This window comes from Bacillus sp. FSL M7-1345 (assembly GCF_038006985.1).
Lineage (GTDB): Bacteria > Bacillota > Bacilli > Bacillales > Bacillaceae_G > Bacillus_A > Bacillus_A cereus_U.
In genome coordinates, this window is sequence record NZ_JBBOWG010000001.1 from 4,053,817 (window position 1) to 4,169,159 (window position 115,343).

Below are 115,343 nucleotides of genomic sequence, written 5' to 3' on the forward strand. Positions count from 1 at the left end.
AAAGCAGTATGTGCATCAAGCTCACGATGCATATTTTCCTGCATAAATGTTAATTCAAATACTTCTTTTAATTTGCGAACAGGAATGATCTCAATTCCCTTTATTGTATACAAAAATGGTTGCATGTTTTCAGCCGGAATGATGACTTTCTTAGCTCCCGCTTTTTTCGCAGCTTTTATTTTTGCGTACACACCACCAATAGGCTTCACTTCTCCGTGGATACTTATCTCACCTGTCATCGCTACTTCATTATTCACATACGTACGATGCACTGCTGAATAGACACCTGTTGCCATAGCAATACCTGCTGAAGGACCATCAATCGGGATACCACCAGGAAAATTAATATGTATATCATACCCTTCTGGCAACACATCTAGAGAACGAAGGACTGTTAACACATTATCAACAGAACCTTTCGCCATACTTTTACGGCGGATTGATTTCGTTTGGCTACCAATACTTTCCTCTTCTACAATTCCAGTGACATTTACTGACCCTTTATCTTTCGCAGGAATAGCTGTTACCTCAATTTCTAATAACATACCTGTATTCGGCCCATATACAGCAAGCCCGTTCACAAGACCGATTCTCGGAATTGGATAAATACGTTTTTCGTACTTTGGTGTAAGCTGACTAGAATGAACAACCCACTCAATATCTTCATCTTTAATGAAAGGTCGTTCTTCATTTATCGCCATACCAGCAGAAATTTGCACGAGATTAATTGCTTCTCGTCCATTTCTTGCATACATTCCAATCATTTCGATACCGTTCTCACCTACTTGCATCTCCACTTTGTCAGCTGCATTTTTCGCTACTTTTTGAATTTCTTCTGTATCTAACTCACGGAAGAACACTTCTAAACAACGCGACCTAATTGCAGGAGGAATTTCCTCTGGTGAACGCGTCGTTGCACCAACTAAGCGAAAATCTGCAGGTAAACCTTTTTGAAAAATATCATGTATATACGTTGGAATCATCGAATTTTCTTCACTATAGTACGCACTTTCCAAAAATACTTTCCGATCTTCTAACACCTTTAGCATTTTATTCATTTGAATTGGATGTAATTCACCAATCTCATCAATGAACAAAATACCACCATGCGCATCTGTTACAGCCCCTTTTTTCGGTTGCGGAATACCCGCTTGCCCCATTGCACCTGCTCCTTGATAAATCGGGTCATGCACTGAACCAATTAATGGATCCGCAATACCACGCTCATCAAACCTAGCTGTCGTTGCATCAAGTTCGATAAATGTTGCATTTGTACGAAATGGAGATTTTGGATTTCGTTTCGCTTCTTCTAATACAAGGCGTGCTGCCGCTGTCTTTCCGACACCTGGCGGACCGTATATGATCACATGTTGCGGATTAGGACCACAAAGAGCCGCTTTTAACGACTTAATCCCGTCTTCTTGCCCCACAATATCTATAAAGGATGTAGGACGTACCTTTTCCGCAAGTGGCTCTGTTAAAGAAACCTCACGCATTTTACGAAGCTGCTCTAATTCTTTTTTCGATTCTCGATCAATTGAAACTTTTTGTGTTCGCTGATTTCGAAGTAAGTGCCAAAAATACAATCCGACAATTACGCCAAAAACAAGTTGAACAAGTAAAAATATATTTGTCCAGCTCATAATTCATTTCCTCCCGCTATGTTTTACCTTTTAGTATTTCCTGGGAGGAATAGTGCTAAACATAAAGAAAAACAGCAATTATAAAAATTGCTGTTTCTTCTTCGCATTATGCAGATGTTTTTGTATCAAGTACAGTGCCGTCTTGTAACACCAATTTCGGCGGTTCATTATCAGCTACTGTTTCTTTCGTAAGAATACACTTCTCGATATCTTTGCGAGATGGCAGTTCGAACATTACATCAAGCATCAAGCCTTCAATAATAGAACGAAGTCCACGAGCACCTGTTTTACGTTCAATTGCTTTTTTCGCAATCTCAACTAGTGCACCTTCTTCAAACTCTAACTCAACATCGTCAAGCTCCAATAGTTTTTGGAATTGCTTAACAAGTGCATTTTTCGGTTTAGTTAAAATATCTACAAGAGCATCTTCATCAAGCGGCTCTAGGTTCGCAATAACTGGAAGACGACCGATAAACTCCGGAATTAAACCGAATCTTAAAAGATCCTCTGGTAAAACGTGAGATAAAACATGCTTCTCATTTACATCAGCATTTTTCTTCTCAGCACCAAATCCAATTACTTTCTCACCAAGGCGACGTTTAATAATAGGCTCGATGCCATCAAACGCTCCACCACAAATGAATAGGATGTTCGTTGTATCAATTTGAATAAACTCTTGATGCGGGTGCTTACGACCACCTTGAGGTGGAACGCTTGCTACAGTACCTTCTAAAATTTTCAGAAGTGCCTGCTGTACGCCTTCACCAGATACATCACGTGTAATTGATGGATTTTCGGACTTACGTGCCACTTTATCAATCTCATCAATATAAATGATTCCTTTTTCCGCTTTCTCTACATCATAATCAGCTGCTTGGATTAATTTTAGTAAGATGTTTTCTACATCTTCCCCTACATATCCAGCTTCCGTTAAAGATGTTGCGTCCGCGATCGCAAATGGAACATTTAAAATACGCGCTAATGTTTGTGCCAATAATGTTTTACCACTACCAGTTGGCCCAATAAGTGAAATATTACTCTTCGCCAATTCTACATCATCAATTTTGCTGTTAGAATTAATGCGTTTGTAATGGTTATATACCGCTACCGCTAGTGCTTTTTTCGCGTTATCTTGTCCGATGACATACTCATCTAAGATTTCACGAATTTCTACCGGTTTCGGTACATCTTTGAATTCTACTTCTTCGTCCTTCGCAAGCTCCTCTTGTACAATTTCAGTACAAAGCTCGATACACTCGTCACAAATGTAAACACCTGGACCTGCAACTAGCTTTCGAACTTGCGTTTGTGTTTTACCACAGAAAGAACATTTTAATTGACCTTTTTCATCATTAAATTTAAACATATTTTCACACCCCTTACAAAGTGCTAACCTCTTGCCTTCGTATGTACACGATAAATGTATCGTATGTAAATACATATTATGTCACTACGTGGCGAGAAATACAAATAATATGACTAGTTATGTACAAACAAAAAAATTTTAAAACTTTTGAAATATGTATATTCGACTTACAAAGGAACTTTTCCTTCTTCATCGAAAAGTTTTATAAATATATTTCTATATTTATAAAACAAGGCACGATTAAAATCGCGCCTTGTTATTTTATTATGCAGCGTTGTCTACTAAGAAGTCTACAGCTTTACGCACTTTAAGATCTTCAGATAAAGCGTCTACGCTTCCAAGAGCTTGCTTGATAGCGTCTACTGGCATACCGTACATTTCAGCCATTTTTTCAACTTCTGCAGTTACTTCTTCTTCAGTAACTTCGATGTTTTCAGCTTCAATGATAGCTTCAAGAACAAGATTGATTCTTACACGTTTTTGTGCATCCTCTTTCATTTGCTCTTTTAATTTGTCAGCGTCAGTACCTGTGAATTGGTAGTAAAGCTCAAGGTTCATACCTTGTTGGCTTAAACGTTGCTCGAATTCACGAACCATACGATCTAACTCAGTGTCGATCATAGCTTCTGGAATGTCGATTTCAGCGTTAGCAGCAGCTAATTCTACTACTTCGTCACGTACTTTGTGCTCAGCTTCGTGCTTTTTGCCTTCTTCTAAGTTTGTACGAAGTTTTGTTTTTAATTCATCAAGAGTTGCAACTTCTTCGTCAGCATCTTTAGCGAACTCGTCGTTTAACTCAGGAAGTTCTTTTGTTTTGATTTCGTGAATTGTTACTTTGAATGTTGCTGGTTTACCAGCTAATTCAGCAGCATGGTACTCTTCTGGGAATGATACTTCAACTTCTTTAGAATCACCAGATTTAAGACCAATTACTTGCTCTTCGAAACCTGGGATGAAAGTACCAGAACCGATTGCAAGAGAATAGTTTTCGCCTTTTCCGCCTTCAAATGCTTCGCCATCAACGAAACCTTCGAAGTCGATTACAGCTGTATCACCATCTGCAACAGTTCCTTCTTCTTTAACAACTAGTTCAGCTTGACGCTCTTGTAAAGCTTTTACTTCGTTCTCTACATCCTCGTCAGTTACAGTTGTTTCAACTTTTTCTACTGCTAAACCTTTGTAATCACCTAATTTAACTTCAGGTTTTACAGTAACTTTTGCAGTGAAAATTAAGTTTTGGCCTTTTTCGAATTTCTCGATGTCAATCTCAGGATGAGCAACTGGGAAGATACCAGCTTCATCGATTGCTTCACCGTATGCTTTTGGTAAGATGATATCTAAAGCATCTTGGTATAAAGATTCAATACCAAAGCGTTGTTCGAATAATGGACGAGGCATTTTCCCTTTACGGAAACCTGGTACATTAATTGTTTTTACTACTTTTTTGAATGCAGCGTCGATAGAGTTATTTACTTCTTTAGCATCAACTTCGATTGTTAAAACGCCAACGTTACCTTCTAATTTTTCCCATTTTGTAGACATTTATTCTTTCCCTCCAACTATAATAATGTATGCACATACCTCTATAGATTAAGATTTTTATTATCTCTTTTTTGAAATAACAAATGTACAAATAACCCTCTAGCAAAAAGCTTTCAGATACAATGTTCCAATCTACTAATTGTCTAAAAGACAACTACGGTATATTTTGTTCGAGACTAATATGAAACATATTAAGTAAGAGAATTATACTCCTCTTCTCTTACAAACAGGCAGATTTCTGCCTTTTGCAACCCTTACATTATAACATAGAATGTGCTCGTTTCAATAACTGAACGATTCTTTTTCATAATTATACGGGCAAATACCCTTCTCTTTCAATGCGCAGTAACCATTGATAGGCAATATGGAATTCCTCAAACTCAATATTGTATGCTGTCATAAGTTCTTCTTCATCAATAGCCAATCCGAAACGCTTTCTTCCAATTCTCTCTAAGACGGCAGCCCAAATTTCTACTTTATCCATTAGTAGAGGGAATGGGAAAATGCTAATTTGTAATTCTCTCCAGTATGTAACCATCGCATCAAATATATCCGGATAATTTTGCTCTAATCGGTTTGAGAATTTATGTATAATTTTATCGGATTGCTCCTCATTATGACCCGTAAATGCTGGAATCACCTTTATCGTATTCCCAAACTTCTCTACTTCTATCTCTTCTTCTATTTGATTTTCTACCATTTTATACAAAATAGAAGTTTTTAAATAAGGGTGCTGATCTTCGTCTATTAAAAATTTCTTTAAAGTAGGAAGTGCGAGATCCAGGTCTTTTAACGAAAGTTTCTGGATCACTCTTAGCTTTTGACCAAAGTTTTCTCCAAAAAGCCCCTTGGTAAATTCTTCTAATTCAAAATTCGAATCCACTAGCGGTATATCTTCTTCATTCAGCATCCCTTGCGCAAACAAAGCAAGCTGCGCCAATTTTTCCTTTTGCTCAGGAATTATATCTTTCGTTTGCAAAACTTCCTCAACAGTTTCGATGACACCTTCATAATCATTTGTTTGAACTAAAATAGTTACATACGTTTCAAGAATATCACCAAATAATACAGCTCCTGTTTCAAGCAACTGCTCACATTTTTCTTTCGCTTCTTCCATACGTTTTAATTCTAGCAAACAAATAACTGAAGCTAATTCTGTTTGTTCCGTTTCTGCATTATACTGACGTAATATTTCAAAGCAGCGCAATGCATCTTCGAATTCCCGCTCTTTCAACGCTAAAAAACCTTTATCAATATAGCGTTCTGATAGTTGCGGAAACAATACGACCGTATTTTCTTTTTTATCCATACGTCCGCCTCTTTTTCTAGATTTTAATGATCTTCAAAGTAAATATATCAAATGCGTAATGAGAACACAACATTCCAAAATTATTTATTTGAAATATAGGAATATTCTATTTTCGTAACAAAAAAGCAACAAACTTTTAAATGAAATTCATTTTTCACAAACAAAAACCCTCAGCAACAGAAGCAGAGGATTCATCATTAATGGAAAGCTTTTATAATTGTGGGGTATATAACAAGGGTAATAATTTGGAGAAAAATAATTGCCATAACAATCATGCTAAAATAGAAGATCGGTTTACTTCGCTTCATTAAAAACATAATAATAAGCATCGTACAAGCAAACAAACTTAAAAAGAACAAACTTGTTGTCGAACTAAGTATACCACTCGGGACAAAGAACAATAAAACTACACTACAAGTACCTATAATTCCAAATAACCATTCCATTCATTCACTCATTCCCTTTCCCTCTCATGGCAGTTTTTTCTACGCTACTAAATGTTTTACAACATCAATTACATATGTTAACTTTTCATACGCCACAAACCCAAAAGCTACTGTTAAACCCGTTACGATTAATCCCTTCATCATCTCTTCCTCCTCATGTATCGTTGTTATCTTCATTATATAGGATTAGTAATTTGTTACCATCGAACTTCCTTACACTTACCTTACAGAATTGTAAGATTTCAAAACAAATAAAAAAACACCTCATGTAACTAGAAGCGAATTCACGGAATTTCTCTATAATCATTTGCAAAATTAACTTTTTTCTCTTGCTGATTTTTCGGAGAATCCACTCTTAAACTAATGGATTTATTAAATAATTTAGGATCGAAATAATAACATAAATCAGTTTGAGGACAATATATGCAATACACATCTATTTCTTCTTTATTCACTTCTTTTGTGGCGACTCCATTTGCCGTAGAATAACTAGAGCGAAATCTTACTTCAATTATCCCCCATGGATTCAATTCTCTATATTTAACTTGCACCCTCTTAAACAATCCATCTTTGTGCACTACAAGATCAAATGGAGAATGTTCTGTTTGTGGTGTTAAAATCATATATCCTTTTTCATACAAGTCAACTTGAGCCTTTAAAACCGCTAAATCTCCTTTTGTTTTTGTATGATGGTGCACTTTTACTCAACACCTTTTTACATATTTTCAAAATAATATTCGTTACTTTTTTTAACTTACCTTCAAATATTTTCGGATTACAAGAAAACAATTTATTAAAATCATGATATTATATTTTTGTACAATTAAGAATTTAATTTATAAGGGGGATTATATATGTTCAAAAAAATGGCTGCTGATGTTTTAGGATTAAGCGATGTAGGTTCTGTCATTACACCAAAAGATTATGATAAGGTCGATGCAGATGATTACGTAATGCATGAAGATGGGGAGAAAATTTACTTTCTTATTAAATCAAAATCGGATGAATATTGCTTTACAAACAAAGGATTAATTCATCTAGATGGTACAAGCGCGACAAGCAAAAAGCGTACACTACGCCGATATAGCTATAGTAAATATCAAATTAAAAACGTAGCACTTGAAACTGCAGGCACAATTGATTTAGATGTAGAAATTAAATTTCAAATGGGAGATGAGCATTACTCAATTGATGTTCATAAAAAACATATTGAAGAATTAAAAGATTTATATAAGGCTCTTCTTAAAATCGAAGAAATTTCATACGACAACGACATTACATTGCAGTATGCACATAAAAGTTTAGATATGGCATCTAACGCTTTCAGCCGTATTTCAAATGCACAAGTAAATTTAGCAGAACAGTTTAAAGAAATGAACGATATCGCCTTTAACTGGCTTGTTGATACGAAGAAACAATATAACGTGAAAGATTATGGTTTTGTCTTTGAGAAGTTTATTAATAACTAATTTAAAACAAACAAAAAACCTTGTTATCAAAAGATAACAAGGTTTTGTTAGCGTCCCAGGAGAGATTCGAACTCCCGACCCGTCAATTACCTACGATATATAAACGATTCTTTCATCGTTTGCTGAACGTTCATTTGGGCGGTCAACTGACCGTTTTTGTTAATTAATATTATACGCTATATAGTAGTTCTACGTCAATGTTGAATGCCTTTTTGTTCTATCGATTCCCTATCGAAAATTCTGACGCATTTAGATGAATCCTTATCCACGGAATAAAAAATAATCGTCTTAAAATGCGAATCTCGGCGTACCTTTCCGCACTATTTTATATATTTTGATTGCAGTCTTAATATATCTTCCTCTTCGCGAATGCCTGCCGATCCCTTTCTCACATTTTTTACGACAGTCCAATTCGAATTAGTTTCATCGCCGATGTTCTGTATTGTAAAGTTGCCGTCACCATATTTTCGGTGACCTTCTGCCAATTTCTCCGTTATATCATTCTCGTTTGCTCTCGCCATCTTTGCGCCATCTCCCTTTTTATACAACCTTCTTAAACTGTCCAACTAATCACACGTCCAGTCAATTGGAGATCCTCGCTTTCCGCTTCGTTTAATTGTAGCACACTGTCGGGGATAAGTTCCGATAACGGCTGCCCAATCGCACTAGAAACGTTATTTTCTTTGAATGTGAATGGGCCGACGCCAGTTGTGCGTGCCTTTACGTTACAGGTTTTACAGCGTGTCTGTAGCCCGTCGGGTGATTTCGTCTTTTTGTGGAAACCGTCCGCAGTTGATTTCATCTTTCTACAGTATGAGCATTGCTTCATTTTTACGTTCGTTCTTTCCTTCGGCATTTTAGTCCTCCCTCTCTCTTCATAAATAAATGAGTAAAAAAGCGAAGCTATTACGCTCCGCCAAAAAGTACGCTATCTTCTTCGTAGCCGTTTCGAGCTTCATAAGCAGTCATACCGCCGTCACCTCTCACAACCTTTTTATGCGACTTCCATTCTTGCGCATTGTGGTCATACGTGATTAAATACCCGTTCTCCCCGAACTCTTCACGAGCCTTTGCAATAATCTCGGGTAATTGTTTATGTACATTTGGCGCTTTAGTTTTAGTAGTTGTCTTCGTTGTTGTCGTTGTCATTCTCCTTCGTCCTCTCTCCGCTTATGTTTATGAATATATGAAAATGGCGGGCAAAGTCCGCTAAGACCTCGCCCAGTTATCTAGCCTTTTCTTCCTGTTCCTTGCGTCGCGATAAATATGTCACATAAGTCGTCATGTGTTTTCTGATCTTTTTTCATATTCGCTTGCCCCCTATCGCTCGAATTGTACAGCCTGCGCTACTTCTTCGATGCGCTTCGTATGTACTTGCTCGTATCTCTCGATATCATTCGCATACTCTAGCGTATCTTTTGAGATTTCCATTAGCGCATTTCCTAGCACGCCAGTACGAACGAACTCATGCTGTAATCTTTGTTCCGCCGATTCTAGTAACTCGCGAACTTCGTGCATATCTTCGCCCACTTCGGAACGTTTGGTAAGATCGGCGTGAATGCTTCCTAATGTGTGGCGAACTTTTTTCGATGCTTCTGCGCTTCCTGCGACTTGACTTAATACACCTTGCGATAGCTGCATAACCATTTCATTAATTTGTCGAGCTAGTGCAGGCTCGTCCGCTAGTGATACTAATTCGTTTAGATGTTTTAGAGCCGCGTCGGGATTAGTTGCGAATGCAATCTTTCCGCGTAACAAATCTAATCTAGAATCGAATAGTTTCTGTTTTAATGCGTCCACTTTTTCGGGTTCTCGCGTTAATTCAAGATGTGCCATGCTTCGCACCTCTTCGAGTAACTTCGTAAATTCACGCTTTTGCCCCGATACATGATTAAGAAATAGTACTTCTTGCTTTCTTCCTAACTTGTCACGCTCGCCTTCTTTACCGATTTTAGTTAGATTAAGATTGCGCACAATCTTCGCTCGGTCTTCACGTACCTTAGGTAAGTATTCTTTAGCGAGATAGCTAGTTAATCCATTTTGGATATCTACGGCTTTCATAATTTTTTCTTTCATAGTAGTTGTTTTAGTATTTGTCATTTTACATTTCCCCTTTGAGTTAGTTTAGTGGTTTATATAAACGGCAACGCCGTCGATAACTTGCTTTATTATTTGACTGATAAGCCCAGTCGGCGTATAAATTCCGCCATCTTATCGCGCATTGTTTTAAAGAATTGCTTTAACTTTCCTCGCGCTGATCTTTCTTTCTTATCTCGTTCCTTCGCGTCTTTTACCTCTTTCAGATATTCCTTAATATAGATATCGTCGAGGGTTTCGATTACCACTGGATTTTCCATAATACGGTGACACTCACTACACTCTAATTTTGCTTTCATTTGAGTTAGCACATACGGGCTGGAAAGCGTCTCTTTATAAATAGTGTCGCTGCACGTATATAAATCGAATGCGAGCGGGTGCTGATTTTTACAGCTAACTTCGGCAATCTCGATTAGCTTTTCTGCGATAGTCATGCCGCTTTTAACTATGTCATATAGCGGTGCAATAACTTCACCCACGGTCACGCCCTTGTCATATACGAACGCCACTAAAAACGAGTAACCGCGATACACTACGATGTCGGCAACGCATAATGGGCGCTTAACTTCCTTCTTCTGCACTTGCATCATTTCCCTAATTCCCCTTTCTTCGCTTCGGCTCTCTTTCGTATTTTTTCCGACGCTTCCAATAACGGTAAATCATATAGTAACTTCGACTGAATTACGCGAAGGTTATCTTTCCCTACTAATCTTTCTAGTTTCTTTATGTTCTCTTTCTTCGGCTGTACATGCCCTTTTTCCCACTTATTTACAGTGAGAAGTGAAACGTCTAGTAGCCTACCGAACTGAGTTTGGCTAAGTCCCGTTAGTTGTCTAACTGCTTTAATATCTTGTGGACGCATTTGTATCATCCTTTCTTAGTTGTTTATAGCTTTCATATTGAAAATATGAATTGTTCATACTCTAAAGGTAAATAAAAGATTGTTAGTTTCTTATACGAAGATGTGGCACAAGTAAGGACATTGCAATGCTATTAAATAACGTTACATATACACCTGCGCCACGAATGAAAGAAAAAACTGCCCTTGTTAGTAATACTCCGTTGACGGCTTGGAGAAACCGCTAGCTATCTGATACCTCCCGCTGACAAAGCTGCGCCCGTATCTTCGCGCATAACTTGCTATGACGACGTTCTGACAGTAGGCAATTAATCTCTTCTATGTCCTCCTCTGTAAGGTTAAGCTGTGACTGAATACGCTTTTGCTTACTTTTAGGTGGTTCATTTATTCCAGACTCCCAACGGTAAACTGTAACCATGGAAACACCTACTAGTTGTGCGAATTCTTTCATTGTGTAACCTATAGTCTTTCTGATATAGCGCAGAGTGTCACTGGTCATTTAGTTACTCCTTTTTCTTTCGTGCCGAATTTATTTAAGTACATCTGACGGTACAATACATATACGTTCGCATCGCTCGTCGTTTTGGTCTTTTGTGCTTTATCGTAGAAATCGTATAGATTGACACCAGCAGGCATCGATTCTGTACCGATACATGTGCCTTTAATGGTTGCACGTTGCATAACATTTTCATCGCCTTCGATAATTGCATAATTTTCATGTCTGATACGCATATTTTTCATCTCCTTTCGTTTTTATTTCGTATAGTTTTATACATCGCTAGTTAAAAGAGAGAACTAGGCGCCATGTGAATAGCGCCCACTCTAATGCGATTGGATAGAATGTAGTAGCGGCTTAATAAATACGAGCAGCTTCCGTAATACCTAAATCGAAGCGTATACGAATTTACGTACTTACCTAACTAGATTGAGAACAGGTGCGTACCCTATTCCCTCTACCTATATGTATTTCTGACTAGGTAAAACGTGTATAGTCCGATGAATAAATTTATTCATTTTTACGCAGATTTTTCGCTATTATGCTTCGTGTATAGGTCTGCGATGAAACTTGCCCCCTCACGAGTTGCCTTTAACGTTTTGCATAATCTATCGTTCTTAACTGTCGTAGATAGTTTGAAGTATTTAGCGTATTTTACGTTTGCCGTGTAGTGTCCGTCTGCTTTCACGTTGCCTAATACGCCGTTACACTGTAAAAACTTGCGGATTCTAGCCGATGAAATGCCGCCTAAATATTCTAGTCCTACGTTTTTAAGAGAAATGAGATCTGTGCCGTTAATTACATCTAATTCCGCTTTATATTCGTCTCTTTCTCCCTCTATCTCCGTAATAAGGCGGTTTTTATATTCGCTTAATCTCGCCGTAGCTTGTGCTAGTGCTGTAATATCTCCACTCATAAACGCTTTACCTAGTTCGGCTTGTAATCCTAATTCTTTGTTTACTTCGATTACCTTCGTAGGTACTTCGGTTTTCTCTTCGATATTGAGTAATTGAGTTCGCACTTCTTTAGCTACATCACTATCACGTAAAAGCATGCCGATTCTTAAAATCGAACGACGTGGGAAAAGGTATGTTCCTCGATAAGAGACACCCGATTCTAGTAAAGTAGAATAATCCTTGTTTACTTCGTCTTTGATTTCACCGTACTTTGCTAGGTACATTCCATCTTGTTTTAATTCATCGCCATGAACCTTAATAACATCACGAATTACATGATGCTCAACGTTATAAAACGTCGCTACTTGCTTTGTAGTCGCCATTTCCATACCTTCTAGCAGTAATAGACCGCCGACTTTGCTTAATACTTCGATTCTTTCAACGTACTTATCACGCTGCGCCACGTTTGACGGGTCTGTTAATAATTCCGTCTCGTGTTTTGCTACTGTTACCGCTGGTTTTACCTCTTTTTTTGGTGTTAACGCTCCGAAATTTTCCTCGATTTTGATATCTTTTGCTTTAATTCTCATTTTCATTTCCTCCGATTAGTTAGTTTTATAGTTAATTTTTATAGATATTGGCTTCGTAGTCCCAGTTCCCTAAATCTGCGCCGCCATTGAATGATATTTCTATAGGATCTTTTTTATTTTTCTCCGCCTGACTATGCAAGTTTTGGCGATTTGGCGTTTTATTTTCCGCCTCTTCTTCGTCTTCACTATCTGCCTTTTTACGCCGTCGTCTGCGCCTTTTCTTGCGCATTAACTCCTGCTTTCTCTCTTCTGGCATGTCTAGGTATCGCGTTTCATGTTTCGGAATGGTTATATATCCGAAAAAATCCATTGCCATCACTCCCAGTCGGCTGCTTTATCCTGCTTTCTCTTTTCGTCACGTCTTCTTATATTGCTTACTGCCTTTTCGTGTTTGACGTACCTTTCTAACGCCTTCGGGTATCGCTCGAATAGTTCCCGAGGTGCTAGTGGCAATAACGGTCGATATTCGTTATTAGCTCCGATGCCTGTGCGCCTTACTTGAAGCAATCCGACACTTCGCAGCACTTGTAAATTGTGATTGATAGTGCGGACGCTCTTACCCGTCTCCATTGCTAAGCGATATTGTGAAGGGTATGCCTTCTTTTCCTCCACGTTGAAAAAGTCGATAATGAGCTGATACAGCATCATTGCGCTTTCTGTTATGCCATAATCGGACATATACGAGTAGTAACGCAGATTTGTCGGCATCTTGATAAAATCTAGCGTTCTATCACCTTCCTCGGGCTTCACTGACTTATCGAATACTGGTTGCGCCCCGTGAATCCCGTTTCTTTCCTTCGTGATTGCTTTGGCTGGCTTCTCATAGTCCGCCCGTCCCTTTACCGTACTTATGTAATCATCATAAGCCGTTTCGTGTAGCGGCTCTCCGTTTAGTAGTTTTTCGATTAATTTCTTGCTCATCCTAACCTCTCCTTTGGTGTAATTATTTGTAAGGCAATAGACTGCGTATGGCTTGGCAATAGCCTTCGTATGGTTTGGCAATAGCCTTCATGTCTAAATAGACAGCCTATTTCATGGTAACTAGATTTATTAACTAGATTTATAAACTAGATTTATATAACGATAGTTATATATCTGTCTTACTTCGTAAGAGCGTACTAACGTAACGCATTAATAGATAGCGTAATAACTTATAAAAGAACTACGCAGTAATAGAAAGTAACAAAGAGCGAAGGTCTTAAAGGTAATTCCGCCGCTGATCTTTCTTGCTGCGTCGTGTTTTGCTTCACAAAGAGATAGGTGCGGCTACTTACGATAACTGGTATACTTCGGTGATATTTCTTTAAATTAATTTTTAACGCCTTCGTATGTATAGGTGCGTTAACCGTTGAAGAAAGGGCGATTCTATTAAAATTACTTTTCTCCCTCATTGCCCGCTCGTTTTTATAGGCGCTAGCACTCGGAAATATTGGCGTACATTTAAGAAATTAATTCGTCACTAGCGTGAAGGACTTCGTAACGCCTCTACAAAATAATAAGGGCGCTTCCCTATTCGATTAGGTTGCTTTATGCCCTTACACCCTGATAGGCGCACTAGACGGCTTTTATTGGTACGATATTTAAAGCATTTCTAAAAACATAGGCTCACGGCGTCTCATATTCGGGCAAACTACTGCGCTAACTAATGCGGTATATAATAGAAGGAACTAGCGAAGCCTTCTGCATCCTGTACGCCCTCCTACGTATGTATAGACGCATAAGGCACTATAAAACGGCTAGAATCGCTGTATGAGCCTGCTAAGGGCGTTAGAATGTACACTAGATCTGCGTTATGCGTCAGATTCGAACAGGTAGACCTCCGTACATACATTTTAAGATGTCTAACACTTCGAATATGGCGCTTTAATATACTTCTAGTACATCCGCATCAGAAGGCACTTAGAGACACTGTTCAAGGCTGTCAGACGCCCCGTTTTTAAAAATTCACATATAAATTTTTCTAGACGTGAAGGTTTCGAGAAATAGGCGGGGTTGGGTCGATTGGCTTCGTAATAACGTGACATGGTGTCCCGTTTATAATGCGCAGGGGTTTCGATAAGGGTTGCGGAAAGTGCGGGCGACTGTTACGCCCCGAGTTGAAAATTTGTGTATATAATTTGTCGGGGGTTGATGTATGGCTTGTCGGGGGGTGGCTTGGAGGGTCGGGCGAATTTCGATTGGGCGGTGTAGCTCTTGTGCCTTCGTTGCGTTTTAACTTCGCAGATTCGCAGCAAGAGACGCTTTAAAACGAACGTTTCTTTTCTTCCTTCGCTTTTCTTCGCAGAAACAAAACGAATAACAATTCAATTCGATTCACTTAACGAACTCAATGCGATTCAATCGAATAAACTCAATTCACTTCACTTCGAATCCTTTACGAACTCAATCGCAACAACAAACAAGGAAGAAAGACAATGAACAACTTCATAAACTTCTCGCTAATCTTTTAAGACAACAAATAAAAAGATCATAAAAAGAAAAGGACAACAACAACTAATCGAATACACTCATGCAGATACTTACCATGATATGTTATGCATTGGCTGCGCCTGCTGTGGTGTTAGCCTGCTGGCTTATAGCTGCGTACAATGGCAGGCTGTGACATGCCTAGCACTTTGGCTGTGTGATGTTAATAGATTAGTAATACTAATAAGTATATAGCGGCTGTATGTGGCTGTGTGGTATGGCGTGGTATGTGTGTCTAGGTAGTGCCGTATGGTCAAAGTGCATATGCCCTATTGATAGCAGGTAATGGCGTCGGGTATATCGGTGTGAGAATGCGGGAACATATGCCGCCCCATTCATAATATTATGTGACGCTGGGTATTAGTCTAAAAAGGTACACCTTTATGTACATCGTGAAATACGTCCTATATCAGTCTATTAATTAACGCACATCAACCTTTATGTACGTCCTAAAAAGAATTGACCTTTATAGACGAACGGTATATATTTAGGTTAACGATAAAAGGAAACGGGGTTTTCATTATGGCAATCAGCTTCGGTTACATTCGTGTATCAAGTAAGGAGCAGAACTTAGACAGACAATACAAGGCGCTAGAATCTCATGTAACGGATACAAAATACATATACAGCGATAAGGCTAGCGGTAAGGACTTCGAACGTGAGGGCTTTCAGAATATGCTTAAAGCAATGCGTGAAGGTGATACACTCTATATTAAATCTATCGACCGACTAGGGCGTAATAAGGCGCAGATAAAAGAATATCTCGAATACTTCAAGAAAGAAAAGATTCGTGTTAAAATTATCGACCTTCCTACGACTATGGCAGACATACCAGCGGGTCAAGACTGGGTTATTGATATGATTAATAATATTATTATCGAGGTTTATACATCTATCGCAGAACAAGAAAGAAGAACGATAAAAGAGCGTCAACGTGAAGGTATCGACGCAGCAGCAGCGAAGGGGAAACACCTCGGGCGTCCTGTTATGGCACTTCCCGAAAACTGGGATAACTTATACTGCGATTGGAAAGGCGGAAAGATAAAAGCAGTCGAGTTTATGGCGGCTGTTAATATGAAGAAGGCAACGTTCTATAAGAAGGTAAAAGAATACGAGGCGGCGCAGTAATTGGCGGTGTCTTTTTGTATTGAATACGTGACCCCCCGAGATTTCAAGACCCCTCCCCAGCAGAACGAGCAGCAGGTGTATAGCCGCCAATCTGACGATTCCCCCCCCCGTGATACCGCTTATTTTGTAAATAGTTGTAACTATTAAAGTTACACGTAAATCATCGTAAACACTACAATCGCAAGGGATTCGCCGTTTCATCGTTAAAATTACACGAGTTTACATTGAGGTTAGCGCCAACAAAATGCCGACGCTACCTCGTTAAGTACATTTATCTTATATCGCATGTAACAAGCAGTTTTTAGTTTCCAGATCTATTTTTCTTCAATGTAATAATCGTATAAATTCCGCCTACAATCGTCACTACGTGTTCTGTCATTTCTAAAACATCTTTCACAAGGTCTACCAAATAGCTACACTCTCCTTTCACACATCACGTTGCATGCGTGATTTAATAATTCAAGCGTAGCATAAAAATAAACACTTGGTGCCGCCCAAAACAACAGTAATATATATAAGTTTTTTTAAGAAAATCCTTATATATCAAGGGTTTTAGCATTTTTCTATTTTTACCAATTATTCCACGTGAAACAAGAAAGTTCGACAAAAGAGTTTGACGATACACCTCTTCAACCTGCAATTTACCTATAATTTATCCAACAGAAATTTCATCGCCCAATCCCGCTAACGCCTCACCAACGGGGTTATCTACTATTTCGTATACTAAATGAAGAAACCTTACTTATCTTTCTTCATTTCGCCAATCCTCCTAATGCCTCTTTATGTACCGACCTATACCGCCCTCTTTCGCCTAACAAGCGAACGCACCGCAGTCATGGCACCGTCATATCAACGTTTATACATAGTTAGTAAACGTCGATTCTATGCGGTTTATACATCGTTTGCATAATAAGATAATGTATACGATATATAGTAATTTAGGGGATAGTTTCGGAGGGTGGACGTGCGTCGGGATCGGTTGGCTGGCGATATGTGACGTGGTGTATAACGGTGAGAGTACACTTATTTGTTCAGTTCTGCTAACTATTCGAATGAGGCATGGAAAATCGATAAGTAAGTGTAGCCTAGGAACAAGGAGAGACGAAAGGTATATCGAGTGTTTATGAGAGTGCAGGCGATTAAAGTATACTCTATTAACACATGATGGAAAAACTCTCTTTTTGATTTACTGTATAGGTGGTAAGATTGGAATATATTATGAAAATTTTATTAATTATAGAGTGAGGTCGATAAAATGAGTTTTAAAGCAGATGTATTACGTGTATTAATTGCTTCACCATCAGATGTAGAACAAGAGCGCAATGAAATTGAAACCGCTATCTTTAAATGGAATATTCAATATGCTGAACAAATGAATGTCGTTCTTCTACCCAGTCGTTGGGAGGAAGATGTTGTACCTACCTACCGTGGTCATGATCCGCAGCAAATCATAAATGAACAAATGGTGAATAAATGCGATATCCTTATGGGAGTTTTCTGGACAAAACTGGGAACTCCTACTTTTAACCACTCATCTGGTACGCTTGAAGAAATTAATATTTTTATCGAGCAGGGAAAAGAAGTTATGGTTTACTTTGTTGAAAAAGATATTCCAAGAACTACTAATTTAGTAGAAGTTGGAAGAGTGGATGAATATAAGCGAGAATATGGACAAAAAGGGATTTACTCTCCTTATGATATAGACAGAATAAAGGATCACTTGTACAGAAAAGTAGTAGAATATAAAAAAATTGGTAATGAGGTAAAGGCTGGAACCGTAATTGAAACGGCAATACAACCATCACTAGAACCTCAAGTAACAAATCCCGTTTCTTTAGAAGAGATAATAACATCAAACGAATTGACTACAAGAGAAATACTAATGTTAGGATTTATGCTTGATACTGAAACTAGGAAACTCGGATGCCGATGGATGGAAACAGAGACTATAGAGCGTATAAAAAGGTGGGAAGAATCTAAATCCCTGACATGTAATTTATGGGAAGACTATAACTTGGTTATTGATGACTTTTGTGACCGAGGACTTATTGAAGCAAAGGAGTATACTAGTGAAGGTAATGTAAGATTGTATGCTATGCCTATAGCTTTATATAATCAACTACGTCAGTTAACTAGTGAAAGAAAAAAACAAATACAAAGAGTAGTGAACTCTTATGTTTTTGAACTTCCTTTTTAAAATGAACATGCAGTTCGCTCATTAAGCATTACATATACTCGTATGAGTCAATTAATTAAGGACGGGAAAATTAAAGAAATAGACAGTTATTATAATGAGTTTGAAGCTTACCTTAAAAATTCGAGAATTACAAAACACGATAAAATGCTTTAATGTAGTTGAACCAGATTAATAATTATCGAAAAAGGTTGTGGGAATTTGGGAAAACGTAGTAACAAACTTAAAGATTATGTCACTGAAAAAAGAAACTTAAACTTTGAATTCTATCTTAACACTTTTACAAAAGATCAATACATGCGGATTTATGACGGATTGAGAGACACACATGACCAGACATTTAAAGCAGTATATGAACGATTAAAGACTCGTACAGATGAAGTAGAAGCTGAATTGGTGAAAGAAGCTGAAAATGTACTAATCGATTTTAATAACATTGACCCAGATTACTTTGATTACGGTGATTATGCAGACTCAATTTGTGAATATGTATATGAACGGCTCGATGAACAATTTCTAATGCATTATCAATTCGAATTAATGTCTCTAAGCAATCTATATCAAGTTTTCGAACAACAACTAAGGAAATGGTTGTATGAAGCAATGACTCATCATTTTAATGAATATATTAATCAAGTTAAATTTACCCATGTTGACAATAAAAATAAGAATGCATATGATAACTTTTTCAATAATTTCGGTAAATTAACTGACTTATTCACCGCATTAAAATTAACATTTACTAATCCTTTTGGCGATGAAGAGCTTATAGTAGAAACTGACATTTGGAAAACGATTCGAGAATGTAATCTACTCTCCAATACTTATAAGCATGGAAGTGGTCACTCCGCTACCAACCTATATGAGGCATATCCTCAATACTTTAAAAAAGTAAATAGCACTCGTTTAATAGATTTATATCGCACAACAAATTTGGAACGAGTGTTAGATGTTGATAAAATATCTTTTGAAAAATACAGTAATGCCATGAAAGAATTTTGGGGGAACATGAAAGAATATCAAAACGGTACGCTTCTTATGAATGTACGTACCTCATCATAAATAGAACCAAATTAATCTGTAAAGAGGGAAAGCGATAAAATCACTAAACCTCTTTACTGTTTATCCCCTAATTTTATTTCCTTTTTTTCGTATAAAATCTTCATGCATCCCCCGCTATGTACTCCCTTTCAAAAATAAACGTATTTCTTTGTCTCACTTATCGTGTATTCTTTCTGCGTTTCCTACGACGTTCTGTTACAATCGCTGCACCTATCGCAGTAGATATCACCTATTATTATCGTTATACTCTCTTACCTTATCTCTACAGCGCAACGCCATTTCCGTAAGCTGTGCGGCTATGGCAGATAAAGCGAATAGTGCCGAAAATAATTGTACATAAAAGTTATCCGATACATTCAGCAGCCACAATGCGAATAAAGCTAGCGTAAGCAATATAATAGACGGTTTCCGCCCTTTCTTAATCTTAATTCGAAGCATGATAGCCCTCCTAATAAAGTGAAAAGCGCTAGGATGGTTAATCCGCAGCGCCTTCTTGTATAACGGCTAATGCCGTCCTGTGGTGATATGTATTATCGGCATGACTATTTGCCAGTGGTGTGCCGCATTAACTTACTACAAGTATATATACCTATAATTTATCGCACAACACGAATAAACGTTCTAAATAATACGTGCGTACTACTAATTACACCGTCTTTGTTTCGTTTCTATCCTTACCGCCATTTCAAACAACTCTCTCGCCTGATCTTCGGAAATGTTACGACTTAATAAGCGTAATAATCCGCTAAACTCTGCAAAAGTCATTGCATAATATTTCGTGTCCTTTTTAACCTTGCCCATAGCGAGACTTACACCACTCTCGTCTATATTAAGCGCCATTACAATACGTTGCTGCGTTGTTTCCTTCGCTACACGGAAAGACCTGTCGCCGTATACGTGTGTTTCTACTAGACTACGTGAGATATCCGCATCAAATCCTGTAATTTCCGCTAGTTTATCAAATATATGAGTACCTAGTAGTAGCGCATTTGATTCGCTGTGTTCGTTTGTAACTTCGTTTTTAAACTCGTCAGTATATGTATTCATTATGCTTTCCGCCTCCTGTGCTATATATACGCCGTGTTAATTATAGTGCGGCGGCGCTCATGTCTTCGCTGGTGTTCTTATAGTTGATTTCTATGTAGCTCTCTAGCCGTAATCTCCCTTATTTCTTTTTACTTGCCGATTTTCCACCCGAACCCGTAACAGGATGCGTTACCTCATCGGTTTCTCTCCACCCCCTCCAAACTCTATCGTTATATCTTTTTACCCTTTTTTGTCTCCATTTCTCATTCTCTGTACTCATTCCAACTTGTGGAGTTGCTTTACTTTCTTTCTCTTTCTTCTTATTCAACTTCTTTACGTTCTGTTTATTTATCTTCTGAACCATTTTCTCTCTTTTAGTTAACCCTTCTCTTTTCTCTTCCGTTAATTTCCTTTTTACTTTCTCCTCCTTCATTTCACGTATTTTTCTCCTCTTCTCCATTGCTTTGCTACCTTTTTCTAACCTCTTCTGTATTTTCTTTTCATCTTCTTTTGGGGTCTCTTTCCAAGTAATCTCATTTAACATACTGTTAATTCCTCCTATATTTAGCGTAAAGTCAATTGTTTTCATCTTTCATCGTTAGTGGTAGATATTTTCTTTTAATCTCTTAAAAGGTCTTGCCCTTTAGGGTTTTTGGTTTTTATCATGCCGAAGCGAAGTTAGGAAAATGGCTGGCTGGCAGATTTATCCCCTAGATTTCAAAGTTAAAAATAACTAAGAAAGCTAGAGAGATAAGCGTCTTATTTCGGTTAATGCCATGCCTTGCTTCGTCAGTATTCCGTATGTATAGACCCTATTCACTCAATGACTTTCATCATACACACCCTTTAACAATGGCTTGTCCCTTGTATATCGTCCCACAATGACAAACTGAATGTATTCCCTGTAGCCGCAACTACAACGATAACCACCCGAACCTTTCAGAGAATCGTCCCTAGGCAAGTTCTCGCCTTCCTCCACTGAATGAATAGGAACCCAGTGAAGGTTGCGTGTCTTGTAAAAGCATACTATGTACTTTCCGCACGACCACACGCCAGCCACACCGCAACAAGTTCCCACATTGTAAAGTAGTAGCACATAATTACGGCTTATCAGTTTTTTACGTGGTTTCAGGCACAATTCCGATTTTAAGGATTCCACGTTCGGAAATCCTGTAACTCAGCAGCTAAAAATGGCAGCACTTAAGAAGCCTTGCATTCCTCGAATTTTTTCGATAAAATGAAGGTACTGAATAGACAAGATTGTCCGTTATTTAATTGTTGTTGAATGCACGGATTGTCCGTTATTTAGTGTTTGATTTTAACTTTGAATTTTTTGGGTCACAGACTGCGCCAACAGTCTACCCTACGAGGAGCATCCGCCAAGATGCTCTTTTTTATTTACAAGAAATTTCGCAGGCTTTCCGCTACTTCGTTCTTATCTAAATGTAGATAACGTGTTGTAACGGATATATCGCTATGCCCTAGCGCTTTAGATATCAACGCAACGTTTGCACCTTTCTTTAAGAGATTCTTTGCAAACCCTCTACGTATTGCGTGCGGATTAATATTTTTAAGTCCGTATTCTTTCGCATGTTTAGTCATTCGTTTTGTTATGATGTTATTCGTCGGACTAGTTACTACACTTCCACCACTCTTCGTAATAAAGAGATAATCATTTTTTACTTTATACTCTCTGCGAATGATTTCGTTTTGTTTCATAAGAACGTCTAGCAATCGTGCGAGAGCGTCGTCAAACGGTAAATATATGGATTCATGATTCTTAATAATACCGCCGTCAATACTTAATACTTTCGCTTCTAAATCGACATGCTTATGTTCTAATTGCGCCAATGTGCCGACACGTATTCCCGTTTGATACATAAGTAAGATAGCGGTAGCGTCTCGTAAATCTAAGAATCGTGTTAAATCGAGTACCGATAACAAGATATTAATTTCTCTATCCGTCGCACCTTCTTTAACAGGCGTATCTACCTTTATCTTCACATTGCGCCAAAAGTTAATATCAATCCACCCGTTATCGTGACAGCGCCCTAGAAACGCCTTTAGACACTTCAAGCGAGTTAATTTCGTTTGATTACTAACGTTCATAGACGATAACCACTCGTAAATATGATTAACGTTTAATTCTTCTAAGTATTGCGTATCTGTTATCTTCGTAAAGTGATTAACATGTAAATAGTAGTCATTTATCGTACGCTCACGTAAGCCAGTCGCCTTCATTTGACGCACAACTATTTCGAGCGCTTTGTCGATTGTTAAATTAAACGTATAACGACCCTCTGCGGTCTCTTTCTTCCGTGGATCACTTTTCAATCTATCGTTAAAAATATTCGATAAGTCTTCGCCAATCGTTAACGAATCACGTTTTTTTGACATAAAAAAATAAGCCCCCTAACTCGTTAGCGACCGCACATTGTACGATTCAACTTACGAATTAGAAAGCTTATATATTGCGGACTTTGACGTCACCGCAAAAGGTTTTTTTAGCGTCCCAGGAGAGATTCGAACTCCCGACCGTACGCTTAGAAGGCGTATGCTCTATCCTGCTGAGCTACTGGGACATGGAGCGGGTGAAGAGAATCGAACTCTCGACCAGAGCTTGGAAGGCTCTTGTTTTACCACTAAACTACACCCGCATATGTTATTTTATTTTTCTTCGTTAGCGCCGTTGCCCTATCGACAATACTTATTATATTCATAACCACTTATAAAGTCAACACTTTTTTAAAAGAGGATAATTTTTCTTATCCTCTTTTAAAAATTGCTTGTTCCACCAGCTGTCCGTCTAATGTTTCAAAACGAACTTTTATATGATTTTCATCCATTTCTAATAAAGCGAAAGTTTTTTCCACACGAGAGCGTGGGAGCAAAATACTTCCTGGATTAATAAATAAAATCCCATCAATTAATTCTGCCCCTAATACATGAGAATGTCCAAAGCATGCTACTTGCGCTTCTACTTCTTCTGCATGATACGCTAACGTTTGTAACGTCATTTTCACATTATGACGATGACCGTGTACAACTAAGAAACGAATTCCATCTACATCAGTTACAATTTCATCTTGAAAGTTAGCATAATCACAATTCCCTTTTACAACATGGAAACCTTGCAGCTCTTCGTGAGCAGGCGTTAGCTCTGAATCACCGCAATGAATCATGACATCTACTTTCCCTTCGTAATTCTCTTTTAACTGCTGTAATTCCTTCACAGAGCTATGACTATCGCTTACGATTAAAGCTTTCATCAATCTCTCTCCCTTATTCTTCTAAAAACCATTCTGGGATTTTTTCTTCTAATTTACGAAGAGCACGCCCGCGGTGACTAATCGCATTTTTCTCATCTGAACTTAGCTCCGCCATCGCTTTTTTATATCCTTCTACATAAAAAATCGGATCGTACCCAAAACCATTTTCCCCGCGGCGCTGTTCTAAGATTTTCCCTTCGCATGTTCCGTTTACAATAACCGGCTCTTTATCAGCTTCAGGGAAAGCAACTGCTAGCGCACAGTAAAAACGAGCTGTACGTTTTTCTAAATCGACGTCAGTTAACCCTTGTAACACCTTATCTATATTCGCCTGATCATCTTTCGGCTCTCCAGCAAAACGAGCTGAATATACACCTGGCTTCCCGTTTAAGGCATCTACAATAAGACCAGAGTCATCCGCAATTACGATGGAATTCAACTGTCTACTAAGACTGTCCGCTTTTAAAATTGCGTTTTCTTCAAATGTTTCACCAGTTTCTTCGACTTCTTCAATATGAGGAAAATCGTGTAAAGATTTCACTTCTAAGTCAAATCTCTCAAATAACTCGGCAAACTCACGTACTTTCCCAAGATTTTTCGTCGCTACAACAACTTGCTTCATATTTTCCACCTCTACTCTATATGAGATACGATGTCACCTAATGCTTCTTTTTGCTTTTCAACAAGTTGGAAAATCCCTTGTTCAGCAGCATCAAGTAATTCATTTAATTCGGCTCTGCTAAACGTCGCTTCTTCTCCAGTTCCTTGTACTTCAACAAACTGACCTTTTCCAGTCATAATAACGTTCATATCAACGTCTGCTTTAGAATCTTCAGCATAATTTAAATCTAAAACGACACCTTGTTCTTCAACAATACCTACTGACGTTGCCGCTAAATAATCTTTCACCGGAATTTTAGATACTTTGTCTGCTTGCAATAATTTTTCAAAAGCTAATACCATTGCTACATAAGCACCTGTAATAGAAGCTGTTCTCGTTCCACCATCCGCTTGAATTACATCACAGTCAATCCAAACCGTTCTTTCGCCAAGCGCTTCTAAATCAACAACCGCACGCAATGCTCGTCCAATTAAACGCTGGATCTCCATTGTGCGCCCTGTTACTTTCCCTTTACTTGACTCCCTGATTGTACGTTGCTCTGTCGCACGTGGAATCATTGAGTACTCTGCTGTTACCCAGCCTTTTCCTTCTCCGCGCATAAACGGCGGTACACGCTCTTCAATTGTCGCTGAACAAATTACCTTTGTATCCCCAACTTCAATTAGTACTGATCCCTCTGGATGTTTTAAATAATTTGTATGAATATGTATATGGCGTAGCTCTGCTTTTCCTCTACCATCTACTCGCATAAAAATAACCCCCTCATAAATACTCTCATTAGTATAGCCAAATTTAAATGTACGATATGTATAACAATAAAAGAAGGGGAACTCAAAAAGCAATTCCCCTTTCTTACATAAGTATATCAAATTATTCACGATTAAAAACTACCTGTATTTACGTTTTGTGGACGATCGACAGGTTTTATTAACTTTTCACCTTTCTCATCCGTAAGGTTCGCTTTACCATTTACTTCAATAGAAACATTTTTCACACCTTGTTTTTCCGTTAAAGATAAGACCAACGACTTCAATACGTAATTTGAAATCATGCTTTTGTCTGGGTTCACAAATATATTTTCATTAAAGTTTAATGTAATATTTCCGTTCTCCACTTTCGGATTCGTAATAAGCTTAACTCCCGGATTAAAATCATTTAGTAACGAACCGTGAATCGGACCTTTTACAAGCTCATTCACAATTGCCGAGTAATCATTTTCTTTTCCTTCTGCAACGCGTCTTGTTACCGGTACGTAATATTGCTGCTTATTATTATTTTGCGCCATAAAGTAAAGTGTAACCGGTTTTGTATTCGTTACATCTGCTACTTGTTCATCATCAAAGTTAATTCCATTCGCACGACTTACACCTTCACCAAGCGGTGTACCCGCAACAGGCATCTTCGCTAACTTTTCACCATTTATTTGGAACTGCACTTGTTTTATTTCTGTAAATTGAGTCAAAGTCCACGCTACTGATTCAATAATTTGACGCTCTTCTTCTTTTGAATAATTTTTCATTTCTTTAGAGAAATCAATTACTGCTGTCCCGCCCTTTTTCAAATTTAAGGTCATCGTCGTATTCGCTGGAAGGACTGCTCGAAATCCATTCGGCAATAAATTTGTGACTGGTCCATCTTTCACAAGATACTCTAACGTTTGCTGTACAACTTCATTCGCTTTCGGAGTAGGCATTGCAATAGTTTGCGGTACGACATATCCATTTTTATCAACGAGGTATAACTCTCTATTTACTGTTTGCCCTTGTTTATCTTTTTTAGCTGTTTCTTTCTTTTCACCTTCTGTATACGTAACTTTTTTTGGCGGATCAATTTGTTCTGTCGCTTTCTCTTGATTTAACAAGCCACACCCTGATAATAAAATCGCACTCACAGTAGCACCAACAACCCATTTAAAAGTGGATTTAGGCATGCCATTCCCCCCTAAAATCTAAGTTTGTACTATTATGTATACGAGCTGTTTCATATTTTAGAACAAGCTATAGCCACTTACACAGAAAAAACCCCTGATTTCTCAGGAGTTCTCTTATATGAGTCTACTATTATTCTGTTTCTAAATTAATATGCTTCACATTTTCAATCGGCTGACCGAACCACTTTGATGCAATTTCTTTGAACAGGCCTATTTTACCAGTCGTTAAGAAGAGATGATCACTTTGTTCTTCTCCCTCATTTAACATCTTACTATGGTATAAAATCGTGCTTACCTCACGCGCTGTTTCATCACCCGAACTAATTAATTGTACTTGATCCCCCATTACCTTTTTAATAACAGGACCTAGAATCGGATAATGTGTACACCCTAAAATAAGTGTATCAATGTCAGTACTTTTCAACGGTTGCAACGTTTCTCTTACAACTTCATACGCCATTTCACTTTCGAAATTCCCGCTCTCTACAAGCTCAACGAAAGGTGGACACGCTAAACTTTCTACCATAACACGGTTATTAATAGACTTTAGCGCCTCTTCATATGCACCACTTTTTACTGTTCCAATCGTTCCAATAATCCCTACATGATACGTATTTGTCACTTTTAAAGCTGTACGTGACCCTGGATGAATAACTCCAACTACTGGAATTGATAATTGTTTCTGCATTTCTTCTAATACAACCGCCGTTGCTGTATTACACGCAATAACTAACATTTTGATATTTAAATCTAATAAATGCTCCGTCATTTCCCACGTAAATTGACGCACTTCTTCACGAGAACGCGGACCATAAGGGCAACGTGCTGTATCTCCTAAATATATAATACGCTCTTTCGGCAACTGACGAATTAATTCCTTCGCTACTGTTAAACCGCCCACTCCTGAATCAATAACACCGATCGCTCTATTCAACTTAATCACCCGTTTTCTCATTCGTCATCTTATTTTATCCCGCGTTAACGGGCAGTAAAACTCCCACCTCAAAATTCGGCTGCAGCAAAGAAGTTCGGCGGGAGATCCACTGCCCGTAAACGCCCGATTGGTGAAGGCTAATAATCAGCGGGGAATGAACAAAACCCCCACTGATTAAAGTTTCACTTTATGTTTATCAGTATATTTTACACACTTTAAGTTCGCTAACTTAAAATGCCCCTGTATAAAATTTTTCATTTGTACCTGTATAGATCAGGACCTTTTTTATTTTGCTCCTTTTTTTCATAATTTGCAAGACAGAAAAACAACCGACCTTCTATATGAAAGTCGGTTTCTTCTATATAAAATGCTCATTCAAAATAAAACTCCCGCTACCTTTATTAATAGCGGGAGTTTTATTTCTATAATTTATTCATAGCTCTTTTTATAGCCTTACCTATTTCCGCACTAGACTGCGGATTCTGTCCTGTAATCAAACGTCCATCTACAATTTCCCCAGCTTAAAATCACTTAGTAATTAACGCTTTCAATTCTTCAGGTGTTAAAAAGGAACCATTCATGCTTTTTCTATGGAGCATCGCATGGCAATTAGGACAAACTGGAATCAAATCATTCACATAATCCACCTCATACTCATTTCCTATTTCACTAAGTGGTATTTTATGATGAACATGAATGAACCCTTTCCCTAAAGCACCATATTGCTTTTCAAAATCCATATTACAAACATGACAATAACAACCATGGTGTTCAATACATTTCCTTCTTGCTACAGCACTACGTTCGTACTGATTAACGATTACTGTTTTTCGATGTCCTTCCACAATAGATAATTGTTCTGGCACTTCATCCGGATAAACTGATTTTGAACAATCTTCATTAAAGCACTGTTCAATATAGCTTAGTAAATCAACTTTTGACTCTAATTTCATTGGACCTTGAATATTACCTAACAATCCGTTTTCCCTTAACTTTTCAAAAGCTAAATCATCAGACTCAATCTGTTGCTGTAAACACAAGCGCATAAATCTTTTTGTTTTTGCCTTTTGATAATCTTCTTTATCCACCCAAAATCCATCATCATCGTTAACGTTTTCCCATGATATATTTACATCTTCCACAATACATTTAAACTTTATTTTCCCTATAAATGCCGAACAATAAATGTAAATAACATCCCCGATTTCGTGATTTGCACTTTGGCTCCAATCAATATAATCATATTGATTAAAAGCACTTACTACATCATATTTTTTCGGGTTTGCTGAAATTATCCACTTCATATCCTTGACCTCTTTTTATATTAACTATAACAAATAATAGTCAAGTTTGACTGATTTTTGATATAAACCACATCAAGACATTCAACCATCACTTCGGTTCTTCGAATATGTATGTTATATCAATCGTTCCTTTTATATATGAGACATTATTATCATTTATATAGAGCGTGAAACAAACAGAAAAACAGCCGACCTTTTGTATAAAAGTCGGCTGCTTTCTTATAGTTCGAGCTCTCCCATGCGAAGAAGCTCAACAACTGCTTGTGAACGTCCTTTAACCCCTAGCTTTTGCATTGCGTTTGAGATGTGGTTGCGTACTGTTTTTTCACTTATAAAAAGTTCACCTGCAATTTCCTTCGTCGTTTTATCTTGAACGAGTAATTCAAATACTTCTCTTTCTCTCTTTGTGAGTAACGGTTTAGATTGATACGCTTTTTCCTTCAACTGGTATAACCCTCCTTGCTTAAGCCAGAGCTGTATATGTGTAAGTTGGGTGTTTATTTAGTCAAGATATTGTATGAACGAAATGTGCAGGTGGTGAATGAAAATGGGCTTTATTTCTTATGTTATTTTAGACTTTTATACAGTGCGCACACTCTTTTTATCCACTTATTTTCCAGTACGCCATATTTGTTCCAGCAATATACTTACAACAGTACCTACAAACAAACCATTACCAAATATATATTGCATAACAGAAGGCAATGATTGAAGTGCTCCAGACGGTAAAAACATAATGCCGCAGCCAAACAATACCGCAACTCCTAAGATCGTTACATTCCGTTCGCTAAGTGGCACTTGTTTTATATTATGAAATCCAATCCCAATAAGCTGCACGAACGAGGCCATTAATACCGCAGATGCGACCGCGGATGGCAGAGAGGCTAAGTAGCGGATAATACTTGGAAATAGCGACATAATGACTAATAGTACACATGCAAATAAGAATGAACGCATGTACTTTTGATTTGTTAAACGTATGAAACCTGCCGTTGCTGGTAATGGAACGACACCTACAGTTGAAAATACGGAGGAAATTATATGCGAAATCCCTCCGATCCACATACCATCCTTCAACTGTTTTTGTTCAATAGCCGCTTTATGAATGGTAGCTTGATTAATCGCTATAATAGCTGCCACTGTATTTGAAACTAAAATACATACCATAACGAAACTTGATACAGCCATACCTGTATTCCATTTTGGAAGTCCCCAAGCAAATATATGTGGAAGTTGCACAAAATGAGTTACTTGAGATGGAATCGTCACTTTTCCTGCAATCAAAAAAATAATCCATCCACTAATTAGTCCTATTAAAACCGCATAACTTTTAACAAAACCTTTTCCAAAATTGGAGAGTATGACCACGAACAAAAAGATGCCAAAAGCGATCAACGCTGTAAATCCATCGATTTGAGAAACAGTAGCTGTAATTCCTAACATCCCTTTTAAAAACACACCACTTAATTGCAAACATAATAGAAGCAAGAAAGTCCCTGTAACGAGCGGCGTAAATAAAAATAAAATACGTTCTATAAAACCAGTTAGCCCTAATCCTATTAAAATAACTCCGGCAACCATCATCCCTAATTCTAAAATTTGCAACGTACTATGTAATTGATCTTGCCCTACAGTTGCATAAGCTAGTACGGTAAATACACCAACCCAAGATCCAGCTGGTCCATCAGCAATCGGAAGTTTATGTCCAATCCATCCTTGTAAAAAAGAAGATATACCAACTACGAAAAACGTACGCTGCATTAAATAAAATACTTCTTCCGTCGTAAGATGAAATAATCCACCAACGACAATTGGTAGCGCGATTGAATTTGCTAATAAAAAAATAAACCATTGCAAAGTTCCCATAATATGATTTTGATTATGTTGATTGTCCAAATTTTTCATCCCTTCTAGCTTTCCTATAAGGAAGTATAGCGTTATCCTGTTTCTACTGAATACAAAAGAAGAGTTCTATTTTCACAATTAGAACCCTTCTAAAAACATCTAAACGATTCCTCTATACAAGATTATCAGATTTCACTTGATCTAAATCCCCTATAACAACATTCCCTTTATACATAACTACACTCTTCTCTGTTTGACGAGCCACTGCTTCCGCGGCGCATGTTGCATTCGTCAAGACAAAACTTGCCTCATCCCCTACATTCGGCCATACTCGTTTCCCTTCATTATTTAACGTTTCTTTCCCTCCAGTAATAAAACGAAGAGCTTTCCCTAAAGACCTTTCATCACTCCAACCAAATCGTTCTGCCAATCGATTTTCCTTTTGAAGCATATCACCTGTGCCGAACGGAGACCAATGATCTGTAATACTATCATTTCCTAATGAAACTTTAACACCTTTTTTATCTAGTAACGGAATTGGGATTACTTGTTTACCGATTGGAACGGTTGAAGTGATATCAATCTTTAATGCTGCTAGTCTTTCTGCCACTTCTTCAGCTTCTTTATCAGTAACACCACCAAGTCCAAGCGCATGACTAATTGTTACACGACCTTGCCATCCTGCTTCTTCCGTTAGGCTTGCCAATCTCTTCATTGTAAACGTTCCAAGATTATTCGCATCGTGCAAATGAATATCAACATCCGCATTAAACTCTACCGCAATGTCCATAATCGTATGTAATGATTTTTCAATATCATTATCTACTGTAGCTGGGTCCACTCCGCCAACTAATTGTGCGCCCATACGCATCGCATCCTTCACAAGTTGCATAGAATTACTGCGCAATAATCCATGTTGCGGAAAAGCAACTATTCTACCAGACAACCGATCTTTATATGTTTCTAAAGCCGCTAACGTCGCCTCTAAATTACGAAGTCCAATAACCGGATCCACATTACAATGCGTTCTAATATTTGTTGCGCCATTTCGAAGCAATAACTCTAGCATATTTTCCGCCCTGTCTTGAGCAGTTGCTAATTGCTTTGGTAAAATCGTTTTTTCTTCGTTAAAACGTGTAAAAATATTTTCTGCTGGCATACAAGCTTTCCAAGGCCCACTATAATATGTTTTATCAATATGAATATGCATCTCTTCAAAAGCTGGTAAAACTAATAAACGATTAGCATCAAAAGTTAACGTTCCTTCCTCTTGGGCGATTCCCGATATAATTCTTTTAATTCTTCCATCTTCAATAAGAAGACTGCATATCTCAGTTTCCGTTTGTGAAATTTTCGCTTCTTCATATGTATAACCTGTTTCAAGCTTTACATTAGTCAACCAATACAATGTCATTACTATTTCCCCACCTTATAATAGAAAATACGTCACACCCTCATTTTCATTTTAATACCGACTGAAAATTAAGACAATTAATACGCTATATTGTCCCTTCACAAAAAAATGTAATATAACCTAATGGTCTTCTCATAAATTTCCATATAGAATAAAAGTACACTGTATCACTCATACATAACAGCGGTGATATGAAAAGGAGAGGATCATAATATGTCGAAGAGGTTATATAAATCCGAAACTGACAAAATGTTATTTGGTATATGCGGTGGTTTAGGAGAATATTTTGATATTAGTTCTACTCTCATTCGTATTATTTGGGTCATTGCTATTTTATGTTTTGGAACGGGTTTTTTAGTTTATCTCATTTGTTTATTACTCATGCCACGTTCTTACTAATATTATCCTGATTAGCAATACTCCTTTCACTATACTTAAGCAGAACATACAAATTGAAAAAACGCCTATAGAATCTTTTTCTATAGGCGTTTTTTCATGAAGAATATTTCATCGTTAAATGTAATACCGCCACTTCATCCTCTTCATTTTTATAACTATGTTTCTTATTCGCTTCAAATTGAATGGAATCAAACTCATCTAGCACGTACACATCGTTCTCCACTTGAATAGAAACTTTCCCTTTCATTACTGTTACAAGCTCAATTGCTCCTTCATGATGAGCTTCAGGTTCATATATACTATTCGCTCTTAAACAAGCTCGGTGCATTTCCATCCCCGTTTCTTTCGTATACCGGAACATTGTTTCTAAGTGCCACGCTTGTCCTACATCTACTGCAAAGCCTTCTCCGCAGCGCGCAACAGCTACAGGCTCTCCAACAACCATCAATCTCGATAAAGGGATTGATAACCCTTTCGTAATTTTCCAAATGACAGCTAATGTTGGATTCGTTTCACCTCTTTCGATCTTTCCTAGCGTTAATTTACTAACACCTGTCTTTTGGGCTAAATCTTCTAAACTTAATTTTTGTTCATTTCGAATTTGTCTTAATAACTGACCTACTTGCTGAATTACTTCTTTTGTTTGCATATCTTCATTTTCTTTCATATATAAAAACCACCTTAAAATATAAAATAGTTTACTTTTATTCTCTTTAAGTATATTATACTATACATAAATACTCAATCCCGAAAGGAGTGCCATACTTCATGCGCGCAATATTACTAGGTCTTTTATCATCGGCCTTTTTTTCTGCAACCTTTATTATTAACAGAGCAATGAATGTATCTGGAACAAGCTGGGCTTGGACTGCTTCCTTCCGTTTTCTATTTGCTCTCCCTATTTTATTCCTTATCGTTTTATTTCGCAAAAACTTAGGAGTTTTATGGGAAGAATTAAAAAAACATCCATTTGTATGGATCGGGTGGGGCTCGGTCGCTGGCATCGGCTTCTATTCTTTATTAAGTTTCGCAGCTGTTTTTTCTCCAGCTTGGCTCGTTGCTGGAACTTGGCAAGTTACGATATTAGCAGGTTTACTACTATCACCATTATTTTTCGTTAAAATAGAAACGAAATCAGGTACAAAACTTGTACGTGGAAAAATTCCACTTCGCAGTTTATATGTAGCATTATTTATTTTACTTGGTGTAATTTGTATGCAAGCGACTGCAGCAGGTCATATTACAATGACTCAGTTCATCTCGGGATTTTTACCTGTCGTATTAGCAGCTTTCTTATATCCGTTCGGTAACCGAAAAATGATGGAACTTGTTGGCGGGCGTCTTGATACATTCCAACGTGTATTAGGAATGGCAATCGGAAGTCTCCCTATTACAATTCTACTTGCTATATATGGATTTTCCGCTACTGGTATTCCATCTTCAAGTCAAATGCTTCAAGGGTTTTTGTTAGCATTATGTTCCGGAGTTATTGCGACGATGACATTTTTCTTTGCTACTGACTTAGCAAAAGACAATCTCGCTTTACTTGGGGCTGTTGAAGCAACACAAGCTGGAACGATGGTCTTTACTGTACTTGGTGAGATTATTTTCTTAAATGGTTCATTCCCTAGTGGTCTGTCACTGATTGGGATGATGATTATAATGTTAGGAATGATCGTAAATAGTGTTTTAAACCGCTCTGTTCCAGTCATTAAACAAAAAAAATCAGCATAAAAATAGATATGGTTCTTCTTCATAGAACCATATCTATTTTTATTGTCTCCCTATTTCGCCTTATCAGAATAGTATTTCATTGGCTGTTTATACTAAAACCTATGTTATAATACGTTTCATGTGCATTATTAGGAGGTAAATTATGTTAAAAAAAGCAATTGCTGAATTTATTGGTACATTTGTACTTGTATTATTCGGAACTGGAGTAGCTGTCATTGGTGGCGGAATTGAAGGAATTGGAACATTAGGTATCGCTATGGCTTTCGGATTATCTATCGTGGCTATGGCATATAGCATTGGAACAATTTCTGGATGTCATATTAACCCAGCGGTATCAATCGCTATGTTCATTAACAAAAGAATGAACGCTATGGAACTTAGCTATTATTTATTAGCTCAAATTTTAGGTGGTTTATTAGGAACTGCAACGTTAGTAACAATTTTACGATCTGCTAAATTACCTTTAGATAATTTAGGACAAAATAGTTTTGGAACTCTTGGTTTATCTGGAGCATTTTTAGTTGAATTCATTTTAACTTTCGTATTTGTTTTAGTTATCGTTGCTGTAACAGGTAAAAAGGGAAGTTCTTCTTTAGCTGGATTAGTAATTGGTTTCACATTAGTATTAATTCACTTATTAGGTATTCCGTTAACTGGAACATCTGTTAACCCAGCTCGTAGTATCGCACCAGCTCTATTCGCTGGCGGAGAAGCAATTTCTCAACTATGGGTGTTCATCGTTGCCCCAATTCTTGGTGGTATCGTAGCAGCTGTTGTAGGAAAGTGTATTTTAAATACTGAAAAATAGAATTTTCAATATTTCCGAATAAAAAAAGGCGAGCCCTCATCATGAGGAAGCTCGCTTTTTTATTCTTTAATTTTCGACTTTAAATTTGTAACTAACTGCTGAACCGTTACATTTGCAAGTACGTTTTCCATCGCTTCTTGCGATTGTATTAAAACAATCTCTAATACCGATTGAATATTAGCTCCTACTGGACATTCAATGTTGGGATTTTCATGGAAAGAAAATAGATGTCCTTCTTCTACAACTTCCACAGCTTTATATACATCAAGTAATGTAATTTCATCTAAATCACGAGCAAGTGTCGTACCACCTTTACCAGCTTGTACATCAACAAGTCCTGCTCTCTTCAACATTCCTGTAATGCGACGAATCACAACTGGATTTGTATTCACACTACCAGCAATCCATTCAGAGGTACAGCGAGAGTTTCGATCTATTGCAAGTAACGTTAACATATGAACACCTACTGTAAAACGACTACTAATTCCCATCTGCACACCCTCCTTTTTATTCATTCTATTAAAAGACGACTCTTGTTATTATATACTATTTTTAATTTATACATAAAGAAAAAGCATGATTCCATTAGAAAATCATGCTTTTCTCCTATTAGTGACGCTTTATAAATTTCGCTAAATCTTTAAATTTCACTTTGTCGGAGTAATTCATTACACCGTTTACGTAAATGCGGCTTGTAACAGCACTTAATATACCGATTGTCGCTAAAAGACCCGCCAATGTTATCGTAATTTCTAACATACCAGCTTCACCAGCTACAAAGCGTGAGAATGTAACCATCGGGGTGAAGAACGGAACATAAGAGCTTATAACAACAATAGTACTATTTGGGTCACCTAACGATTTAAGACTTATAAAGAATGCTGCAATTATTAAAATTGACACCGGTAGCATTACACCTTGCAAATCCTCAGTCTTAGAAACAACCGCACCAGCAGCTGCATACATCATCGCATACAGGAAATACCCTGTAACAAAATAAATTAGGAACATACCGATAACTTTTGCATCTAACTTTGTAACATCAATTACGCCAAATAATGAACCATTTTCTAAATCTACCCACCCTAGTAAATAAGGAACTAAATAACCACATGCCAATATGACAAGTTGTAATAACGCCGTTGAAACAACCGCTAAAATTTTTGCATACATCATCGTAAGAGGTTTTACTTTCGGAATCATAACTTCCATAACGCGAGAAGCTTTTTCAGAAGCAATATTCATCGCAATTGTGCTTCCGAACGCAACAATAAACATATATAAAGCGAATATAAAGAAATATGCAACTCCGGCAGAGGCAGAACGATCTTTTATTGCTTCTTGTTTCACAGAAATTTCCGTTTGTAATTGTTGTGCAATTTCCGGTGAAACATTATGTTTAGCAACCGTTACCGCCATATATTGTCCCTTTAAATAACTAGCTATAATAGTAGAAGTTGTTTCACTGGCGAACCCATTAAACATATACGTGACTTCTGGAACTCCATTCTTTTCAGTTACACGAAACAAACCGTCTAACTCGCCTTCTTCTACTTGTTTATGTAGTTTATTAAAATCTTCTTTTGAACCAATTGTTAGTTTAGCTGATGGTAATAATTTATTTAACTCTTCTTTTTGTATTTTATATGTGGAACTCTCTGTCACAACTGCAATTTTATCTTTATCCTTATTTTTATCATTACTTGAAGTGAAATGATTAAATGCAAAAATACCAAACACAATTAAAAATAAAATCGCACTCGTAATTAATGATTTTTTAGATAAAAACGCTTCCCTAAAATAAAATGAAAATACATGATAAAATTTACGCATCTTTATTTCGCCCTCTCTACAAAGATTTCGTTCAACGTTGGCTCTAGCATTTTAAATTGTCGTAAGCTAATACCTTGTTCTTGCAATTGTTGCAAAATCTTTAGAGCTTCTGCATCGTCTTGTACTTTTACATAAAGAAGGCCTTGTTGTTTTTCATACGGGACATGTATAGCTTCTAATCCCTTTTCATTCTCTGCTATATCTTCAATCGTTAAATTACGAAAACCGTATTCTTTCTTAATATCACTTAACTGTCCTTCTACAACTGCTTCACCCTTTTTCAAAATACATACATGTTGGCAAAAAGCCTCTACTTGCTCCATACGGTGACTTGATAAAATAATTGTCTTTCCGCTCTGTACTTGTTCTCCAATAATACTAGCTAGCATTCCAGCATTAACTGGATCAAGTCCGCTAAATGGCTCATCTAAAATAAGAAGTTCTGGATCATGAAGAAGAGCAGCTATCAATTGAATTTTTTGCTGATTCCCTTTTGAAAGTTCTCCAGCCGTTTTAAATTTATATTCTGGGATTGCTAATCGCTCTAACCAGTGATCAATTGCAAGATCGACTTCTTTTTTCGTCATTCCTTCTAATCTACCAAAATATCGCAACTGATCTATTACTCTACTTTTTGTATATAGTCCTCTTTCTTCTGGTAAATATCCAATTGTTACCCCGCTATCACCAAATGACTTTCCATCCCACGTAATAGAACCTTCATTTGGCGTTAATAAACCTAGTAACATTTTAATTGTCGTTGTTTTTCCTGCACCATTTCGGCCAAGTAACCCTAACACTTCACCTTTCGGTAACGAGATTTGCAAACCATTAACTGCTTTAGATTCTCCGAATATTTTTGTTAAGTTTTGAATTTGTAAACTCAATGTATAAAGCCTCCCCTTTAGTATCATTCGTACCTTCTGTTAAAGCCTATGATTGTTCAGAATGAAATATAGTACTATATTTCATTCTCTTATATGTATCACTACACCTAACCCATCATTTGTTTCATTTAGTTAAAATTGTAAATAAAAACCCTGTTTTTGTCAATTATAATTGTCATTACGACAATAAAACTTGTCAAAACAATTATTATTATTTAACTCATCTTTCTAATATAGGACAAACTACTACATATATAAAAGACAATATGCAAATGTTCATAAAAAAAATATCATATTTTAATATATAATATTAAATGATTTTCTAACATCGAAGGAGGATACATATGAAGATGAAGAGGGGTATTACCACTTTATTATCTGTAGCCGTTCTTTCCACATCGCTTGTAGCATGTTCAGGAACAGCTGAGAAAACAGTGGCAAAAGAAGAGAAAGTACAATTAACAGACCAGCAATTAATGGCTGATTTATGGTATCAAACAGCTGGCGAAACGAAAGCACTATACTACCAAGGATACAATATTGGTCAATTGAAGCTTGATGCAGCTCTTGCAAAAGGGACAGGCAAAAAACCTGCTATCGTTCTTGATTTAGATGAAACTGTTTTAGATAACAGTCCTCATCAAGCAATGAGCGTAAAAACAGGAAAAGGCTATCCTTATAAATGGGACGATTGGATTAATAAAGCTGAAGCTGAAGCTCTTCCAGGCGCGATTGATTTCTTAAAATATACAGAGTCTAAAGGTGTAGATATTTACTACATCTCAAATCGCAAAACGAATCAACTAGATGCAACTATTAAAAACCTTGAGCGCGTTGGTGCTCCACAAGCAACAAAAGAGCATATCTTATTACAAGATCCGAAAGAAAAAGGGAAAGAAAAACGTCGTGAGCTTGTTTCGCAAACACATGACATCGTCCTATTCTTCGGTGACAACTTATCTGATTTCACTGGTTTTGATGGGAAATCTGTAAAAAATCGCAATGAAACAGTAGCAGAATCAAAAGCACAATTTGGTGAAAAATTCATCATTTTCCCTAATCCAATGTATGGTGACTGGGAAGGTGCTTTATACGATTATAATTTCAAAAAATCAGATGCAGAAAAAGACAAAATCCGTCATGAAAACTTAAAATCATTTGATGCAGAATAACAAAGAGGATGGCTTACGCCATCCTCTTTTATTGCATATTTCTTGTTAAAGGCAAGATAAACACTTCAACACGTCTATTTTTCGATTTTCCTTCAGGCGTATCATTTGGTGCAATTGAACGATATTCTCCGTAACCAACTGCACTAAACTTTTCTGGTTGCAATTCTTTATTTTGGAGTAACACCTGCATAAAATTAACTGCACGCTGTGTACTTAACTCCCAGTTTGATGCAAACTGAGCATTTGCGATAGGAACTGTATCTGTATGACCCGACACTGTAATTTCACGAGGTGATGCCGACACAAGCAGGTTAGACATCTCTTTTGCAATCCCTAATGATTCCAACTTCACATCTGCTTTCCCTGAGTCAAATAATACATTTTCTAATATCGTTACCATTAATCCTTTTTCAGTTAAATCCGTTTTAAACGAAGAAGATAATTGCTTTTCCTCAATATACTTGTCAATACTTTGTTGTACTGCTTTTAATTCATTCATTTCTTGCTTTTTCACTTCAGCTTCAGCATCTTTTTTGATTTTCTCAGATTCCAAACCACTTGCCGATAGCTCTTTTTCTTCTTTTGGTTTTTGATCACTTAAAAACTCTTTATTTCCTGTTCCACCTGCTAGTTCACTTCGAAAAGCTACTGCCATCTGTTTAAATTTCGCAGCATCTATACTACTCATTGCAAATAAAACAATAAACAGCGCAAACAACAACGTTAGCATATCAGAATACGGGATTAACCAAGTTTCATCGATATGCTCGTCATGCTTTTTCCTTTTACTTCTTCTATTCTTCCTACTCCGCATTCTTTTCCGCTCCTTTTTCTAGCTTTTTACGCTCAGTTGCAGAAAGCGCACCTAAAATGCGGTTTTTCATAATAAATGGATATGTACCTTCTTGTAACATTAATAAACAATCAATAATTAAACGTTTCTTCTCTAATTCAGCAGCAGACTTTTGCTTTAATTTATTTGCAAATGGATGCCATAATACATAACCTGAAAAAATACCGAAAATCGTTGCAATAAACGCACCTGAAATAGCATGTCCTAGCTTTTCAATATCAGTTAAATTTCCAAGTGCAGCTACAAGACCAATAACAGCACCTAAAACCCCTAATGTAGGTGCATATGTACCAGCTTGCGAAAAAATAGTAGCTCCTTTTGCATGTCTTTCTTCAATTGCTTCTAATTCAGCTTCTAAAATTTGTTCTAGGTCTTCTGCAGATACACCATCAATCACAAACTTCATACCACGCAAGAGAAATTCATCTTGAATTTTATCTAATTGTTGTTCTAAAGACAAAATACCGTATTTTCTACTCTCAGATGTCCAATGAACAAATAATTCTAGTAACTGTTCATAACTTAAATCTTTTTTATTTGAACCAAAAAGAACTTTAAATAATTTTGGAATCCTTTTTAGTTGATTCATTGGAAAGGCAATACATACTGCAGCAAATGTACCCACAAAAATAATTAATGCTGCTGCAGGATTAACTAAGGCCATTACGTCAGCGCCCTTGACGACCATTCCTACTACTACTGCCAACACTCCTAAAATGACTCCAATAATTGTTGCAAAATCCATTCCCATTCACTCCTAGTCTATACAAGAAGTCCTTTATTCTCCATAATCGTTACATCTCCTTATATGTATATATTACATAAAAAATGAATCACATGAAAGATAGGAAATGAATTATATAAAAAAAATACTACAATTTCACACATTTTCTGACATTTTCTTTGCATTTCTATTACGTTATGACTCTTATATTTCTTTTTCAATAAACTAGACTTATAATAAAAACGATACATATTTTATTAAGAAAGGACAGTGATTACAAGGTATCATGAAAAAGATAATACTTATTTCTGCCACTACTATTGTAATCGGTATCACATCTTTCGCTTACTTTGGTTCTAAATCACCACTGCAAAATGAGGCGAAAGCTGTCGAAAGTAAAAAACATAGTAACCATCCAAAAGAAGAGATTCCTGCTTTTCCAAAAGCTGATCATAATGCAAAGAAACTAGATGATAATTTTTCCGTTGTAACAAATCCAGATTCTGATCTTGTATTAGTCAATAAACATCGTAAATTACCAGATGGGTACATTCCAGAAGATTTAACGAAACCGAACGTACCATTTACTAGTCCAAAAGATAAAGAGAAAACATTACTTCGCAAAGATGCTGCAGACGCTCTTGAAAAAATGTTCCAAGCAGCGAAAGAAGAAGGTTTAGAACTTACAGCAGTTTCAGGTTACCGTTCTTACAAACGCCAACAGTCATTACATAATACATATATTAAACGCCAAGGAAAAGCTGAGGCTGATTCGGTAAGTGCAATTCCTGGAACAAGTGAGCATCAAACTGGTCTAGCAATGGATATTAGCTCAAAATCTGCTAAATTCCAATTAGAACCAATCTTTGGAGAGACAGCAGAAGGAAAGTGGGTTGCGGAACATGCTCATGAATTTGGTTTTGTCATTCGTTATTTAGAGGATAAAACAGAGACAACAGAGTATTCATACGAACCGTGGCACTTACGCTACGTTGGCAATCCATATGCCGCATACATATATAAGCACCACCTAACATTAGAAGAGGCAACGAAGGACAAAAAATAAGAGAGCGAATCGCTCTCTTATTTTTCTTTTATTCTATTATTGCAATAATTCCTTCCATTCCTCAGGCCACGGTTCGCCTCTTCCAGTTTTTTTCGATGCTTGGACCATCATACCGCGTCCAACTAAACAAACTTCCCCCTCTGCATTTTTGACCATATAGTGTAAATCTAATGAGGAGTTCCCAACCGCGCCTGCCTTTACATATACTTTCAACTGCTCATCAAAATAAATTTGTTTAATAAAATTGCATTGTAAATCTGCAACAACGATCATCGTTTCTGATGATTCATGTGTCCATTCTTGCATAAATCCAAGTTCTTTAAACAATGCGATACGAGCTTCTTCAAAATATGTAAAAGCAACGACATTATTTACATGTCCAAACATATCTACTTCACCAAAACGAACTTTGACAGGATTATAAAATGAAAAACCACTTTCCCATTGCTCAAAGTCTTCAATATAAGAAATTCTCTTCATTGTTCCCTCTCCTTTTCGCCTTTAAAATAAACAGAATAAACAGAAATATAAAGTTATAAATATTGCCTCTTCAACATGAAGAGGCAATATTTATTAATAGTTATTGTCGCTACCAAAGAAATCTTTGAACGATTGAATTGTTGTATCACGGTTTAATGCTGCAATTGAAGTTGTTAATGGAATACCTTTCGGACATGATTGCACACAGTTTTGAGAGTTACCACAGTTTGCAAGTCCTCCATCACCCATAATTGCACGCAAGCGATCTGCTTTATGCATTTCACCAGTTGGATGCGAGTTAAATAAACGCGCTTGTGAAAGCGGTGCTGGTCCAATAAAGTCAGACTTACTGTTTACGTTCGGACATGACTCTAAGCAAACGCCACATGTCATACATTTCGAAAGTTCATATGCCCATTGACGCTTTTTCTCTGGCATTCTTGGACCTGGTCCTAGGTCGTACGTACCGTCGATTGGAATCCAAGCTTTAACACGTTTTAACGCATTAAACATACGGCTACGGTCAACTTGTAAGTCACGTACAATCGGGAATGTCTTCATCGGCTTTAAGCGAATTGGTTGTTCTAACTGGTCAATAAGAGCTGTACATGATTGACGTGGTTTTCCGTTAATCACCATCGAACAAGCACCACATACTTCTTCTAAACAGTTCATATCCCATGCAATCGGAGTCGTCTGGTTTCCTTTTGAATCAACAGGATTACGACGAATTTCCATCAGTGCCGAAATAATATTCATATTTGGACGATATGGAATTTCAAACTCTTGGTCAAACTCTTGTGCATCTGGTCCATCTTGTCTCGTAATGATGAGGCGGATTGTTTTCTCAGACATGTTGCTTATCCCCCTTCTCTTCACCCTTAGCAGCTACATCATGTTTTGAGGAATAGTCACGTTTACGTGGTTTAATTAATGAAACATCCACTTCTTCGTAATGGAATGCTGGTGCTTTTCCTTCTCCCTCAAATTTCGCCATCGTAGTTTTTAAGAAGTTTGCATCATCACGATTTGGGAATTCTGGTTTGTAATGCGCTCCGCGGCTTTCATTACGGTTATATGCGCCAATTGTAATAACACGTGCTAACTCGAACATATTTGCAAGTTGGCGTGTAAATGAAGCACCTTGGTTACTCCATCTCGCTGTATCGTTAATGTTAATGCGTTTGTAACGCGCCATTAACTCTTCAATTTTCGCATCAGTTTCTATTAACTTTTTATTTTCACGAACTACTGTAACGTTATCTGTCATCCATTCTCCAAGCTCTTTATGAAGAACATATGCATTTTCGTTACCATCAAGCGTTAAAATATTGTTAAATTTCTCTGTTTCGATTAATTCATTTTGCTCATATACAGTAGATGAAACAGCATCAGATGATTTAGAAAGACCTTTCATATACTCAATCGCGTTCGGTCCTGCTACCATACCACCGTAAATTGCTGATAATAGTGAGTTCGCACCTAGACGATTACCACCGTGCATAGAATAATCACACTCACCTGCTGCAAATAAACCTGGAATACTTGTCATTTGTTTATAATCAACCCATAATCCGCCCATTGAATAGTGAACCGCTGGGAAGATTTTCATTGGTAGTTTACGAGGATCATCACCTGTAAATTTCTCATAGATTTCAATAATTCCACCAAGTTTAATATCTAGTTCTTTCGGATCTTTATGAGAAAGATCTAAGTACACCATGTTTTCACCGTTAATACCTAGTTTTTGCTCTACGCAAACATCAAAGATTTCACGCGTTGCAATATCACGAGGTACAAGGTTTCCGTAAGCTGGATATTTTTCTTCTAAGAAGTACCATGGCTTACCATCTTTATACGTCCAAACACGTCCACCTTCACCACGTGCAGATTCACTCATAAGACGTAACTTATCGTCTCCAGGAATTGCCGTTGGATGGATTTGAATGAACTCACCGTTCGCATAATATGCACCTTGTTGATATACAGCAGACGCTGCTGTACCTGTATTAATAATAGAGTTTGTTGATTTTCCAAAGATGATACCAGGGCCCCCTGTTGCCATAATCACGGCATCAGCTTGGAAACTTTTTATCTCCATAGTTTGTAAGTCTTGCGCGACGATTCCTCGGCACACACCTTCATCATCCACAACAGCTCGTAAGAAATCCCAACCTTCATATTTCGTTACAAGTCCTGCTACTTCATGACGACGCACTTGCTCATCTAATGCATATAGTAATTGTTGACCAGTTGTTGCGCCAGCAAATGCTGTACGATGATGTTGTGTTCCACCGAAACGACGGAAATCAAGAAGTCCTTCTTCCGTACGGTTGAACATAACACCCATGCGGTCCATTAAATGAATAATACCAGGTGCTGCATCACACATCGCTTTAACTGGTGGTTGGTTCGCTAAGAAGTCCCCACCATAAATTGTATCGTCAAAGTGGATCCATGGAGAATCCCCTTCACCTTTTGTATTTACGGCACCGTTAATTCCACCTTGGGCACATACAGAATGTGAACGTTTTACTGGTACTAAAGAAAATAGTTCAACATTCACTCCTGCTTCTGCCGCTTTAATCGTTGCCATTAAGCCGGCCAAGCCACCGCCGACTACTATAAGTTTCCCTTTCATGCTCTCCCACTCCTTACTGGTTTGCTAGCTGTGGATCGATGAACGCTAATAATGCACTCACACCTACATAAGATAGACCTAAGAAAATAGCTAATGTTACATAAGTAGAGATTCTTTGTGAACGTGGAGATACTGTAATTCCCCAGCTTATGCAGAATGTCCATAGTCCATTTGCAAAGTGGAAAATTGTTGAAACAACACCAACTAAATAGAAACCAAACATAAATGGGTTGTTTAAAATATCTGCCATCATATCATAGTTTACCTCTTTACCTAACAATGCTTGAATACGAGTTTCCCAGACGTGCCAAGAAATGAAGATCAGCGTAACGATACCTGAAATTCGTTGGAAGACGAACATCCAGTTACGGAAATAGCCGTAAGATACCGCATTGTTCTTAGCTGTAAATGCAATATATAAGCCATATATAGCATGGTACAGTATAGGTAAAAAGATGATGAAAATTTCTAGCGCATACCGGAATGGAAGGAGCTCCATAAAGCCTGCAGCTTTGTTAAAAGCCTCTGCTCCTCTTGTTGCAAAGTTGTTTACAATTAAATGTTGCGTCAAAAAGACACCAACCGGGATGACCCCCATTAATGAGTGCCACTTACGAAACGTATACTCGCGGCCTTTCATGTCCCCATTACCCCCTTGAATGTTTGACTGCTGTTTTCAGATTAATTTACAACAATAATGTTTTTTCACTATTGGCATAAGAAAAACTGAAAAAATTATTCAAAATATTTCAGCATAATTTGATTCCAAGTTCATTTTACCCCTATTTTTGTCGAAGCGTCAAGAAAACGTATACATAATTTGCATATAATTTGCCAATTCTTTTTTTCTTCTTATATATTCAGATTTTCCCTAAGAAAAATCTGTTTTTATAAATGAAAAATGTTATATAATAAGCCCTATAGAAAGAGGGGAATATTGTGAGCAAAAATACAATCGATATAACATCTTTAGAAGATGTTTCATTGAACGCCTTCGCTTATGAATTGCTACGTGAAGAATTACTACCTGATTTAATTGGTAACGATTTAGATGGTATTTTATACTGGGCCGGTAGAAACCTTGCGAGAAAATATCCACTAGAAACAATTGAAGAAGTCATTCAGTTTTTTGAAAAGGCTGGTTGGGGCACTTTAAGCATCATTGAACATAAACGTCGTGAAATGCAATTTCAACTTAAAGGTACACTTATTACTGAGCGTCAAAAACAAAAAAGACATTCATCTTATCAATTAGAAGCTGGATTTATCGCCGAGCAAATTCAAAGACAAAGAAACGTCGTTGCAGAGTCCTATGAGGAACAGAAAAAACGTTCAGACTCTATTACATTTCTTGTTAAATGGGATATAAAAGATCTCATTGAAGTGTAGCATCTACTTACAGTCAACTAGACATATAAGTTTAGTTGACTTTTTTGTATATTCATTTAGGTGTGTTTATTTTAAATCTTCAGAAATTATACCAAAAAACAGAAGACATTGTAAACTACAACGTCTTCTTACCTGTTAAATAAGTATAAATTGTCTCCGCTACATTTTTCGGCATACCCGCTTCGACAAATTCCGATACGGAAGCTTCTTTCATCTTTTTTAATGAACCAAAATGTTTTAGCAATACTTTTTTTCGTTTATCACCGATTCCCGGAATTTCATCTAACGCCGATTGAATAACAGATTTTCCGTGTAATTGACGATGGAATGTAATTGCAAATCGATGTACTTCATCTTGAATGCGCTGCAATAAATAAAATTCTTGGCTATTCCTCGCAAGCATAACAGGCTCAGGCGGATCTCCAATAATTAAATGTGATGTTTTATGTTTTTCATCTTTTACAAGCCCTGCCATTGGAATATATAATCCAAGCTCGTTTTCAAGAACATCACTTGTAGCCGCTAGATGTCCTTTTCCCCCATCGATAATTATTAAATCTGGCAAAGGTAAATTTTCCTTCAATGCTCTCGTATAACGGCGTCTCACAACTTCCCTCATAGACTCGTAATCATCTGGCCCTTGGACCGTTTTAATTTTATATTTCCGATATTCTTTCTTCGCTGGTTTCCCATCGATAAAAGCAATCATTGCTGAAACAGGATTTGTCCCTTGAATATTTGAATTATCAAACGCTTCAATACGATAAGGTGTTTCAATACCGAGCTGCTTTCCTAAATGATCTACAGCTTTAATCGTTCGCTCTTCATCACGTTCAATTAAGTGAAATTTCTCTTCTAGTGCAATTTTTGCATTTTTATTTGCTAATTCCACAAGATCTTTTTTCTTCCCACGCTTCGGCTGTGTCGCTTCAACTTCTAAAAAGCGCTCTACTAATTCTGAATCGATACTTCCTGGAACAACAATTTCCTTCGGCTTGAAATGACTACTGTTTTCATAAAATTGACCGATAAAAGTTAAAAAACCCTCTTCAGGTTCATCATATATCGGGAACATGGAAACATCGCGCTCAATTAACTTTCCTTTTCGAACGAAGAAAACTTGAACACACATCCACCCTTTATCAACTGCATATCCAAACACATCCCGATCCACTAAATCACTCATAATCATCTTTTGCTTTTCCATAATTGCATCAATATGAGCAATTTGATCTCGCAACTCTTTCGCCCGTTCAAATTCTAGTTTCTCTGAAGCCTCGTACATCTTCGTTTCTAATTCTGAACGAATTTCTTTATGCCCACCATTTAAGAATTTAATAATTTCATCTACAATTTCTTTATTTTGCTCATCCGTTACTTCTTTCACACAAGGCGCTAAACATTGACCCATATGATAATATAAGCAAACTTTATCTGGCATATTTGAACATTTACGAAGTGGATACATACGATCTAATAATTTCTTTGTTTCATGTGCCGATTGCGCATTTGGATAAGGGCCAAAATACTTTCCTTTATCCTTTTTTACGTTTCGCGTAATGAGTAAGCGCGGCTGTTTTTCAGCTGTAATTTTAATGAAAGGATATGTTTTATCATCTTTTAATTGAATATTATATTTCGGATCATATTTTTTTATTAAATTCAACTCTAAAATAAGAGCCTCCAAATTTGAGGAGGTCACAATATATTCAAAATCAACAATTTCTCCAACAAGCCGAAGTGTTTTCCCATCATGTGAACCAGTAAAGTACGAGCGCACACGATTTTTGAGTACCTTTGCTTTTCCGACATATATAACTGTTCCCTGCTTATCCTTCATTAAATAACAACCAGGTTGATCAGGCAAAATTGCTAACTTCTCTTTTAAATGCTCGTGCACTCGTCTCCCTCCATTTCTACATGCTTATCATTTTTATTTTCACATAAAAACATACTATGCCAAAACACCCAACATACGTTCTTTTATTGTAACGGAAAGGTTGTAAAAAAGAAAATAAAAAAAGCTACCAAATGGTAGCTTCTTTATTTTAGAAGTGTTTAGAAACTAATTCTACTAACGCTTCTTTCGGTTTATATCCTAACGCTTGATCAACCACTTTACCGTCTTTTAATACGAAAAGAGCTGGAATGCTCATTACTTCGAATTGACGAGCAGTTTCTTGGTTTTCATCAACGTCCACTTTTACTACTTTTACTTTCTCGCCTAACTCTGAATCGATTTCCTCTAATACAGGAGCGATCATTTTACAAGGTCCGCACCAAGGCGCCCAGAAATCTAATAATACAACACCTTCGCTAGTTTCAGCTGCGAAGCTTTGGTCATTTGCATTTATAATTGCCATTTTATTTCCTCCTTCAAGTATATTCTACCAAGAGTATATCATTAACTTTTATACGTGGCGAATATTATGTATCGTTATGTATTGTAACAAAAAAATGTTCCTTTATACTATATAAAAATATGGATGAAATACTAAAAAGATGAGAGACAGGGGATCTCTCACCTTTTTCTATATATAGGGGTACTTCACTTGGAACTCAAGGGTACTCAAATCATGAATGTACTTTTAACTTTTTAAACTCTTCTGTTAAAAGAGGTAATACTTCAAATAGATCACCGACAATACCGTAGTCAGCTACTTTGAAGATACTTGCTTCTGGATCTTTATTAATCGCAACAATTATTTTTGAATTAGACATACCAGCTAAATGTTGAATCGCACCAGAAATTCCGCATGCAATGTATAGGTCTGGTGTAACAACTTTACCTGTTTGACCAATTTGTAATGAATAATCACAGTACTCAGCATCACAAGCACCACGAGATGCTCCAACAGCGCCGCCTAGTACGTCAGCTAATTCTTTTAACGGTTTAAATCCTTCTTCACTCTTCACACCACGTCCGCCAGCTATAATGACTTTCGCTTCAGAAAGATCAACACCTTCTGCAGTTTTACGGACAACATCTTGAATGATTGTACGTAGATCTTTCACATCAACTGTAATAGAAGACACATCACCGATGCGAGATTCATCTTTTTCAAGAGTTGCGATATTATTTGGACGTACTGTCGCAAATAATATACCATCTGTTACAATCTTCTTCTCAAATGCTTTACCAGAATAGATTGGACGAGTAAAGATAACATTGCCACCTTCAATTTCTAAAGCAGTTACGTCAGAAATTAAACCAGCTTCAAGCTTCGCTGCTAATTTTGGTGATAAATCTTTACCAAGTGCTGTATGTCCAAATACAATGCCTTCTGGATTTTCTTCAGCATATACAGCTAAAAATGCTTGTGCATAACCATCAGATGTATATGATTTTAATTTATCATTTTCAACTGTCACAACGCGATCTGCACCGTAATGAATCAATTCATTTGCAAAAGAGGCAACGCTGTCTCCAACTAGAAGACCTACCACTTCACCGCCTTCTGCAATTGTTTTTGCTGCTGCTACTGCTTCAAACGAAACGTTACGTAGCGATCCATCACGAACTTCACCCATTACTAATACTTTACGAGCCATAGATTTTCCCTCCTGCATATATAATTTCGTATTTTATTAGATTACTTTCGCTTCTGTGTGGAGCAACGATACAAGTTCTTTTACTTGATCTTGCAGCTCGCCTTGTAACACTTTTCCTGCATCTTTCTTAGGAGGCAAATAGATTTCAATTGTTTTTGTTTTTGCTTCCACATCATCTTCTTCTAAATCTAAATCATCTAATTCTACTTCTTCTAGTGGCTTCTTCTTCGCTTTCATAATACCTGGAAGTGATGGATAACGCGGTTCATTTAAACCTTGTTGCGCTGTTACTAGAATAGGTAATGATGATTCAATTACTTCTGTATCCCCTTCAACATCACGCTCAATCTTCACATTTGTACCATCAATTTCAAGCTTCGTAATCGTCGTTACGTATGGGATATTTAACGCTTCAGCTACTCGTGGACCAACTTGTCCAGATGCACCGTCAATCGCAACGTTCCCGCCTAAAATTAAATCAATTTCTTTATCTTTTAAATATTCAGCAAGAACTTTTGCTGTTGTAAATTGGTCACCATTCTCAACATCATCTTCAATGTTAATTAGTACCGCTTTATCGCAGCCCATCGCTAATGCTGTGCGAAGTTCTTTTTCACTATCCTCGCCACCAACTGTTATAACAGTAACTTCTCCACCTTGTGCATCTCTTACTTGAATCGCTTCTTCAATCGCATATTCATCGTAAGGGTTGATGATGAATTCCGCTTCGCCATCGTAAATTGCACCGTTTTTAATTACGATTTTTTCTTCTGTATCAAATGTTCGTTTCATGAGTACGTAGATGTTCATTCCATTTACCCCCTTATTTTTCAGAAAGATTCTATCAATTTTAAAATTCTGTTAATTTTTATTAAAAAAATAATTGGACTACCTACCACTAAATGAAGGCTTACGTTTTTCTAAAAACGCTGCTACGCCTTCTCTTCCATCTTCACTCGTAAATACTTCACCAAAAATCTGTGATTCACGCTGTACACCTTCATAATAATGAGACGATTTTGTCGTTTGTAATAACTCTAGCACAGCACGAGTTGTTGCTGGGCTTTTTCCAGCAATCTGTTTTGCAATTTTAAGCGTATCTTCTAAAATGGATTCTTCAGAAAACACTCCGTTAACAAGTCCCCATTGCAATGCTTCTGCACCAGTAATTGGTGTACTTGTTAACATCATTTCACAAGCTTTCGCTTTACCAACATAACGTGGTAAGCGCTGTGTACCTGCAAAACCAGGAATTAATCCAAGTGTTAATTCAGGTAAACCAAGCTTTGTACTTTCAGTTACAAAGCGCATGTGGCAAGACATAGCAAACTCAAGGCCACCGCCAAGTGCCGCTCCATGAATTGCCGCAATAACTGGTTTTGAGCATTTTTCAACACGCTCAAACGTAACTTGTCCAAGCTGTGCTAACTCTGTTGCTTGCTTCGCTTCAGTAACAGATGTAAATTCTTTAATATCTGCCCCCGCTGAGAAGAAGCGTCCTTCACCATGTAAAACAACAACACGAATGTTATCATCCTTTTCCACTTGATCGATTAATTCAGTAACGTCATGCATAACTTGTGAAGACATCGCATTAGCTGGAGCATGATTTAACGTCGCCACCGCGATATGATCTTCAACTTTTACAGATAGGAATTTCAACATGATCCCTCCCATTATTTACGATAACCACAAGCTGCAATAAGTAGCCCGTGTACCGTTTTTGAAAGTGCGACCAGATCATACTTATGATCGCTCATTACCCAATTGGTCACAACTTCATCTACTGTTCCAAAGATCATTTGTCTTGCCACGCGAACATTTAAATCCGCCTGAAACTCACCTTGCTTTATACCTGTCTCTAAAATCTCATCCATAACTTGTAAGTAGCCTTTTAATACTTCATTTATTTTAAGGCGCAAGTCTTGATTGGACTGCCTTAGTTCTAATTGCGTAACGATAGCAAGAGGATCATTTTGTGACAACAGCAAGAAGTGCGTTTCTACCAACATGAATAACTTCGCTACAGCGCTTTCAATTCCTGCTATTTTTTGACGAATTGTTTCAACAAATTCTCCCATCTTCTCTTGGAATAAGGATATTAATATATCTTCTTTATTTTTAAAATATAAATAAATCGTGCCATCAGCTACCCCAGCTTGCTTTGCAATTTTAGAAACTTGCGCTTGATGGTATCCATTCTCCGCAATCACAATGACTGCTGCATCAATAATTTGATTGTATTTCGGTCTATTTTTCTTCACTTTACTGTCCCCTTCAAGAAGATGACTGAATGAATAGTCATTCATATTCTTATAATACTGACTATTTAGAAAAGTGTCAATCCTATTTTTTCAAAAAGAAAGGGCCTTAGCCCGTTTGCTCATCCTCATTCTTTCTCTTCTCTTCATCTATTAGGAAACGGCGTAAAATTTTTCCGACTGTCGTCTTCGGCAACTCACTTCTAAACTCATATACCTTTGGAACTTTGTAAGCTGCTAAATATTTACGTGCAAACTGATCTAATTCTTCTTCAGAACACTCAGCGCCTTCTTTCAAAACAACAAACGCTTTTACCGTTTCCCCTCGATACGGATCAGGAACACCGATTGTTACCACTTCTTGCACCTTTTCATGTTCATATAACACCTCTTCTACTTCACGAGGATATACGTTAAAACCACTAGCAACGATCATATCTTTCTTACGATCTTTCACATAGAAAAAGCCATCCTCATCCATGTATCCTACATCACCCGTATGAAGCCAGCCATCTTGCAGTACAGCTGCCGTTTCTTCTGGCTTATTCCAATACCCTTTCATAATTTGTGGGCCCTTTACAACAATTTCACCAATTTCACCTGGAGGTAATGACTCTCCTGTCTCAAGTGACATGATGATTGCCTCTGTATCCGGCCACGGTACCCCAATACTTCCCGGCACACGCTTTTCCCACAAAAAATTCCCATGTGTAACTGGTGATGACTCCGTTAATCCATAACCTTCTACTAATTTACCACCTGTAACTCTCTCAAACTCCTCCTGTACTTCTACAGGAAGCGGTGCAGAACCACTAATACAAGCCTGAATTGAAGAAATATCATATTCTTTTAAAAGAGGACTATTTAATAGAGCAATATAAATGGTTGGTGCTCCTGGAAATAGTGTGACTTTATGTTTCTTAATTGCTTCAAAAACCATTTTCATATCAAACTTCGGAATAAGCACCATTTTATATCCTTGCATAATACTCAAATTCATTACAGCTGTCATCCCGTACACATGAAAAAACGGAAGAACACCAAGAATTACCTCTTCTCCTTCTTTACAATTATATAACCAATGCGCTCCCATTAAAGTGTTCGAAACGAGGTTTTTATGCGTTAACATAACCCCTTTTGGAAACCCTGTCGTTCCCCCTGTATACTGCAAAAGGGCTAGATCATTTTCAGGATCACATGGAACTTCAACATTAGCACTACTTTCCCTTTCTACCGATTTCCAAAGATGAATCGTTTCGCTTTCCGACACATTCACAACAAGATTTGCCTGCTTTTTTTGTACAAATGGATAAAGTAAATTTTTAGGAAATGGTAAAAAATCTGCAATACGGGTTACGATAATGTGCTCAATCTTTGTTGCAGTTTGAACGTTAGTAACTCTCGGAAACACTAAATCAAGGCAAAGAATAACTTTTGCCCCTGAGTCATGAAGTTGATACTCAAGCTCTCTTTCTGTATAAAGAGGATTCGTTTGTACGACAATACCACCCGCAAGCAAAGTACCATAATAACCAATTACAGATTGTGGACAATTCGGTAACATAATCGCAACTCTATCGCCTTTTTCAATACCAAGCCTTTGAAGGTAATTCGCAAATTTCTTTACCTTGTCATGGAAATCTGAAAATGTAACATCTTTCCCTAAAAAGTGAAGCGCTTTCTTTTCTGGATAACGAGCAGCCATTTTCTCTAAATATCTATGAAGTGGCTGAATATCATAAGAAATCGTCCCTGGAATTTCATCTGGATAACTCTGCAGCCAAGGTTTTTCCACTCTCATTCCCCCTTCCAATACTTGTGAAAATAAATGAATGTTCATTCATGATGGTTGTTTTCATTATATTATAGTCATAACAGCGTTACAATCATAATATTCTGACTTTTACATAACTATGCTTTACTTCGTTAACTTCTTATTATATGTATAAACTCTCTTAATTTTAAAAGAATAAGAGAGTTCACGTTACTTAGCTTAATCTTATAATCGTTAAAACTGCACCAGGTGTAGTCGTTGATAATGTTGCAACAGCTAACAATCCAAACAACTGCAAACTAATTGCACTCCCCGCCGCAAGAGTCGTAATAATTGTTGCACTAAATGAAGTCGTTGCTAAAGCAGGAGAGTTGATAGTCCCAGCAAGCGGTGTACCATTAATTGTAATTCGCGAACTAACTAATAATGAAGCCGTTATATTAATTGTATATGAAATATAATAATTCCCCGCATTTGCGGCCGTAAATACTGTGTTTCCCCCAGATACTGTAATTCCAGGTCCTATATTTTGATTATTCGGAAGTGCGACATTTGTCCCACCAAGTAATACTGATATTGCCGTACCCGATGTATTATTCGCAAATGCATACGTCGCAGTTATACTTGTACCTGTTACTCCCGTTGCTCCTGTTTCACCTGTTGCTCCCGTTGCTCCCGTTGCCCCCGTTGCTCCCGTTGCTCCCGTTGCTCCTGTTGCTCCCGTTGCTCCCGTTGCTCCCGTTACTCCCGTTGCTCCCGTTGCTCCCGTTACTCCCGTTGCTCCCGTTGCTCCCGTTGCTCCTGTTGCTCCCGTTGCTCCTGTTGCTCCCGTTGCTCCCGTTGGGCCTGTTGCTCCCGTTACTCCCGTTGCTCCTGTTACTCCCGTTGCTCCCGTTGGGCCTGTTGCTCCCGTTGCTCCCGTTGCTCCCGTTGCTCCCGTTGGGCCTGTTGCTCCTGTTGCTCCTGTTGCTCCCGTTACTCCCGTTGCTCCTGTTGCCCCTGTTGCTCCCATTGCTCCCGTTGCTCCCGTTTCACCTGTTACTCCCGTTGCTCCCGTTGCTCCCGTTTCACCTGTTACTCCCGTTGCTCCCGTTGCTCCCGTTTCACCTGTTACTCCCGTTGCTCCCGTTGCTCCCGTTTCACCTGTTACTCCCGTTGCTCCCGTTGCTCCCGTTGGACCTGTTGGACCGAGCTTAGGAACTGTCCCATCGCAACTAAAACAGCATGAATCAACATGTACACCATTTGGATTATTACACCCACAATATCCATTTGTATTATTACTCCATAAAGACATGTTGACCCCTCCTTCGTGTTCAATCTTTTAAGTACAGCCAACTAATTAGAAATATTTTCCTAATAAAAAATCAGTTTTTATTTTCCTTATCAACTACCCGATCTGGAACAAACCTTTTATAAACAAAGGTTTATTCCTTACATTCTAATAATTATTACATGCAATACGCTCCCCTTTCGCTTGTACTTTCGCCTTCCTTCTTAAACGAATTTCCTCTCCTTCAGTCTTGATACACATCTGCATTTCAATACGATATATCAAAATCCATATAAATCGTTATTTTTCGTCGAAATTTTAAAAAAATATTGACACTTAAAATATCCTCATAGTATGATTTGGTTGTTGTAATTGATAACGATTTTCAATATCGTACATTGCAAATAAAATGATTTATTTGGGGGCATAAGATGAAGAAAATTCTTAGCATTTTCATGGTAGTTCTTCTATTCGTTGTCGGATGCGGACAACAGAAAGAGGAGAAAAAGGAAACAAATGCGGACAATAAAAATCAAGCTATAACAATTAAACACGCTGAAGGGGAAACAAAGTTAGATAAACCAGCGAAAAAAGTTGTTGTACTTGAGTGGGTATATGCAGAAGACTTATTAGCACTTGGTGTTCAGCCAGTAGGGATGGCAGACATTAAGAATTATAATAAATGGGTAAATACAGAAACAAAACCAAGTAAAGATGTTGTAGATGTAGGAACTCGTCAACAACCAAACTTAGAAGAAATTAGCCGTCTAAAACCAGATTTAATCATTACAGCTTCATTCCGTAGTAAAGCGATTAAAAATGAATTAGAACAAATTGCACCAACAGTTATGTTCGATCCATCAACAAGCAATAACGATCACTTTGCTGAAATGACAGAAACATTTAAACAAATTGCAAAAGCAGTTGGAAAAGAAGAAGAAGGTAAAAAAGTATTAGCTGATATGGATAAAACATTTGCTGATGCAAAAGCAAAAATTGACAAAGCAGGCTTAAAAGATAAAAACATCGCAATGACACAAGCATTTACAGCTAAGAACGTACCAACATTCCGTATCTTAACTGACAATTCTACAGCTTTACAAGTTACAAAAAAATTAGGTTTAACAAATACTTTTGAACCAGGTAAATCTGAGCCAGACGGTTTCAAGCAAACAACTGTAGAATCATTACAAAGTGTACAAGATTCAAACTTCATTTACATTGTAGCGGATGACGATAACATTTTTGACACTCAACTAAAAGGAAACCCTGCTTGGGAAGAATTAAAGTTCAAAAAAGAAAACAAAATGTATAAATTAAAAGGCGACACTTGGATTTTCGGTGGTCCTGAGTCTGCAAAATCTTTAGCAACACAAGTAGCAGATGTAATGACAGCGAAGAAGTGATTACACGATGAATAGCTTACAACATACACTTCGAGCAAGTCTTGTATTCGGAGGAGGAGCAGCTCTCTTGCTCCTCCTTTTCTTTATTCATATCGGACAAGGACAAGCAAACATTTCCTATAGTATGATTATCGACGCTCTTATCTCACCGAACCAATCTCTAGAGCATCAAACTTTAATCATGCTTCGATTACCTAGAGCTGTAATTGCTATTTTAGCTGGGGGGGCTCTTGCTGCATCTGGAGTCATTTTGCAAACTTTAACGAAAAATCCACTTGCTGAATCAAGTACAATGGGAATTCATTCAGGTGCATATTTCTTTCTAGTAGCGGCTACAATTTTCTTACCGAAAGGTTTGCAAATTAACTCCCTTCTTTTCACATTTATCGGTGGTGCAATTACTGCTTTATTTGTATACCGTATTTCTGGTGGAAAAAAGGGAACCCCACTTAGAATGGCACTAGCTGGTATGGTCGTTACATTAATGCTTTCTGCCTTTACCGGAACGATGCAGCTTTTCTATGAAAATGAAACAGCTGGTTTATTTTTATGGGGAGCTGGATCTCTTATTCAAAATAACTGGGATGGCGTTCAATTCGCTTTTCCATTTATTGTTGTTTCTTTCCTAGTTTTACTATTCATGTCACGTAAGCTTAATATCCTCTTACTCGGCGATGATGTAGCTGTTTCACTTGGAGAGAAAACAGCAGTAACACGGTTTATCGCGTTCATCGCTGCAATTTTTTTAACAGCAGTAATTGTAACTGTTGTTGGACCGATTGGGTTTGTCGGCTTAGTTGCACCACACTTAATGCGCCTTATTGGTTATCGTCAACACTTTACCCTCCTTCTCTCCTCATTCTTATGGGGAGCAATATTATTACTAGGAGCAGATGTTGTTGGTAGATTAATAGATCCAACTGGTGCAGAATTACCTGTCGGGGCAGTTACAGCAATGATTGGATCACCTTGGCTTATTTATTTAGTGTATCGCATGATGAAATCGAAACAATATATGAATGATAATGGAGCTAATGCAGCTGGAGCTAGTTCTCGCTATTACTCTTATAAAAAGGTAATCATTATATCTATCGTACTTTGTATTGTGACGATTTCTCTTGGCGTCGCAATCGGTAGCAACTCTTATATCGAAAGCATTACAAATGTCATAACAGGACAATTAACACAATTTGATAAAAATATGATGATGAATCTTCGTTTACCAAGAATGCTCGTTGCCGCTATTGCCGGAGCATGTCTTGCGATAAGCGGACTTGTTTTCCAAGGCATATTACGAAATCCACTTGCTGATCCATCTATTATCGGAATTTCGTCTGGAGCAGGTGTTGGTGCTTTAACCATTATGTATGTCTTCCCTGCACTTCCTGGTTTCTTCCTACCAATTGGTGCATTTATTGGTGGACTACTTGCAGTTGGAATTGTCCTCTTCTTCTCATGGAAATCAGGATTTAGCCCAACAGCTCTCGCTTTAATAGGGATTGGAATTTCAGCGCTTGGATCAGCGATTATTCAAATCTTTATCGTTAAAGCGAATTTGAATGTGGCTGCTGCTTTAACATGGTTGTCAGGTAGTACTTATGCAAGAGGATGGAATCACTTAGAAAATATCATTCTATATCCATCGCTGATTCTTGTGCTAATTATCTTTTTCTTAATGAAACAACTTGATGTTCTCGTACTTGGAGACGATTTAGCAACCGGACTCGGGCAACCAGTAAATAAAACGCGCCTTGCTCTAATTGTATTAGCGACACTACTTGCATCAGTCAATATCGCTGCTGTCGGTACTATCGCCTTTTTAGGCCTTGTTGCACCGCACTTAGCGCGAATCGTTGTTGGCATGAATCATCAAAGACTATTCGTTTGTTCAGCACTGTTTGGAGCAATCCTGCTTTCCATTGCTGACTTACTCGGACGAACAATTGCATATCCGAAAGAAATTCCTTCTGGGCTTGTTGTTGCTGTACTTGGAGCTCCGTATTTCTTATGGTTAATGAGGAAAAGTGGGAAGAAAGTTAATTAAAAAGGAGGCTTCTTGTATTGGAAGCCTCCTTTTTTTATTATTCATTTTCATAGCTTAACAGGAAACTAACTGTTTTTCACGAATTTAACCCATGAACATAACTAGGAGGGATAACATGTACCAAACAATTGAAGGCTTTTTACAATCATGGAAATATGAAGCTGAGTCTACTCAAAAGATGCTCGATGCATTAACAGATGAATCTTTATCTCAAGAAATTGCACCTGAACACTGGACGTTAGGAAGAGTCGCTTGGCATATCGTTACTGCAATTCCTGTTATTCTATCAGGGACAGGGTTAAAGTTTGAAGGTGAAACAAAAGATTATCCTGTTCCAACTTCTGCGAAAACAATTGCAGATGAGTACCGTAAAGTAAATGCAGCTTTTGTTGAGGCACTTCAAAGCGAATGGACTGATAAAGACTTAGCTACTATTAATGACTTCTTTGGTCGTCCTATGCCGAATTCTATATTTTTAATGACACTCATTAATCATCAAAATCACCACCGCGGGCAGATGACTGTTTTAATGCGTCAAGCAGGATTAAAAGTTCCTGGCGTATACGGTCCTTCGAAAGAAGAATGGGCTGCAGCTGGAATGGAAGCTCCAAAAATGTAATGACAGAAAAAGACAAGGTGTCCTATCACCTTGTCTTTTTCTGTCACTTGTTTCATGTGAAACTATTTTTTGCTAAATGGTTGTTTTATGGAAAAAATAAGTTAAAATGAATACATATTATGAGGAGGGGCAACCAAATTGAATACAAAAAATAAAAAAATAGCTATGGGAACTGTTTTACTAACTTCTATTATTGGAGTTATCAGTGTATCTCTTTACTTCACAAGTTACGGTACCCCTTGGGAAAAACAAACAGCAATTACAGAATCAAAAAATTATATTACAAAATACTTTAATCTAGACGCGAAAGTCAAAAATACTTCTTACGATTCTAAAATGGATAGCTATGCAATCGCCTTTGAAACAATTGAAGATGGAGAGTTTACTATCGAATATAAAGGTCCTAATAACTTTAACATTTCTCCAGGAGTTCAAGAGTATTTAAGTAAACACTACAAATTTAAGGAGTAGTAACGAAGCATACATATACAAAAAAAGAGTTGGTGTAACGCCAACTCTTTTTTCTTATTCTTGTCACGCTGTTACATCTTCCCTCTCTATATTTTTAATTCCGTAATATGCAATCGTAACTCCAATAGCTGCAAATGCTAGTTGAAGTGGAAGAAAAGTTGCTATAGGAAACATTGGGTTGTTATTAATTGCGATTAGCACAACGATAATAGATGAAACAATGGTAGTTGGCACTGAACGTTTACGCATTCCGAAGTATAATGGGATTAAACTCATTCCCGCAGTTGCAATTGCTAAAGGAACCAGTTTTATCCCTTCTTGCATCAATTGATCTACTGTGAATGGATTAGGAAGAATCGAAAAATAACTATCTATTCCAAAGAAAATTCCTACTACAAAAATATTAGATAAAATAACTGTTATGAATGTTAATAGTGCTGTAATAGCTAACTTACTAACCATCATTTTCTTTCGGTTAATAGGATAAGAAAACATGAGTAACATTGTTTTATTTTTATATTCATCAATTATTAGTTTCGCTATTAGTACACCACCAAAAACAATAAATGTTCCTCTTACTAACGCACTAGCCATCAGCAAAATCGCCTGCGGATCTCTTATTTCTGGATCTCCTTCTATTTGAGAAACGAAACTAACAAAGATTAATAGTGCCAGTATGACGATATTTGCAATAATTGCTCCCTTCACATACCATCCAAGCTTAAACTTCTTCATTTCTAGCTTCATAAGACGTAACATGATAGTCCTCCTCTCTTTTAAAATTTAATTGATATAAATTTCCTTTATCGTATCTATCTCAAAAGCAACCTCCTTCTTAAAGTCTTTTCCAGCGAATGTCTTAAAACCAAAAATCACACTAGCAATTGCAATTACTATTATTTTTTTCACTGCTCATACCCCAGTTCGTTGTTGTTTTAAGCTTGCTTCACGCCACATCAATCTTGTCGATTTTTCGATACGACAGATAACTAATAAAAATCCCTACTAAACAGAGCACTATTGGGATAGCTATAAAATTATAAAAACTTACTTGATTGTTTCCAATGTTACTGTTCATTATCATCCCGATTATTACTGCAGAAGTAATCGTTGTCGGTGCCGATTTCTTTCTCATCCCAAAAAATAAAGGGATTAAACTTATACCAGATATCATAAATGCATTTATAAAAGTAGCTGGAACGGTAGCTATTATTTCACCCATCGTAACAGGCGTTTCAATTACTCCCATCATTGGATTCATAAAAAATATGAGCAAACTAATAGTGAAAGTAGCGATAATCATGCTCACAAAGCAAAAACTAAAAACAATTGTTAATTTCGCCCTCATTACCGTTTTCCTTTGCAATGGATACATAAACAATAGTTGCATTGTTTTGTTCTTATACTCATCAATTACTAAACGTGATAAAATGACCGAACTAAAAATAAGAAATGTCATCCTAATAAAAATGTTTGCTAAGGTCATATATTTTGTGAAATCAGTGAGCGCCGCATCTACTTCACCTTTCGCTCCCAACCCCATAAGACTTACCGCAACAAAAATTGCTATAATACAAATGGCTACCCCTTTAAAATAACTAGATAATTGATGTTTTTTCCATTCAAGCTTCATCAATTTAAACATATAGACCACGCCTCCATTCCTTATATAACTATCTCTACGCTACTAACATTCTAATTCCAGCAGTAACTACGCTTAACATTCCTATCACTAGTAAAATTAACAACCATTTCCGCTCTGGTTTTCTATAATATAAAATCCCACTTATGAACATTACGATTAATCCGCTTACGAGATTCAACAACAATCCATTAAGCATGAATGCCCTCTCCATCCATTACATTTAAGAAATACTCTTCTAAGGAACTATGTTTCTTATTAATACTTTCTATCTCTATATCGTTCATAATGAGTGCTTTTGAAATGGCTTGCTGAGTCGCTGCCATTTCATACACACGAATCATATTTCCACTCATTATTTTGTAATTTTTTATACCGAGTTTATCTTCTAGAATATAAGCTGCACGTTTTACATCAGGAACAGTGATTTCAATGTACTCTGTTTGTTTTCCATTAATACTCTTCATTGAAACTTCTTTTATTAGTTTCCCATTTTGAATAACACCAATTGTATCTGCCATTTGTTCCATCTCGCCTAAAATATGACTAGAAACTAATAAAGTAATGCCATATTCTTTGCAAAGCATTTTAAATAAGTCTCGTAACTCTTTAATACCAATTGGATCTAAACCATTAATTGGTTCATCTAAAATGAGAAGCTCCGGCTTTGTCATAATCGCTCTAGCAATGCCTAATCTTTGCTTCATCCCTAATGAAAAATCTTTTACTTTTTTATTGTCTATGCCGTGCAGTTTTACTAAATTTAAAGCATGGTCAATTGCGTTTTTATCATAATAGCCCATATATTCACAATGTAATTCTAAATTTTCCTTCGCCGTTAATTTATCATAAAAGATTGGATATTCAATAATTGTCCCCATTCTTTTTAATACTTCATAAGATGTGTTTGTTAACTTCTCACCGAAAATTTCAATATCACCACTCGTCGGTTTTATTAAATTCGTAATCATTTTCATAATCGTTGTTTTACCAGCACCGTTCGGTCCTAAAAAACCGTAAATCTCTCCTCTTTTCACATGCATGTTAACGCTAGAAATAACTTCTTTCCCTTTAAACACTTTCGTTAGCTGGTTCGTCTTTAATATATATGTCATGTCACCTTCCCCTTTCGCACCGCTCTATATTTCTATAATAGACAACGGAAATCTCTTTTTTCTTACCCGTTCCTTACAAATTCCTTACGTTCCAAAAAAGCTTGTAGAATCTAATTCTCTACAAGCTAAAACTGTATCTTTGTTAATACAACTGTAAAAATTGTTTTTTCATACGGCTTACTAGAAAGATGAATTTCTCCATCCATCGCTTCCACAAGCCTTTTCGTAATCGTTAACCCTAGACCGCTTCCTTGGTACAATCTATTTCTCGAATCTTCAAGTGTGTACATACGCTCAAATACTTTATCAATATGAGATTCATCAATTCCTTTTCCTTTATCCCATACATCTATATACACACTCGTTTCATCATCTCTTAAAGTCATACCGAGTGCCTTTCCATCGTCTCCATATGTAATCGCATTGGATATTAAATTATTTAACACTCTGCCTAATACTTCTGCATTTCCAAGTGCATATATATTTCTTTCTGGTATGTCAATATGGACATGAAAACCTTTCGTCGTCACTAAATCATAGAAAGATAAAATCTTTTCGCGACAAACTTCATTCATATTTACTTTTGTCATCTCGATTGCCTTGTCACCAGATTCTAATTTTGCTAAATCAAAAAACTTATGAATCAGTTCCATTACTTCCAGTGTTTTTACATGCACTTTTTCAAGTAATATTTGCTGTTCTTCTTCACTTATCGTTTTATCCATATTTAACATTTCTACATATCCAAGAATGACTGTGAGTGGCGTTTTCAAATCATGCGAGATATTTGAAAGCATCTTTCTCATGGAAATCTCAACCTTTGCATGATCTGCATTTGTTTTCTGCTTAGCATCTAACAAATGATTAATAGCCACTAATAACTTTTGCAATTCTGTATCATCCGTCATAATTAATAGCTTCTCACCAGTTTGTTCTTTTACAATTCGATTTAACTTCTCATACGTATAGCGTAAATTCCTACTACTATTTTTCCTAATTTTATATTGCACGTAAATAACGATAAGCAATATAATAATCACCACTGTTAAAAATATAACCATACTACATCACTTCCAATTTATAGCCAATTCCCCACAGTGTTTTTATATATTCCGGGTTAGATGGGTCCGTTTCAATCTTCTCGCGTAATCTCCTCATATGAACATTAATAACATTATCATCACCATAATATTCTTCATTCCAAACAAGCGTATATATTTGCGCTTTCGTAAAAACACGATTTTGATTCTTCACGAATAGCTTTAAAATCTCAAATTCTTTTAAAGTAAGTTTAAGCGACTTTCCGTTTTTTTCCACAGTAAAATTAATTGGATCGATTGTTAAATCACCAATTTGAATCATCTTTTCTGTTGTTTCTGTAACCGAATATTTCGTAGACCTCCGAATACCTGCTTTTACACGTGCAGCCAATTCAATCATAGAAAATGGCTTACAAATGTAATCATCTGCTCCAAGCCCTAAGCCAATCGCTTTATCAACATCCGTATCTTTTGCTGACATCATTAAAATCGGAACTGCACTTTTTTCTCGAATGATTCGCACAACCTCTAAGCCATCTAACTTTGGCATCATAATATCGAGGATAATCAAATCAAATGGACCTTTTAAAAATGCGTTAACTCCTTCTTCTCCATCAGATGCAATTGTAACTTGAAAACCTTCTTTTACTAAATATGTTTCAACCATCTCTTGAATTGAGATGTCATCTTCAACTAATAAAATATGATTTGACATATTTCTATCCCCTTTTTTAACAAACATTAACAATTCAATTGTATCGTAACGAATGAATGCTGGAAAGAATTATATGAATTTTCAAACCAACTTCCCTTCCTTCCTTAACAATGATATGATGAAATTCACTACTATTGTTCATAATTAACTTTATATAAAGGAGACTTATCATGTCAGAAAACAAAAAAGTAAGCTTAGCTGATTTAATGCGCGAACAACTTGCAAAGAAAAAGCAAGGAAATGGAAACGGCTCAAATAATGGAAATCAAAGTCAAGAAACGAAAAAATTACAAAACCAACAAACGAAGAAAACAAACAACCAACGTAGACGTACAGGTGTATAAATGAGCGGGCAAAAACGATCTAACATTTCATCAGGTCTTGAAGTTGATATTGTATTAAAACAAGATCAACGTACAGGCAAGCTAACAAGAGGAATTGTAAAAGATATTTTAACTAACTCACCCTCTCATCCGCACGGCATTAAAGTACGATTGCAGGACGGGCAAGTTGGCAGAGTCCAAAATATCATTCAATAAGAAAAGGAGCTCATTTAAACTTGAGCTCCTTTTTCTTTATTAACCTTTAATTTTCTCGATGAAAACTACTTTTAAATAGTCTCCTTCTTTAAATTGATCAATTGTACGGAAATCTTCTGGTAAAGAATGTTCTTCTAATATTTTATATTTACCGTTCATTTCTTTGAATGCCGTATCGATAAAGCTATTAAACTTTTTCATATCGAATGCGCTACAATTTGTAGAAGCAACGATAATACCGTTATTTTCTGTAATCGCAATTGTTTCTTTTAATAAGTTTTTATAATCTTTCGCCGCACTGAACGTATATTTTTTTGAGCGTGCAAAACTTGGAGGGTCAAGTACAACCATATCAAATTTCATCTTTTTCTTAGCAGCATATTTGAAATATAGAAATACATCTTCTACAATAATATCTTGTGCTTCGTAATCAATTTCATTTACACTAAACTGCTCGATCGTTTTACTTAAGCTACGATTTGCAAGGTCAACACTTGTTGTTTTACTTGCGCCACCAAGTGCTGCAAATACAGAGAAAGCTCCAGTATAAGAGAACATATTTAAAACTGTTCTTCCTTTTGCATATTTATCACGAATTTGTTTTCGAACGTTACGTTGATCTAAAAATACACCAACCATCGCCCCGTCATTTAAATATACAGCAAAGTTTACACCGTTTTCTTTTACGATAAGTGGGAACTCACCGCGCTCTCCTGTTACGAAATCATCACCTTCAATGTACTTTCCTTTCGTATCAAAACGTTTTTTCTCATAAATCCCTTTGAAGTTCGCTACTTTTTGAAGTGCTGCTACAATCTCATCACGGAAAGTATAAATCCCTTCACTATACCAACTAATTACGTAATAGCCGTCATAATAATCGATAATTAAGCCACCAAGACCGTCACCCTCACCGTTTACCACACGGAATGCTGTTGTATCATTTGATTTATAAAAATCTTTTCGTTTATGTAAAGCAGATTTTATTTTACTTTCAAAGAAATCCTGATTTATTTGCTCTTTCTCTTTTCTCGTTAAAATCCAGCCATACCCTTTATTTTGTTTTCCATAATAGCCTTTTCCGATAAATTGGTTCTTCTCATCTACTACGTTGATGATTGTTCCTTCTTCACGTACATCATTTAAATTTTGAATAGCATCTTTTAAAATAAGTGGATATCCACTTTTAATTTCTTTTATAAACTTCGGTTTTATTTTTATAGTTACTTCGGATCGCATGTAATGTCTTCCTTTCCATTTGAATGCTTTCTAATTAGTAGGAAGCAATGTAAAAAACGAGGCTGAAAAAAAGTCTCGTTTCACTATACCATATTATTGCTTTGCTCGTACAACTAGCTCATCTTCTCGCTTAATCGAAAAAAAACTTATATATTTTATCATTACCATTGACAATGATAATGATTTTCACTATCATTTAATGTATATGAAACGATGAAAATAATGATAGATTTATAGGAGGAATAAAGAAATGATTATTGTTACAAATACATCTAAAATTACGAAGGGTGACGCACATAAATTAATTGAGCGCTTTAATAAAGTAGGTAAAGTTGAAACGATGCCTGGTTTCTTAGGACTAGAAGTTCTTCTAACTGAAAATACAGTTGATTATGATGAAGTAACGATTAGCACTCGTTGGAATGCAAAAGAGGATTTCCAAGGTTGGACAAAGAGTACGGCCTTTAAAGATGCGCATTCACATCGTGGTGGATTACCAGATTTTATTATCGATAATAAAATCTCATTCTATGATGTTAAAATTGTTCGTATGCCAATTGCTGCGGCTCAATAACTTCGTTTTTAATAGTTGGTATAGAAGTATGAGAAGGAATACATCTTCTCTACTTCTATACCTTTTCTTTTTTCAACTTCTTTTCACCAACTTCGCATGCACGACTAGTCTGCCCGCCTCTGGATCTAGTGCATAATCACACGTTGAAAGTGTTAAAATTTGATCATCCGCTGTCACTTTTGTATCTGTTTTATAGAGTGACCTATCCTTAATTTTTTCTAGAAAAGATGCATAGTCTTCATCGCTTCCAAAATCCGTTTCAATATAATAGAAATCAGTTGTCGTTGTATATACTGAAAATACTTCTACATCATATCCTTCAAACAAAGTATCGTAGTACAATTTGCGATGAGACATGAAGAAATCTTCTTCTAATATTTTTTTAAGACTCCCAAACATAGAGCCGTCTTTCATACGATGTCCGTATAGAATCGTATTTCGATTTTGAGATTTTACATCGTTACGATGATCCATAAAAATACTGCCTGCCCTCATGTCCTCACCTTTATAATTACGGTATAAATAGTAATCGTTGTCTTTCGCTTGAACAATCGGATAATTAATTTGCGTATCATCCATCGTAATCCAGCCAACTATTTCTGGATTGATTTTTTGTAAGGCTTGAAACTGCGCACGTACTGCTCCATCTGATGATTTTTCTTCCATCGGACTCCTTTGATAAATATTTTGTGCTTCAGCCATTACTTTGCGATTTTCATAGTAATCCATGAACATCCCGCCTAATTCATACACGGAGTAGAAAAAGATACCTAAAAAAGCAACTGTAAGTATTCTTTGAAAAAAGGAATTCTTTTTCTTTTCTTTCTTGCCGCTCAAATTATCACCTCAAAACGGATTACCAAAGGGATTTAGTCGCCTATCAAATACCCATTGGCACCATATACAATCCTGTATCTTCATCGTGCTTTACAACAACGTCTACACCATATATCGTCTTGATCATATCTTCCGTTACGACTTCACCTGGCTTACCCTTCATCACAATTTCTCCATCTTTCATAACGATAATATGATCGCTATAACGGATTGCTTGATTAATGTCATGTAATACCATAACAATCGTTAAACCATGTACTTCATTTAACTCTTTCACTAACTCTAATATTTCAAGCTGATAGTAAATATCTAAATACGTCGTTGGTTCGTCTAAAAACAGCATGGGCGTATTTTGCGCTAAAGTCATCGCAATCCAAACACGTTGCCTTTCCCCACCAGATAATGCATGTATTGGCTTATCACGCTTATCTTGTAGTCTCGTACACGTCAATGCTCTTTCTATTGCTTCGCTATCCTCATCCGTTTGTGTAGAAAAAATATTTTTATATGGCATACGCCCAAAACTCGTCAATTTTTCAACTGTAATATCTGCTGGCGCCTCATTTTGCTGATGAACGACCGCTAGCTTTCTTGCAAACTCTTTCGGCTTATACTGGCTAATAGCTTTCCCATCTAGCATTACTTCTCCGCTACGGGGATTATGATTTCGCGACATAACACCTAGTAATGTTGATTTCCCACAACCATTTGGACCAATAATTGTTGTAATTTTTCCAACCTCTATCTCACTACTAACAGACTTTAAACGATCCGTTACATTATCATAAGAAAAGGTTACATTTTTAATTTCCATGAACTCGATCACTCTTTCTAAGCAAGAATATTAAGAACGGACCACCGATGACTGCCATAATCGTCGCCGCTGGAATTTCATTAGGCGGTACGATTAGCCTACCAATTGTGTCTGCAGTTAAAATTAATAACGCACCTGCAAGGGCTGAAAATGGAATAAGTACTTTATGATCTGATCCAACCAGTTGCCTTGAAATATGCGGGATAAGTAATCCAACGAAAGCGATAACACCCGCAATTGCAGTTGATACAGCTGCTAAAAGAACAGCAATGACAGAAATAATAAGGCGTACCCTCGTCACGTGAAGTCCAAGGTTTTTAGCCGTTTTATCTTGTAGAGATAATAAATTACACCACGCCCCTACAAACAGTGCAAGTATAAGGCCGATTGATCCATATGTAACAAGTACTTCCACATCGCCCCATGTCTTCATCGTTATATTAGATGTTGTCGTCTGCTTAATACTTTTAATGAAATATCCGCAAATCGTAACGAAAGATTCATTTAAACCAGTAAACATCGCATTTATCGCTATACCGATCAAAATGATACGCAGCGGACTTAAACCTGATTTCCAAGAAAACGCATAAACGAGATAACAAGCAAACGCACCGCCTAAAAACGCGAATAGTGGTGTCCAGAAAAAGAACTGAGGGAATAGCGTAATGATAACAAGCGTCATAAAACTGGCCCCTGAAGATATCCCGATAACCCCAGCATCCGCAAGTGGATTTTTCATAACTGCTTGGAAAAGCACACCAGAAACAGCAAGCGCCGCTCCAGTGAAAAGTGCAATAATGATGCGCGGGAAACGTAAATCTTTAATGACTTCAACATCTTCATTTGTCCCTGTAAATATACCTTGAAAAAGATCAATGACACCTATTTCTAAACTACCTTTCACAGCGGATACAGTAGTCATAATAACTAGTAATACTGTGACGATGAAGAAACTCCAAATTTTTTTATTCATCTCAATCTTCCTTTATCTATACATGCATCATGGATACATCATTTTCTTTAATTCATCTAAGGCTTCAATAGCTGCTAAATTCCCCGTCGTTCCAAATAAGCGCTCTTCTAAATCGTACACTCTATTATTTTTAACTGCGGCAAAATGCTTCCAAATGTCATTCGTTTTAAATTCCTTATCGAACATTTTCACAACTTCATCTGGCATACCATGCGCTGCACGTAAAATAATATCTGGATCAGCTTTTTTTAAGTACTCTGTATTAGAAGCTAAATATTCTACTTTCTCACCTTGTACTATATTTTTACCACCTAGTTGTTTTACTAAATCCCCGATATATGAGTGTTCTGTCGCTACTAAATAGCTTCCAGGCACTCCAAGTAAAATAAGGACTGTCGGTTCTTTCTTCCCTTTTACTTGTTTTTGAATGTCTACAACCTTTTTATCAAACTTTGTTACGACTGCTTCAGCCTGTTTCTCACGCCCATATTTTTTGCCCAACTCTGTAATTGAGTTTTGCATGTTTTTTAAACTCGTTAAATTTAAAAAGTTTGCCTTAATGCCCGCTTCATTAAAAACTGGCTTCAACTCATATTCAAGCGTCGTAACAGATAATACTTCTGACGGTTTCATTGATTTTACTTTTTCCATATCAGGACTCATCGGATTCCCAACTTCAGGTAAACCTTTATAGCGCTTTGGCAAAGTTTTAGAACTTGTAGGAATACCTGCTAAATCTACTTCTAATGCATCCATAATTTCAGTCACAGCAACTGTCGTTGCAATAACACGTTCCTTACTACTGCTCTTTACCTTTTTTGCCGTTTCTTTTTTGGGTGATGAGCACCCAGCTATACTAAATAAAAGAATGATAGCCATGAATACACTCGTGATTTTCTTCACTCTCAATCACCACTCCTTTCGGTACAATATGAAACGAGTCTTGATGCATGAAACCATGCATCAAGACTCCAAATTTTACAGTCTACCTGCTCTATATTTACGAACTAAGAAAGCAAGTGATCCTAGTAATAGCAACATATACATTCCAATCTGTGCTGTATCTGCTGTTTTTGAGTTCTTCTCTTTTTTCACATCATTCTTCGCATTTTCATTTTGCTTCTTACCGTCTGCATTTCGGTTAAAATCAGGATTACCGATTGTTTTTGCATTGTCTACTTTCGGTGTAATCACTGGATTTTTCGGATCATTCTTCGGATCGTTTTTCGGATCCTCTTTAATAGTTCCTACTGCACCAATATTATTTGTATCAAATTGAATTTGCACGTCGTAGAAATGATGATAGTTCATTGAATCAATATCTACTTTTACTTTCGCATTTAATTTCGCAAATAAATCATCAACCTCAAACTCTATCACTCTCGTATCTGCATTTTTATCTTCACTCACTACTTTTGCATCAACAAATGCACCAGCATTTTCTGTTTGGAACTTCGTAATCCACGCACTATTTTTCAGTGTCATCGCAACATATTTCTTACCATCTTTCACTGTTAATCTAGCTGGATTTACAACATATTGATTCATCATTGAAATCTCATCCGTTTTATCTTTTAACACTTTAAAAGCAACATCATATTGACCGTCTTTTAAATTTTTCGGATCGACTGTTATGTGTCCATTTGGGTTATTATTTCCGCCTTGATTATTGTTTCCATCTTGGTTGTTACTTCCACCTTGGTTATCGTTTCCGCCTTGATTATTGTTTCCATCTTGGTTATCGTTTCCGCCTGGAATGTTGTTTCCATCTTGATTACCTAAAGCTTTAATACTACCTTTATCAAATGCAAATTGAATATCATAGAAATGATGGTAGTTCATCGCATCAATATCCACTTTCACTTTTGCATTTAACTTTTTCGATAAGTCGTCTACTTCTACTTCCACTACTCTTGTATCTTGCTCTTTATTTGTACCTAATACTTTCGCATCGACAAACGAACTATTCTTTTCAAACTCAAACTTTGTAATCCATGAGCTATTCGTTAATGTGAAGGATACATATTTCTTACCATCTTTCACTTTTAATACGCCTGGACTCTTCGTATATGTGTTCATCATTGAAATTTCGTCTGTTTTATCTTTTAGCACTTTAAAACCGATACTGTATTCACCATCTTTAAGAGCATTTGGATCAATTGTTGTGTTATTGTCTTGGTTATTATTTCCACCTTGGTTATTGTTTCCGCCTTGGTTGTCATTTCCACCTTGGTTATTATTTCCGCCTTGGTTGTCATTTCCACCTTGATTATTGTTTCCACCTTGGTTATTGTTTCCACCCTGGTTATCGTTTCCACCTTGGTTATCTACTGGCTGAATGCTATCTTTATCAAATGCAAATTGAATGTCGTAGAAATGATGATAATTCATTGAATCAATATCCACTTTCACCTTTGCATCTAATTTTTTCGATAAATCATCAACTTCTACTTCCACTACTCTTGTATCAGCCTTCGTATCTGTATTTAATACATTTGCATCAACAAACGCACCATTTTTCTCAAACTCAAACTTTGTAATCCATGAGCTATTCGTTAATGTGAAGGATACATACTTCTTGCCATCTTTCACTTTCAATACGCCTGGGCTCTTCGTATATGTGTTCATCATTGAAATTTCTTCTGTTTTATCTTTTAACACTTTAAAACCGATACTGTATTCACCATCTTTAATTGTGTCAGCATCCGGTTGTTTATCTCCATCTGGTTGCTTGTCTCCGTCTGGTTGCTTATCTCCATCTGGCTGTTTCTCTTCATTTTTAATTGGTTCAAGTTTCTCTTGATCAAATACAAGTTGTACGTCATGAGTTTGCTTGTAACCTTGTGATGCCACCTCAATAAATACTTTTGTATTTATTTTTTTAGATAAATCATCCACTTCAAATTCTACGACTCTTGTACCTTTTTCTTTATCTTCACTCACTACTTTTGCATCAACAAATGCACCATCTTTTTCCGTTTGGAAATTTTTAATTAATGAGCTGCTTTTTAGCGTTACAACCGCTTTTTTCTTACCATTTTCTACTTTCAATACTCCTGGATTTTCCATGTAAGTATTCATTTTAGATTCTTCATCTGTTTTATCTTTTAACACTTTAAAGGGAATGCTGTACGCACCATCTTTAATTGTGTTAGAATTTGGTTGTTGATCTGAGTCAGGCTTTTGGTCGGGCTTCTGACTTGGATCCGGATTTTCATTTGGATCTGGCTTATTAGCTGGGTCCTCTTTTTCATCTGGTTTTTCTACATGAATTGGTGTAATGCTATTTTGGTCGAATGAAATACGAATGTCATAGTAATGATGATAATTAAAAGCATCAATATCAACTTTTACTTTCGCATTTAATATTTTCTCTACATCTTCTACATCAAATTCTACTACTCTTGTATCGCTCTCTGTATCTTCACTAACTACATTTACATCAACGAATTGACTACCTTTTTCTGTTTCAAACTTCGTAATCCATGAACTATGCGTTAACGTAAAGGATACTTTCTTTTTCCCATCCTTCACTTTCAAAGTCCCCGGGCTTATAGAATATTGATTCATCATTGATTCTTCATCTAATGTATCTTTCAAAACTTTGAAACCAATTGAATATTCACCGTCAGCTAAAGTTGTAGCTGCTTGAACTGCAAGTGGTTGTAGCGTTGATACGAATGTAAAAATCGTTAGAAACATTGCAACAACAATTTTTAAATACCTGTTCAATAGAATGACTCTCCTTTTTAAAATTTATTTACTTAACTTCACTTTACGAACTAAGAAAACACCTGAGATTAAAACTAACGCTGCAAATAATCCGATACGTGCTTCGTCGCCTGTTTTTGGATTATCTATTTTTTCAGCTTTTCCACTTTCATTTGTTTCTTTTTTTGTATCTTTATTTGTTTCTTTGTTATCTACTTTCGTTTTCTCTTCTTTTACTTGTGTATCTTTTTTAGTTTCATCATTATTTTTTGTTGCAGCAGCTGCATTGTTATCGCCGCCTACAGCTTTTACATTCGCATCAAACGCAAAGCGAACTGTGTAATGATGGTCGTAGTTTGCACTTGGTACAACAACATGAATTTTTACTCCTAACGGTTTAGATAAATCATCAACTTTAAATTCAACCGTTCTTTTATCTGCTGCTTCGTCTTTGCTAATTACTTTTGAATCAACGAAATTACCATTCTCTGGTGCTTTAAATTCTGTAATCCAAGCACTATGATTCATTGGAACTTGTACTCTCATCTCACCATTTTTTACAATTAACTTAGCTGGTTTTTCAAAATAATCATTTGCCATTGAAGCTGAATCATCTTCCGCCTTTTTGATAACGTAGTTAATATCGTAAGTACCATCAGCTAATTTTGCTGAGGCTTGTCCAGATGGTATTACGAGAAAAGCTAGCATACATACTAACGTTATAATAAATGCGGGTAATACTGAAAACTTTCTCATTTTGCTTACTTCCTCCTTGTTTATCTTTCGTTTTATAATTTGAAAATGATAATTATTCTCAATTTATAAGAAAAAAAATAATCTCTTCTACCTTTATTTCATTGTCATTACTTTATGTAATATAAGTATCGTTGATTATCATTCTCACTAAAGATCAAAAAATATAATATCCCTCTATATTCCCTATAAAAAGCACTCTAAAATAATTCAATCTCTTTACTGATTATCATTCTCAACAGACCACAAAAAAAATAAACTACCTAATTCTATTGTTCTATCACCTCTTCTTCCAAAAATGATATAGTCATAGAAAACCTCTTCCCCTGCTCCCCTCACTTCCCTTCCAATATTTCCACAACTAAGTCAATCTTAGCCTAATGCTAATTTTATTGTCAACTATATTACGTATAATTTTTTTAATATCTAAATTTTTTTATATACGGCTTTTTCTACAAAAAAAGAGGCTTCCTTTCATAGAAAGCCTCTTTTCTCTATTTTTCTACAGCAATTTCTTGCTTTTGAAACTTAGAAACTATATAACCAATTCCTATACCGATCATACCTGGAACTAACCAACCAATCCCTACGCTATATAATGGGATTTTATTTAAAATAGGTGTTAGTGCAGCAATTTGAAGATTCGCATTGTGCAATCCATCAAAGAAGCTAATCGCAAATGACCCTACAATACCACCTACATACATCGCTAACGGAAGACGAACGTAGTTTTCAACGAGTGATAATACGATCAGTACGATACCAATTGGGTAAATTGCAATTAAAATTGGCAATGCTAATGCATTTAACTGAGTTAAACCAAGATTCGCTACCATAAATGCTAATACACAAAAAATGAAAACGACTTTTTGATAAGAAAGCTTTGGTAATAACGAAGAGAAATATTCTCCACAAGCTGCAACAATACCTACAGAAGTCGTTAAACATGCTGCTGTAATTGCGATGCCAAGTAATAATGTTCCGTAATTACCAAATAAATGATTTACGGCGTTTGTTAAAATAATTCCTCCGTTTGCACCCATTCCAAGCGAAACACTAGAAGCTCCAAGGTAAGCAAGCGCTAAATAAACAAGAAGTAAACCAAGTGCTGCAATAAATCCTGCAAAGATTGTTACTTTCGCAATGCTGTTCTTATTTGTGATGCCTTTTGATTTTAAAGCATTGATGACTACATTTCCGAATACAAGTGCTGCAAGTCCATCTAAAGTTAAATATCCGTCGATAAAACCTTTAAAAAGAGGAGCACTATATGCTTCTGTCGGTGCACCAAATTCTCCAATTGGTGTAATAAGTGCTTTACCTACAATAATTGCAATAACAGCTAACAAAATTGGAGTTAACACTTTACCGATGCGTCCCACTAATTTCGATGGGTTTAAAGCTAAATAGAAAGTTACTGCAAAGTAAATAAGTGTAAAGATAACAAGTGGATATGATTGACCAGCTATTTCACTTGGTAAAAACGGTGCAACACTCATTTCGTAAGCAACTGTTCCTGTACGTGGAACACTTACGAATACGCCTAAACATAAATAAATTGCAGTGATAAAAACAAGTGCGAATACAGGATGTACACGTCCTGCTAATTCATTAATATCTCCCTTTAGAGCTATAACAATAACTCCTAATAAAGGCAGTCCTACACCTGTTACGATAAAGCCAAATAACGCGATCCATACATCTGTTCCAGCACCTTGTCCTAACGCTGGTGGAAAAATCATATTACCTGCACCGAAAAACAGTGCAAATAACATTAAGCTTATTGCAAACATCTCAGAAAACTTTAAAGATGATTTCATTTCTACTAACCTCCTAAATAATTATCTGATTAACAAAATATTCTGAATTAAATGCCGTCACATATCCTCTTTCAAGCATACTTCCCTATAAAAGAACGCAAAAAACACCCGTCCCTAACAAAGGGACGAGTGTTGAAATCGTGGTTCCACCCTTATTCTAATAAAATGAATTTATAACGAAATAAGCTCATTTTATAGCTCGTGTAAATTGATAACGGTTTTATCCGCCAAGAATTACAATGCATCACGCAGTTCACTCTTGAAGTTTAGAGGTGGTAAGTTTGTCTTTCCGTATTAGGAAGCTCACAGCCTAAGGCTTCCCTCTCTGAGAATCGTCAAAAACAACTCATGTCCTCATCATTACTTTTATAAAATATTTTGTCGAAACTTGTTGTTTTTTATTATATGGGCTATTTTCTAAAAAATCAATAGTTTTATTTTTTCTGACAAAAAAATATAGGGAGAAAACTTTTCTCCCTATAACTGCCCTATTAATATTTCTAATTCGTCAGCTGTAATGTTTCGCCATTTTCCAGATTCTAGTCCATTCAGCTCTATATTCATAATGCGTACTCGCTTTAGCTTTGTTACAGTAAACCCGAAAGCACGGCTCATTCTACGAATTTGCCTGTTCATCCCTTGTGTTAAAACGATGCGAAATGTTGATTGATCGACTCTCGTCACTTTACATGGCCTCGTCATACCATCTTTAATCTTTACACCGCTGGACATCTCATCAATAAACCAATCAGTAAAAGGCTTATCGACAGTGACAACATATTCTTTCTCGTGCTCATGATCACCGTGTAAAATTTGATTGGCAATCGTGCCATCATTCGTTAATAGAATAAGTCCTTCCGACGCTTTATCTAACCGTCCAACAGGAAAGATTCGCTCTGGGTAATTGATATAATCAATAATATTATCTTCAATATGATCGGCTGCTGTACAAGTAATTCCAACTGGTTTATGAAAGGCAATATACACCTTTTCTTTCTCTTCTTTTGCAATAACCTGTCCATCAATCGTTACAACATCACCATCGCTCACGAGTACACCGTGCGTACAAATTTCACCGTTAATAGCCACGCGTCCTGCTTTAATGAGACGATCTGTTTCACGTCTTGAGCAGGATTTTGCTTCGCTTATGTATTGGTTGATTTTCATGTTTTATTCCTTTTCTTATAGATTAAAAGCGTCAATCCATGGCAATATCATTATGCCAAGATTGACGCTCCTTTACTTCGCAAAAACAACTAAATAAATAACCCCAATTACCAAAAATATTCCGCAACAAGCTAACAATACTTTTGCAAGTTTGTCCATAAACATATAATGGTTTCCCCTTTTGTTTGGTTGTTTGCTATTTTAATTCAACAACTGTTACGCCTAGGCCTCCCTCGCCCATGTCACCGTAGCGGTAGTTTTTCACGCCGCGATGTTTCTTCAAGTAATCTTGTACACCTTGGCGAAGCGCTCCTGTTCCTTTACCGTGAATAATTGACACACGAGGATAGCTTGCAAGCTGTGCATCGTCTAAATATTTTTCAACGCGCATCATTGCATCTTCATAACGTTCACCGCGAAGGTCTAGCTCTAACGACACGTGATAATCTCTACCCTTCACACTTGCGACTGCTTTTTTCTCAGTTTGCTTCGGTGTATTAATGTATTCCATATTGGATTCTTTCACTTTCATCTTCAGAATACCAATTTGTACGCTCCACTCTGTATCACTTACTTTTTCAAGCAATTGACCTTTTTGACCGAACGTTAACACTTTTACTTCATCACCTGGTCGTAATTGTTGTTTCGGCGCTGTATTTTTCACATTTACTTTTTGTTTCTTCACAAGCTCTGGCGCTGCCCCTTCTAGACGGCTCTTCGCTTCAATAAGCTCATGGTCTTTCACATTTACAAGCTGCGCTTTACGCAATTGACGAAGTTCATGAATAATGCCTTCTGCTTCTTTCTTCGCAGCTTCGACTTTTTCTTCCCCTTCTTTTTGCGCTTTTAATAATTTTTCATCGCGCTCATCGTTAAATTCAATAATTTGACGCTGTAATTCACGATGAAGTTTTTCAGATTGCTTACGATGTTCTTCCGCTTCTTTTCGTTCGCGCTCTGCATTTTTTTGGCTTTCTTCTAGCTTTGCAATCATATTTTCGATTTTGTTCGTATCTGTACTAATATGGTTACGAGCGCGATCAATAACGCGATCAGACAAACCAAGACGCTTCGAAATTTCAAAGGCGTTACTACGTCCTGGTACACCGATTAATAATTTGTACGTTGGGCTTAATGTATTCACATCGAACTCAACGCTCGCATTAATAACTTGCTCACGATTGTATCCATATGCTTTTAATTCTGGGTAATGCGTCGTTGCAACAACGCGAGCACCACGGTTACATACTTCATCTAAAATAGAAATCGCTAGTGCAGCCCCTTCTTGCGGATCTGTCCCAGCACCTAATTCATCAAATAGGACTAAACTTTCAAAATCAGCTTTTTCTAAAATATCTACAATGTTTACCATATGAGAAGAGAATGTACTTAAATTTTGTTCAATCGATTGCTCATCACCGATATCAGCAAAGATGTTTTTAAATACACATATCTCTGATTCATCCATTACCGGAATATGAAGACCAGATTGCGCCATTAAGACACAAATACCGACTGTTTTAAGTGTAACTGTTTTACCACCTGTATTCGGTCCTGTAATAACGATTGTTGTAAAGTCTTTACCAAGCATAATGTTATTTGGCACGATAATTTCCGGATCAATAAGCGGATGGCGTGCTTGTTTTAAATCCATGTAGCGTTCATTATTTACGATTGGCTTCGTCGCTTTAATTCGCTTCGCATAAAGAGCTTTCGCAAAAATAAAATCAAGATTTGCAACTACTTCTACGTTTGATAGAACGATATCAGCTTCCACTGCTACTTCTTCCGTTAACATCATTAAAATGCGTTCTACTTCTTGTTTTTCTTTCACACGTGCTTCTTGAAGTGCGTTATTTAATTCCACGATTACTTGCGGTTCGATAAATAATGTTTGTCCAGAAGCGGATTGATCGTGAACAATACCACCATATACGCCGCGGTATTCTTGTTTTACCGGGATTACGTAGCGTTCGTTACGAATCGTTACAATTGCATCTGATAACATTTTTTGTGCGTTTGAAGAACGCGTCATGTTTTCTAATTTCTCACGAATACGGCTTTCCGCAGTACGAATTTGGTTACGAATACCACGCAATTTGTCACTTGCGCTATCGACTACTTCACCGCCGTCACCGATACAGTTTGTAATTTTCTTTTCTAAATCATATAAAGATACAATTTGCGCGACATGTCCTTCTAGAATTGGAAGCTCTACGCCATTCTCAGCCATGTCTTCAATAAATCGTTTCATCTGGCGGCTACCATACATCGTACTTGCGATTTCGATTAACTCATGCGGACTTAACATACTTCCAATTTTCGCACGCTTAACATTTGAGCGAATATCAGAAATCCCTCCAAGTGGTACATGTCCTTTTAAACGGATAACTTTCGCTGCCTCATCCGTTGTTTCTTGCAGTTCCACAATTTCTTCAAAATCTGTGCTTGGCACTAAATTCTTCACTTTATCACGACCAAGTGAAGATGCTGTATGTTCAAGTAATTGTTCTTTTACTTTATTGTATTCTAATACACGCAACGTTCTTTCTAACATGTTGCAGGTCCCCCTTGTGTTACTTATTACGTTTAATATAGTCTAATAAACGTTCAATATCCCATGTGTTAATCACGTTATCTTTTTGAATCCAACCTTTACGTGCTGCCGCTACACCTGTTTCCATATCTTCTAACATTTCAAGTGTATGAGCATCCGTATTAATCGCTACTTTCACACCAGCATCTTGTGCTTGTTTTAATAATTTCGCACTTAAATCTAGACGGTTTGGATTTGCATTTAATTCTAAAACTGTATTTGTTTCTTTTGCGAGCTGGATTAATAAATCTGTATCTACATCGTAACCCTCACGGCGCCCAAGAAGACGTCCTGTCGGATGGGCAATCATTGTCACATGTTTATTCTCAAGTGCAGTGCGAAGACGTTTCATAATCGTTTCACGGTCTTGTGAGAAGCTAGAGTGAATGGCTCCAATGACATAATCTAGTTCTGCTAATACTTCATCATCAAAATCAAGTGTCGCATCTGGTAAAATGTCCATTTCGATTCCGCGCAAAATTGTAATGTCTGGATACTTTTCATTCATACGTTCAATTTCTTTCGCTTGTTCACGAAGACGCTCTTTCGTTAAACCATTCGCTACTTTCAAGTATTGCGAGTGATCAGTAATTGCCATAAATTTATACCCACGAGCACGACATGCTTGTACCATTTCCTCAATTGAAAAAGCACCGTCACTCCACGTTGTATGCATATGTAAATCACCCTGTATATCAGAGAACTGAATTAAGTTCGGATACTCTTTAATTAATTCAATTTCTTTTCCATCTTCACGCACTTCTGGTGGGATGAATGGAAGACCGAAATGAGCGAAGAAATCCTCTTCCGTTTCAAATGTTTTCACTTCACCTGTTTCTAAGTTTTCTACACCGTACTCACTAATTTTCTCGCCTCTATCTTTCGCAATTTGGCGCATTTTTACGTTATGGTCTTTTGATCCTGTGAAATGGTGAAGAGTTGTAATAAATTCTTCTGGTTTTACTAAGCGGAAGTCAATTGAAATATCATATTCATATTGAAGACGAACAGATACTTTCGTATCTCCACTTGCAATCACTTCAATCATATTATCAAATTGTAGTAAATGTTCACGTACTACTGCTGGCTCTGTCGTTGCAATGATGAAATCTAAGTCCTTCACTGTCTCACGAACACGGCGTAAACTACCAGCACGTGAGAAACGGATTATTTCAGCAACATTCGACAATTTCTCCTCTATTTCCCCGGCAATAGGCAATACCATCGCAATTGGTAAACGCTCTGGACGAGAGCCTACTTGATCAATTGCTTCTAATATTTTCTCTTCTGTTTTCTTACCAAATCCAGCTAAAGCTTGTACTTTATTTTCTTCACAAACAGCTTTTAACGTTTCCATATCAACAACACCAAGTTCTTTGTATAACTTGGCCACCTTCTTACCACCAAGGCCTGGTAGTTTTAATAGTGGTAATAAACTGCTTGGCACTTCTTTTTCAAGTTCTTGTAGTACTTCAGATGTTCCCGATTCTATATATTCTTGAATAACTGCTGCCGTTCCTTTTCCGATACCTGGAATCTTTGTGAAATCTTCAATTTCAGAAAGACTACGGTCATCACTTTCTAGCGCTGCCGCCGCTTTACGGAATGCAGATATTTTAAATGGATTTGCGCCCTTTAGTTCCATAAACAGGCCGATTGTCTCTAGTAATTTGATAACTTGTTTTTTATTCACTTTCATCATTGCCCCGCCTTTCTTTCATAGAAAAAAACTTCTCTTTCCGAAAAAAGAGAAGTTACACTCTGCTACCTGTCTGCCATAGTTCCTTCACCTTTTCAGAAAGAATCGGTGTATCGTCTACAATTATTTTGCTAATTGATGATTTTTGTAATGGTGTTTGTATTTGTTCAATTGGAAGAATTGATCCAACAATAATTAAGACAAACAGAATGATATACACTTCTAAAAAGCCAAGAAGTGCCCCAGCAACCGCATTGACTTGCTTTAAAACTGGGATTTCTGCAAACATATTCAGTAAATTACCAAGTAGTGAAAGTGCGATTTTTGTAATAATAAATAATACGATAAACGCAATTGCTTGATAGAAGACACCCTCAATATTATTCGCATCTATCCATTCTGGAACAGAAACATTCTTATCAAATGGATACGGAATAATTTTCGCAAGTGCTGGCGCTAAATCTTTACAATACCAGTATGCAACGAGGTATGCGATAATAAAGCTTGTTAACTTTACAAGTTGCAAAATAAATCCTCTGCGTAAACCGAGGAAGAATCCCATAACAAGCAATAAAATGATAATAATATCAATCATGTTTATTCAATTCCTTTTTGTGTCATACTTTCTTTCAATTTCTCATGTTCTTCTTTTAATTTTATGTAATCGTGTATGACGTTTACCGCCGTCAATACCGCTAGTCTACTCGTATCAAGCGAAGGATTCTTGGCATTGAGTTCGCGCATTTTATCATCCACAATCGCTGCTACCATGCGGATATGACTTGTACTTTCATCGCCAACAACTGAATATTGTTGACCATATATTTCTACATTAATTCGACTTTTATTTCCCTTTTGTTGTGACAACTCACCGGCCTCCAATCACGTACAGAATCCTAAAGTTTATCATACCATGAACCATCATAATATGGAAACAGAAAGAACAATCCGATATGATAAAAATACCAACATAAAAAAGGAGCGACCATTTTGTCAAATTCTATCGTAATACAAACAAGTTCTACAGTAATTGAAGACATGAAACAACAATACAAACAAGCACTTAGCCCCAAAATTCCGCAAGGCGGTATCTTTATGGCAAAAGTTCAATCTTGCACAATTACAGCTTATAAATCAGGGAAAGTGATGTTTCAAGGTGGACGTGCTGAAGCAGAAGCTTCTCGTTGGCAAACCGTCTCTCAAACACCAAAATCAGCTGTAAAAAAATCGGTCAATTCACATCGTTATGCGCCGCCTGCTTCCATCGGCACAATGTCTATTTTAGGATCAGACGAAGTAGGTACTGGTGATTATTTCGGACCGATGACAGTAGTTGCTGTATATGTGGATGCGAAGCAAATTCCACTTTTAAAAGAACTCGGTGTAAAAGACTCCAAAAACTTAAATGATGCTCAAATTGCTGAGATTGCAAAACAACTCCTTCACGTTGTTCCTTACAGCTCCCTCGTTCTTCATAATGAAAAATATAACGAGCTATTCGATAAAGGAAACAACCAAGGTAAACTGAAGGCTTTACTGCATAATAAAGCCATCACAAACTTATTAGCAAAAATCGCGCCTACAACACCTGAGGGCATCTTAATCGACCAATTTACACAGCCTGATACATACTATAAATATTTAGCGAAACAAAAACAGGTACAGCGTGAAAATGTTTACTTCGCTACAAAAGGTGAAAGTGTCCATTTAGCAGTAGCCGCCGCTTCTATTTTAGCTCGTTACTCATTCGTAAAACAATTTGACGAACTAAGCAAAAAAGCTGGTATGCAACTTCCGAAAGGTGCAGGTAAACAAGTTGATATTGCCGCTGCTAAATTAATTCAAAAAGTCGGTAAAGAAAGACTACCTGAGTTTGTGAAAGTGCATTTTGCTAATACAGAGAAGGCGTTTCGGTTACTGAAAAAATAACTACTTTTTAGTATCGACAGGATATGGATGAACTAAACAAGGCGAAAAGAATTGAATTCTTTTCGCCTTTTATGAATGAAAAATGGATACATAGGATCTCACACGTTCCTATTTTTGTCGCACTTCTTCTTTATATCTATATATTTAAATTTAGTCTGATATATATTCATTTACTATTCACCTAAAAAAGAGAGTCTCCATGACTCCCTTTTTATGTTTAACTTCGTTTCTGCTTCTTATTTGATGAAGGTACTTTATAAGAACCCGTTTCATGCGTAGTCGTTCCTTGTCCTTCCACTTCCGGAGAACCTAAGCTTGATCTAGAATGGTCTGTTTTCACTTTCTTACTCATTACAATCACCCCCAAGATTACTTTTCACTTAAGAGTAAAAAACTATTCAGCATAACCATCTGAACATATACTGGCTACTCTTTTATCCTCCTGTCTGTTTTTCACTAATGTCCCATAGACGTTTTGCGGCATCCTTATCCAAGGCAGCTTCAGACATTTTTCCTATTTGCTTATCGGCATAGTAATAACCACTATGATCAGTAAATTCAGTTGATTCTGCTAGCCATATTAGAGTTTCAGCACCTTTCTCGGGTGTACGAGAGAAAGGTTTCATTGCTGCCATAGTTAAGCGAGCAACTAGACCATTGTCCTGGTTGAAATTCGTATTCACTAGCCCCGGGTCAAAGCTATAAGCACTAACACCCGTTCCCTCCAACCGCTGTGCCAATTCAAAGGTGAATAAAATGTTAGCTAGTTTTGTTTGCGCATAACGCATTGTAGGACCGCCCATGAACTTCTTAACACCGCGATACAGTTGTTCTGCATCTAGATCACCGAAATCAATTCCCTTTTTAGCCATTTTGTGACCGTGAGATGCAGTGGTAATGACACGAGCAGGAGCACTTTCTTTTAAACGCTCCAACAACAAATCTGTGAGTAAGAATGGACCTAAATGGTTTACCGCCCAAGTCATCTCCAAACCGTCCTCCGTAAGCTGCCTTGTTTGAAATAAAGCACCAGCATTATTCACTAATATATCTATTCTCGGACACCTTTCTAAAATATCAGTAGCTACCCGTCGTATAGATTGTTGGGAAGCCATATCAGCTAAAAATAGATCTATCATCACATCCCCATTCGTTACATCCTTAATTTGAGCAATAGCAGCATTCGCTTTTTCCTCGTTACGTGCAATGATTCCTAGTTTGGCACCGCGCTCTGCAAATGCCTTAGCTGCCGCTAATCCAATACCACTTGTTGCACCAGTAATCACCACATACTTGTCATGCAGTGTCCACTTTGTATGACTTGGAATCTCCCCCATTGTACAAAAACCCCTTCCCTTGCCCATAAATATTTCATTCGTTTTACTATATGTGAGATATGAACGAACCTATGAACAACATTTTTCCAAACAAAAAAAGCGAGAGCAGTTGCTCTCGCTTTTTTTGTTTTTAGAATTCAGAAGAACCTGGAGTTCTTGGGAATGGAATTACGTCACGGATGTTAGCCATACCAGTGATGTACATTAGGAAGCGCTCGAAACCTAGACCGAATCCAGCGTGTTTTGTACCGCCGTATTTTCTAAGTTCTAAGTACCACCAGTAGTCCTCTTCGTTCATACCTAATTCTTTAATTCTGTCTACTAAAACGTCCATTCTTTCTTCACGTTGGCTACCGCCGATTAATTCGCCGATGCCAGGAACTAGAAGGTCAGTAGCTGCTACTGTTTTACCATCTTCGTTCATACGCATGTAGAATGCTTTAATGTCTTTCGGATAGTCAGTTACGAATACAGGGCGTTTGAAGATTTCTTCTGATAAGTATCTTTCGTGCTCTGTTTGTAAGTCAATACCCCATTCTACTGGGTATTTAAATTCAGCACCTGATTCTTGAAGTACTTTAATTGCTTCTGTATAAGTGATGCGACCGAAGTCAGAGTTGATCACGTTGTTCATGCGCTCTAGAACTGTTTTATCAACGAAGCTGTTGAAGAAGTCCATTTCTTCTGGTGCATGCTCTAGTACGTATTTCATTGCATATTTCAGCATATCTTCTGTAAGATCCATTACATCGCCTAATTCAGCGAATGCAATCTCAGGCTCAACCATCCAGAACTCCGCTGCGTGGCGAGTTGTGTTTGAGTTTTCTGCACGGAATGTAGGTCCGAATGTGTACACATCACGGAACGCTAACGCATAAGCTTCAGCATTCAGCTGTCCACTTACTGTTAAGTTTGTTTCTTTACCGAAGAAGTCTTTTGATTCGTCAACTTGTCCGTCTTCACCTTTAGGTACGTTATTTAAATCTTGCGTTGTTACGCGGAACATTTCGCCTGCACCTTCTGTATCACTACCAGTGATAATTGGTGTGTGAACATGTACAAATCCACGCTCTTGGAAGAATTGGTGAATTGCAAATGCTGCGATAGAACGCACGCGGAATGTTGCAGAGAATGCATTTGTTCTTGGACGTAAGTGAGCGATTGTACGTAAGTATTCAAACGTGTGACGCTTCTTTTGAAGTGGGTAATCAGAATCTGATAAGCCCTCGATATCAATTTTTTCTGCTTTAATTTCAAATGGTTGCTTCGCTCCAGGTGTTGCAATTACTTTACCTTCTACTTTAACTGAAGAGCTTAGTGGAAGCTTTGCAATTTCTTTGAAGTTCTCTAATTCTGTATCGAAAACGATTTGAACACCTTTGAAGAAGCTACCGTCGTTTAATTCGATGAAACCAAATGCTTTTGAATCACGTAAGTTACGAATCCAACCCGATACTTGTACTGTTTGATCTGCGTATTTATCTGTATCTCTATACAGACTTTTTACTAATGTGTTTTCCATAGTAAAATTCTCCTTTACTCATATATTTAAATACAAAAAAACCTTTCATCCATAAAGGGACGAAAGGTTAAACTTCGCGGTACCACCCAATTTGTCATAAAGACCAACTTTAACTCGTATGTAATACATACTTCCCGGTTTGTAACAGGCCGGATTCCCGTCTAAGTCTACTCTTGAATACAAGTTTCAATTTCGGTTAGCAACTCCAAGGTGTTCTTCACATATACCGCCTCATCAGGCTCTCACCGCCCCTGACTCGCTTTGGATTATAGTATATACTACTTTTCCTTATCATCGTCTTTCGTTTTGTTAAACTAAAATTAATGTACTACATTCGAGAGAAAGATGCAAGATGCCAGAAAATATATCAGCGATTTTTGCAATATATCGACCGCAACTTCAAATATATCAGCGATTTTTATAATATATCGACCGTAACTTCAAATATATCAGCGATTTTTATAATATATCGACTTACCAACAACTTTCGACAATCGCATCATAAAAAAAATTGCCGGAATTAATCCGGCAATCTTTTATTACTTACGTAACTCCGCACCAAATTTCTCTTCTACCGCTGTTAATACACGGCTATGTGCTTCTGTTACTTCTTCGTCTGTTAATGTACGTTCTGCATCGAAGTAGTTCATAGAGAATGCAAGTGATTTCTTGCCTTCTTCCATTTTTTCACCTTCGTATAAGTCGAATAGTGTTACTTCTTTTAGAAGTTCTCCGCCAGCTTCAGCAATTACTTGCTTCATTTCACCAGCTTTTGTTTCTGCTGTTACTACAACAGCCATATCACGTGTCATAGATGGAAAACGTGGAATTGCTAAGTAGTAAGTTTCCTCAGCGTCTGCACCGAATACTTTTGCAAGAGATAATTCGAATACGAATGTATTTTTCACATCTAATTGTTTTTCTGTTTCCGGGTGCAATTGACCGATGAATCCGATTGCTTCACCATCTAATACGATGTCAGCTGTACGGCCTGGGTGCATACCTTCACGTTTTGCTGGTGCATAAGTGATTTGGTTTGCAACGCCAAGTACGTCGAATAATCCTTCTAATACACCTTTAACAACGAAGAAGTCTACAACTTTCTTCTCACCTTGCCATGCATGGTGAAGAGCAAGACCTGTCATAACACCTGCAAGATGTTGTTCTTCTTTCGGAAGTTCTCCTGCTTCTGTTGGTAAGAAGATAGAACCTACTTCATATAAAGCAACGCTATCGTTTTTACGTGCAACATTGTATGAAACTGCTTCTAACAATTGTGGTACTAAGCTTAAACGAAGTTGGCTACGCTCTTCGCTCATTGGAAGCGCAAGATTTACAGGAGCTTTTTCGTTTGGTTCAACCATGTATTGTTTCGCTTTGTCAGCACTTGTTAATGAATATGTGATTGCTTCATATAAACCAGCACCTTCTAGGAAGCGGCGTACTTTACGACGTTTCGTTTGTGCTGATGTTAATTTACCACGCGTCATTGTTCCAGATGGTAATGTAACTGGAATGTGATCATAACCATACAGACGACCTACTTCTTCTACTAAGTCTTCTGAAATTGTAATGTCAGGACGACGTGCCGGTACATTCACATGGAATGTTCCTTCTACTTCTGTGAATGGGAATTTTAAGTTTGTGAACATTGTACCCATTTCGCTCGCAGCAATATCTGTACCTAATACACGGTTTACTTTTTCAGCTGTAACAGATACTGTACGTTCTTGTACTTGTAAGTTATCAGCTTCTACTACACCTTCAAGTGCTTCTCCGCCAGCGTATTTTGCCATTAAAGCAGCTGCGTGTTGAATCGCTTCAAATGTACGTGTTGGGTCGATTCCTTTTTCAAAACGTGCACTTGATTCGCTACGAAGACCTAAGTCTTTTGATGTACGGCGCACTGTTTGACCTGCAAAGTATGCAGACTCAATTAGAACGTTTACTGTCTCGCTATCAACTTCAGAATCCGCCCCGCCCATTACACCAGCAACAGCTAAAGCTTTTTCACCGTTTGTAATAACAAGGTGGTGGCTTTGTAATTTACGCTCTTGATCATCTAAGGTTTGAATCTTTTCGTCTTCTTTAGCTAGACGAACAACGATTTCTTTTGAACCTAATTTATCGTAATCGAATGCATGTAACGGTTGACCGTATTCCATTAAAATGTAGTTTGTAATATCAACTACATTACTAATTGGACGAATGCCAGCTGCCATAAGGCGAGTTTGCATCCACATTGGTGATGGACCAATCTTTACGTTCTTCACCATTTTTGCAATGTATAACGGGTTTTCTTCTTTCGCTTCTACACTTACAGAAATGTAATCAGCTGTTTTTTCTGCTGATTCTTGTAAGTTGATAGCTGGAAGTTTTACTTCACGGCCGTAAATAGCAGCTACTTCATATGCAACACCTAACATGTTTAAGCAATCTGCACGGTTTGGTGTTAAACCAAGCTCAAGCACTTCATCATGTAAGTTTAAAATTTCAAGTGCATCTGCACCAACTTCAGCGTCACTTGGGAAGATGAAGATACCGTCTGCATATTCTTTCGCAACGAATTTTCCATCAATACCAAGCTCTTGAAGAGCACAAACCATACCGTGAGAAGCTTCCCCGCGTAGTTTTGCTTTTTTAATTTTGAAGTTACCAGGAAGTACAGCGCCAACTTTTGCAACTGGTACTTTTAAACCTTTTGCAATGTTAGCAGCTCCACAAATAATTTGAACTGGCTCTTCTTCACCGATGTCGATTAAGCATTTGCTTAATTTATCAGCTTCCGGGTGTTTTTCACATTCTAATACGTGACCAACTACAACACCTTTTACACCTTTATTTAATACTTCAACACCTTCTACTTCAATACCACTTTTTGTGATTTTGTCTGCTAGTTCTTGTGCTGTTACATCTTTAATATCTACATACTCTTGTAACCAACGATATGATACGAACATATTTATCCTCTCCTTCCCTTACGCTCGTTTGAATTGCTGTAAGAAACGTACATCATTTGTATAGAAATGACGAATGTCATCTACGCCGTATTTCAACATTGCGATACGCTCTGCGCCCATACCGAATGCGAAACCTTGATATTCTGTTGAATCATAACCAGCCATTTCAAGTACGTTCGGGTGAACCATACCTGCGCCTAAAATTTCGATCCAGCCAGTCCCTTTACAAGTGCCACAACCTTTACCGTGACACATCATACAAGAAATATCCATCTCTACAGATGGCTCTGTGAATGGGAAGAAACTTGGACGAAGACGGATTTCACGATCTTCACCGAACATCTTTTTCACGAATACTTGCAGTGTACCTTTTAAGTCACTCATGCGAATGTTTTTATCAATTACAAGACCTTCAATTTGCATGAATTGGTGTGAATGCGTCGCATCATCGTCATCGCGGCGATACACTTTACCAGGACAAATAATTTTAATCGGTCCTTTTTCTTTATTCTTTTCCATCGTACGTGCTTGCACAGAAGATGTATGTGTACGTAGTAACGTTTCTTCTGTAATGTAGAATGTATCTTGCATATCACGCGCTGGATGATCTTTCGGTAAGTTTAATGCTTCGAAGTTGTAGTAGTCTTTTTCTACTTCTGTTCCTTCAGCTACTTCATAACCCATACCGATGAATACATCTTCAATTTGTTCAACAACTGCTGTTAACGGATGGTGACAACCTGTTTCAACAGGACGACCTGGCAGTGTAACATCAATTGTTTCAGTAGCTAATTTCGCCTCAATTACTGCTTTTTCTAAGTTGCCAATTTTGTCTTCTAGACGCGTTTGAATCGCTTCACGTACTTCATTTACTAATGCTCCCATACGTGGACGCTCTTCTGCTGATAATTTTCCCATGCCGCGTAATACTTCTGTAATTGGACCTTTTTTCCCTAAATACGCTACGCGTACGTCGTTTAAGCCCTTTAGCTCTTTCGCTTCTTCAATAAGCTCTAACGCTTTTTGCTTTAGCTCTTTTAAACGTGCTTCCATTTGGAACCCTCCTAATTTTAAAAATAAAAAAACCTCGCTCCCAAAAAGGGACGAGGTAAATTCGCGGTACCACCCTAAATTGACAGAACAAGTCTGCCCACTCATTAGTTATAACGATCAATTCTGACCGGAACGCCTTTACATATAAATGGTCCTGGCGCCAACTCCAGAGGTGAATTCACTTCCATCTACCATAAGAATGCTTTCAGTCTACGGCACTCTCTCCCTATATGGCGATTTTGTAAGCTACTCTTCTCTATCAACGTTTTTCGTTATTTAACTTTTATTGTATGTTCATTACGAACATATACTTCAACTTATTATAAGAAGTTTTTTATTTGTTCGCAACTGGGCTTTGTAAATAATACGTTAAAATCCCTGCTGCAACCGCAACATTTAATGATTCTGCCCCGCCGTAAATCGGAATATACAAGTTTTGATCACTTTTCGCAAGAATTTCTTGGCGTACGCCGCTTCCTTCATTTCCTACAATTAATGCAAAACTTCCGGCCGGTGTTACTTCACCAAATGGAACTCCATTTTCAAGAGCTGTTCCATATACAGGGACGTTATTTTCTTTTAACTTGTCTACCCACTCTTCTAAGTTCCCTTTTACAACCGGTAGGTGAAAAATAGAACCTTGTGTAGAGCGTAATGCTTTACTATTATAAACATCAACGCACCCTTCTCCAAGCACAACGGCATGAATACCAGCTGCATCAGCTGTACGAATAATCGTTCCCAAATTACCTGGGTCTTGAAGGCCGTCTAATAAAAGAAATTTCCCATCAGTAAGAGCTACTTCTTTCTCATGTTTCTCACAAACAGCAAATACGCCTTGCGTTGTTTCTGTTTCGCGAAGTACTTTTACAATTGCTTCAGGCACAATATACATTTCAACATCATTAACTGTCCAATCTTTCGGAAGATCTGTCTGATCTGAAACGATAAGTTCTGTTACAACTCCTGCCTTTAACGCTTCCTCTACTAAATGGAATCCTTCTACAAAAAATAAACCTTTGTTATCGCGCTCTTTTTTCGTCTGCAGCTTTTTCCACTGCTTCACACGCGGGTTTTGTACTGAATCAATGTTTTTCATAATATGTATTTCCCTCTCTTCTTGTCTTATCATTATAGCCTATTTTTCATACATATTTACATTAAAAAGAACAAAAACTAACGTCAGTTTCAATTCTGAAGAAGAGGTGAAGATAATGAGTTTTAATTTACGCGGCGCTGTATTAGCAAATGTATCTGGAAATTCACAAGACCAATTACAAGAAACGATTGTCGATGCAATTCAAAGCGGTGAAGAAAAAATGCTTCCAGGTCTTGGCGTTTTATTCGAAGTCATTTGGAAAAATGCTGATGAAAATGAAAAACACGAAATGTTAGGAACACTGGAGCAAGGATTAAAAAAATAAACAATAAAAGGTCACCTTAGAAAAAAAACTAAGGTGACCTTTTATGTCTATAAAATTTTTCTTCTCCTAAACATTTCTACTTTACTAACGCTGATTGATGGAGTACAATGTTCAAAATACATTTAAACCGATCGATTTTCTTCATATACATCATTAGATAAAAGGAGTGAATGTTTTATGCACCGTATTACGCTTGAACAAGTTTTTAAACATCACATTACACAAAAATATGTAAACCGTTCTGGAATGGTCCACGCGATTGCTGTCGCTTACCATGCGTTTCACTTAGCCAAAAAGCATCACGCCTCAGTCGATGCTGCGACAAAGGCTGGCTTCCTTCATGATATCGGACATCATACGTGGTACACAGGCGGCGAATGGGACTATGACTTGTATAAAAAGAATGATATACATGCGATTAAAGGGGCAGAAAGATCTCATAAATTGCTTATTAGATTAGGAGAACATCCGAAACTAGCAAAAGAAATTTCTGTTGCAATTCTTCTGCACACTGATTCTTTCCTACTAGAACAAACACTTGAAAGAACACCTCTACAAAACGTTATTAAGTGGGCGGATGAAGCCGATGAAGAACCCGGTGGCGCACATCATTATAGAACGATTTCTTATGAAAAAGCATTGAAAGCAATTCAGCAATTAGACCGATTGGTAGAGCGTGAATTACAAATAGAGCAAAAGAAATCGAATGACAAGGCAGAACATAGTTATCAATGAGAAAGAGGCATCACTACAGAGTGATACCTCTTTTTATTATTTTATAACAACTTCAAAAGAAGCTAAATGCTTCTGAATCATACTTTTTATAAGTCCGCCGTACTGGTCGATAATAAAGTATAGTGCTTTTTCATTCCTTTTCCTTAGCTGATTAGCAACGTTCTCTTCTGTAATTTTCATATGTCCCCTCCTCTCTAACGTTCTCTACATCTATTAATTCGTATCGTTACTTCTCATTTCTATCAATTTATACATATTCATTAATAATATCCAAAATAAACCTCATATAGTAAAATATAACTCGATTAACATAAAGGAGTTTACATATATTCAGTATTATTTGGATACTTTTTATGCCACTTCTCTTATTATGCGGAATTGCTGGTGGTATTTTTTTTAGTAGTAACAGGCATTATTCATCGAAAATCACTTGTTATCTTAATGGGGATTATTTGCTTCTCATTCGTTATAATGCCTTTTATTTTTTTGAACAAAGGTATAAACGGAGAGGATGTTCTTCATATTCCAACGGTTCTATATTGGATGCTTTTCTCTCTAGCTGGTTTATTAGCAGGGATTAATGGGGCACGTTCAAAAATTAATAGTATACGCAACATGGGATTCATTATTTTCTCAATAGGACTGTTCGCAGCTATTTGTTATCAGCTCATGTCTATGCCTGATTCATTTTTCATTCGTTAAGGAGTTGTTACACATGGAATCTACCGGATTATTTATTTGGCTTATCTTAGCCCCTATTTTATTGTTATGCGAATTCATCGTGGGCATTTTTTTAATTGTTGCTGGAATTAAATATCGAAATTTTTTTACATTCATAGCAGGATTGATTTGCATATTGCTTATCGTTGTTCCTATCATTTGTATAGGTTATGGAATAGACATAGAGCAGATGATTCCAATTTCAGGAACTTTATATTGGTGTCTCTTCTCTTTAGCTGGACTATTAGCTATTATAAGCGGAAGACAAATATCAAGTATTCGTTCTATGGGGACGATTTTGTTTATAACAGGATTATGCTCTGTGAGTGGTTATCACCTTTTATATCTCACTCTTTAAAAAGATAAAAAAGCAGGGAAATTAATTCCCTGCTTTTCTATTTCGTTTATTGCCTGATGGTAAGAAGAACGATAACACCCAAGCAATACCGGCTAATATTGTTGCAATTAAGAAGGCATCATTAATACCGTTAATTGCAGATAGCTTTGAAATTTGTCCGAATAATAGTTGCGTGCTCATCGCATCTCCTGCTTGAGCTGATCCGGCTAATGCCGCTAAGCTTTGGCCCATACCGTGTACTTTATCAACTAAAATTGGGTTTGATGTTGTTAACATGTTGCCGTAATCCGCTACGTGAGCAGTCGTTTGTTGCGTCATAAGTGTGATTAATATCGCTGTTCCAATTGAACCAGCTACTTGTCTTGACGTATTTTGCGTTGCTGTACCGTGAGAAATTAATTTCATCGGCAGTGCGTTCATACCAGCTGTCATAATTGGCATCATAATGAATGACATACCAATTGAGCGTATAATATAATCCGTCATAATAACGCTATACGGTGTATCCATCGATAACGTTGTAAATTTATATGTCGCAAATGTTGTAATGGCTAATCCGACAATTGCTAACGGACGAATACCATACTTATCAAATAGTTTACCTGCAACTGGTCCCATAATTCCCATAATTAATGATCCTGGAAGAAGTAATAAACCAGATTCCATTGGCGTAAAGCCGCGAATATTTTGCAGATATACAGGAAGTAATAACATACCTCCGAATAAGGCCATCGTTACAATCGCGTTAATTACTAATGTGAAAGTGAACGTCGGATATTTAAATACTTGTAAATCAAGCATTTTATTGTCCGTTGTTAACTCTCTCCAAATAAATACTGCTAAACCAATGACACCGATGATCATTGTTATAACAACTTCTGCACTAGTCCAGCCATTATTTCCAGCTTCACTAAATCCGTACAATAAGCTTCCTAGTCCAATACTTGAACTAATAACACCAAATACATCTAACTTTGTTTTAGACACCGGCTGTGCTAGTGTGAAGAATTTTAAAGATAAGAACGTAATAATTAAACCGATCACAAACATACCGTAGAACATTAAGTTCCAGCTATAATTTTCAATTACCCAACCTGTTATAGTTGGTCCGATAGCTGGTGCTAAAATCATCGCTACCCCTAGTAACCCCATCGCTGCTCCGCGTTTATGAGGCGGGAATAATGTCATGAAGATATTCATACCAACTGGCATTAAAATACCTGCACCGACCGCTTGAATAATGCGGCCCGTCATCATCATTGTAAAGTTACCTGATGTAGCACAAATGATAGATCCTACCGTGAAAAATAACATTGCCGCTACGAATAATTTACGATACGTAAATCGTGAAACTAAAAAGGCACTAATCGGCACTAAAATTCCGTTTACAAGCATGAAGCCTGTAATTAACCATTGGGCCGTTGAAGTTGATACGTTAAATTCGTTCATTAACGGGGGCAATGCAACATTAATGATCGTTTGATTTAAAATAGAAATGAACATACCGAGAATTAATACAGTTACAACTGCCTTTACATTCACATTCTCTACCGGCAATTGTCTCTTCAGCATTTCTTTTTCCTGTTTTACTTGCTCTTGCTTCCCTGTTTCTAATTCCACTACGTTAGAAGCTTCTGTTTCTTGTTTTTGTTCAATTTCTTTCTCTTCTGTTTCTAACTTACTTACTTCTATTTTACTTATGGCTGGGACTTGTTCTTCTCCCACGTTCGTTTTTTTCTTTCGTAAAAGACGATTTACAAGGAAGAAGACGATTATACAAAATAGTGCATATCCTACAATTGCAATTGAGGACATCTCATCTCCCCCTTACTTATGAATACGAACTGACACATTCATTCCAGGAACAATATTTACTGATTTACTATGGTCTAAAGAAATTTTAACTGGTACAACTTGCTTTACTTTCGTATAGTTCGCTGTTGCGTTACTTGATGGTAACATTGAGAATGTATTTGCTGTTGTTAATCCAACTTGTTCTACTTTTCCTGTTAACGTTGTATCTGGGTATGCATCTACATACACATCTACTGTTTGGCCTTTTTGAACATCATCAATAGTTGTTTCTTCAATGTTTGCTGTTACCCATAAGTTATTCATATCAAATGCGTAAGCAATTGGGCTACCCGCTCCAACGAACGCATTTGTTGTTGCGTTTGATTGTACAACTGTTGCATTTTGCGGAATCGTTACGTCTACTGTTTGCTCACCATTTGCTCCTGCTACAGTAACCGCACCTAATTTATCGTTCTCATTGTAGTTTTTTCCGACTTCTGCTTTCCAGTCAGTTAATTTACCCGCTACTGGTGATGCAATTGGAATTACCTTCCCGTCAATTTTTGCATTGTCTGTTTTTAAATAGTTTTCCGTTTGATTGTAATAGTAATAACCGCCGATACCGCCGCCAACTAATACAATTAATGTGATAATGTTGATAATTATCATTCTTCGAAACTGATTCATTGCATTCCTCTCCTTATATCGCATATAATTTTTTTCTAAACTATTTACATCCTTAGTGTTTATATTGTTTAATTGTTAATTATATTAACCTTTAAACAAAAAAAGCACACCTTTTACGACGCAAACTATGTTTTGTCTGCATCCTAGCGGTGCTGATTTCTAAAGGACTATCGTTTATAATTATAAATAATTATCCCGAATCTACAACCAACAATTTAAACCTATATGTTGTTTAAACAACATTACACTATACATGTGTTGTTTAAGTTAAAAAAATTAAACGAGGTGAAGTAAAAATGTCTATTAAAAATACAAATGATCCACGTGTAAAACGAACGAGACAACTCATACAGGATGCTTTTGTCGCTTTAGTAGGCGAAAAGGGCTTTGAAAATGTAACTGTGCAACATATCGCGGAACGTGCTCCTGTAAATCGCGCTACATTTTATAGCCATTACCATGATAAATATGATTTACTAGAAAAAAGCATAGAAGAAATGTTAGAAAAACTAACTGAAGTAATTAAACCACAAAAACGAAATAAAGAAGATTTTCAGCTCACATTCGACTCACCACATCCAACCTTTTTAGCTTTGTTTGAACATATAGCGGAAAATGTGAACTTCTATAACGTGATGCTTGGTGATAAAGCCGCTGGAAATTACTCTTATAAAATGATGAAAACAGTCCAAACACATTTAACATTAAGCTTATCTATTTCACAGCCTGATGATGAAGAACTCATGGTTCCTCGTGACATTCTTATTAGTTATGTTACAGGGGCTCATATCGGAATGATTATGTCATGGTTAAAAAGAGGCATGATTTATACCCCGCATTTCATGGCAATGCAATTAACTCGCTTAATTATTTTAGGCGCCCATACTGCAGCAGGATTAGAAAGACCATTTTAAAAATGGAAAAAGCGAAGGAAATTATCCTTCGCTTTTTTCTATTAATTAAATGTAATGTTATGTACAGCCTCTTTATCAAGACGTTTAATAACTTCTACAATTAATTTCACTGCGTTTTCATAATCATCACGATGTAACATCGCTGCATGAGAATGAATGTAGCGTGTCGCAATCGTAATTGCCATAGACGGAATACCATTTACAGAAATATGAATTGCTCCTGCATCCGTTCCCCCGCCCGCTACAGAATCATACTGATATGGAATTTGTAATTCATCAGCAACATCAACAACGAAATCACGTAAACCTGTATGACCAATAACAGAAGCATCATATAGAATGATCTGCGGTCCATCACCCATTTTACTTTGTGCTTCTTTTGCTGTTACACCTGGTGTATCCCCAGCAATACCAACATCTACAGCGAATGCGATATCTGGCTTAATATAGTTTGCAGATGTTTTCGCACCACGAAGACCAACTTCTTCTTGTACAGTCCCAACGCCGTATACAACGTTTGGATGCTTTTCATCTTTTAATTGTTTTAATACGTCAATTGCAATTGCACAACCAATTCGGTTATCCCATGCTTTTGCAAGTAACATCTTTTCATTCTTCATCACTTGGAATTCGAAGTACGGTACAACTTGATCTCCTGGTCTTACGCCCCACTCCATCACTTCTTCTTGGCTAGAAGCACCAATATCGATGAACATATCTTTAATGTCAACTGGTTTTTTACGAGCTTCTGGAGGTAAAATGTGCGGTGGTTTTGAACCAATTACACCTGTTACATCTCCTTTACGCGTTACAATCGTTACGCGCTGTGCAAGCATAACTTGCGACCACCAGCCACCAACCGTTTGGAAACGAAGGAAGCCTTTGTCATCAATTTGCGTAATCATAAAGCCAACTTCATCTAAATGACCTGCAACCATAATTTTTGGGCCGTTTTCTTCCCCAACTTTTTTCGCAACTAAACTTCCTAAATTATCAGTAGAAAGTTCATCTGCAAACGGCTCAATATATTTCTTCATTACTTCACGTGGTTCACGCTCGTTACCCGCAATACCGCGTGCGTCTGTTAATTCTTTTAGCATTGTCAATGTCTCGTCTAATTTCATCATTGCCAACACCCTCCTTTTTCTTCAGTCACTTTATTATACAAAAGGAAATTGAAATATTCAAAAATTAAATTAGTATCCTTGTGTTTGACGCTGATGATTTACTTCATTTTTATCTAAATATGCTTTTTCAATTTCTTCTTGTTCAAATTCAAGCGCTTGTCCAAGGCGAAGATAGCTTGTAAATAGTTCAATATAATTCGTGATAGAAGGTTGATCTGTAAAACGAATTACTTTCGCATATGTGTCTAAGAAAATTTCCACTTGTGTTTTATTCGTTTGCGCACATTTATAGAATAAGAAGTTTTTATCAATTCCTAAATCGATTCCGATTGATAAAATAAAATGTAAACCATCTACGTATTCTTCTAATATTACTTCACGTTCTGACGCTGGTTTATTGCTCCAATATTTAAAACAACGTGTTTCATTTGCAAGTTCTCCAATTTCTACAAGAAGAGCTAACATTTTTTCTTTTAACAATTTCTTCGGTTGTAATTCATGCTCTTTCACAATACGGTCATCTAATTCTTTTTGTAATTTAAATAGTTGTAGTAAGTCCATTCTATTGTCCTCCTCCAACATCGCATTTTCCGCAACAATGTTGTTTCATCTCAAAGTTCATTATTATTTTTCACTTCGTATTAACAAGTCAGCTACCTACATCTTTATAAAGATAGCTTGTCCTTAATTTGCAAATACGTTTCAATCATCACTCATAGATTGTTCACTTGATGAAAGTTCCATATCATCTTTCCATTATAGCAGTGTCGTTTCTGCTAGGAAAGATACACTTCTTCACGAATGAGTTCAAATAAAAAAAGTCAGGAGGATTCTCCTGACCTTATATATATATTCTTTTATATCGCTATAGCTTTTATATTGATTTTGTCATATCGATAACGACACGTCCGTTAATCTTTCCTACTTTCATGTAAAAACCCCCTCGTTATCGTTACAAAAGTTCTTACAAGCACATCTTAATATACTAGAGAGAAATAAATCATTTAATTGTGACGACACTAAGCGGGAAATTCCACAAGTTATTGAATGGTTATAATGAATACAAATAAAAAAACCTTAGAAGAAAGATCTTCTAAGGTTTTAAACAATTAGTTAATGTTGTTTTTTGCAACTGTTGCTAATTCAGCGAAAGCTTTTTCGTCATGAACAGCTAAGTCAGCAAGCATCTTGCGGTTAACTTCGATGCCAGCATTTTTTAAACCGTGCATTAAGCGGCTGTAAGAAAGACCATTCATACGAGCTGCTGCGTTGATACGTGTAATCCATAATTTACGGAAGTCACGTTTCTTTTGACGACGGTCACGGAATGCATACATTAGAGATTTCATAACCTGTTGGTTAGCAACCTTAAATAATGTACTCTTAGAACCGTAGTAACCTTTTGCTAATTTTATAACTTTTTTACGACGTTGACGAGTAACTGTACCACCTTTTACTCTTGGCATAATATTACCTCCTAGTTTGTTCTATATATCAGCCGAACTTATTTTAAGTTGTCAAGCATTTGACGAATGCGTTTGAAGTCACCAGCGCTAACTACACCAGCTTTACGTAGTTTACGTTTAGCTTTTGTAGATTTGTTAGCGAATAAATGGCTTGTGTAAGCGTGAGAACGTTTCAGTTTACCAGATCCAGTCTTTTTGAAACGCTTTGCAGCGCCGCGATGAGTTTTTTGTTTAGGCATAGGTATTTCCTCCTCTATCTATTACTTATCGTTTTTCGGTGCTAAAACTAAGAACATACTGCGTCCTTCCATTTTAGGCTTAGATTCAATTGTACTAACTTCAGCACAAGCTTCTGAGAAGCGATCTAAAACACGTTGACCGATTTCTTTATGAGTAATGGCACGTCCTTTAAAGCGAATTGACGCTTTAACCTTGTCGCCTTTCTCTAAAAACTTGACAGCATTACGAAGTTTTGTGTTAAAGTCATGTTCATCAATTGTTGGACTTAAACGAACTTCTTTCATGCTGATTACTTTTTGATTTTTGCGCTGTTCTTTTTCTTTCTTCTGTTGCTCAAAGCGGAATTTACCGTAGTCCATAATGCGGCATACTGGCGGTTTCGCATTTGGAGCAACCAATACTAAATCAAGATTAAGACCTGCAGCTAAGTCTAAAGCGTCATTACGAGACTTGATTCCAAGTTGATCGCCGTTCGCGCCAACTAAGCGTACTTCACGTGCACGAATTTGCTCGTTAATCATCATATCCTTGCTAATAGTAAGCCACCTCCAAGGTTTTCTTAGAATACGTTTTGCAATTGTAGAACCCGAACAAAAAAAGTGCGGGCACACGGCACCCACACTTGTAATATCTTTAGTAAGAAATACATTTACCTGCTAACTGCGAATGCGTCCATCAGGTGAGAAGCGGGTGCTTCTACTTGTCAAAACCATATTCTATTATCCTTGATGAGTTTATCATAGGACATGACGTCTGTCAAGAAGACGCGATGTGTTTTACTAACAACAAGAAATATTGTAACAAACAACCAGCATACTTGCAATACTTTTTTATGATAAGTATCGTTTGGTTATTTTTTCTAGATTTTCTTTTTTATAATACATAAAAAAGCCGCGGTATACCGCGGCTCTTTCTTATCGTTTTCCTTCTACTTTAATCATGTCAACAAACGCATCTAATGCGATTGTTTCTGATTTTTGTTCACCATATTTACGTACGTTAACGCCATTTTCAGTAACTTCATTGTCACCTACTACAAGCATGTACGGAATCTTTTGCATTTGTGCTTCACGGATTTTGTAACCAATTTTCTCTTCACGAGTGTCTAATTCAACACGGATACCAGCACGTCGTAATTCATCTTGTACTTTCTTCGCATAATCTAAATGTACTTGCGGAGAAACTGGAATTACTTGTGCCTGAACTGGAGCTAACCAAGTTGGGAATGCGCCTTTGTATTCTTCAATTAAGAAGGCTACGAAACGTTCCATAGTTGATACAACACCACGGTGAATTACAACTGGACGATGTTGTTTACCGTCTTCACCAACGTAAGCTAATTCAAAGCGTTCTGGAAGTAAGAAGTCTAATTGTACAGTTGAAAGTGTTTCGTCTTTTCCAAGAGCAGTACGAACTTGAACGTCAAGTTTCGGACCATAGAATGCCGCTTCACCTTCAGCTTCATAGTAATCAAGACCCATTTCATCCATAGCTTCTTTTAACATACCTTGTGCTTTTTCCCACATCTCATCATCAGCATAATACTTTTTAGTATCTGCTGGGTCACGATAAGATAGACGGAATGAATAGTTTTCTAAACCGAAATCTTTGTACACTTCTAAAGTTAAGTTTACAACACGTTTTAATTCTTCTTTAATTTGATCTGGACGAACGAAAATGTGCGCATCATTTAAAGTCATTCCGCGTACACGTTGTAATCCAGATAATGCTCCAGACATTTCATAGCGGTGCATTGTTCCAAGTTCCGCAATACGGATTGGTAATTCACGGTAGCTGTGAATATCGTTTTTATAAACCATCATATGGTGAGGGCAGTTCATTGGACGAAGAACTAACTCTTCATTATCCATTTCCATTGATGGGAACATGCCATCACGGTAATGGTTCCAGTGACCAGAAGTTTCATAAAGCTCTCTACTTCCTAATACTGGAGTGTATACGTGATCATAGCCTAAGCTTGCTTCTTTATCAACGATATAACGCTCGATAATACGGCGAATTGTTGCACCTTTTGGTAACCAAAGTGGTAAACCTTGTCCTACTTTTTGGCTATTAGTAAATAGTTTTAACTCTTTACCTAATTTACGGTGGTCGCGCTCTTTCGCTTCTTCAAGCATACGTAAGTGCTCATCTAATTCTGCTTTCTTAACGAATCCAGTACCGTAAATACGTTGTAACATTTTATTATTGCTATCGCCGCGCCAGTAAGCACCTGCAACGCTTAATAATTTAAACACTTTAATCTTCCCTGTAGATGGAAGGTGAACACCACGGCAAAGGTCGAAGAATTCGCCTTGCTCATAGATTGAAATAACTGCATCTTCTGGAAGATCGTTAATTAAATCTAATTTTAACTCATCGCCGATTTCTTCAAAGCGACGAAGTGCTTCTGCACGTGGTACTTCATGACGAACGATTTCTAAGTTTTCGTTCACGATTTTTTGCATTTCTTTTTCGATTTTCTTGAAGTCTTCAACTGTAATTGCTTCTTCCATATCAATATCGTAGTAGAAGCCATTTTCGATTACTGGACCAATGCCAAGCTCAAGCTTAACATCTTTATATAAACGTTTTAACGCTTGTGCTAAAAGGTGAGCTGTTGAGTGGCGTAAAATATATAAGCCATCTTCAGAATCTAATGTAATAATAGACACTGCACCATCTTCTTCGATTGGTGTAACAAGATCGATCATCTCATCGTTTAATTTTCCAGCCACAGCTTTTTTCTTTAAGCCTGGGCTAATAGAAGCTGCGATTTCTTCAGTTGTTACTCCTTTTGGAAACTCCTTCACAGCTCCATCAGGGAAAGTAATTTTAACTACATCTGCCATCACTGGTCACTCCTCTTTTTTTTCAAAATAAAAAACACTCATCCCATAAAAAGGGACGAGTGTTGAATTCGTGGTTCCACCCTTGTTCCAATTAACCTTATTGTTAATTGCTCAAGTTCAACATAACGGTGTTGTCCGTTAGCAATTACTAGAAAAACGTTCACTGCTAAAGTTTAGAGGTGGTAAGTAATAATCCCGTAATAGGAAGCTCGCACCCTAAGGCTTCCCTCTCTGAAAATCGTAGAAAACTACCCATGTCCTCATCATAACATTTCGATATATTTCATTTATGTAGGTAATTATATGCTCAAAAACTTAGAAAATCAAGGGCGTTACCTTTATTTTTTAAATTTTTCACGTTGCGCTCAAATTCATGTAATCCATGTAGTTGCACTCGTTCCTGAAATACATTTCGCAAAGTAATAATCATATTATGATCTTGTTCTTTCGTATATAAATAAATCTTTTTCGGCGAAATAGAAAGAAGTGGTGCAATTACTTTCGTATCAATATATACATCCTGTTTCTTTAATAATTCTTCATCTATATATTGAACCAATTTATCCTGTTTTAAACGTCTACCTTTATCATCATAGAAAATAAAACTTTCATCAAAAATAAGATGCACACAGGACAAACGTGATTTCCGGCTACTTACTTGTTGGCGAAGTGTCTCAATGAACATTTGATATTCCTGCTCCATCTTATACTCATCAATTGCAACTTCAGCAAGCCTAGCTATCATTTCCCTATATGTACGAAGACGAAAACGAACGTATGATGAAAACGAGAATGAGAGCGGATCACAAAGCCAATCATTCAAAGACGACGCAATATAAGATTCGAATTTTTGACGTGTTAAATCACGGGCTATTCCTTTTCTTCTTTCCTTTAAAATCTCATGTGCCATATGCAATATTTGATGACACTCTTCTTGTTCTTCATAAAAAAACTTTTCCTTTAAAATGGTATGAATCCATTCATTTTGTTTCACATTCATAATGAAATATAGTAATACTGGCAATAAAATCTTTTCAATATAATTCGATTCACATAATGGTATATGAATAACAACCTTTTGTTCGTTTAAATATACACTTGTTTCCTTATATAAGGATTCCGTTCTTTTCGTTAGTTGTCTGTATACGTGCACAGCATCATTTTTTTCTTCGAAGCAAATTTCAATCACTTTTGTCCCCCCTTTTATCCCCGCTCTAAAGGATTGCATCTATACGTTACAAATCCTATAAGAGTCCGATCTATGGAAGTTCACTCTTAGTAGAAACCTATCTCCCATTGTTAGAACATCCACTCGATATGGCTTGCTAATTTTATATATATTAAGGGAGGGAGAAAAAAATGATACAAGCTACTCTGAAAAAATGATTAAAATAAAGTGAAACTTTAATCAGTGGAGGTTTTGTCCATCCTCCACTGATTATTAGTTGAACCAATCGGGCTTTTACGGGCAGTTGATCTCCCACCTAACTTCTTTGCTTTACAGCCGAATTTTGAGGTGGGAGTCTTACTGCCCGTTAATGCGGGATAAAAAAGAGCAAGCTTCTCAGCTCGCTCTTTACTTATTACGACGGTTCTTCCCGCCAATTGGGATTGGCTTCGCTAAATATTTAATTCGTTCCATAATACGGGCCGCTTTCATCTCTTCTGCTTCACCGCGCTGTGTATACGTTAAATGATGTTCCAACTGTTTGAAATCAAAGTTAGATGTAAAGAACGTCGGTAAGTTTTCCAACATACGGAACTGTAAGATTGCACCGAGTACATCATCACGTACAAAACTTGACATCGCTTCTGCCCCGATATCATCTAACATTAATACTTGTACACGTTTGACAGCATCAATCTTTCCGCTAATCGAATTATCTTGAATCGAACTTTTGATTTCACGTAAAAATTCAGGGAAGTATACGAGCATCGAACTAATTTTCTTTCGCGCAAGCTCATTTGCAATTGCCCCTAAAAGATACGTTTTCCCTACACCAAATTTACCGTACAAATATAAACCTTGTGCTTTTTTACCTGGTTCGTATGTGTTTAAAAATTCATTCGTTGCACCTATTGCATCAATACGTGCATCTAAATCTGAAGGATCTAAATTTTCCATAGTTGCCTGCAAAATGTCAACTGGCATATATACACTTTGAACAAGTTTTTCATATTTTTTTCTCTCATCATATGCTACTTTTCTAATACAACGATCATATTGAATATCAATCATCTTACCTTGGATGACGAGCTTCGGCTCATATCCTTGTAGCATATTTTTACATGACCCTAAATCTGGACAATCCGCACACCCTACACTTTGTCCAATATATTCATATAACTTCACAAGACTTCGTTCAATCATAGAAGTCGTTACTTCACCTTTATGTTCGTCTATAAATTCTTTCACACGAGGGTGCGCCATCACTTCTGCCTTTAAGACTTCATATCTATTTTTAAAGTTTTTATTTTCCATTAATTTCGTAAATGAATTTTGAATATGCTCCATTTTCTCACCTCAAAGAGCGTTCATTTTCTTTTATTAATCACGCTTATATTTTTTCAATACTTCTTCTAATCGTTTCCGTTCATCTTCTAACGTACTTGCATCTTTTTTCGCACTTACGTCATTTTTTACAGGTTCTTTCTCTTCTTCTTTCGACTCTTCTTTAAGCCAATCTGGTACCATTTCTTTTCGCACTGTTTTCTTCGCTGTACGACCTTTTTTCTTCGTCTCAGCCCACTCTTGATATTGACGATTCTCTTCTTTCGCTAGCGCCATCGCCTCGCCTACTGTACCGACCTTTTTTCGCGCCCAATGTCCAGCAATCTTCTCGACATACGTTTTAGCAAGCTTCATATCTGAGCGTAGCATAACGTAATAAATAAGTACATTCACAACCCCTGGCGTTAACTTTTGGTTTATCATTACATCCTCAACGATTTGCAAGTCCGCTTTCGTCGCCTCTGCACCGCCTGAAATCTCTTTCAATAGTTGTTTTGGCGAGATTTCCTCTAACTGCTTCATTAGCATCTCTTCTTGCGTAGATGGCTCTTTCTCTTTCATTGTACGAGCAGCATGAGGTTGCACTCTTTCACTTAATACAGGTAACGCTTGACCATTTTCGAATTGATACCAATCGCGTGCTCCCTTCCGAAGCCTTTCGATATCAATTGTTTGTATCTCTGTCACTGCGCCAAGAACGATATTTTGCATCGATAACACATCCACACCGTACACATAAGCGAGTGTAATGACACATTCTCTCACTTGATCTGTAATCGCCTTTTTAGGAACAAGCGCTGATAGTCCGTCTACAAATAAAGAGAAATCAAAGAAATCATTCCAAACTTTCGGAGCATCCCCATTCTCGTTACTTGGCATAATTGTCGTTTTCGGGATACGCAGTTCTTCTTGCGCATATTCAAACTGACCTGGGTTAAACGAATCAAATATATCGTTGAAGGAGCGCGTAACATTTTCATAAGAAGCAAAATCGAATTCTTCTTCTAAGAAATATTGCTTTACTTGGTTGTATTTTGTCCGACTCAAGCGATTATATAAAAAGATACTTAAAACAATATCATCAAAAAACTGCTTCGGAGATAAAGGTGGTTGCAATTCATATATAAACATTCGAATATCTTTTTCTTTCTTAATATATACATTTAAAAGACCAATCGCTTCTAACTTTACTCGTTCCCCATATATTTCAGGAAGTTGCATTTGCATAGTCACCATAAGGGAGTGATGTGTATTCTCTTTTCCAAACACACGATCTTGCTCTAACTCTCCCCATAGTGTCATGTATAAGCTAAAAGCTCTACTACCTATTAACGGCTGATACAACATCGTTAATACTTTCCGGTCGTAATTATGTAACAACCCTTTCGCACTTACTTTATAACGATCAATCGGCAATAGCTCCATCCATGACTGTTTTTCCATTCTTGCTTTTCCTTTCTCTCATCCAATCTAACCTACATTTCACTCGTTCTATCTTTATTATATAATTTATTAGCGAAAAAGAGCTATTAGCTTCCGCTTCTAGCTCTCTTATCTCGTTTACTTACAATATATAAAGGGATTCCTTCTACTCTCTCTCTTTTTGCAGTATATCTTTTAATTCTTCAATAAATACATTTAAATCTTTAAATTGACGATACACAGAAGCAAAACGTACGTAAGCAACATCATCAATATCACGAAGTTCTTCCATAACAATTTCACCAATCATATCACTTTTCACTTCTGATATACCTAAGTTACGAAGTTCACGCTCCACACTTTGTGTTACTTCCTCTAACTGCCTTAAAGATACAGGTCTTTTTTCACACGCTTTAATTAAACCGCGTAAAATTTTCTCTTTATTAAACTCTTCTCGTGTTCCTTCTTTTTTAACAACGATAAGAGGTGATTCTTCTACTCTTTCAAATGTCGTAAAGCGACTTAAACAACTTTCACACTCTCTTCTTCTTCGAATAGAGCGCCCCTCGTCTACCGGGCGCGAATCTAACACTCTTGTTCCATTATGAAAACAGGATGGACAACGCAATTCATTCACTCCTTTACACTATAATCTTTATTCTTTCGCTACTCACCTACATGTGAAAATATATATACAATATTATATAACTCATTCTTCTATAATGACCACTCTAAGTTATTACATATCGTGATCCTATTTTATATAAACTAAAAAAGAGGTGCATTATACACCTCTTTACATTTTAAATCAATTATGTTCTTTTTTAAAGAGCTTTTGTTTCTCTCTGCTTAATTTCGAAGCTACCAGTGCCTCGAGGAAGCTCGATGCTCTCACGCGTTTTCGCGTTTAAACCTTCTGCAATATATTCTGCAGCAACATTTGGATCAATACGATCCCCACAAGTATAAACATCAATACTTGCGTAACCGTGCTCCGGAAAGCTATGAATTGTTAAATGTGATTCCGAGATAATTACTACTCCACTTACACCTTGTGGTGCAAATTTATGAAAAGCAACCTCACGTACTTCAGCACCAGCTCTTAGTGCTGCATCCACAAATAATTGTTCAATATACGGCATGTCATTAAGCTTGTCGAAATCGCAATCCCAAAGTTCAGCGATTACGTGACGACCCATCGTATCCATAGTATCCATTCTACAGTTCCCCCTTGTAAATTTATTCTAACTGTTCGAATTGAAAACTAATTTGCAATTTGGCTTGCTCCACTACCACGGGGGAAAGTTAGTCCAGAGAGGTCCTAACCCTTTAAGTAGTGACTACGTACCTCAGCTCTTAAGTTTACGAGTGTTAGTATACTTTGTTTATTTTCATTTTGCAACAACAGTTTTTTCGATTTTCTGTCATAATTTCCTCTTTACTTTTCCCTAAAAAAAATAAATGATTCACAAATACAGTAATCACAACGTTTTTGGTCTGTCCACTATTTGAAAATATACCCATATAATTTTTTTCTTTTCAGAAAAAAATAAAAAAAGAGAGCAAATATTCACTTGCCCTCTCCCTTATTCACTTAAATATGTTGCACATTTTCTTGTTTTGCTAATTCATCAACAACTAACGTTACAAGATCTACAACACGACGAGAGTAGCCCCACTCGTTATCATACCAAGCAAGTACTTTCACTTTACGATCACCCATTACCATTGTAGATAAACCATCAATAATAGCTGAGTGTGTATTTGTATTAAAGTCGATAGACACTAAAGGCTCTTCACTAAATTCTACAATTCCTTTTAACGCACCATTTGCAACAGTTTTGAATGCTTCATTAATATCTTCAACTGTTACATCACGTTTTACGTCTACTACTAAATCAACAAGAGACACGTTTGGTGTTGGTACACGAAGTGCCATACCATGAAGTTTTCCATTTAAATGCGGAAGAACTTTTGCAAGCGCTTTCGCAGCACCCGTCGTTGTAGGAATGATTGACTGTCCGCAAGCACGTGCTCTTCTTAAATCTTTATGTGGGTTATCAATGTTTTTTTGGTCATTTGTATAAGCGTGAACAGTTGTCATTAAACCGTTTTCAATTCCAAACTGCTCATCTAACACCTTTACAACAGGTGCTAAACAGTTTGTTGTACAAGATGCATTTGAAATAACGGTATGTTTTGTAATATCTAATTGGTCTTCGTTCACACCAACTACAATTGTTACATCTTCATTTTTACCAGGCGCTGTTAAAATAACTTTTTTCGCTCCAGCTTCAACGTGAAGAATTGCTTTTTCTTTTGAATTAAATTTACCAGTTGCTTCAATTACAACTTCAACACCTAGATCTGTCCAAGGCAATTCCTTTGGATCACGGTTGTTTAAAAGGCGAATCATTTTCCCATCTACTAATAAGTGATCTTCAAATGCTTCCACTGTTCCGGCAAACTTACCGTGTACTGTATCATATTTAATTAAATGTGCTAACGTTTCGGACGGATAGCTTGCATTGATTGCTACAATTTCGAATGCGCTTTCTTTTATTGCTTGACGAAACACCATTCTCCCAATACGTCCAAATCCATTAATTGCCACACGAGTCATAATATGTTATCCCCCTTGAATGCGTTATACTATTTATCTCAAATCCCAATATTAGTATAACACAAAAAGGAGGAATGTCACTAAGCATTTTCATTAATTTCACAATTTTTTAATTAATAATGTTCCACTTCTTTAAAATCACCTGCAATTGTGTTTTCGTTTCCATAATTGTGCCATCATTATTTATCACTTCATCTGCATTCTTCACTTTTTCTTCTAATGGCATTTGAGATTGAATACGCACCGTTGCTTCTTCTTCTGAAAAGTTATTTCGTTTCATTAAACGGTCTAATTGTGTATTCGGCTTAACCGCTACAACTAAAACGCGATCAACGAGACTCGTTAATTTACTTTCAAATAAAAGAGGAATATCTAACACAACCGCTTGCACACCTTCTTTTATGTACATTTCCTTTTGCATATTCATTTCCTCACGCACTGCCGGATGAACAATTTTATTTAACTGCAATCGTTTTTCTTCATTATAGAAAACGACACTTCCAAGCTTCGGGCGATCCAGCTCCCCATCTTCTTGTAACACTTCCGTTCCAAACACCTCTACAATTTTGTTATATGCTGGTTTTCCTCGTTCTACAACTTCTCGCGCAATAATATCTGCATCAATAACCGGTATACTCATTTCACAAAACATTTCTGATACCGTACTTTTTCCGCTTGCAATGCCTCCTGTTAATCCAATTATTACTGTCATAATAATCCTCCTCATAATATCAAAGGCGCGAAACTAATGTTCCACGCCCCTACTTACATTTTCCAAATTCCAATAATAATGAGTAATACTCCAGGCAGGAATGTAAATTTTTGTAACCATTTCATATTCGATAAAATCGTACCAAGCTTCATTCCAATAAATAAAAATAAAGAACTCATAACCGCGACTAATATCGCCATCATCGCCGGTGCATAACCTAATAAAGATGCACCGATTCCAGCACCAAACGAATCTACAGAAAGAGCGATGCCGAGAAGTAGCGCTTCTCCTGCAGAAATAGTTCCTGATTTATCAAAATCGGCAACAGTCGGCTTCCGCAAAATTTGAATCACTAACCCTAGAGAAGCAATTTCTAACTTCCAAACCTTCTCTTCTTGCTTCGGTTCTTCTTTTTTATCACTCCGAAAAAATTGGTATAATACCCAAATCCCTATTCCAATAAGAACAAGCCCACCGATACGCGTTGCGATAACAGGTGAAAAAATTTTCGCGATCATATGTCCAATTCCCATTGAAACGAGCATAACAGCCGCTGAACAGATTCCGATAATTATAATTGATCTTAGTGGGATTCTTACGCTTCTTAAACCGTATGTTAGCCCTACACTACAGCTATCTAAGCTTAATGTAAAAGCTAATAAAATAAGAGATAAATAAAGGTACATCGGTAAACTCCTCCCTTATACATAGCTCTGCTGTATGTATATGACAAATGCCTATCCGATGTTATCTCTTTTCTATATTCTAGGCTGACAAATTGGGCAGTAATGCGTTCCTCTTCCACCAACAACTGTTTTTTCTAAAATCGTACCGCAAGTCACACACGGTTCTCCCTTTTTTCCATATACATTTAGAAGTTCTTGGAATGAACCGATTTGCCCTTGCGAATTGATATACGTTCTAATTGTACTTCCGCCTCGCTTCACTGCTTCGCCTAGCGTTGTAACAATCGCTTCGTAAACTCTCTCAATTTCTTCTTCCGTTAAAGATGACGCTTCTCGCTCTGGATGAATATGAGAACGGAATAATACTTCATCTACATATATATTTCCAAGCCCTACTAAAAGACGCTGGTCTAATAATACGACTTTTATTTTGCGATTTGTCTTTTGCAATCTCTCTTGCAAATACTTCGGTGTCAATTCAGCATCAAATGGCTCTGGTCCTAAATCAGCAAGAGGCATTTGAGCAAACTCTTCACCTTTCTTAAAGAGATGCATCGTACCAAACTTTCTCACATCTTTATAATGTAATTCAGTTCCATCTGTAAATAAGAAACGGACATGCGTATGTTTATCAATCGGCTCACCCTCTTGATGCAGTAAAAACTTACCTTCCATACGCAAATGTGAAACAATTACATAGTTTGTTACATACAAAAGCAAAAACTTACCTCTTCGCTTTATATTCTCGATCATCTCGCCTCTTAGCATGTCTTTAAAGATTTCTGCATCGTCCGGTCGTTTCACTATTTTTGGGTAAGTGATAATTACATCTTCAATCACTTTCCCCGTTACAAGATTTTCAAGTGTCCGTCTAACATTTTCAACCTCTGGTAATTCCGGCATTTTATCACTTCCTTATTTCGCGTCGTACCAAGTTGGACCGTAAGAATAATCAACTTTTAACGGAACTGCTAGTTCAATTGCATGCTCCATTACTTCAGGTACAAGCTTCTCTAATTTTTCCACTTCTTCTTTTGGCGCTTCAAAAATCAATTCATCGTGTACTTGCAGAAGTAAGCGAGCTTGTAGGCCTTCTTCTTCTAAGCGATCCGCCATAATAATCATAGCCTTTTTAATAATATCCGCCGCACTACCTTGAATTGGTGTATTCATTGCTGTACGCTCTGCAAAGCTACGTAAATTAAAGTTACGGCTCGTAATTTCTGGAATGTAACGACGGCGATTTAATAACGTTGAAACATATCCTTTTTGCTTCGCATCTTTTACAATGTCAGCCATATATTCTTGTACTCCAGGGAAGCTTTCTAAATACCTTTCGATAAATTCCCCTGCCGCTTTTCTCGTGATTCCTAAGTTTTGTGAAAGGCCGTAATCACTAATACCGTATACAATGCCGAAGTTTACAGCTTTTGCTTGTCGTCTCATATTAGATGTCACTTCATCTTTTCCAACACCGAATACATCCATAGCTGTTTTCGTATGAATATCCATGTCATGTTGGAACGCTTCAACTAAACCTTCATCTTTTGCAATGTGAGCAAGCACACGAAGTTCAATTTGTGAATAATCAGCCGCGTACATAATCCATCCTTCTTCTGAAGGAATAAACGCCTGACGAATCTTCCTTCCCTCTTCTAAGCGAATCGGGATATTTTGCAAGTTTGGTTCCGTTGAACTTAGTCGTCCTGTTTGCGTTAACACTTGGTTAAAGCGAGTATGAATTTTAGATGAATCGTCATGTACAACTTTTAGTAACCCTTCAATATATGTAGAGTTTAGTTTCCCTAATTGACGGTAGTGTAAAATCTTCGGAATGATTGCATGATGATCCATAAGCTTGTCTAGTACATCAGCAGATGTAGAATAACCTGTTTTCGTCTTTTTAATAACAGGTAAATTTAAGTTTTCAAACAGAATAACCCCAAGCTGCTTCGGTGAATTAATATTAAATTCCGTTCCTGCAAGCTCATAAATCTCTTGTTCCATTTCCTTTAATCTACCCGCAAGCTCTTCTCCCATATTACGAAGACGCTTCGTATCAACTGTAACACCTTTCACTTCCATGTCAGCTAATACACGAGCAAGCGGTAATTCTAACTCTGTAAATAGTTCATATTGCTCATTCTTTTCTAACTCTTCTACGAATGTTTGCTTCACATCGAATAATACATGCACTTTACGAGCGACATGCTCAGCTACTACCTCTTGCTCAGGAACAGCACGCTTGGCACCTTTCCCGTACACTTCTTCGTCAGATTTTACCGCATGTGTTTCTTTCATTTTCGCAACAGCACGGAAATCTTTATCGGTATCAGCTGGATCAAGTAAATAAGCGGCAATTAATAAATCAAAGTCAATCCCTTGAATATCTATACCTTTCCACTTGAGAGCAACGATAGCACGCTTCGCATCAAATGTATGTTTTCTCATTTCTCCATTTGCAAGCCACTCTTTAAAAGCATCCGATTTAAGAGCAACATCGGCCGGAATGAAGTAACAACCATTTTCATTTTGAATACCAAAACCTTGAATATCGGCTTTATGATAGTTATCTTCTTGCACTTCAACAATAAGCGCACTATCTTGCTGAAGCATTTCTTCTGTAACTTCTTCTACAATATCAAATGTAATATCATCTAATTCAGCTGGAGCCGTTTCCTCCGGCGTAACACCTAATTTATTTAAAAGGGATGTAAATCCTAAATTCTCGAACATTGGAATCAAATCGCTTGGTTCATACCCTTTATATGCCATATCATCTACATGCACAGTAATCGGTGCGTCTGTAATAATAGTCGCAAGTTCTTTACTCATAAGGGCTTGTTCTTTATTCGCTTCTAACTTTTCTTTTAATTTCTTTCCACTCACTTGATCTAAGTTTTCATATACTGCTTCTACCGTTTCAAATTGCGTTAATAATTTAATGGCTGTCTTCTCACCAACACCTGGTACACCTGGAATGTTATCTGATTGGTCTCCCATTAAACCTTTCATATCGATAATTTGCTTTGGTGATAAGCTATATTTCTCAAATAAAGCTTCTTTCGTATATTCATCTACTTCTGTAATCCCTTTGCGAGGAATACATACGAGTGTATTATCTGAAACAAGTTGCAGTAAGTCTTTATCTCCTGAAATAACTTTCACATGAAACCCTTGCTCACTCGCTTCTTTCGCTAAAGTCCCCATAATGTCATCCGCTTCATAGTTTTCTAATTCATAGCGCGGAACATTAAATGCATCAAGTACTTCGCGAATAAATGGGAATTGCTCTGATAGTTCAGGTGGCGTCTTTTGACGCCCTCCCTTATAATCACTATACGTTTTATGACGGAACGTTGTTTTCCCTGCATCAAACGCCACAAGCATGTGCGTCGGTTTCTCTTCCTCTAATATTCTCATTAACATCATCGTAAAACCATAAATTGCGTTCGTATGTATACCTTTGTCGTTATTTAAAAGCGGTAGTGCAAAGAAAGCACGATACGCGATATTATTACCATCTACTAATACGACTTTTTTTTCCAAACTACAAACCTCCCCATACAAATTTGAAACGATTTTCCCACAGAAAAAAAACCGTTCCTATCCTCTCTCTATATTAACATGACTAATAGAGAGAAGAAAAATAACGGTTTTTTTCTATCCTATATAAACAGACTTACATTGGCATAAAAGGGAAGTGACGAGAATAGCATAACTACTCTCGTCCAAAATTACTCCTTGGATGAAGGGGTTTTCATATATTATATTAACAGAGCTTTATTAATATTTAATTAAGCCATTGTTAATATATTGTAAATATCCTTCATCCTATTTTTCAGTAGCTGATTTTGGTAAAACAACTGTAAATGTTGTACCTTCTCCAACCTCACTATCCACTGTAATCGTACCTTGATGTGCTTCAACTAAATGCTTTACAATTGATAAACCAAGACCCGTTCCACCCGTATTTCTACTTCTCGCTTTATCAACTCGATAAAAACGTTCAAATATACGAGGGATTTCTTCTTTACTAATACCAATTCCAGTATCCGACACTTTTATATACGCATTATATTTATCCTCTAATAATTCAACTGAAACAACGCCTCCAGCCGGCGTATATACGATTGCATTATTAATTAAATTAATAAAGATTTGTTTTAAGCGGCTCGGATCTCCAATAACGGAAACTCGTTTCAATACATTCACTTGTAAAGAGATTTCTTTTTCACCCGCTTTATTATCAAGCACCATGTGAATGTCTTCAAGAAGCCCCTTCATATCAACCGTACCCATATTTAATCTAAACCCTTGCTGCTCGATTTTTGACAAATCTAATAAATCTTCAATTAATCCTTGCATACGCTCACTTTCTTTTAAAATGATATGCAAGAAATGTTCGCAGAATTTTTTATTATCCATCGCTCCGTCCAAGAGTGTTTCTGAAAAACCTTTAATAGAAGTAATCGGTGTCTTCAATTCATGAGAAACATTCGCTAAAAAGTCTTTTCTCATTTGTTCTAATTTCTTTAACTCTGTAATGTCATGGAATACGAGAACAATCCCTTTCCACTCATGGTTTGTCCCAATAATTGGCGCTCCGTATACTTCGAAATGCTTGCGCTCAATACCTAGCGGCAATAACATTTGTTTACGCACTTTCACTTCTGTCATAAAAATTTCTTCCACAAGCTCAATAATTTCCGTATGGTGAAACGATTCATAATATAAACGGTCTAAATATTCTTCATCTGTTACGTGGAAAGTCTCCTTATAAGAACGGTTTACAAGGTTTATATAACCACGGCTATCAATTAAAATCATTCCGCTTCCCATATTTTCAATTAATGTGTGCAAACGATCTTGTTGCATTTCTTGTTCGAGTGTCATCTCTTGTAAATTACGAGCTAAAATATTAATTGCTTTACTCAGCATTCCTGTTTCATCCGAATGGCTTTCATATGCACGCGCTTTATAATTACCCTTCGCTAATTCAATCGCAACTTTCGTAACTGATTCAATCGGCCTAATATATTGTCCTGTAATTTTGACACCTAGGAATACAACTACGAGACAAGCAATGACAAATCCGATAATTAATAATCCCCACGTTTTTTGATGAACGTCCCTCAAAGTATCAATTGTACTTTTCACCAAAATGTATCCTTGTTTCCCTTCTACATCCTGGACGAACACAGCATGATAAAATTCATTCTTTTGATCTGTTTCTTTCGTAATGACTTTATTTTTTTGTTTTCCTGCTTCAGAAGAAAGTTCTTTAATCATCTCTTGACTAAATGCAGATTGTTTCCCTCCGCTATATTGAACTTTCTTTTTTTCATCCACAAATATAATAGAAGCTGGTATTTGTTCTTCTAACTTTTCAAATACATACGGCTTTTTTAAAACAGAATCAAACCCTTGCTCCTCTGCTAATACAGCAACATACCTTGTCTCTTTTACCATTCTTTCTTTAGCATGATCTATATAGTAATTTTCAAATACGGTTTCTAATAATACACCTAGTCCAACTAAAATAAAAACGATAAGAGAAACAAAAGTAAAAAGAAGCCTGGAACGAAATTTATTCATCCCCTTTTGGCTCCTCTAATTTATAACCTAAACCACGTATCGTTTTAATGTACGTCGGTTTTTTCGTATTTTGTTCAATTTTATCGCGCAAATGGCTAATATGGACATCAACAATTCTTGTATCACCGGCAAAATCATAATTCCA

The 115,343-nt window shown here is 36.9% G+C and carries 115 protein-coding genes, 2 tRNA genes, 3 pseudogenes and 5 other annotated features (2 of these 125 only partly in view); of the genes and pseudogenes, 23 read left to right on the forward strand and 97 right to left on the reverse strand.

The genetic code is table 11. The features are described from left to right. The 6 genes from lonB to MHB76_RS21190 all read right to left on the reverse strand — a co-directional run. On the reverse strand, positions 1 to 1,643 hold the 5' portion of the coding sequence (gene lonB / locus MHB76_RS21165) for an ATP-dependent protease LonB (protein ID WP_078172753.1). It extends 28 nt beyond the left edge of the window; only the first 1,643 of its 1,671 coding nucleotides appear in the window; it begins with the start codon at positions 1,641 to 1,643; the stop codon falls past the left edge of the window. 106 nt (positions 1,644 to 1,749) lie between these two features. Further along, positions 1,750 to 3,009 (reverse strand): ATP-dependent protease ATP-binding subunit ClpX, encoded by a 1,260-nt coding sequence (gene clpX, locus MHB76_RS21170; RefSeq protein WP_000472285.1) that lies wholly within the window; start codon positions 3,007 to 3,009, stop codon positions 1,750 to 1,752. A gap of 264 nt (positions 3,010 to 3,273) precedes the next feature. Next, positions 3,274 to 4,551 carry a trigger factor gene (tig, locus tag MHB76_RS21175; protein ID WP_002112071.1) on the reverse strand — a complete coding sequence of 426 codons (1,278 nt, stop codon included), beginning with the start codon at positions 4,549 to 4,551 and terminating at the stop codon, positions 3,274 to 3,276. A gap of 310 nt (positions 4,552 to 4,861) precedes the next feature. Next, positions 4,862 to 5,860, reverse strand: a complete 999-nt coding sequence (locus MHB76_RS21180; RefSeq protein ID WP_078172752.1) for a hypothetical protein — start codon at positions 5,858 to 5,860, stop codon at positions 4,862 to 4,864. Positions 5,861 to 6,057: 197 nt separating this feature from the next. Beyond that, positions 6,058 to 6,306, reverse strand: coding sequence for a hypothetical protein (locus MHB76_RS21185; protein WP_002112074.1), 249 nt, complete (start codon positions 6,304 to 6,306; stop codon positions 6,058 to 6,060). A gap of 284 nt (positions 6,307 to 6,590) precedes the next feature. Then, positions 6,591 to 7,004 carry a group I intron-associated PD-(D/E)XK endonuclease gene (locus MHB76_RS21190; protein WP_078172751.1) on the reverse strand — a complete coding sequence of 138 codons (414 nt, stop codon included), beginning with the start codon at positions 7,002 to 7,004 and terminating at the stop codon, positions 6,591 to 6,593. A 156-nt stretch (positions 7,005 to 7,160) separates the two neighbouring features. On the opposite strand from MHB76_RS21190, the gene MHB76_RS21195 reads away from it, so the two are divergent. Next, positions 7,161 to 7,775, forward strand: a complete 615-nt coding sequence (locus MHB76_RS21195; RefSeq protein WP_078172750.1) for a PH domain-containing protein — start codon at positions 7,161 to 7,163, stop codon at positions 7,773 to 7,775. 320 nt (positions 7,776 to 8,095) lie between these two features. On the opposite strand, the gene MHB76_RS21200 is transcribed toward MHB76_RS21195, so the two are convergent. From MHB76_RS21200 to MHB76_RS21245, 10 genes are all read right to left on the reverse strand, one after another. Continuing rightward, on the reverse strand, positions 8,096 to 8,296 hold the full coding sequence (locus MHB76_RS21200) for a hypothetical protein (protein WP_002184906.1): 201 nt from the start codon (positions 8,294 to 8,296) through the stop codon (positions 8,096 to 8,098). A 385-nt stretch (positions 8,297 to 8,681) separates the two neighbouring features. After that, positions 8,682 to 8,924 carry a hypothetical protein gene (locus MHB76_RS21205; protein ID WP_002184904.1) on the reverse strand — a complete coding sequence of 81 codons (243 nt, stop codon included), beginning with the start codon at positions 8,922 to 8,924 and terminating at the stop codon, positions 8,682 to 8,684. Positions 8,925 to 9,095: 171 nt separating this feature from the next. After that, positions 9,096 to 9,875, reverse strand: a complete 780-nt coding sequence (locus MHB76_RS21210) for a hypothetical protein (protein ID WP_340987588.1) — start codon at positions 9,873 to 9,875, stop codon at positions 9,096 to 9,098. Positions 9,876 to 9,943: 68 nt separating this feature from the next. Beyond that, positions 9,944 to 10,462, reverse strand: a complete 519-nt coding sequence (locus tag MHB76_RS21215; protein ID WP_340987589.1) for a hypothetical protein — start codon at positions 10,460 to 10,462, stop codon at positions 9,944 to 9,946. Continuing rightward, positions 10,459 to 10,734 (reverse strand): helix-turn-helix domain-containing protein, encoded by a 276-nt coding sequence (locus tag MHB76_RS21220; RefSeq protein WP_340987591.1) that lies wholly within the window; start codon positions 10,732 to 10,734, stop codon positions 10,459 to 10,461. Before MHB76_RS21220 ends, MHB76_RS21215 begins: the two co-directional genes overlap by 4 nt. A 220-nt stretch (positions 10,735 to 10,954) precedes the next feature. Beyond that, on the reverse strand, positions 10,955 to 11,230 hold the full coding sequence (locus tag MHB76_RS21225; RefSeq protein WP_340987593.1) for a helix-turn-helix domain-containing protein: 276 nt from the start codon (positions 11,228 to 11,230) through the stop codon (positions 10,955 to 10,957). Next, positions 11,227 to 11,463, reverse strand: coding sequence for a hypothetical protein (locus tag MHB76_RS21230; RefSeq protein WP_340987595.1), 237 nt, complete (start codon positions 11,461 to 11,463; stop codon positions 11,227 to 11,229). The genes MHB76_RS21225 and MHB76_RS21230 overlap by 4 nt, the downstream gene beginning before the upstream one ends. Positions 11,464 to 11,747: 284 nt before the next feature. Further along, complete coding sequence (locus tag MHB76_RS21235) at positions 11,748 to 12,713, reverse strand: hypothetical protein (protein ID WP_340987597.1); 966 nt, start codon at positions 12,711 to 12,713, stop codon at positions 11,748 to 11,750. Between the two features lie 31 nt (positions 12,714 to 12,744). After that, positions 12,745 to 13,023: a hypothetical protein gene (locus MHB76_RS21240; protein WP_340987599.1), complete on the reverse strand. Its 279-nt coding sequence runs from the start codon at positions 13,021 to 13,023 to the stop codon at positions 12,745 to 12,747. A gap of 5 nt (positions 13,024 to 13,028) precedes the next feature. After that, positions 13,029 to 13,634 carry a helix-turn-helix domain-containing protein gene (locus MHB76_RS21245; RefSeq protein ID WP_340987601.1) on the reverse strand — a complete coding sequence of 202 codons (606 nt, stop codon included), beginning with the start codon at positions 13,632 to 13,634 and terminating at the stop codon, positions 13,029 to 13,031. 2,067 nt (positions 13,635 to 15,701) lie between these two features. Here MHB76_RS21245 and MHB76_RS21250 point away from each other — a divergent pair. The 3 genes from MHB76_RS21250 to MHB76_RS21260 all read left to right on the forward strand — a co-directional run bounded on the left by MHB76_RS21250 (position 15,702) and on the right by MHB76_RS21260 (position 19,563). Further along, positions 15,702 to 16,307: a recombinase family protein gene (locus tag MHB76_RS21250; protein ID WP_098251581.1), complete on the forward strand. Its 606-nt coding sequence runs from the start codon at positions 15,702 to 15,704 to the stop codon at positions 16,305 to 16,307. Positions 16,308 to 17,562: 1,255 nt separating this feature from the next. Then, positions 17,563 to 18,504 carry a hypothetical protein gene (locus MHB76_RS21255; protein WP_340987603.1) on the forward strand — a complete coding sequence of 314 codons (942 nt, stop codon included), beginning with the start codon at positions 17,563 to 17,565 and terminating at the stop codon, positions 18,502 to 18,504. Positions 18,505 to 18,702: 198 nt separating this feature from the next. After that, positions 18,703 to 19,563 (forward strand): hypothetical protein, encoded by an 861-nt coding sequence (locus MHB76_RS21260; protein WP_340987605.1) that lies wholly within the window; start codon positions 18,703 to 18,705, stop codon positions 19,561 to 19,563. Positions 19,564 to 19,788: 225 nt separating this feature from the next. Here the strand turns inward: MHB76_RS21260 and MHB76_RS21265 are convergent, their stop codons facing one another. From MHB76_RS21265 to MHB76_RS21340, 16 genes and pseudogenes are all read right to left on the reverse strand, one after another. After that, positions 19,789 to 20,001 (reverse strand): hypothetical protein, encoded by a 213-nt coding sequence (locus MHB76_RS21265; RefSeq protein WP_340987607.1) that lies wholly within the window; start codon positions 19,999 to 20,001, stop codon positions 19,789 to 19,791. Between the two features lie 204 nt (positions 20,002 to 20,205). Then, entirely contained in the window at positions 20,206 to 20,610 is a 405-nt protein-coding gene (locus tag MHB76_RS21270; RefSeq protein WP_340987609.1) for a hypothetical protein, read from the reverse strand. Positions 20,611 to 20,728: 118 nt separating this feature from the next. Then, complete coding sequence (locus MHB76_RS21275) at positions 20,729 to 21,133, reverse strand: hypothetical protein (RefSeq protein WP_340987611.1); 405 nt, start codon at positions 21,131 to 21,133, stop codon at positions 20,729 to 20,731. Between the two features lie 854 nt (positions 21,134 to 21,987). Then, a complete protein-coding gene (locus MHB76_RS21280) occupies positions 21,988 to 22,986 on the reverse strand; it encodes a tyrosine-type recombinase/integrase (protein ID WP_340987613.1) in 999 nt (332 codons plus the stop codon). 111 nt (positions 22,987 to 23,097) lie between these two features. Beyond that, positions 23,098 to 23,171, reverse strand: a tRNA-Arg gene (locus tag MHB76_RS21285). A 1-nt stretch (position 23,172) separates the two neighbouring features. Further along, positions 23,173 to 23,246: transfer RNA gene (locus tag MHB76_RS21290), tRNA-Gly, on the reverse strand. 108 nt (positions 23,247 to 23,354) lie between these two features. Then, positions 23,355 to 23,858: a metallophosphoesterase gene (locus MHB76_RS21295; protein ID WP_078172749.1), complete on the reverse strand. Its 504-nt coding sequence runs from the start codon at positions 23,856 to 23,858 to the stop codon at positions 23,355 to 23,357. 13 nt (positions 23,859 to 23,871) lie between these two features. Continuing rightward, on the reverse strand, positions 23,872 to 24,480 hold the full coding sequence (locus tag MHB76_RS21300; RefSeq protein ID WP_078172748.1) for an XTP/dITP diphosphatase: 609 nt from the start codon (positions 24,478 to 24,480) through the stop codon (positions 23,872 to 23,874). An 11-nt stretch (positions 24,481 to 24,491) separates the two neighbouring features. After that, complete coding sequence (gene rph / locus MHB76_RS21305) at positions 24,492 to 25,229, reverse strand: ribonuclease PH (RefSeq protein ID WP_002145515.1); 738 nt, start codon at positions 25,227 to 25,229, stop codon at positions 24,492 to 24,494. A 131-nt stretch (positions 25,230 to 25,360) separates the two neighbouring features. After that, positions 25,361 to 26,410 (reverse strand): GerMN domain-containing protein, encoded by a 1,050-nt coding sequence (locus MHB76_RS21310; RefSeq protein WP_016106273.1) that lies wholly within the window; start codon positions 26,408 to 26,410, stop codon positions 25,361 to 25,363. A gap of 130 nt (positions 26,411 to 26,540) precedes the next feature. After that, positions 26,541 to 27,353: a glutamate racemase gene (gene racE / locus MHB76_RS21315; protein WP_016106274.1), complete on the reverse strand. Its 813-nt coding sequence runs from the start codon at positions 27,351 to 27,353 to the stop codon at positions 26,541 to 26,543. A gap of 413 nt (positions 27,354 to 27,766) precedes the next feature. Continuing rightward, a pseudogene (locus MHB76_RS21320) lies at positions 27,767 to 27,856 on the reverse strand (type 1 glutamine amidotransferase domain-containing protein); the annotation flags it as partial. 15 nt (positions 27,857 to 27,871) lie between these two features. Further along, entirely contained in the window at positions 27,872 to 28,648 is a 777-nt protein-coding gene (locus MHB76_RS21325) for an HNH endonuclease (RefSeq protein WP_016106275.1), read from the reverse strand. Positions 28,649 to 28,867: 219 nt separating this feature from the next. Next, the gene (gerE, locus tag MHB76_RS21330) at positions 28,868 to 29,092 is read right to left on the reverse strand and encodes a spore germination transcription factor GerE (protein ID WP_000659484.1); all 225 of its coding nucleotides are present in this window, start codon (positions 29,090 to 29,092) and stop codon (positions 28,868 to 28,870) included. Between the two features lie 165 nt (positions 29,093 to 29,257). Next, positions 29,258 to 30,553, reverse strand: coding sequence for a purine/pyrimidine permease (locus tag MHB76_RS21335; RefSeq protein WP_078172747.1), 1,296 nt, complete (start codon positions 30,551 to 30,553; stop codon positions 29,258 to 29,260). A gap of 112 nt (positions 30,554 to 30,665) precedes the next feature. Continuing rightward, on the reverse strand, positions 30,666 to 31,907 hold the full coding sequence (locus MHB76_RS21340; RefSeq protein WP_340987616.1) for an amidohydrolase family protein: 1,242 nt from the start codon (positions 31,905 to 31,907) through the stop codon (positions 30,666 to 30,668). Between the two features lie 213 nt (positions 31,908 to 32,120). On the opposite strand from MHB76_RS21340, the gene MHB76_RS21345 reads away from it, so the two are divergent. Beyond that, positions 32,121 to 32,306 (forward strand): PspC domain-containing protein, encoded by a 186-nt coding sequence (locus MHB76_RS21345; protein ID WP_002112091.1) that lies wholly within the window; start codon positions 32,121 to 32,123, stop codon positions 32,304 to 32,306. Between the two features lie 94 nt (positions 32,307 to 32,400). Here the strand turns inward: MHB76_RS21345 and MHB76_RS21350 are convergent, their stop codons facing one another. Next, on the reverse strand, positions 32,401 to 32,973 hold the full coding sequence (locus MHB76_RS21350) for a helix-turn-helix domain-containing protein (RefSeq protein WP_016106278.1): 573 nt from the start codon (positions 32,971 to 32,973) through the stop codon (positions 32,401 to 32,403). 101 nt (positions 32,974 to 33,074) lie between these two features. On the opposite strand from MHB76_RS21350, the gene MHB76_RS21355 reads away from it, so the two are divergent. Beyond that, positions 33,075 to 34,040 (forward strand): DMT family transporter, encoded by a 966-nt coding sequence (locus tag MHB76_RS21355; RefSeq protein WP_078172745.1) that lies wholly within the window; start codon positions 33,075 to 33,077, stop codon positions 34,038 to 34,040. A gap of 142 nt (positions 34,041 to 34,182) precedes the next feature. Beyond that, positions 34,183 to 34,848 carry an MIP/aquaporin family protein gene (locus MHB76_RS21360; protein WP_002112094.1) on the forward strand — a complete coding sequence of 222 codons (666 nt, stop codon included), beginning with the start codon at positions 34,183 to 34,185 and terminating at the stop codon, positions 34,846 to 34,848. Positions 34,849 to 34,907: 59 nt separating this feature from the next. Here MHB76_RS21360 and MHB76_RS21365 read toward each other — a convergent pair whose 3' ends face one another. The 3 genes from MHB76_RS21365 to MHB76_RS21375 all read right to left on the reverse strand — a co-directional run bounded on the left by MHB76_RS21365 (position 34,908) and on the right by MHB76_RS21375 (position 37,568). Continuing rightward, on the reverse strand, positions 34,908 to 35,339 hold the full coding sequence (locus MHB76_RS21365; RefSeq protein ID WP_002112095.1) for an Rrf2 family transcriptional regulator: 432 nt from the start codon (positions 35,337 to 35,339) through the stop codon (positions 34,908 to 34,910). A gap of 118 nt (positions 35,340 to 35,457) precedes the next feature. After that, positions 35,458 to 36,681 (reverse strand): ABC transporter permease, encoded by a 1,224-nt coding sequence (locus MHB76_RS21370; protein WP_078172744.1) that lies wholly within the window; start codon positions 36,679 to 36,681, stop codon positions 35,458 to 35,460. Between the two features lie 2 nt (positions 36,682 to 36,683). After that, entirely contained in the window at positions 36,684 to 37,568 is an 885-nt protein-coding gene (locus tag MHB76_RS21375) for an ABC transporter ATP-binding protein (protein WP_070129034.1), read from the reverse strand. A gap of 344 nt (positions 37,569 to 37,912) precedes the next feature. On the opposite strand from MHB76_RS21375, the gene MHB76_RS21380 reads away from it, so the two are divergent. After that, positions 37,913 to 38,740: a 5'-nucleotidase, lipoprotein e(P4) family gene (locus tag MHB76_RS21380; RefSeq protein WP_078172743.1), complete on the forward strand. Its 828-nt coding sequence runs from the start codon at positions 37,913 to 37,915 to the stop codon at positions 38,738 to 38,740. 28 nt (positions 38,741 to 38,768) lie between these two features. Here the strand turns inward: MHB76_RS21380 and motB are convergent, their stop codons facing one another. Together motB and motA are read right to left on the reverse strand one after the other, a co-directional pair. Continuing rightward, entirely contained in the window at positions 38,769 to 39,554 is a 786-nt protein-coding gene (motB, locus tag MHB76_RS21385) for a flagellar motor protein MotB (RefSeq protein ID WP_078172742.1), read from the reverse strand. Beyond that, a complete protein-coding gene (gene motA, locus MHB76_RS21390) occupies positions 39,544 to 40,338 on the reverse strand; it encodes a flagellar motor stator protein MotA (protein WP_002112100.1) in 795 nt (264 codons plus the stop codon). The genes motB and motA overlap by 11 nt, the downstream gene beginning before the upstream one ends. A 265-nt stretch (positions 40,339 to 40,603) precedes the next feature. Between motA and MHB76_RS21395 the strand changes: the two genes are divergently transcribed. Beyond that, positions 40,604 to 41,383 (forward strand): M15 family metallopeptidase, encoded by a 780-nt coding sequence (locus MHB76_RS21395; RefSeq protein WP_078172741.1) that lies wholly within the window; start codon positions 40,604 to 40,606, stop codon positions 41,381 to 41,383. A gap of 36 nt (positions 41,384 to 41,419) precedes the next feature. On the opposite strand, the gene MHB76_RS21400 is transcribed toward MHB76_RS21395, so the two are convergent. The 4 genes from MHB76_RS21400 to sdhC form a co-directional block, all read right to left on the reverse strand. Continuing rightward, positions 41,420 to 41,863 carry an acyl-CoA thioesterase gene (locus MHB76_RS21400; RefSeq protein ID WP_002015410.1) on the reverse strand — a complete coding sequence of 148 codons (444 nt, stop codon included), beginning with the start codon at positions 41,861 to 41,863 and terminating at the stop codon, positions 41,420 to 41,422. A gap of 93 nt (positions 41,864 to 41,956) precedes the next feature. Then, positions 41,957 to 42,718 (reverse strand): succinate dehydrogenase iron-sulfur subunit, encoded by a 762-nt coding sequence (gene sdhB, locus MHB76_RS21405; RefSeq protein WP_002088861.1) that lies wholly within the window; start codon positions 42,716 to 42,718, stop codon positions 41,957 to 41,959. Then, positions 42,711 to 44,504 carry a succinate dehydrogenase flavoprotein subunit gene (sdhA, locus tag MHB76_RS21410; RefSeq protein WP_002160314.1) on the reverse strand — a complete coding sequence of 598 codons (1,794 nt, stop codon included), beginning with the start codon at positions 44,502 to 44,504 and terminating at the stop codon, positions 42,711 to 42,713. Before sdhA ends, sdhB begins: the two co-directional genes overlap by 8 nt. Positions 44,505 to 44,517: 13 nt before the next feature. Further along, positions 44,518 to 45,144, reverse strand: a complete 627-nt coding sequence (sdhC, locus tag MHB76_RS21415) for a succinate dehydrogenase cytochrome B558 (protein WP_002015407.1) — start codon at positions 45,142 to 45,144, stop codon at positions 44,518 to 44,520. Between the two features lie 299 nt (positions 45,145 to 45,443). Between sdhC and MHB76_RS21420 the strand changes: the two genes are divergently transcribed. Further along, on the forward strand, positions 45,444 to 45,893 hold the full coding sequence (locus MHB76_RS21420; RefSeq protein WP_002015405.1) for a YslB family protein: 450 nt from the start codon (positions 45,444 to 45,446) through the stop codon (positions 45,891 to 45,893). Between the two features lie 115 nt (positions 45,894 to 46,008). Here the strand turns inward: MHB76_RS21420 and uvrC are convergent, their stop codons facing one another. The 8 genes from uvrC to MHB76_RS21460 form a co-directional block, all read right to left on the reverse strand. Beyond that, complete coding sequence (uvrC, locus tag MHB76_RS21425) at positions 46,009 to 47,793, reverse strand: excinuclease ABC subunit C (RefSeq protein WP_078172740.1); 1,785 nt, start codon at positions 47,791 to 47,793, stop codon at positions 46,009 to 46,011. Between the two features lie 148 nt (positions 47,794 to 47,941). Continuing rightward, entirely contained in the window at positions 47,942 to 48,256 is a 315-nt protein-coding gene (trxA, locus tag MHB76_RS21430; protein ID WP_000974757.1) for a thioredoxin, read from the reverse strand. A 211-nt stretch (positions 48,257 to 48,467) separates the two neighbouring features. Next, a complete protein-coding gene (gene etfA / locus MHB76_RS21435) occupies positions 48,468 to 49,445 on the reverse strand; it encodes an electron transfer flavoprotein subunit alpha (protein ID WP_002160311.1) in 978 nt (325 codons plus the stop codon). A 36-nt stretch (positions 49,446 to 49,481) separates the two neighbouring features. Beyond that, positions 49,482 to 50,255, reverse strand: a complete 774-nt coding sequence (etfB, locus tag MHB76_RS21440) for an electron transfer flavoprotein subunit beta (protein WP_002160310.1) — start codon at positions 50,253 to 50,255, stop codon at positions 49,482 to 49,484. Positions 50,256 to 50,333: 78 nt separating this feature from the next. Further along, positions 50,334 to 51,110 (reverse strand): enoyl-CoA hydratase, encoded by a 777-nt coding sequence (locus MHB76_RS21445; RefSeq protein ID WP_002088868.1) that lies wholly within the window; start codon positions 51,108 to 51,110, stop codon positions 50,334 to 50,336. An 11-nt stretch (positions 51,111 to 51,121) separates the two neighbouring features. Beyond that, the gene (locus tag MHB76_RS21450; RefSeq protein WP_087945806.1) at positions 51,122 to 51,709 is read right to left on the reverse strand and encodes a TetR/AcrR family transcriptional regulator; all 588 of its coding nucleotides are present in this window, start codon (positions 51,707 to 51,709) and stop codon (positions 51,122 to 51,124) included. Positions 51,710 to 51,815: 106 nt separating this feature from the next. Next, positions 51,816 to 53,501: a long-chain-fatty-acid--CoA ligase gene (locus MHB76_RS21455; protein ID WP_078172739.1), complete on the reverse strand. Its 1,686-nt coding sequence runs from the start codon at positions 53,499 to 53,501 to the stop codon at positions 51,816 to 51,818. Between the two features lie 193 nt (positions 53,502 to 53,694). After that, the gene (locus tag MHB76_RS21460; RefSeq protein WP_340987627.1) at positions 53,695 to 54,777 is read right to left on the reverse strand and encodes a BclA C-terminal domain-containing protein; all 1,083 of its coding nucleotides are present in this window, start codon (positions 54,775 to 54,777) and stop codon (positions 53,695 to 53,697) included. A 407-nt stretch (positions 54,778 to 55,184) separates the two neighbouring features. Here MHB76_RS21460 and MHB76_RS21465 point away from each other — a divergent pair, with 407 nt between their 5' ends. From MHB76_RS21465 to MHB76_RS21480, 4 genes are all read left to right on the forward strand, one after another. Then, the gene (locus MHB76_RS21465; RefSeq protein ID WP_078172737.1) at positions 55,185 to 56,159 is read left to right on the forward strand and encodes an ABC transporter substrate-binding protein; all 975 of its coding nucleotides are present in this window, start codon (positions 55,185 to 55,187) and stop codon (positions 56,157 to 56,159) included. Between the two features lie 7 nt (positions 56,160 to 56,166). Further along, complete coding sequence (fhuB, locus tag MHB76_RS21470) at positions 56,167 to 58,203, forward strand: Fe(3+)-hydroxamate ABC transporter permease FhuB (protein ID WP_078172736.1); 2,037 nt, start codon at positions 56,167 to 56,169, stop codon at positions 58,201 to 58,203. 115 nt (positions 58,204 to 58,318) lie between these two features. Beyond that, positions 58,319 to 58,822, forward strand: coding sequence for a DinB family protein (locus MHB76_RS21475; RefSeq protein WP_016106288.1), 504 nt, complete (start codon positions 58,319 to 58,321; stop codon positions 58,820 to 58,822). A gap of 138 nt (positions 58,823 to 58,960) precedes the next feature. Continuing rightward, positions 58,961 to 59,293 (forward strand): YfjL-like protein, encoded by a 333-nt coding sequence (locus tag MHB76_RS21480; protein WP_078172735.1) that lies wholly within the window; start codon positions 58,961 to 58,963, stop codon positions 59,291 to 59,293. A 63-nt stretch (positions 59,294 to 59,356) separates the two neighbouring features. Here MHB76_RS21480 and MHB76_RS21485 read toward each other — a convergent pair whose 3' ends face one another. From MHB76_RS21485 to MHB76_RS21515, 7 genes are all read right to left on the reverse strand, one after another. Next, complete coding sequence (locus tag MHB76_RS21485; protein ID WP_078172734.1) at positions 59,357 to 60,052, reverse strand: ABC transporter permease; 696 nt, start codon at positions 60,050 to 60,052, stop codon at positions 59,357 to 59,359. A 24-nt stretch (positions 60,053 to 60,076) separates the two neighbouring features. Then, positions 60,077 to 60,202, reverse strand: a complete 126-nt coding sequence (locus tag MHB76_RS21490) for a hypothetical protein (protein WP_256416129.1) — start codon at positions 60,200 to 60,202, stop codon at positions 60,077 to 60,079. A gap of 37 nt (positions 60,203 to 60,239) precedes the next feature. Beyond that, the gene (locus MHB76_RS21495; RefSeq protein ID WP_078172733.1) at positions 60,240 to 60,938 is read right to left on the reverse strand and encodes an ABC transporter permease; all 699 of its coding nucleotides are present in this window, start codon (positions 60,936 to 60,938) and stop codon (positions 60,240 to 60,242) included. A 34-nt stretch (positions 60,939 to 60,972) separates the two neighbouring features. Beyond that, positions 60,973 to 61,134 (reverse strand): hypothetical protein, encoded by a 162-nt coding sequence (locus MHB76_RS21500; protein WP_002199229.1) that lies wholly within the window; start codon positions 61,132 to 61,134, stop codon positions 60,973 to 60,975. Further along, entirely contained in the window at positions 61,127 to 62,050 is a 924-nt protein-coding gene (locus MHB76_RS21505; protein ID WP_078172732.1) for an ABC transporter ATP-binding protein, read from the reverse strand. Before MHB76_RS21505 ends, MHB76_RS21500 begins: the two co-directional genes overlap by 8 nt. Before the next feature lie 125 nt (positions 62,051 to 62,175). Then, positions 62,176 to 63,111 (reverse strand): HAMP domain-containing histidine kinase, encoded by a 936-nt coding sequence (locus MHB76_RS21510; RefSeq protein ID WP_078172731.1) that lies wholly within the window; start codon positions 63,109 to 63,111, stop codon positions 62,176 to 62,178. Position 63,112: 1 nt separating this feature from the next. Next, positions 63,113 to 63,805 carry a response regulator transcription factor gene (locus MHB76_RS21515; RefSeq protein ID WP_078172730.1) on the reverse strand — a complete coding sequence of 231 codons (693 nt, stop codon included), beginning with the start codon at positions 63,803 to 63,805 and terminating at the stop codon, positions 63,113 to 63,115. Positions 63,806 to 63,975: 170 nt separating this feature from the next. Here MHB76_RS21515 and MHB76_RS21520 point away from each other — a divergent pair, with 170 nt between their 5' ends. Together MHB76_RS21520 and MHB76_RS21525 are read left to right on the forward strand one after the other, a co-directional pair. Beyond that, entirely contained in the window at positions 63,976 to 64,149 is a 174-nt protein-coding gene (locus tag MHB76_RS21520; protein ID WP_002112138.1) for a hypothetical protein, read from the forward strand. Further along, the gene (locus MHB76_RS21525) at positions 64,150 to 64,344 is read left to right on the forward strand and encodes a YwbE family protein (protein WP_002112142.1); all 195 of its coding nucleotides are present in this window, start codon (positions 64,150 to 64,152) and stop codon (positions 64,342 to 64,344) included. Positions 64,345 to 64,383: 39 nt separating this feature from the next. On the opposite strand, the gene MHB76_RS21530 is transcribed toward MHB76_RS21525, so the two are convergent. Then, positions 64,384 to 65,583: a class I SAM-dependent rRNA methyltransferase gene (locus tag MHB76_RS21530; protein WP_078172729.1), complete on the reverse strand. Its 1,200-nt coding sequence runs from the start codon at positions 65,581 to 65,583 to the stop codon at positions 64,384 to 64,386. Between the two features lie 250 nt (positions 65,584 to 65,833). Here MHB76_RS21530 and isdG point away from each other — a divergent pair, with 250 nt between their 5' ends. Continuing rightward, on the forward strand, positions 65,834 to 66,157 hold the full coding sequence (gene isdG / locus MHB76_RS21535) for a heme oxygenase (protein WP_002112144.1): 324 nt from the start codon (positions 65,834 to 65,836) through the stop codon (positions 66,155 to 66,157). A 72-nt stretch (positions 66,158 to 66,229) separates the two neighbouring features. Here the strand turns inward: isdG and srtB are convergent, their stop codons facing one another. From srtB to zapA, 12 genes are all read right to left on the reverse strand, one after another. Beyond that, positions 66,230 to 66,994, reverse strand: coding sequence for a class B sortase (gene srtB / locus MHB76_RS21540; RefSeq protein WP_078172728.1), 765 nt, complete (start codon positions 66,992 to 66,994; stop codon positions 66,230 to 66,232). 43 nt (positions 66,995 to 67,037) lie between these two features. Next, positions 67,038 to 67,808 (reverse strand): ABC transporter ATP-binding protein, encoded by a 771-nt coding sequence (locus MHB76_RS21545; RefSeq protein ID WP_078172727.1) that lies wholly within the window; start codon positions 67,806 to 67,808, stop codon positions 67,038 to 67,040. Beyond that, positions 67,798 to 68,781 carry a FecCD family ABC transporter permease gene (locus MHB76_RS21550; RefSeq protein WP_016106299.1) on the reverse strand — a complete coding sequence of 328 codons (984 nt, stop codon included), beginning with the start codon at positions 68,779 to 68,781 and terminating at the stop codon, positions 67,798 to 67,800. The genes MHB76_RS21545 and MHB76_RS21550 overlap by 11 nt, the downstream gene beginning before the upstream one ends. A 27-nt stretch (positions 68,782 to 68,808) precedes the next feature. Next, the gene (gene isdE, locus MHB76_RS21555; RefSeq protein WP_078172726.1) at positions 68,809 to 69,690 is read right to left on the reverse strand and encodes a heme ABC transporter substrate-binding protein IsdE; all 882 of its coding nucleotides are present in this window, start codon (positions 69,688 to 69,690) and stop codon (positions 68,809 to 68,811) included. Positions 69,691 to 69,759: 69 nt separating this feature from the next. After that, positions 69,760 to 72,513 carry an NEAT domain-containing protein gene (locus MHB76_RS21560; RefSeq protein ID WP_078172725.1) on the reverse strand — a complete coding sequence of 918 codons (2,754 nt, stop codon included), beginning with the start codon at positions 72,511 to 72,513 and terminating at the stop codon, positions 69,760 to 69,762. A gap of 24 nt (positions 72,514 to 72,537) precedes the next feature. Beyond that, the gene (gene isdC / locus MHB76_RS21565; RefSeq protein WP_078172724.1) at positions 72,538 to 73,248 is read right to left on the reverse strand and encodes a heme uptake protein IsdC; all 711 of its coding nucleotides are present in this window, start codon (positions 73,246 to 73,248) and stop codon (positions 72,538 to 72,540) included. Between the two features lie 491 nt (positions 73,249 to 73,739). Beyond that, the gene (gene brnQ6 / locus MHB76_RS21570) at positions 73,740 to 75,065 is read right to left on the reverse strand and encodes a branched-chain amino acid transport system II carrier protein BrnQ6 (protein ID WP_002160287.1); all 1,326 of its coding nucleotides are present in this window, start codon (positions 75,063 to 75,065) and stop codon (positions 73,740 to 73,742) included. A gap of 118 nt (positions 75,066 to 75,183) precedes the next feature. Then, positions 75,184 to 75,435, reverse strand: a binding site (T-box leader). Between the two features lie 107 nt (positions 75,436 to 75,542). Next, positions 75,543 to 76,232 (reverse strand): 23S rRNA pseudouridine(2604) synthase RluF, encoded by a 690-nt coding sequence (locus MHB76_RS21575; RefSeq protein ID WP_078172723.1) that lies wholly within the window; start codon positions 76,230 to 76,232, stop codon positions 75,543 to 75,545. 196 nt (positions 76,233 to 76,428) lie between these two features. Continuing rightward, positions 76,429 to 78,789, reverse strand: coding sequence for an endonuclease MutS2 (locus tag MHB76_RS21580; RefSeq protein WP_078172722.1), 2,361 nt, complete (start codon positions 78,787 to 78,789; stop codon positions 76,429 to 76,431). Positions 78,790 to 78,808: 19 nt separating this feature from the next. Continuing rightward, positions 78,809 to 80,527: a DNA polymerase/3'-5' exonuclease PolX gene (gene polX, locus MHB76_RS21585; RefSeq protein ID WP_070129045.1), complete on the reverse strand. Its 1,719-nt coding sequence runs from the start codon at positions 80,525 to 80,527 to the stop codon at positions 78,809 to 78,811. A gap of 55 nt (positions 80,528 to 80,582) precedes the next feature. Further along, complete coding sequence (locus tag MHB76_RS21590) at positions 80,583 to 81,122, reverse strand: CvpA family protein (RefSeq protein WP_002015450.1); 540 nt, start codon at positions 81,120 to 81,122, stop codon at positions 80,583 to 80,585. A gap of 2 nt (positions 81,123 to 81,124) precedes the next feature. Further along, entirely contained in the window at positions 81,125 to 81,394 is a 270-nt protein-coding gene (gene zapA / locus MHB76_RS21595) for a cell division protein ZapA (protein ID WP_002112165.1), read from the reverse strand. 123 nt (positions 81,395 to 81,517) lie between these two features. Between zapA and rnhC the strand changes: the two genes are divergently transcribed. Continuing rightward, positions 81,518 to 82,456 carry a ribonuclease HIII gene (gene rnhC / locus MHB76_RS21600; RefSeq protein WP_002167597.1) on the forward strand — a complete coding sequence of 313 codons (939 nt, stop codon included), beginning with the start codon at positions 81,518 to 81,520 and terminating at the stop codon, positions 82,454 to 82,456. Positions 82,457 to 82,673: 217 nt separating this feature from the next. On the opposite strand, the gene MHB76_RS21605 is transcribed toward rnhC, so the two are convergent. The 6 genes from MHB76_RS21605 to MHB76_RS21630 form a co-directional block, all read right to left on the reverse strand. Beyond that, a complete protein-coding gene (locus tag MHB76_RS21605; protein WP_002112167.1) occupies positions 82,674 to 82,808 on the reverse strand; it encodes a YuzL family protein in 135 nt (44 codons plus the stop codon). A gap of 82 nt (positions 82,809 to 82,890) precedes the next feature. Beyond that, entirely contained in the window at positions 82,891 to 83,793 is a 903-nt protein-coding gene (locus tag MHB76_RS21610; protein WP_078172721.1) for an SDR family oxidoreductase, read from the reverse strand. 130 nt (positions 83,794 to 83,923) lie between these two features. Then, entirely contained in the window at positions 83,924 to 85,315 is a 1,392-nt protein-coding gene (asnS, locus tag MHB76_RS21615) for an asparagine--tRNA ligase (RefSeq protein ID WP_002034242.1), read from the reverse strand. 52 nt (positions 85,316 to 85,367) lie between these two features. Further along, positions 85,368 to 85,619: a binding site (T-box leader), on the reverse strand. 235 nt (positions 85,620 to 85,854) lie between these two features. Then, positions 85,855 to 88,275, reverse strand: coding sequence for a phenylalanine--tRNA ligase subunit beta (pheT, locus tag MHB76_RS21620; RefSeq protein ID WP_078172720.1), 2,421 nt, complete (start codon positions 88,273 to 88,275; stop codon positions 85,855 to 85,857). A gap of 18 nt (positions 88,276 to 88,293) precedes the next feature. Then, a complete protein-coding gene (gene pheS / locus MHB76_RS21625) occupies positions 88,294 to 89,328 on the reverse strand; it encodes a phenylalanine--tRNA ligase subunit alpha (RefSeq protein WP_016106312.1) in 1,035 nt (344 codons plus the stop codon). A gap of 43 nt (positions 89,329 to 89,371) precedes the next feature. After that, positions 89,372 to 89,600: a binding site (T-box leader), on the reverse strand. Between the two features lie 62 nt (positions 89,601 to 89,662). Beyond that, positions 89,663 to 90,460: a TrmH family RNA methyltransferase gene (locus tag MHB76_RS21630; RefSeq protein ID WP_078172719.1), complete on the reverse strand. Its 798-nt coding sequence runs from the start codon at positions 90,458 to 90,460 to the stop codon at positions 89,663 to 89,665. 82 nt (positions 90,461 to 90,542) lie between these two features. Between MHB76_RS21630 and sspI the strand changes: the two genes are divergently transcribed. After that, positions 90,543 to 90,752: a small acid-soluble spore protein SspI gene (sspI, locus tag MHB76_RS21635; protein WP_000009511.1), complete on the forward strand. Its 210-nt coding sequence runs from the start codon at positions 90,543 to 90,545 to the stop codon at positions 90,750 to 90,752. A 177-nt stretch (positions 90,753 to 90,929) separates the two neighbouring features. After that, the gene (locus tag MHB76_RS21640; RefSeq protein WP_002112175.1) at positions 90,930 to 91,487 is read left to right on the forward strand and encodes an HD domain-containing protein; all 558 of its coding nucleotides are present in this window, start codon (positions 90,930 to 90,932) and stop codon (positions 91,485 to 91,487) included. 45 nt (positions 91,488 to 91,532) lie between these two features. On the opposite strand, the pseudogene MHB76_RS21645 reads toward MHB76_RS21640, so the two are convergent. Continuing rightward, positions 91,533 to 91,667: pseudogene (locus tag MHB76_RS21645) on the reverse strand (DNA replication protein); the annotation flags it as partial. Between the two features lie 146 nt (positions 91,668 to 91,813). On the opposite strand from MHB76_RS21645, the pseudogene MHB76_RS21650 reads away from it, so the two are divergent. Further along, positions 91,814 to 92,189 (forward strand): annotated as a pseudogene (locus tag MHB76_RS21650) (ammonia permease). A gap of 13 nt (positions 92,190 to 92,202) precedes the next feature. Continuing rightward, on the forward strand, positions 92,203 to 92,565 hold the full coding sequence (locus MHB76_RS21655) for an ammonia permease (protein ID WP_078172718.1): 363 nt from the start codon (positions 92,203 to 92,205) through the stop codon (positions 92,563 to 92,565). Positions 92,566 to 92,586: 21 nt separating this feature from the next. Here MHB76_RS21655 and MHB76_RS21660 read toward each other — a convergent pair whose 3' ends face one another. Then, entirely contained in the window at positions 92,587 to 94,380 is a 1,794-nt protein-coding gene (locus MHB76_RS21660) for a DHA2 family efflux MFS transporter permease subunit (RefSeq protein WP_078172717.1), read from the reverse strand. A 12-nt stretch (positions 94,381 to 94,392) separates the two neighbouring features. After that, positions 94,393 to 95,046, reverse strand: coding sequence for an HlyD family secretion protein (locus MHB76_RS21665; RefSeq protein WP_002112181.1), 654 nt, complete (start codon positions 95,044 to 95,046; stop codon positions 94,393 to 94,395). 296 nt (positions 95,047 to 95,342) lie between these two features. On the opposite strand from MHB76_RS21665, the gene MHB76_RS21670 reads away from it, so the two are divergent. Next, a complete protein-coding gene (locus tag MHB76_RS21670) occupies positions 95,343 to 95,960 on the forward strand; it encodes a TetR/AcrR family transcriptional regulator (RefSeq protein WP_002160271.1) in 618 nt (205 codons plus the stop codon). A 41-nt stretch (positions 95,961 to 96,001) separates the two neighbouring features. Here MHB76_RS21670 and MHB76_RS21675 read toward each other — a convergent pair whose 3' ends face one another. The 18 genes from MHB76_RS21675 to phoP all read right to left on the reverse strand — a co-directional run. Further along, positions 96,002 to 97,087: a M42 family metallopeptidase gene (locus MHB76_RS21675; RefSeq protein ID WP_078172716.1), complete on the reverse strand. Its 1,086-nt coding sequence runs from the start codon at positions 97,085 to 97,087 to the stop codon at positions 96,002 to 96,004. A 69-nt stretch (positions 97,088 to 97,156) separates the two neighbouring features. Next, on the reverse strand, positions 97,157 to 97,648 hold the full coding sequence (locus MHB76_RS21680; RefSeq protein WP_002112184.1) for a dUTP diphosphatase: 492 nt from the start codon (positions 97,646 to 97,648) through the stop codon (positions 97,157 to 97,159). 548 nt (positions 97,649 to 98,196) lie between these two features. Further along, positions 98,197 to 98,553 (reverse strand): 50S ribosomal protein L20, encoded by a 357-nt coding sequence (gene rplT, locus MHB76_RS21685; protein ID WP_001138364.1) that lies wholly within the window; start codon positions 98,551 to 98,553, stop codon positions 98,197 to 98,199. A 38-nt stretch (positions 98,554 to 98,591) separates the two neighbouring features. Continuing rightward, positions 98,592 to 98,792, reverse strand: a complete 201-nt coding sequence (gene rpmI / locus MHB76_RS21690) for a 50S ribosomal protein L35 (protein ID WP_001125945.1) — start codon at positions 98,790 to 98,792, stop codon at positions 98,592 to 98,594. Positions 98,793 to 98,813: 21 nt separating this feature from the next. After that, entirely contained in the window at positions 98,814 to 99,317 is a 504-nt protein-coding gene (gene infC / locus MHB76_RS21695) for a translation initiation factor IF-3 (protein ID WP_002015470.1), read from the reverse strand. 63 nt (positions 99,318 to 99,380) lie between these two features. Then, positions 99,381 to 99,501 (reverse strand) — a sequence feature (ribosomal protein L20 leader region). A gap of 206 nt (positions 99,502 to 99,707) precedes the next feature. Continuing rightward, on the reverse strand, positions 99,708 to 101,645 hold the full coding sequence (gene thrS / locus MHB76_RS21700) for a threonine--tRNA ligase (RefSeq protein ID WP_002160268.1): 1,938 nt from the start codon (positions 101,643 to 101,645) through the stop codon (positions 99,708 to 99,710). 48 nt (positions 101,646 to 101,693) lie between these two features. Next, positions 101,694 to 101,921: a binding site (T-box leader), on the reverse strand. A 31-nt stretch (positions 101,922 to 101,952) separates the two neighbouring features. Further along, positions 101,953 to 102,834, reverse strand: a complete 882-nt coding sequence (gene ytxC / locus MHB76_RS21705) for a putative sporulation protein YtxC (RefSeq protein WP_078172715.1) — start codon at positions 102,832 to 102,834, stop codon at positions 101,953 to 101,955. 387 nt (positions 102,835 to 103,221) lie between these two features. Then, positions 103,222 to 104,160: a primosomal protein DnaI gene (dnaI, locus tag MHB76_RS21710; protein WP_002015473.1), complete on the reverse strand. Its 939-nt coding sequence runs from the start codon at positions 104,158 to 104,160 to the stop codon at positions 103,222 to 103,224. A gap of 33 nt (positions 104,161 to 104,193) precedes the next feature. Further along, the gene (locus MHB76_RS21715; RefSeq protein WP_002160267.1) at positions 104,194 to 105,600 is read right to left on the reverse strand and encodes a replication initiation and membrane attachment family protein; all 1,407 of its coding nucleotides are present in this window, start codon (positions 105,598 to 105,600) and stop codon (positions 104,194 to 104,196) included. Between the two features lie 145 nt (positions 105,601 to 105,745). Beyond that, positions 105,746 to 106,207, reverse strand: coding sequence for a transcriptional regulator NrdR (gene nrdR, locus MHB76_RS21720; RefSeq protein WP_001203686.1), 462 nt, complete (start codon positions 106,205 to 106,207; stop codon positions 105,746 to 105,748). A 196-nt stretch (positions 106,208 to 106,403) separates the two neighbouring features. Next, complete coding sequence (gene speD / locus MHB76_RS21725; RefSeq protein ID WP_002003660.1) at positions 106,404 to 106,787, reverse strand: adenosylmethionine decarboxylase; 384 nt, start codon at positions 106,785 to 106,787, stop codon at positions 106,404 to 106,406. 386 nt (positions 106,788 to 107,173) lie between these two features. Continuing rightward, the gene (locus MHB76_RS21730) at positions 107,174 to 108,202 is read right to left on the reverse strand and encodes a glyceraldehyde-3-phosphate dehydrogenase (RefSeq protein ID WP_002112190.1); all 1,029 of its coding nucleotides are present in this window, start codon (positions 108,200 to 108,202) and stop codon (positions 107,174 to 107,176) included. Positions 108,203 to 108,311: 109 nt separating this feature from the next. Continuing rightward, the gene (gene coaE, locus MHB76_RS21735; RefSeq protein ID WP_078172714.1) at positions 108,312 to 108,914 is read right to left on the reverse strand and encodes a dephospho-CoA kinase; all 603 of its coding nucleotides are present in this window, start codon (positions 108,912 to 108,914) and stop codon (positions 108,312 to 108,314) included. 53 nt (positions 108,915 to 108,967) lie between these two features. Further along, a complete protein-coding gene (ytaF, locus tag MHB76_RS21740) occupies positions 108,968 to 109,600 on the reverse strand; it encodes a sporulation membrane protein YtaF (RefSeq protein ID WP_078172713.1) in 633 nt (210 codons plus the stop codon). A gap of 72 nt (positions 109,601 to 109,672) precedes the next feature. Continuing rightward, positions 109,673 to 110,503, reverse strand: coding sequence for a DNA-formamidopyrimidine glycosylase (gene mutM / locus MHB76_RS21745; RefSeq protein ID WP_078172712.1), 831 nt, complete (start codon positions 110,501 to 110,503; stop codon positions 109,673 to 109,675). A gap of 12 nt (positions 110,504 to 110,515) precedes the next feature. After that, positions 110,516 to 113,149, reverse strand: coding sequence for a DNA polymerase I (gene polA, locus MHB76_RS21750; RefSeq protein ID WP_078172711.1), 2,634 nt, complete (start codon positions 113,147 to 113,149; stop codon positions 110,516 to 110,518). Positions 113,150 to 113,434: 285 nt separating this feature from the next. Continuing rightward, on the reverse strand, positions 113,435 to 115,198 hold the full coding sequence (gene phoR, locus MHB76_RS21755; protein ID WP_002112194.1) for a sensory box histidine kinase PhoR: 1,764 nt from the start codon (positions 115,196 to 115,198) through the stop codon (positions 113,435 to 113,437). After that, positions 115,191 to 115,343: the end of a two-component system response regulator PhoP gene (phoP, locus tag MHB76_RS21760; RefSeq protein WP_002112195.1), read on the reverse strand. Its footprint extends 567 nt past the window's final position; only the last 153 of its 720 coding nucleotides appear in the window; its start codon lies off the right edge, out of view — the gene reads right to left on this strand; the stop codon is at positions 115,191 to 115,193. The genes phoR and phoP overlap by 8 nt, the downstream gene beginning before the upstream one ends.

Excerpts from the sequence above, each read along its gene's own strand:
- MHB76_RS21605 (WP_002112167.1), bottom strand. The coding sequence starts at position 82,808 with ATGAGTAAGAAAGTGAAAACAGACCATTCTAGATCAAGCTTAGGTTCT.
- MHB76_RS21340 (WP_340987616.1), bottom strand. The coding sequence starts at position 31,907 with ATGACATTGTATTGGTTGACTAATGTAAAGCTTGAAACAGGTTATACA.
- MHB76_RS21370 (WP_078172744.1), bottom strand. The coding sequence starts at position 36,681 with ATGCGTAAATTTTATCATGTATTTTCATTTTATTTTAGGGAAGCGTTT.
- infC (WP_002015470.1), bottom strand. The coding sequence starts at position 99,317 with ATGATGATTAACGAGCAAATTCGTGCACGTGAAGTACGCTTAGTTGGC.
- MHB76_RS21665 (WP_002112181.1), bottom strand. The coding sequence starts at position 95,046 with ATGAATCAGTTTCGAAGAATGATAATTATCAACATTATCACATTAATT.
- speD (WP_002003660.1), bottom strand. The coding sequence starts at position 106,787 with ATGGATACGATGGGTCGTCACGTAATCGCTGAACTTTGGGATTGCGAT.
- phoR (WP_002112194.1), bottom strand. The coding sequence starts at position 115,198 with ATGAATAAATTTCGTTCCAGGCTTCTTTTTACTTTTGTTTCTCTTATC.
- MHB76_RS21230 (WP_340987595.1), bottom strand. The coding sequence starts at position 11,463 with ATGCGTATCAGACATGAAAATTATGCAATTATCGAAGGCGATGAAAAT.
- polX (WP_070129045.1), bottom strand. The coding sequence starts at position 80,527 with ATGAAAGTGAATAAAAAACAAGTTATCAAATTACTAGAGACAATCGGC.
- MHB76_RS21465 (WP_078172737.1), top strand. The coding sequence starts at position 55,185 with ATGAAGAAAATTCTTAGCATTTTCATGGTAGTTCTTCTATTCGTTGTC.
- MHB76_RS21475 (WP_016106288.1), top strand. The coding sequence starts at position 58,319 with ATGTACCAAACAATTGAAGGCTTTTTACAATCATGGAAATATGAAGCT.
- MHB76_RS21505 (WP_078172732.1), bottom strand. The coding sequence starts at position 62,050 with ATGACATATATATTAAAGACGAACCAGCTAACGAAAGTGTTTAAAGGG.
- rplT (WP_001138364.1), bottom strand. The coding sequence starts at position 98,553 with ATGCCAAGAGTAAAAGGTGGTACAGTTACTCGTCAACGTCGTAAAAAA.
- MHB76_RS21610 (WP_078172721.1), bottom strand. The coding sequence starts at position 83,793 with ATGGGGGAGATTCCAAGTCATACAAAGTGGACACTGCATGACAAGTAT.
- MHB76_RS21640 (WP_002112175.1), top strand. The coding sequence starts at position 90,930 with ATGCACCGTATTACGCTTGAACAAGTTTTTAAACATCACATTACACAA.
- MHB76_RS21545 (WP_078172727.1), bottom strand. The coding sequence starts at position 67,808 with ATGGAAATTAAAAATGTAACCTTTTCTTATGATAATGTAACGGATCGT.
- MHB76_RS21205 (WP_002184904.1), bottom strand. The coding sequence starts at position 8,924 with ATGACAACGACAACAACGAAGACAACTACTAAAACTAAAGCGCCAAAT.
- MHB76_RS21380 (WP_078172743.1), top strand. The coding sequence starts at position 37,913 with ATGAAGATGAAGAGGGGTATTACCACTTTATTATCTGTAGCCGTTCTT.
- MHB76_RS21250 (WP_098251581.1), top strand. The coding sequence starts at position 15,702 with ATGGCAATCAGCTTCGGTTACATTCGTGTATCAAGTAAGGAGCAGAAC.
- MHB76_RS21200 (WP_002184906.1), bottom strand. The coding sequence starts at position 8,296 with ATGGCGAGAGCAAACGAGAATGATATAACGGAGAAATTGGCAGAAGGT.
- MHB76_RS21400 (WP_002015410.1), bottom strand. The coding sequence starts at position 41,863 with ATGAAGAGAATTTCTTATATTGAAGACTTTGAGCAATGGGAAAGTGGT.
- MHB76_RS21350 (WP_016106278.1), bottom strand. The coding sequence starts at position 32,973 with ATGAAAGAAAATGAAGATATGCAAACAAAAGAAGTAATTCAGCAAGTA.
- MHB76_RS21365 (WP_002112095.1), bottom strand. The coding sequence starts at position 35,339 with ATGGGAATTAGTAGTCGTTTTACAGTAGGTGTTCATATGTTAACGTTA.
- MHB76_RS21345 (WP_002112091.1), top strand. The coding sequence starts at position 32,121 with ATGTCGAAGAGGTTATATAAATCCGAAACTGACAAAATGTTATTTGGT.
- sdhB (WP_002088861.1), bottom strand. The coding sequence starts at position 42,718 with ATGTCTGAGAAAACAATCCGCCTCATCATTACGAGACAAGATGGACCA.
- MHB76_RS21675 (WP_078172716.1), bottom strand. The coding sequence starts at position 97,087 with ATGATGAAATTAGACGAGACATTGACAATGCTAAAAGAATTAACAGAC.
- rpmI (WP_001125945.1), bottom strand. The coding sequence starts at position 98,792 with ATGCCTAAACAAAAAACTCATCGCGGCGCTGCAAAGCGTTTCAAAAAG.
- motB (WP_078172742.1), bottom strand. The coding sequence starts at position 39,554 with ATGCGGAGTAGGAAGAATAGAAGAAGTAAAAGGAAAAAGCATGACGAG.
- MHB76_RS21275 (WP_340987611.1), bottom strand. The coding sequence starts at position 21,133 with ATGTTAAATGAGATTACTTGGAAAGAGACCCCAAAAGAAGATGAAAAG.
- fhuB (WP_078172736.1), top strand. The coding sequence starts at position 56,167 with ATGAATAGCTTACAACATACACTTCGAGCAAGTCTTGTATTCGGAGGA.
- ytaF (WP_078172713.1), bottom strand. The coding sequence starts at position 109,600 with ATGTACCTTTATTTATCTCTTATTTTATTAGCTTTTACATTAAGCTTA.
- MHB76_RS21270 (WP_340987609.1), bottom strand. The coding sequence starts at position 20,610 with ATGAATACATATACTGACGAGTTTAAAAACGAAGTTACAAACGAACAC.
- MHB76_RS21210 (WP_340987588.1), bottom strand. The coding sequence starts at position 9,875 with ATGACAAATACTAAAACAACTACTATGAAAGAAAAAATTATGAAAGCC.
- MHB76_RS21300 (WP_078172748.1), bottom strand. The coding sequence starts at position 24,480 with ATGAAGCAAGTTGTTGTAGCGACGAAAAATCTTGGGAAAGTACGTGAG.
- MHB76_RS21680 (WP_002112184.1), bottom strand. The coding sequence starts at position 97,648 with ATGGACTTACTACAACTATTTAAATTACAAAAAGAATTAGATGACCGT.
- MHB76_RS21195 (WP_078172750.1), top strand. The coding sequence starts at position 7,161 with ATGTTCAAAAAAATGGCTGCTGATGTTTTAGGATTAAGCGATGTAGGT.
- MHB76_RS21495 (WP_078172733.1), bottom strand. The coding sequence starts at position 60,938 with ATGTTTAAATTGATGAAGCTTGAATGGAAAAAACATCAATTATCTAGT.
- MHB76_RS21460 (WP_340987627.1), bottom strand. The coding sequence starts at position 54,777 with ATGTCTTTATGGAGTAATAATACAAATGGATATTGTGGGTGTAATAAT.
- MHB76_RS21280 (WP_340987613.1), bottom strand. The coding sequence starts at position 22,986 with ATGTCAAAAAAACGTGATTCGTTAACGATTGGCGAAGACTTATCGAAT.
- MHB76_RS21730 (WP_002112190.1), bottom strand. The coding sequence starts at position 108,202 with ATGACTCGTGTGGCAATTAATGGATTTGGACGTATTGGGAGAATGGTG.
- MHB76_RS21670 (WP_002160271.1), top strand. The coding sequence starts at position 95,343 with ATGTCTATTAAAAATACAAATGATCCACGTGTAAAACGAACGAGACAA.
- trxA (WP_000974757.1), bottom strand. The coding sequence starts at position 48,256 with ATGGCAATTATAAATGCAAATGACCAAAGCTTCGCAGCTGAAACTAGC.
- asnS (WP_002034242.1), bottom strand. The coding sequence starts at position 85,315 with ATGGAAAACACATTAGTAAAAAGTCTGTATAGAGATACAGATAAATAC.
- MHB76_RS21240 (WP_340987599.1), bottom strand. The coding sequence starts at position 13,023 with ATGGATTTTTTCGGATATATAACCATTCCGAAACATGAAACGCGATAC.
- MHB76_RS21235 (WP_340987597.1), bottom strand. The coding sequence starts at position 12,713 with ATGAGAATTAAAGCAAAAGATATCAAAATCGAGGAAAATTTCGGAGCG.
- MHB76_RS21255 (WP_340987603.1), top strand. The coding sequence starts at position 17,563 with ATGAGTTTTAAAGCAGATGTATTACGTGTATTAATTGCTTCACCATCA.
- dnaI (WP_002015473.1), bottom strand. The coding sequence starts at position 104,160 with ATGGAGCATATTCAAAATTCATTTACGAAATTAATGGAAAATAAAAAC.
- sdhC (WP_002015407.1), bottom strand. The coding sequence starts at position 45,144 with ATGAAAGGCCGCGAGTATACGTTTCGTAAGTGGCACTCATTAATGGGG.
- clpX (WP_000472285.1), bottom strand. The coding sequence starts at position 3,009 with ATGTTTAAATTTAATGATGAAAAAGGTCAATTAAAATGTTCTTTCTGT.
- MHB76_RS21550 (WP_016106299.1), bottom strand. The coding sequence starts at position 68,781 with ATGAATAAAAAAATTTGGAGTTTCTTCATCGTCACAGTATTACTAGTT.
- MHB76_RS21445 (WP_002088868.1), bottom strand. The coding sequence starts at position 51,110 with ATGTTGAAATTCCTATCTGTAAAAGTTGAAGATCATATCGCGGTGGCG.
- MHB76_RS21715 (WP_002160267.1), bottom strand. The coding sequence starts at position 105,600 with ATGGAAAAACAGTCATGGATGGAGCTATTGCCGATTGATCGTTATAAA.
- MHB76_RS21525 (WP_002112142.1), top strand. The coding sequence starts at position 64,150 with ATGAGCGGGCAAAAACGATCTAACATTTCATCAGGTCTTGAAGTTGAT.
- brnQ6 (WP_002160287.1), bottom strand. The coding sequence starts at position 75,065 with ATGAAATCATCTTTAAAGTTTTCTGAGATGTTTGCAATAAGCTTAATG.
- MHB76_RS21220 (WP_340987591.1), bottom strand. The coding sequence starts at position 10,734 with ATGCGTCCACAAGATATTAAAGCAGTTAGACAACTAACGGGACTTAGC.
- pheS (WP_016106312.1), bottom strand. The coding sequence starts at position 89,328 with ATGGAAGCACGTTTAAAAGAGCTAAAGCAAAAAGCGTTAGAGCTTATT.
- thrS (WP_002160268.1), bottom strand. The coding sequence starts at position 101,645 with ATGGCAGATGTAGTTAAAATTACTTTCCCTGATGGAGCTGTGAAGGAG.
- isdC (WP_078172724.1), bottom strand. The coding sequence starts at position 73,248 with ATGAGAAAGTTTTCAGTATTACCCGCATTTATTATAACGTTAGTATGT.
- MHB76_RS21575 (WP_078172723.1), bottom strand. The coding sequence starts at position 76,232 with ATGAAAATCAACCAATACATAAGCGAAGCAAAATCCTGCTCAAGACGT.
- pheT (WP_078172720.1), bottom strand. The coding sequence starts at position 88,275 with ATGTTCGTATCATATCGTTGGTTACAAGAGTATGTAGATATTAAAGAT.
- MHB76_RS21655 (WP_078172718.1), top strand. The coding sequence starts at position 92,203 with ATGGAATCTACCGGATTATTTATTTGGCTTATCTTAGCCCCTATTTTA.
- MHB76_RS21225 (WP_340987593.1), bottom strand. The coding sequence starts at position 11,230 with ATGACCAGTGACACTCTGCGCTATATCAGAAAGACTATAGGTTACACA.
- MHB76_RS21265 (WP_340987607.1), bottom strand. The coding sequence starts at position 20,001 with ATGCTTCGAATTAAGATTAAGAAAGGGCGGAAACCGTCTATTATATTG.
- sspI (WP_000009511.1), top strand. The coding sequence starts at position 90,543 with ATGAGTTTTAATTTACGCGGCGCTGTATTAGCAAATGTATCTGGAAAT.
- MHB76_RS21515 (WP_078172730.1), bottom strand. The coding sequence starts at position 63,805 with ATGTCAAATCATATTTTATTAGTTGAAGATGACATCTCAATTCAAGAG.
- etfA (WP_002160311.1), bottom strand. The coding sequence starts at position 49,445 with ATGGCTCGTAAAGTATTAGTAATGGGTGAAGTTCGTGATGGATCGCTA.
- MHB76_RS21245 (WP_340987601.1), bottom strand. The coding sequence starts at position 13,634 with ATGAGCAAGAAATTAATCGAAAAACTACTAAACGGAGAGCCGCTACAC.
- MHB76_RS21185 (WP_002112074.1), bottom strand. The coding sequence starts at position 6,306 with ATGGAATGGTTATTTGGAATTATAGGTACTTGTAGTGTAGTTTTATTG.
- MHB76_RS21180 (WP_078172752.1), bottom strand. The coding sequence starts at position 5,860 with ATGGATAAAAAAGAAAATACGGTCGTATTGTTTCCGCAACTATCAGAA.
- motA (WP_002112100.1), bottom strand. The coding sequence starts at position 40,338 with ATGGATTTTGCAACAATTATTGGAGTCATTTTAGGAGTGTTGGCAGTA.
- MHB76_RS21510 (WP_078172731.1), bottom strand. The coding sequence starts at position 63,111 with ATGGTTATATTTTTAACAGTGGTGATTATTATATTGCTTATCGTTATT.
- MHB76_RS21530 (WP_078172729.1), bottom strand. The coding sequence starts at position 65,583 with ATGCGATCCGAAGTAACTATAAAAATAAAACCGAAGTTTATAAAAGAA.
- MHB76_RS21335 (WP_078172747.1), bottom strand. The coding sequence starts at position 30,553 with ATGAAAAATTTGGACAATCAACATAATCAAAATCATATTATGGGAACT.
- MHB76_RS21500 (WP_002199229.1), bottom strand. The coding sequence starts at position 61,134 with ATGCTTAATGGATTGTTGTTGAATCTCGTAAGCGGATTAATCGTAATG.
- isdG (WP_002112144.1), top strand. The coding sequence starts at position 65,834 with ATGATTATTGTTACAAATACATCTAAAATTACGAAGGGTGACGCACAT.
- MHB76_RS21485 (WP_078172734.1), bottom strand. The coding sequence starts at position 60,052 with ATGTTACGTCTTATGAAGCTAGAAATGAAGAAGTTTAAGCTTGGATGG.
- coaE (WP_078172714.1), bottom strand. The coding sequence starts at position 108,914 with ATGACAGTAATAATTGGATTAACAGGAGGCATTGCAAGCGGAAAAAGT.
- etfB (WP_002160310.1), bottom strand. The coding sequence starts at position 50,255 with ATGAACATCTACGTACTCATGAAACGAACATTTGATACAGAAGAAAAA.
- MHB76_RS21355 (WP_078172745.1), top strand. The coding sequence starts at position 33,075 with ATGCGCGCAATATTACTAGGTCTTTTATCATCGGCCTTTTTTTCTGCA.
- MHB76_RS21520 (WP_002112138.1), top strand. The coding sequence starts at position 63,976 with ATGTCAGAAAACAAAAAAGTAAGCTTAGCTGATTTAATGCGCGAACAA.
- MHB76_RS21215 (WP_340987589.1), bottom strand. The coding sequence starts at position 10,462 with ATGATGCAAGTGCAGAAGAAGGAAGTTAAGCGCCCATTATGCGTTGCC.
- MHB76_RS21395 (WP_078172741.1), top strand. The coding sequence starts at position 40,604 with ATGAAAAAGATAATACTTATTTCTGCCACTACTATTGTAATCGGTATC.
- mutM (WP_078172712.1), bottom strand. The coding sequence starts at position 110,503 with ATGCCGGAATTACCAGAGGTTGAAAATGTTAGACGGACACTTGAAAAT.
- sdhA (WP_002160314.1), bottom strand. The coding sequence starts at position 44,504 with ATGAAAGGGAAACTTATAGTAGTCGGCGGTGGCTTGGCCGGCTTAATG.
- MHB76_RS21580 (WP_078172722.1), bottom strand. The coding sequence starts at position 78,789 with ATGTTAGAAAGAACGTTGCGTGTATTAGAATACAATAAAGTAAAAGAA.
- MHB76_RS21310 (WP_016106273.1), bottom strand. The coding sequence starts at position 26,410 with ATGCCTAAATCCACTTTTAAATGGGTTGTTGGTGCTACTGTGAGTGCG.
- MHB76_RS21295 (WP_078172749.1), bottom strand. The coding sequence starts at position 23,858 with ATGAAAGCTTTAATCGTAAGCGATAGTCATAGCTCTGTGAAGGAATTA.
- tig (WP_002112071.1), bottom strand. The coding sequence starts at position 4,551 with ATGTCTACAAAATGGGAAAAATTAGAAGGTAACGTTGGCGTTTTAACA.
- rph (WP_002145515.1), bottom strand. The coding sequence starts at position 25,229 with ATGCGAGTAGATGGTAGAGGAAAAGCAGAGCTACGCCATATACATATT.
- MHB76_RS21360 (WP_002112094.1), top strand. The coding sequence starts at position 34,183 with ATGTTAAAAAAAGCAATTGCTGAATTTATTGGTACATTTGTACTTGTA.
- MHB76_RS21630 (WP_078172719.1), bottom strand. The coding sequence starts at position 90,460 with ATGATAAGACAAGAAGAGAGGGAAATACATATTATGAAAAACATTGAT.
- MHB76_RS21325 (WP_016106275.1), bottom strand. The coding sequence starts at position 28,648 with ATGAAGTGGATAATTTCAGCAAACCCGAAAAAATATGATGTAGTAAGT.
- MHB76_RS21590 (WP_002015450.1), bottom strand. The coding sequence starts at position 81,122 with ATGATTGATATTATTATCATTTTATTGCTTGTTATGGGATTCTTCCTC.
- MHB76_RS21660 (WP_078172717.1), bottom strand. The coding sequence starts at position 94,380 with ATGTCCTCAATTGCAATTGTAGGATATGCACTATTTTGTATAATCGTC.